94 protein-coding genes, 1 tRNA gene, 1 other RNA gene, 8 pseudogenes and 1 other annotated feature (1 of these 105 running past the window's edge) are annotated in these 106,756 nt (G+C 50.8%); of the genes and pseudogenes, 52 read left to right on the top strand and 52 right to left on the bottom strand.

What is annotated here, in order from left to right; translation table 11 throughout:
* Positions 1-43: 43 nt before the first annotated feature.
* The 4 genes and pseudogenes from tnpC to OGY08_RS08080 form a co-directional block, all read right to left on the bottom strand.
* A complete protein-coding gene (gene tnpC / locus OGY08_RS08090) occupies positions 44-1,579 on the bottom strand; it encodes an IS66 family transposase (protein WP_032430836.1) in 1,536 nt (511 codons plus the stop codon).
* 49 nt (positions 1,580-1,628) lie between these two features.
* Complete coding sequence (gene tnpB / locus OGY08_RS08085; protein WP_000609174.1) at positions 1,629-1,976, bottom strand: IS66 family insertion sequence element accessory protein TnpB; 348 nt, start codon at positions 1,974-1,976, stop codon at positions 1,629-1,631.
* On the bottom strand, positions 1,973-2,305 hold the full coding sequence (locus tag OGY08_RS25195) for a transposase (protein ID WP_050586387.1): 333 nt from the start codon (positions 2,303-2,305) through the stop codon (positions 1,973-1,975). Before OGY08_RS25195 ends, tnpB begins: the two co-directional genes overlap by 4 nt.
* A gap of 81 nt (positions 2,306-2,386) precedes the next feature.
* Positions 2,387-3,040 (bottom strand): annotated as a pseudogene (locus OGY08_RS08080) (transposase family protein); the annotation flags it as partial.
* A 58-nt stretch (positions 3,041-3,098) separates the two neighbouring features.
* Here OGY08_RS08080 and OGY08_RS08075 point away from each other — a divergent pair.
* The 3 genes and pseudogenes from OGY08_RS08075 (at position 3,099) to OGY08_RS08065 (ending at position 5,076) form a co-directional block, all read left to right on the top strand.
* Positions 3,099-4,249, top strand: a protein-coding gene (locus OGY08_RS08075) for an IS3 family transposase (RefSeq protein WP_085954962.1) whose coding sequence is annotated in 2 segments (ribosomal slippage) — positions 3,099-3,360 and positions 3,360-4,249 — 1,152 coding nt in all. Because the reading frame shifts where the segments join, the coding sequence is not laid out codon by codon here.
* 30 nt (positions 4,250-4,279) lie between these two features.
* A pseudogene (locus tag OGY08_RS08070) lies at positions 4,280-4,429 on the top strand (integrase core domain-containing protein); the annotation flags it as partial.
* Between the two features lie 437 nt (positions 4,430-4,866).
* Positions 4,867-5,076, top strand: coding sequence for a YdgH/BhsA/McbA-like domain containing protein (locus OGY08_RS08065; RefSeq protein WP_032443218.1), 210 nt, complete (start codon positions 4,867-4,869; stop codon positions 5,074-5,076).
* Between the two features lie 240 nt (positions 5,077-5,316).
* On the opposite strand, the pseudogene OGY08_RS08060 reads toward OGY08_RS08065, so the two are convergent.
* Positions 5,317-6,513, bottom strand: a pseudogene (locus tag OGY08_RS08060) (IS3 family transposase).
* A 489-nt stretch (positions 6,514-7,002) separates the two neighbouring features.
* Here OGY08_RS08060 and OGY08_RS08055 point away from each other — a divergent pair.
* Positions 7,003-7,332, top strand: coding sequence for an NIPSNAP family protein (locus tag OGY08_RS08055; protein ID WP_016154439.1), 330 nt, complete (start codon positions 7,003-7,005; stop codon positions 7,330-7,332).
* A 439-nt stretch (positions 7,333-7,771) separates the two neighbouring features.
* Here the strand turns inward: OGY08_RS08055 and OGY08_RS08050 are convergent, their stop codons facing one another.
* Positions 7,772-8,908, bottom strand: a complete 1,137-nt coding sequence (locus OGY08_RS08050; protein ID WP_009654824.1) for a nucleotidyltransferase-like protein — start codon at positions 8,906-8,908, stop codon at positions 7,772-7,774.
* Positions 8,901-9,527, bottom strand: a complete 627-nt coding sequence (locus OGY08_RS08045; protein ID WP_016154438.1) for a Cap15 family cyclic dinucleotide receptor domain-containing protein — start codon at positions 9,525-9,527, stop codon at positions 8,901-8,903. The genes OGY08_RS08050 and OGY08_RS08045 overlap by 8 nt, the downstream gene beginning before the upstream one ends.
* A 408-nt stretch (positions 9,528-9,935) precedes the next feature.
* Here OGY08_RS08045 and OGY08_RS08040 point away from each other — a divergent pair, with 408 nt between their 5' ends.
* From OGY08_RS08040 to OGY08_RS08025, 4 genes are all read left to right on the top strand, one after another.
* The gene (locus tag OGY08_RS08040; RefSeq protein WP_009654820.1) at positions 9,936-10,520 is read left to right on the top strand and encodes an MFS transporter; all 585 of its coding nucleotides are present in this window, start codon (positions 9,936-9,938) and stop codon (positions 10,518-10,520) included.
* A gap of 283 nt (positions 10,521-10,803) precedes the next feature.
* Positions 10,804-12,942, top strand: a complete 2,139-nt coding sequence (locus OGY08_RS08035) for an AAA family ATPase (RefSeq protein ID WP_009654821.1) — start codon at positions 10,804-10,806, stop codon at positions 12,940-12,942.
* 280 nt (positions 12,943-13,222) lie between these two features.
* Entirely contained in the window at positions 13,223-13,471 is a 249-nt protein-coding gene (locus tag OGY08_RS08030; RefSeq protein ID WP_016154436.1) for a hypothetical protein, read from the top strand.
* Between the two features lie 168 nt (positions 13,472-13,639).
* Positions 13,640-14,800, top strand: a complete 1,161-nt coding sequence (locus OGY08_RS08025; RefSeq protein WP_023063357.1) for an IS30-like element ISCfr4 family transposase — start codon at positions 13,640-13,642, stop codon at positions 14,798-14,800.
* Between the two features lie 278 nt (positions 14,801-15,078).
* On the opposite strand, the gene OGY08_RS08020 is transcribed toward OGY08_RS08025, so the two are convergent.
* Together OGY08_RS08020 and OGY08_RS08015 are read right to left on the bottom strand one after the other, a co-directional pair.
* Entirely contained in the window at positions 15,079-15,366 is a 288-nt protein-coding gene (locus OGY08_RS08020; RefSeq protein ID WP_051541465.1) for an ArsR/SmtB family transcription factor, read from the bottom strand.
* A 120-nt stretch (positions 15,367-15,486) separates the two neighbouring features.
* Complete coding sequence (locus OGY08_RS08015; RefSeq protein WP_009654826.1) at positions 15,487-16,491, bottom strand: cation diffusion facilitator family transporter; 1,005 nt, start codon at positions 16,489-16,491, stop codon at positions 15,487-15,489.
* Between the two features lie 185 nt (positions 16,492-16,676).
* Between OGY08_RS08015 and OGY08_RS08010 the strand changes: the two genes are divergently transcribed.
* Positions 16,677-19,172 (top strand): heavy metal translocating P-type ATPase, encoded by a 2,496-nt coding sequence (locus OGY08_RS08010; protein ID WP_009654818.1) that lies wholly within the window; start codon positions 16,677-16,679, stop codon positions 19,170-19,172.
* Positions 19,173-19,185: 13 nt separating this feature from the next.
* Positions 19,186-19,650 carry a Cu(I)-responsive transcriptional regulator gene (cueR, locus tag OGY08_RS08005; protein ID WP_016154433.1) on the top strand — a complete coding sequence of 155 codons (465 nt, stop codon included), beginning with the start codon at positions 19,186-19,188 and terminating at the stop codon, positions 19,648-19,650.
* Between the two features lie 89 nt (positions 19,651-19,739).
* Here the strand turns inward: cueR (OGY08_RS08005) and OGY08_RS08000 are convergent, their stop codons facing one another.
* On the bottom strand, positions 19,740-20,192 hold the full coding sequence (locus OGY08_RS08000) for a Cd(II)/Pb(II)-responsive transcriptional regulator (protein WP_009654812.1): 453 nt from the start codon (positions 20,190-20,192) through the stop codon (positions 19,740-19,742).
* Positions 20,193-20,273: 81 nt separating this feature from the next.
* Between OGY08_RS08000 and OGY08_RS07995 the strand changes: the two genes are divergently transcribed.
* The 8 genes and pseudogenes from OGY08_RS07995 to OGY08_RS07960 all read left to right on the top strand — a co-directional run bounded on the left by OGY08_RS07995 (position 20,274) and on the right by OGY08_RS07960 (position 30,079).
* The gene (locus OGY08_RS07995; RefSeq protein WP_016154432.1) at positions 20,274-22,769 is read left to right on the top strand and encodes a heavy metal translocating P-type ATPase; all 2,496 of its coding nucleotides are present in this window, start codon (positions 20,274-20,276) and stop codon (positions 22,767-22,769) included.
* Between the two features lie 92 nt (positions 22,770-22,861).
* Entirely contained in the window at positions 22,862-23,266 is a 405-nt protein-coding gene (locus OGY08_RS07990) for a helix-turn-helix domain-containing protein (RefSeq protein ID WP_071532327.1), read from the top strand.
* Positions 23,250-23,519 (top strand): hypothetical protein, encoded by a 270-nt coding sequence (locus OGY08_RS07985; protein WP_223175622.1) that lies wholly within the window; start codon positions 23,250-23,252, stop codon positions 23,517-23,519. Before OGY08_RS07990 ends, OGY08_RS07985 begins: the two co-directional genes overlap by 17 nt.
* Positions 23,520-23,831: 312 nt before the next feature.
* Positions 23,832-24,779: a UDP-3-O-acyl-N-acetylglucosamine deacetylase gene (gene lpxC / locus OGY08_RS07980; protein ID WP_023302364.1), complete on the top strand. Its 948-nt coding sequence runs from the start codon at positions 23,832-23,834 to the stop codon at positions 24,777-24,779.
* Between the two features lie 219 nt (positions 24,780-24,998).
* Positions 24,999-25,433: a Cu(I)-responsive transcriptional regulator gene (gene cueR / locus OGY08_RS07975; protein WP_023336667.1), complete on the top strand. Its 435-nt coding sequence runs from the start codon at positions 24,999-25,001 to the stop codon at positions 25,431-25,433.
* A gap of 149 nt (positions 25,434-25,582) precedes the next feature.
* On the top strand, positions 25,583-27,649 hold the full coding sequence (locus OGY08_RS07970) for a molybdopterin-dependent oxidoreductase (RefSeq protein WP_286565854.1): 2,067 nt from the start codon (positions 25,583-25,585) through the stop codon (positions 27,647-27,649).
* A 2-nt stretch (positions 27,650-27,651) separates the two neighbouring features.
* Complete coding sequence (locus OGY08_RS07965) at positions 27,652-29,022, top strand: molybdopterin dinucleotide binding domain-containing protein (protein WP_353622338.1); 1,371 nt, start codon at positions 27,652-27,654, stop codon at positions 29,020-29,022.
* A gap of 322 nt (positions 29,023-29,344) precedes the next feature.
* Positions 29,345-30,079, top strand: a pseudogene (locus OGY08_RS07960) (IS5 family transposase).
* Here the strand turns inward: OGY08_RS07960 and def are convergent.
* Entirely contained in the window at positions 30,068-30,520 is a 453-nt protein-coding gene (def, locus tag OGY08_RS07955; protein ID WP_016154430.1) for a peptide deformylase, read from the bottom strand. The pseudogene OGY08_RS07960 and the gene def overlap by 12 nt on opposite strands.
* A gap of 176 nt (positions 30,521-30,696) precedes the next feature.
* Positions 30,697-32,064 (bottom strand): OprD family outer membrane porin, encoded by a 1,368-nt coding sequence (locus OGY08_RS07950; protein WP_016154429.1) that lies wholly within the window; start codon positions 32,062-32,064, stop codon positions 30,697-30,699.
* Between the two features lie 381 nt (positions 32,065-32,445).
* Between OGY08_RS07950 and OGY08_RS07945 the strand changes: the two genes are divergently transcribed.
* Positions 32,446-32,802 carry an IS4/Tn5 family transposase DNA-binding protein gene (locus tag OGY08_RS07945; RefSeq protein WP_016154428.1) on the top strand — a complete coding sequence of 119 codons (357 nt, stop codon included), beginning with the start codon at positions 32,446-32,448 and terminating at the stop codon, positions 32,800-32,802.
* Between the two features lie 172 nt (positions 32,803-32,974).
* Here the strand turns inward: OGY08_RS07945 and OGY08_RS07940 are convergent, their stop codons facing one another.
* From OGY08_RS07940 to OGY08_RS07920, 5 genes and pseudogenes are all read right to left on the bottom strand, one after another.
* Positions 32,975-33,166, bottom strand: a complete 192-nt coding sequence (locus OGY08_RS07940; protein WP_045890344.1) for a hypothetical protein — start codon at positions 33,164-33,166, stop codon at positions 32,975-32,977.
* 307 nt (positions 33,167-33,473) lie between these two features.
* Positions 33,474-33,686: a YdgH/BhsA/McbA family protein gene (locus tag OGY08_RS07935; protein WP_016154425.1), complete on the bottom strand. Its 213-nt coding sequence runs from the start codon at positions 33,684-33,686 to the stop codon at positions 33,474-33,476.
* Positions 33,687-34,112: 426 nt separating this feature from the next.
* A complete protein-coding gene (istB, locus tag OGY08_RS07930) occupies positions 34,113-34,853 on the bottom strand; it encodes an IS21-like element helper ATPase IstB (protein ID WP_269150626.1) in 741 nt (246 codons plus the stop codon).
* Positions 34,854-34,866: 13 nt separating this feature from the next.
* Positions 34,867-36,410, bottom strand: a pseudogene (gene istA, locus OGY08_RS07925) (IS21 family transposase).
* A gap of 267 nt (positions 36,411-36,677) precedes the next feature.
* Positions 36,678-37,133, bottom strand: a pseudogene (locus OGY08_RS07920) (IS66 family transposase); the annotation flags it as partial.
* Positions 37,134-37,183: 50 nt separating this feature from the next.
* Here OGY08_RS07920 and OGY08_RS07915 point away from each other — a divergent pair.
* Positions 37,184-38,424, top strand: a protein-coding gene (locus OGY08_RS07915; RefSeq protein ID WP_162838707.1) for an IS3 family transposase whose coding sequence is annotated in 2 segments (ribosomal slippage) — positions 37,184-37,499 and positions 37,499-38,424 — 1,242 coding nt in all. Because the reading frame shifts where the segments join, the coding sequence is not laid out codon by codon here.
* Positions 37,492-37,608 (top strand) — a sequence feature (AL1L pseudoknot). Its footprint overlaps the gene before it by 117 nt.
* A gap of 46 nt (positions 38,425-38,470) precedes the next feature.
* Positions 38,471-38,698, top strand: a pseudogene (locus OGY08_RS07910) (transposase domain-containing protein); the annotation flags it as partial.
* 177 nt (positions 38,699-38,875) lie between these two features.
* Here the strand turns inward: OGY08_RS07910 and OGY08_RS07905 are convergent.
* The 4 genes from OGY08_RS07905 to OGY08_RS07890 all read right to left on the bottom strand — a co-directional run bounded on the left by OGY08_RS07905 (position 38,876) and on the right by OGY08_RS07890 (position 44,132).
* A complete protein-coding gene (locus OGY08_RS07905; RefSeq protein ID WP_016154418.1) occupies positions 38,876-40,837 on the bottom strand; it encodes a DUF3732 domain-containing protein in 1,962 nt (653 codons plus the stop codon).
* On the bottom strand, positions 40,834-41,322 hold the full coding sequence (locus OGY08_RS07900; protein WP_016154417.1) for a three component ABC system middle component: 489 nt from the start codon (positions 41,320-41,322) through the stop codon (positions 40,834-40,836). The genes OGY08_RS07905 and OGY08_RS07900 overlap by 4 nt, the downstream gene beginning before the upstream one ends.
* Positions 41,319-42,542 (bottom strand): ABC-three component system protein, encoded by a 1,224-nt coding sequence (locus OGY08_RS07895; RefSeq protein ID WP_016154416.1) that lies wholly within the window; start codon positions 42,540-42,542, stop codon positions 41,319-41,321. Before OGY08_RS07895 ends, OGY08_RS07900 begins: the two co-directional genes overlap by 4 nt.
* A 567-nt stretch (positions 42,543-43,109) precedes the next feature.
* Positions 43,110-44,132 (bottom strand): IS110 family RNA-guided transposase, encoded by a 1,023-nt coding sequence (locus OGY08_RS07890; RefSeq protein ID WP_016154415.1) that lies wholly within the window; start codon positions 44,130-44,132, stop codon positions 43,110-43,112.
* 142 nt (positions 44,133-44,274) lie between these two features.
* Between OGY08_RS07890 and OGY08_RS07885 the strand changes: the two genes are divergently transcribed.
* Positions 44,275-44,490 carry a DeoR family transcriptional regulator gene (locus tag OGY08_RS07885; protein ID WP_223822565.1) on the top strand — a complete coding sequence of 72 codons (216 nt, stop codon included), beginning with the start codon at positions 44,275-44,277 and terminating at the stop codon, positions 44,488-44,490.
* A gap of 43 nt (positions 44,491-44,533) precedes the next feature.
* Here OGY08_RS07885 and OGY08_RS07880 read toward each other — a convergent pair whose 3' ends face one another.
* The 3 genes from OGY08_RS07880 to OGY08_RS07870 form a co-directional block, all read right to left on the bottom strand.
* Positions 44,534-45,724, bottom strand: a complete 1,191-nt coding sequence (locus tag OGY08_RS07880; RefSeq protein ID WP_016154414.1) for a tyrosine-type recombinase/integrase — start codon at positions 45,722-45,724, stop codon at positions 44,534-44,536.
* A gap of 175 nt (positions 45,725-45,899) precedes the next feature.
* Positions 45,900-45,975, bottom strand: a tRNA-Phe gene (locus tag OGY08_RS07875).
* A 105-nt stretch (positions 45,976-46,080) separates the two neighbouring features.
* Positions 46,081-46,788 carry a DUF554 domain-containing protein gene (locus OGY08_RS07870; protein WP_125363305.1) on the bottom strand — a complete coding sequence of 236 codons (708 nt, stop codon included), beginning with the start codon at positions 46,786-46,788 and terminating at the stop codon, positions 46,081-46,083.
* Between the two features lie 468 nt (positions 46,789-47,256).
* Between OGY08_RS07870 and OGY08_RS07865 the strand changes: the two genes are divergently transcribed.
* Complete coding sequence (locus OGY08_RS07865) at positions 47,257-49,392, top strand: ornithine decarboxylase (protein WP_125363304.1); 2,136 nt, start codon at positions 47,257-47,259, stop codon at positions 49,390-49,392.
* Positions 49,393-49,444: 52 nt separating this feature from the next.
* Here the strand turns inward: OGY08_RS07865 and OGY08_RS07860 are convergent, their stop codons facing one another.
* The 4 genes from OGY08_RS07860 to mutY form a co-directional block, all read right to left on the bottom strand.
* Positions 49,445-50,701 (bottom strand): nucleoside permease, encoded by a 1,257-nt coding sequence (locus OGY08_RS07860; protein WP_008785778.1) that lies wholly within the window; start codon positions 50,699-50,701, stop codon positions 49,445-49,447.
* Between the two features lie 210 nt (positions 50,702-50,911).
* Positions 50,912-51,997 carry a membrane-bound lytic murein transglycosylase MltC gene (gene mltC, locus OGY08_RS07855; protein WP_008785777.1) on the bottom strand — a complete coding sequence of 362 codons (1,086 nt, stop codon included), beginning with the start codon at positions 51,995-51,997 and terminating at the stop codon, positions 50,912-50,914.
* Between the two features lie 86 nt (positions 51,998-52,083).
* Positions 52,084-52,353, bottom strand: a complete 270-nt coding sequence (locus tag OGY08_RS07850; RefSeq protein WP_003027126.1) for an oxidative damage protection protein — start codon at positions 52,351-52,353, stop codon at positions 52,084-52,086.
* Between the two features lie 27 nt (positions 52,354-52,380).
* Positions 52,381-53,433, bottom strand: coding sequence for an A/G-specific adenine glycosylase (gene mutY / locus OGY08_RS07845; protein ID WP_125363302.1), 1,053 nt, complete (start codon positions 53,431-53,433; stop codon positions 52,381-52,383).
* Between the two features lie 160 nt (positions 53,434-53,593).
* Here mutY and trmB point away from each other — a divergent pair, with 160 nt between their 5' ends.
* From trmB to ansB, 4 genes are all read left to right on the top strand, one after another.
* Complete coding sequence (gene trmB / locus OGY08_RS07840; RefSeq protein ID WP_003825406.1) at positions 53,594-54,313, top strand: tRNA (guanosine(46)-N7)-methyltransferase TrmB; 720 nt, start codon at positions 53,594-53,596, stop codon at positions 54,311-54,313.
* Positions 54,313-54,639, top strand: a complete 327-nt coding sequence (locus OGY08_RS07835; RefSeq protein WP_003027115.1) for a YggL family protein — start codon at positions 54,313-54,315, stop codon at positions 54,637-54,639. Before trmB ends, OGY08_RS07835 begins: the two co-directional genes overlap by 1 nt.
* A gap of 49 nt (positions 54,640-54,688) precedes the next feature.
* Complete coding sequence (locus OGY08_RS07830) at positions 54,689-55,408, top strand: YggN family protein (RefSeq protein WP_003825409.1); 720 nt, start codon at positions 54,689-54,691, stop codon at positions 55,406-55,408.
* A 188-nt stretch (positions 55,409-55,596) separates the two neighbouring features.
* Positions 55,597-56,643: an L-asparaginase 2 gene (ansB, locus tag OGY08_RS07825; RefSeq protein ID WP_003027108.1), complete on the top strand. Its 1,047-nt coding sequence runs from the start codon at positions 55,597-55,599 to the stop codon at positions 56,641-56,643.
* 114 nt (positions 56,644-56,757) lie between these two features.
* On the opposite strand, the gene hemW is transcribed toward ansB, so the two are convergent.
* From hemW to OGY08_RS07800, 5 genes are read right to left on the bottom strand one after another with little or no spacing between them, the layout of a single operon-like run.
* On the bottom strand, positions 56,758-57,894 hold the full coding sequence (gene hemW / locus OGY08_RS07820) for a radical SAM family heme chaperone HemW (protein WP_125363301.1): 1,137 nt from the start codon (positions 57,892-57,894) through the stop codon (positions 56,758-56,760).
* Entirely contained in the window at positions 57,887-58,480 is a 594-nt protein-coding gene (locus OGY08_RS07815; RefSeq protein ID WP_003825414.1) for an XTP/dITP diphosphatase, read from the bottom strand. Before OGY08_RS07815 ends, hemW begins: the two co-directional genes overlap by 8 nt.
* 7 nt (positions 58,481-58,487) lie before the next feature.
* Positions 58,488-58,778, bottom strand: coding sequence for a DUF167 family protein YggU (gene yggU / locus OGY08_RS07810; RefSeq protein WP_003027101.1), 291 nt, complete (start codon positions 58,776-58,778; stop codon positions 58,488-58,490).
* Positions 58,775-59,341, bottom strand: a complete 567-nt coding sequence (locus tag OGY08_RS07805; protein ID WP_003825417.1) for a YggT family protein — start codon at positions 59,339-59,341, stop codon at positions 58,775-58,777. The genes yggU and OGY08_RS07805 overlap by 4 nt, the downstream gene beginning before the upstream one ends.
* Positions 59,342-59,359: 18 nt before the next feature.
* Positions 59,360-60,064 carry a YggS family pyridoxal phosphate-dependent enzyme gene (locus tag OGY08_RS07800; protein ID WP_057067562.1) on the bottom strand — a complete coding sequence of 235 codons (705 nt, stop codon included), beginning with the start codon at positions 60,062-60,064 and terminating at the stop codon, positions 59,360-59,362.
* Between the two features lie 17 nt (positions 60,065-60,081).
* On the opposite strand from OGY08_RS07800, the gene OGY08_RS07795 reads away from it, so the two are divergent.
* Complete coding sequence (locus OGY08_RS07795) at positions 60,082-61,062, top strand: type IV pilus twitching motility protein PilT (RefSeq protein ID WP_125363300.1); 981 nt, start codon at positions 60,082-60,084, stop codon at positions 61,060-61,062.
* On the opposite strand, the gene ruvX is transcribed toward OGY08_RS07795, so the two are convergent.
* From ruvX to metK, 8 genes are all read right to left on the bottom strand, one after another.
* Complete coding sequence (ruvX, locus tag OGY08_RS07790; RefSeq protein ID WP_125363299.1) at positions 61,059-61,475, bottom strand: Holliday junction resolvase RuvX; 417 nt, start codon at positions 61,473-61,475, stop codon at positions 61,059-61,061. The two genes, OGY08_RS07795 and ruvX, sit on opposite strands and share 4 nt — an antisense overlap.
* On the bottom strand, positions 61,475-62,038 hold the full coding sequence (locus tag OGY08_RS07785) for a YqgE/AlgH family protein (RefSeq protein WP_003027086.1): 564 nt from the start codon (positions 62,036-62,038) through the stop codon (positions 61,475-61,477). Before OGY08_RS07785 ends, ruvX begins: the two co-directional genes overlap by 1 nt.
* 176 nt (positions 62,039-62,214) lie before the next feature.
* Positions 62,215-63,162 (bottom strand): glutathione synthase, encoded by a 948-nt coding sequence (gene gshB / locus OGY08_RS07780; protein ID WP_003027083.1) that lies wholly within the window; start codon positions 63,160-63,162, stop codon positions 62,215-62,217.
* Between the two features lie 19 nt (positions 63,163-63,181).
* Positions 63,182-63,913 carry a 16S rRNA (uracil(1498)-N(3))-methyltransferase gene (rsmE, locus tag OGY08_RS07775; RefSeq protein ID WP_008785768.1) on the bottom strand — a complete coding sequence of 244 codons (732 nt, stop codon included), beginning with the start codon at positions 63,911-63,913 and terminating at the stop codon, positions 63,182-63,184.
* Positions 63,914-63,987: 74 nt separating this feature from the next.
* Positions 63,988-64,695, bottom strand: a complete 708-nt coding sequence (endA, locus tag OGY08_RS07770; RefSeq protein WP_125363298.1) for a deoxyribonuclease I — start codon at positions 64,693-64,695, stop codon at positions 63,988-63,990.
* A 94-nt stretch (positions 64,696-64,789) separates the two neighbouring features.
* The gene (locus tag OGY08_RS07765; protein WP_003825440.1) at positions 64,790-65,287 is read right to left on the bottom strand and encodes a SprT family zinc-dependent metalloprotease; all 498 of its coding nucleotides are present in this window, start codon (positions 65,285-65,287) and stop codon (positions 64,790-64,792) included.
* Between the two features lie 76 nt (positions 65,288-65,363).
* Complete coding sequence (gene galP, locus OGY08_RS07760; RefSeq protein ID WP_008785766.1) at positions 65,364-66,758, bottom strand: galactose/proton symporter; 1,395 nt, start codon at positions 66,756-66,758, stop codon at positions 65,364-65,366.
* A 398-nt stretch (positions 66,759-67,156) separates the two neighbouring features.
* Positions 67,157-68,311 carry a methionine adenosyltransferase gene (gene metK, locus OGY08_RS07755; protein ID WP_020996311.1) on the bottom strand — a complete coding sequence of 385 codons (1,155 nt, stop codon included), beginning with the start codon at positions 68,309-68,311 and terminating at the stop codon, positions 67,157-67,159.
* Positions 68,312-68,851: 540 nt separating this feature from the next.
* Between metK and yqgG the strand changes: the two are divergent.
* The 4 genes and pseudogenes from yqgG to speB form a co-directional block, all read left to right on the top strand.
* Positions 68,852-68,953 (top strand): annotated as a pseudogene (yqgG, locus tag OGY08_RS07750) (small protein YqgG); the annotation flags it as partial.
* Between the two features lie 258 nt (positions 68,954-69,211).
* Positions 69,212-69,358 (top strand): acid stress response protein YqgB, encoded by a 147-nt coding sequence (yqgB, locus tag OGY08_RS07745; protein WP_071692618.1) that lies wholly within the window; start codon positions 69,212-69,214, stop codon positions 69,356-69,358.
* Positions 69,351-71,327 (top strand): biosynthetic arginine decarboxylase, encoded by a 1,977-nt coding sequence (gene speA, locus OGY08_RS07740; protein WP_071692619.1) that lies wholly within the window; start codon positions 69,351-69,353, stop codon positions 71,325-71,327. The genes yqgB and speA overlap by 8 nt, the downstream gene beginning before the upstream one ends.
* Before the next feature lie 207 nt (positions 71,328-71,534).
* Positions 71,535-72,455, top strand: a complete 921-nt coding sequence (gene speB / locus OGY08_RS07735; protein WP_003027056.1) for an agmatinase — start codon at positions 71,535-71,537, stop codon at positions 72,453-72,455.
* 99 nt (positions 72,456-72,554) lie between these two features.
* Here the strand turns inward: speB and loiP are convergent, their stop codons facing one another.
* On the bottom strand, positions 72,555-73,313 hold the full coding sequence (loiP, locus tag OGY08_RS07730) for a metalloprotease LoiP (RefSeq protein WP_032944921.1): 759 nt from the start codon (positions 73,311-73,313) through the stop codon (positions 72,555-72,557).
* 279 nt (positions 73,314-73,592) lie between these two features.
* Here loiP and tkt point away from each other — a divergent pair, with 279 nt between their 5' ends.
* The 8 genes from tkt to srsR all read left to right on the top strand — a co-directional run bounded on the left by tkt (position 73,593) and on the right by srsR (position 83,215).
* Positions 73,593-75,584 carry a transketolase gene (gene tkt, locus OGY08_RS07725; RefSeq protein WP_003825453.1) on the top strand — a complete coding sequence of 664 codons (1,992 nt, stop codon included), beginning with the start codon at positions 73,593-73,595 and terminating at the stop codon, positions 75,582-75,584.
* 491 nt (positions 75,585-76,075) lie between these two features.
* Positions 76,076-77,104 (top strand): erythrose-4-phosphate dehydrogenase, encoded by a 1,029-nt coding sequence (gene epd / locus OGY08_RS07720; protein ID WP_008785759.1) that lies wholly within the window; start codon positions 76,076-76,078, stop codon positions 77,102-77,104.
* 39 nt (positions 77,105-77,143) lie between these two features.
* Positions 77,144-78,307 carry a phosphoglycerate kinase gene (gene pgk, locus OGY08_RS07715; RefSeq protein WP_003027032.1) on the top strand — a complete coding sequence of 388 codons (1,164 nt, stop codon included), beginning with the start codon at positions 77,144-77,146 and terminating at the stop codon, positions 78,305-78,307.
* 88 nt (positions 78,308-78,395) lie between these two features.
* A complete protein-coding gene (fbaA, locus tag OGY08_RS07710; RefSeq protein WP_003027029.1) occupies positions 78,396-79,475 on the top strand; it encodes a class II fructose-bisphosphate aldolase in 1,080 nt (359 codons plus the stop codon).
* Between the two features lie 191 nt (positions 79,476-79,666).
* Complete coding sequence (locus OGY08_RS07705) at positions 79,667-80,527, top strand: small-conductance mechanosensitive channel MscS (RefSeq protein ID WP_125363297.1); 861 nt, start codon at positions 79,667-79,669, stop codon at positions 80,525-80,527.
* Between the two features lie 192 nt (positions 80,528-80,719).
* Positions 80,720-81,355: an arginine exporter ArgO gene (argO, locus tag OGY08_RS07700; protein ID WP_003027005.1), complete on the top strand. Its 636-nt coding sequence runs from the start codon at positions 80,720-80,722 to the stop codon at positions 81,353-81,355.
* A 93-nt stretch (positions 81,356-81,448) separates the two neighbouring features.
* Complete coding sequence (locus OGY08_RS07695; protein ID WP_003825465.1) at positions 81,449-82,195, top strand: oxidative stress defense protein; 747 nt, start codon at positions 81,449-81,451, stop codon at positions 82,193-82,195.
* Between the two features lie 123 nt (positions 82,196-82,318).
* A complete protein-coding gene (srsR, locus tag OGY08_RS07690; RefSeq protein ID WP_125363296.1) occupies positions 82,319-83,215 on the top strand; it encodes a LysR family transcriptional regulator SrsR in 897 nt (298 codons plus the stop codon).
* Here the strand turns inward: srsR and scpC are convergent.
* From scpC to argP, 5 genes are all read right to left on the bottom strand, one after another.
* Positions 83,212-84,678 carry a succinyl-CoA:acetate CoA-transferase ScpC gene (gene scpC / locus OGY08_RS07685; RefSeq protein WP_125363295.1) on the bottom strand — a complete coding sequence of 489 codons (1,467 nt, stop codon included), beginning with the start codon at positions 84,676-84,678 and terminating at the stop codon, positions 83,212-83,214. The genes srsR and scpC overlap by 4 nt on opposite strands.
* Positions 84,679-84,702: 24 nt before the next feature.
* Positions 84,703-85,488, bottom strand: coding sequence for a methylmalonyl-CoA decarboxylase (gene scpB, locus OGY08_RS07680; protein ID WP_008785757.1), 786 nt, complete (start codon positions 85,486-85,488; stop codon positions 84,703-84,705).
* A gap of 10 nt (positions 85,489-85,498) precedes the next feature.
* Positions 85,499-86,494, bottom strand: coding sequence for a methylmalonyl Co-A mutase-associated GTPase MeaB (meaB, locus tag OGY08_RS07675; protein WP_125363294.1), 996 nt, complete (start codon positions 86,492-86,494; stop codon positions 85,499-85,501).
* Positions 86,487-88,631, bottom strand: a complete 2,145-nt coding sequence (gene scpA, locus OGY08_RS07670) for a methylmalonyl-CoA mutase (protein WP_125363293.1) — start codon at positions 88,629-88,631, stop codon at positions 86,487-86,489. Before scpA ends, meaB begins: the two co-directional genes overlap by 8 nt.
* 232 nt (positions 88,632-88,863) lie before the next feature.
* Positions 88,864-89,757: a DNA-binding transcriptional regulator ArgP gene (gene argP / locus OGY08_RS07665; protein ID WP_003825477.1), complete on the bottom strand. Its 894-nt coding sequence runs from the start codon at positions 89,755-89,757 to the stop codon at positions 88,864-88,866.
* Between the two features lie 170 nt (positions 89,758-89,927).
* On the opposite strand from argP, the gene rpiA reads away from it, so the two are divergent.
* Positions 89,928-90,587: a ribose-5-phosphate isomerase RpiA gene (gene rpiA, locus OGY08_RS07660; protein ID WP_003825479.1), complete on the top strand. Its 660-nt coding sequence runs from the start codon at positions 89,928-89,930 to the stop codon at positions 90,585-90,587.
* Positions 90,588-90,858: 271 nt separating this feature from the next.
* Positions 90,859-92,091 (top strand): phosphoglycerate dehydrogenase, encoded by a 1,233-nt coding sequence (serA, locus tag OGY08_RS07655; protein ID WP_003825480.1) that lies wholly within the window; start codon positions 90,859-90,861, stop codon positions 92,089-92,091.
* Positions 92,092-92,209: 118 nt separating this feature from the next.
* Here serA and OGY08_RS07650 read toward each other — a convergent pair whose 3' ends face one another.
* From OGY08_RS07650 to zapA, 3 genes are all read right to left on the bottom strand, one after another.
* Positions 92,210-92,806, bottom strand: a complete 597-nt coding sequence (locus tag OGY08_RS07650; RefSeq protein WP_048236724.1) for a 5-formyltetrahydrofolate cyclo-ligase — start codon at positions 92,804-92,806, stop codon at positions 92,210-92,212.
* A 19-nt stretch (positions 92,807-92,825) separates the two neighbouring features.
* A non-coding RNA gene (gene ssrS / locus OGY08_RS07645) (6S RNA) lies at positions 92,826-93,009 on the bottom strand.
* 41 nt (positions 93,010-93,050) lie between these two features.
* The gene (zapA, locus tag OGY08_RS07640; RefSeq protein WP_003026980.1) at positions 93,051-93,380 is read right to left on the bottom strand and encodes a cell division protein ZapA; all 330 of its coding nucleotides are present in this window, start codon (positions 93,378-93,380) and stop codon (positions 93,051-93,053) included.
* 167 nt (positions 93,381-93,547) lie between these two features.
* On the opposite strand from zapA, the gene OGY08_RS07635 reads away from it, so the two are divergent.
* The 8 genes from OGY08_RS07635 (at position 93,548) to OGY08_RS07600 (ending at position 103,753) form a co-directional block, all read left to right on the top strand.
* Positions 93,548-94,126: a YecA/YgfB family protein gene (locus OGY08_RS07635; protein WP_003026978.1), complete on the top strand. Its 579-nt coding sequence runs from the start codon at positions 93,548-93,550 to the stop codon at positions 94,124-94,126.
* 24 nt (positions 94,127-94,150) lie between these two features.
* On the top strand, positions 94,151-95,476 hold the full coding sequence (pepP, locus tag OGY08_RS07630; protein WP_048215582.1) for a Xaa-Pro aminopeptidase: 1,326 nt from the start codon (positions 94,151-94,153) through the stop codon (positions 95,474-95,476).
* Positions 95,473-96,651 carry a 2-octaprenyl-6-methoxyphenyl hydroxylase gene (gene ubiH, locus OGY08_RS07625; protein WP_032944902.1) on the top strand — a complete coding sequence of 393 codons (1,179 nt, stop codon included), beginning with the start codon at positions 95,473-95,475 and terminating at the stop codon, positions 96,649-96,651. The genes pepP and ubiH overlap by 4 nt, the downstream gene beginning before the upstream one ends.
* A 115-nt stretch (positions 96,652-96,766) precedes the next feature.
* Entirely contained in the window at positions 96,767-97,969 is a 1,203-nt protein-coding gene (ubiI, locus tag OGY08_RS07620; protein WP_125363292.1) for an FAD-dependent 2-octaprenylphenol hydroxylase, read from the top strand.
* Positions 97,970-98,421: 452 nt separating this feature from the next.
* Positions 98,422-99,516 (top strand): glycine cleavage system aminomethyltransferase GcvT, encoded by a 1,095-nt coding sequence (gene gcvT / locus OGY08_RS07615; RefSeq protein WP_125363291.1) that lies wholly within the window; start codon positions 98,422-98,424, stop codon positions 99,514-99,516.
* 25 nt (positions 99,517-99,541) lie between these two features.
* On the top strand, positions 99,542-99,931 hold the full coding sequence (gcvH, locus tag OGY08_RS07610) for a glycine cleavage system protein GcvH (RefSeq protein ID WP_003026965.1): 390 nt from the start codon (positions 99,542-99,544) through the stop codon (positions 99,929-99,931).
* Between the two features lie 127 nt (positions 99,932-100,058).
* Entirely contained in the window at positions 100,059-102,932 is a 2,874-nt protein-coding gene (gcvP, locus tag OGY08_RS07605; RefSeq protein WP_241176420.1) for an aminomethyl-transferring glycine dehydrogenase, read from the top strand.
* Between the two features lie 77 nt (positions 102,933-103,009).
* Complete coding sequence (locus tag OGY08_RS07600) at positions 103,010-103,753, top strand: SDR family oxidoreductase (RefSeq protein ID WP_286565853.1); 744 nt, start codon at positions 103,010-103,012, stop codon at positions 103,751-103,753.
* Positions 103,754-103,846: 93 nt separating this feature from the next.
* Here the strand turns inward: OGY08_RS07600 and bglA are convergent, their stop codons facing one another.
* Both bglA and OGY08_RS07590 read right to left on the bottom strand, forming a co-directional pair.
* Entirely contained in the window at positions 103,847-105,280 is a 1,434-nt protein-coding gene (gene bglA, locus OGY08_RS07595; protein WP_032944895.1) for a 6-phospho-beta-glucosidase BglA, read from the bottom strand.
* Between the two features lie 120 nt (positions 105,281-105,400).
* The gene (locus OGY08_RS07590; RefSeq protein ID WP_125363309.1) at positions 105,401-106,129 is read right to left on the bottom strand and encodes a MurR/RpiR family transcriptional regulator; all 729 of its coding nucleotides are present in this window, start codon (positions 106,127-106,129) and stop codon (positions 105,401-105,403) included.
* A gap of 52 nt (positions 106,130-106,181) precedes the next feature.
* Here OGY08_RS07590 and yqfB point away from each other — a divergent pair, with 52 nt between their 5' ends.
* Complete coding sequence (gene yqfB / locus OGY08_RS07585; RefSeq protein ID WP_008785743.1) at positions 106,182-106,493, top strand: N(4)-acetylcytidine aminohydrolase; 312 nt, start codon at positions 106,182-106,184, stop codon at positions 106,491-106,493.
* A gap of 163 nt (positions 106,494-106,656) precedes the next feature.
* Positions 106,657-106,756, top strand: the beginning of a protein-coding gene (gene trhA / locus OGY08_RS07580; protein WP_006686898.1) for a PAQR family membrane homeostasis protein TrhA. It continues 563 nt past the right edge of the window; only the first 100 of its 663 coding nucleotides appear in the window; it begins with the start codon at positions 106,657-106,659; its stop codon lies beyond the right edge, outside the window.

Here is a 106,756-nt window from a genome sequence, read left to right as displayed (position 1 = left end):
CCGTAAGCGTGCAGTGAGAACCGTATTGACGAAGTGAAGCTGGTCAGGCAGGCAGAGTAACCCGCCACGGGAGCAGAGCACCCACCCGGTTCACAGGCCAGTCGGCGATGACATCAAGTACATAATGCAGATAGCGTTCCGGATCCACGCCGTTTAATTTGCACGTCCCGATAAGACTGTACAGTGACGCACCGCGCTCACCACCATGATCCGAGCCGAAGAACAGCCAGTTTTTTCTCCCCAGACTGACCCGTCGTAGGGCGTTTTCGGCAATGTTATTATCCACCTCCACCCAGCCATCTTCTGCATAGCGGATCAGCGCCGGCCACTGGTTCAGCGCATACCCGAACGCCTTCGCCAGTTCTGAGTGCCTTGAGAGGGTTTTCTGTTTCTCCCGCAGCCACCCCTCCAGTGACGCCAGCAGCGGCAGCACTTTTTGGTGCCGGACTGCCTGCCGTTCCTCTGCTCTTTTACCTCTGATCTCCGACTCGATGGCATACAGCTCGCCGATCCGTTTCAGCGCCTCCTCCGTCAGGACTGACGGGGTACGGACGTGAACATCGTGGATTTTTCGGCGGGCATGGGCCCAGCACGCGGCTTCCTTTATATGGCCGTCGCGGTAGAGCTCGTTGAACCCGGCGTAGGCATCAGCCTGCAGTACGCCACTGAAGCCTGCAAGATGGGTCTGAGGGTGGATACCTTTTCTGTCCGGGCTGTAAGCGAACCACACTGCGGGGGCCAGCGCTGATCCGGCGTTGCGGTCGTCTCGAACGTACGTCCATAAGCGCCCGGTCTTCGTCTTCTTATTGCCCGGCAACAGCACCGGGACAGGCGTATCGTCAGCATGGAGTTTGCCGTCGGTCAGGACATAGTGCTGAAGGGCTTCATCCAGCGGTGCCAGCAGACGACAACACGCATCCACCCAGCCCGACAGTACAGAACGACTCAACACTACACCCTGGCGGGCATAGATCTCCGACTGGCGATACAGCGGTGTGTGCTCTGCATACTTTGAGGTCAGCACTCGGGCCAGCAGCCCCGGTCCGGCGATCCCCCGTTCGATGGGGCGCGAAGGAGCCGGGGCCTGAACGATGCGATCGCACCGACGGCAGGCATGCTTTTCACGGACTGTCCGGATAACCCGGAAGGCGCTGCGCATCAGCTCCAGCTGTTCGGCGGCATCCTCACCCAGGTAACTCAGCGAACCACCGCACTCCGGGCAACGCGGCTCAGTCGGCAGCAGCCGCTTCTCATCCCGTGGGAGTGACTCAGGGAACGGTTTGCGGGTGCGGGTCTGACGCAGCGGGCGCTGCACTGCCGGGTCATCCACCCGGCCGGTCAGCGTATCGCTTTCCTGCTGCAGCAGGTTCAGGTCAGCTTCCATTTGCGCGATACGGCGGGATACCTTTTCGGAACGACTGCCGAAGTTCATCCGGCGCAGCTTATCCAGTTGCGCCTGCAGATGGTCTATTTCGCGTTCCCGGTTGCTCAGCTTTTCCTGCAGGGCGTGGATCAACGCTTCCTGTTCGGCCAGGCGCTGTTTCAGCAGAAGGATGTCGTCAGAAGAGGTATCGTTCATAAGCCTGTATTTTACCAGGCTTATTCTGCGACAACCAGGATAAAGAGCGCTACAACATGGTCAGGGATGTCAGTAACCGCTTTGGCTGTCGCCAGTCGATACCTTCCATCAGCATCGCCAGTTGCGCCGGCGTCAGGAACACTTTGCCATCGCGGGCTGAGGGCCAGGCGAAGCGACCACGTTCCAGTCGCTTTGTCAGCAGGCACAGACCATCGCCGGTGGACCAGAGCAGTTTTACCTGACTGCCGCTGCGTCCCCGGAAGATGAAGACGTGGCCGGACATCGGGTCATCTTTCAGCGCGGTCTGCACCTTTGCGGCGAGGCCATTGAAGCCGTTGCGCATATCGGTGATACCGGCAACCAGCCAGATTTTTGTGCCTGCGGGAAGATTTATCATACCGGCCCCCGCATCAGTTCGCGCAGGACAGTGCTCATGAGTTCAGCAGAGGGATGAGTCAGTGTTATTTCTCCTCCCCGACATTTTATGTGGCAGGTAGCGGGAGGAGAGCAGGATGGTAGTTCGAAGGTTGGGAGAGAAGAGCCCGCCTGAAGCTGCACGGGTATCAGGGCAGGAAGCGACGATGAGTTTTTTCGGGGCCGACAGACCCGCCCTTCACGCTGCCAGAGCCTTATCCATTTAAAGAGCAGGTTATCATTGACGTCATGTTTCCGGGCCAGTGCGGCAATACTGCCTTCTTCTTCAAGAGCCAGCCTGACCAGTTCCATTTTGAATTCAGGGGAATAGTGTTTCCGGGGAAGTCTTTCTTTAGCGCGCATGAGGTGTCCACCTGCAAAATAAGTGGGTGCTTAAGTTACAGGATCCTGGATTCGGGACCAGACGGTACTCAGACGACGCTTACCCAGAACCGGATTGATGGCTCTGAGCTGAGCCTGAATCTGTGCCCGCCTTTTAGGCATACTCTGGCTGCGCCTTTCTTTTTCCTGCGGCTTCAAGCTCATCCTGTTTTTCCTTCGCCAGCTTCAGCACCGCGTCAAGCCTTTTGTTATCAACGATGCGCCCCTGACTGATGCAGTCCAGCTTATCGAACATCTGATATTTCAGTGTTCTGTTTCCATGGCGGAATTTGAGCGTACCGTCCGTATAATCAAAAGCGAGGATTTCTTCTCCGACTATGCGTGAGTTTTCGTCAGTGGGATCAACCAGATAAAGGATTTTTTCATACTGAAAAGTCAGTGCTTTTGAGAGCGTCCGAAGCGTCTGCCAGGCGAAAATGTCGTCCAGTTCCAGGTGGCTCTCTAGACCGTGCGGTGAAGGTTTTTCGGGTATTTTGCCAGTCTGGCAAAGCGGTGGTTGAAGTCGCTGATGAACGTTTCGATCCAGGCGTTGGCGGCATCAATGCAGGTGATATTCTCCAGGCACATCTCCTTAACCAGCCGCTCCTGCAGCGTCAGGTTGGCGCGCTTAACGCGGCCCTTGGCCTGAGAGCTGTTGGCACAGATACCCGCCAATAGTGGACACGCGACTAAGTGAGTAAACTCTCAACCAGAGGTAGCTCACATGACTAAATCAGTAACCGTCAGTAAAAAGCCGCGTAAACAGCACACTCCCGAATTCCGCCAGGAAGCTCTGAAGCTTGCTGAACGCATTGGCGTCGCTGCCGCTGCCCGCGAACTCAGTTTGTATGAATCGCAACTCTATGGCTGGCGAAAAAAACAACAGCAACAACTGACATCATCTGCACGCGAAAGCGAACTGGATGCTGAAAATGCCCGGCTTAAACGCCAGCTTGCGGAGCAGGCAGAGGAGCTGGCTATTCTCCAAAAGGCCGCGACATACTTCGCGAAGCTCCTGAAATGAAGTATGTTTTTATCGAAAAATATCAGGCTGAGTTCACCATCAAAGCCATGTGCCGGGTGCTGCGCGTGGCCCGTAGCGGCTGGTATGCCTGGTGCTCCCGGCGTCATCAGATAAACACGCGACAGCAGTTCCGTCTGGCCTGTGATGCCGCGGTTCTCAGAGCATTCACTGATGCAAAACAACGGTATGGTGCGCCACGGCTTGCGGATGAGCTCCCGGCCTACAACATCAAAACGATAGCTGGCAGCCTGCGTCGCCAGGGGCTTCGGGCAAAGGCAGCCCGCAAGTTCAGCCCGGTCAGTTATCGTGAGCATGGCTTGCCTGTGTCTGAGAACCTGCTGAAGCAGGACTTTTACGCCAGCGGCCCGAATCAGAAGTGGTCGGGAGACATCACCTACTTACGCACCGATGAAGGCTGGCTGTATCTGGCAGTGGTGATTGACCTGTGGTCGCGAGCTGTCATCGGCTGGTCAATGGCACCGCGAATGACGGCACAACTGACCTGCGATGCGTTGCAGATGGCGCTGTGGCGGCGTAAACGCCCGAAAAATGTCATTGTTCATACTGACCGTGGCAGCCAGTACTGTTCAGCGGACTATCAGGCGTTGCTGAAGCGGCATAATCTGCGCGGGAGCATGAGCGCGAAAGGCTGCTGTTACGACAATGCGTGTGTGGAAAGCTTCTTCCACTCGCTGAAAGTGGAATGCATCCACGGTGAACGCTTTATCAGCCGGGAAATGATGAGAACAACTGTATTTAATTATATTGAGTGCGATTACAATCGCTGGCGTCGCCACAGTGCCTGTGGTGGGCTCAGTCCTGAACAATTTGAAAACCAGAACCTTGCTTAGGGCCGTGTCCACATTACGTGGGTAGGATCAGTTCACACCAGGAAAACGATTAATGACTGGCGGCAGGATTATAACGAGTGCCGTCCACATTCATCGCTGGATTACCAGACTCCAGCTGAATTTCCAGCAGGCTGGCGAAACGGGAAATATGAAGAAAAACCAACCGACATTACTAATTGAAGGTTATATCTAATCCTGGGGTCAGTCCAGTTTATTTAGACAGTTTTGGCATTTCATGTCACGTGATTTAATGTCTGGGTATTTATTCTTTTGATCAGAGTAAAGCTAGAGTTGTTTGAAGGGAAGGGGATAGGAATGCGTGAGTTCCAGCCTCCAATTACCTGCAAAGACATATTTTGAAACCTATATAAATGGGGTAAGAAAAAATATCTTCAGTGTAAAACGATATAAAAATTGCCATATCTTATTGATTATGAGTGAATTTTATTGTTTAAGAAAAATTTCTCGATAAGTGGATGTTCAAGACAGTCAGCGCTATATAAAAAATACAATAAAAAGTATTGACCCTATAGTAGTTGCAGGGTTTTTAATGCTCATCAACAGGAAACGAGCAGTATGCTCTTATGATGAACATTAACTTTACTAGGGTTATCACTATGAAAAATATCAAACTTCTCGCAGCAGCTGGTTTTCTCTCTGTTGTCTCATTCTCTGGTATGGCGCAGACGGTCAGCGTAACTGCTTCCACTCTTGACAGTGCAGAAGCAAAAATTGCTGCTAAAGCAAAAGAAGCACAAACGTCATACAAAATTCTCTCTGCGTATACTGGTAATCGAGTGCATATGACCGCTAAATTAGGGGATTAATAGATAATCATTTTAGGGTATCTATAGGAATATATACCTTGATAAAATCTGCCACTATATACTAATTTTTAATGCTTGATATGCCACATGTTTTTTCCTTGAATAGACTTTAGCGGACTGCTGATAAAGAGTCCGTATTTTTTTAATGTAATACTAATAGTTAAGTATGGTTTTTTATCCGTGCAAATATTTTAGCTCCACGTCCTCTTTGTGGAGTTGCCCCCGCTAAAACGGACACGGTTAATTTATAGCTAGCAGCGAACTTCTGTATTCCCTTGGTGACTGCATTTTCAGCCCTTTATGGGGATGCCAGTTATTATAGTCTTCCATCCATTCCGTCAGTTTTCACATCACTGTCATGGCATCCGGCAGGTCATTAACATACACGTAGTCACGCTTGAACGTTTTAACGAACGATTCAGCCATCCCATTGCTCTCCGGACTGCGCACTGGCGTCGTACACACGATGAACCTGAGTGAGGTGGCGAACGTTCTTATTGAGTCCGCTATGTAGCAACAGCCATTATCGGTCAGCCACTCAACGGCATGTGGCAGGTAAAGCGTATTGCCAAAGCGCTTTTCCACACTCTCTGTCAGCAGATCCTGCACCATAACGCTGTTTATTCCACCTGTTGTCGCCGACCAGCAGATGGCTTCGCGATCACAGCAGTCAAGGCTGAACACTACCCGCACGACTTCCCGATTCAAGCAGCGGATTTCAACACCAGTGCGTATCCGGCTTGAGTGTCACGACGTTGCCGGTATGACTGTGCTCTGGCTTTCTATGGCCAGATTTTGCCAGCAACAGGTTATTCGCCTGCATGATCCGGTAAATGCGTTTGTGGTTAACCCGCCAGTTTTGTTCCTTCAGCGCACGATTGAGGTGTGCCGTCACGCGACGGTAGCCGTTTGTCGCCCGCTCGCTGCATATCTGGCGGATAAGCGGTAACAGTCGGGCGTCATCATCTTTGCTATAGCGGGCTGGCCGCTGCTGGCGCTTCTTTAGCAGCCGTTCATAAAGATTCGAACGCGATACGCAGAGCACTTCTGCTATTCGGATGAGGAGGTATCGTCCGGTGGCAGCAATGGCATGCGCGATATCAACTTTTTTGCCTAGGCTATCTCAAGCGCGTTCCTATGGATTTCGGCTTCCATCGTCTTGCGGCCCAGCATTTGTTCAAGCTGTTTGACTTTTTTCTCCAGCGCTTGGACCTCGGAGACACTGACGACCTCGTCGCCAGCGACGATCGCAGACTTTCCACCCTCGTTCATGAGCCGTTTCCACTTAAAAAGAAGACTGGGTGTGATGTCATATTGCCGGGCAACGAGTGAGACGGTGTAGCCGGGCTGCATGGCGAGCGCAACAAAACGGGCTTTCTCTTCAGGAGTATAACGACGGCGTTTTTGCTCGCCAGTGATCACTTCGATTCTTTGCACAGGACACTCCTTAAACATAGCTCTATGACTATGTCTTACTGGTGAGGTGTCCGGTTCAAACGGAGGCTATTACCCTTTGATATTTTCACTTTTTTGATTCATTCTCAATGCCGATGCTTGGTTAAATCAGAGAAGCGTTCATCATCAGCTATCAACCGGTGCTTTTACGATTTAAGGGGTTAAGACACCGCTCACTATTCTATTCCGTTAGCCTGACTCTGTGATTTCCCGAACATAGTTCAGTGTTCTGAACAGATAAAACCAGCATATTTCTGTCCGGAGCGTCAGACAAGATTGTCTGATAAAGGGGGAGCTGCTCCTTGCAGATTAGAGCATCTCTATGTTAGCAACGTCCGCTCCTGGCACGCATGAGACATTCAGAGCCATAACTGCTGGGGACAGCCTGGCAGTCCAGTTCTTCTGTTCGGTTTCACGACTACACGTCGCCATAATTCGCTATGATGAGAAAAACAGAATAGGATATCGAAGATGAAAACTGTCGAATTTTTGCTGTACACCCTCAAACCCGGTACTGGAAAAGACTTTCATAGAATAATGAAAGAAGTGAGTGTTCCACTTCACCGTTCAGTGGGAATGGATGTTATTTCTTATGGTATATCAGCACATGACGACGATGCTTACTATCTGATCAGGGCTTATAACAGCCTCTCTCACCTGAAAACTGCCCAGGACACCTTTTATGATAGCGAAGCATGGCGTCATGGTCCCCGGCAGGCCATTATCGATAGAATAAGCATCAGCGTTAAATCGGTACTGACTCTCACTGAGAGTGCCGTTGAGCATTTACGAACCCACTGACCCTATCGCTATACGTCATGGTAAAGCCGGGATAGACACACCAGCAAGACGTTACTGTTATTCAGTACATCAGAGATGAGGCTACCGCCTCACATGCTGAATGCGGGATGTTTGACCGGCATCTATGAGCGAAGAGCGGAAGTTCGCTTTCGGAAAACCTAATCCATGTGCCAGAGGGTCTCTGAAAGAGAATGGGGCGTTTAAGTGGGGTACTTACAAAAAATCAGCCTTAACGTACAATAATTTTCGATATCCAAACTGACCCCATTAAGAGTTATCCAGCATGTATGTCTCTTCAATCAACGATTAGTACGGAGACTCATACTAAACTGGAAATAAATCTCATAATAGCGCTTAAGCCGGAATGACTAGCGCTGTCCGGCAAATAGTCGCGGATGATTCAAGATCCACTTATTAAGTGGATCTTGATAGCATCCTGTTAGTAAACCGCTTGTTTTATAAGTAAAATTCCTTTGGCGGGTGTGTAATATTCAGTAGGCTGGCCGGTTATTTCACGCAGCACCTCAGTGACAATACTATTGACCATTCCCGTCAGTTTAAGCAATTCGGCAAAAGTTTCATTCTTGTCAATTATCTTTCTGGTGCCATTTGGAACGTAGAGCAGCATTGCAGCATTAGGGTTCTGTGCAAGATAATTTAGCCATCTGTGAGTCTCTACAAGGACAGCCAGCTCGTAGTATTGGCTATGTCGGAGATTGTTACCATCTGCGTGGTACATCAGCGAGGCAATATCATAACTACTGAGTTCAATTTTAGTACCCTCAGCTTCACTATCCGCTTTTAGTGTCTTAAGAAAACGAATAGACTTACGCAATCCTCCATTACATTGATCGCATTTGTCTTTAATTCGTTTGATGTGGAGGAAAGGTAGGTTGTAGATACGTTGACGTGTGTTTTTATCTATAATAGTGACCCCACGTTGATCTACATCTTTAGTATGTTGGTACTCTTTGGTATCCCACCAGATGCTTGGCACCACATCCACTTCTCTCTGCAAAGACCCTCCCGTTATTCTCAAAGATTTGGCGTTGTTGTCATCAACATCTGCCGCAGGGAAAGTTGCTTTCAGGGCATCCCTAGCGGCATCCCTGAGTTCAAGGATGACATCCCCATCATTTTTGTTCGTAGGGGTGTAGCGGCCAATACCGTCGCTATCATAAATAAGCATCTGAGTGTCTATAATCAGCAGATCCACATCACTGAAACTTTTAATATGAATATCCAGTGGTACAGAGCCTTGGACACGAAACTCCAGATTAAGATCTAATTTCTTTACCAGTTGGTTCTCAATACGCTTGGCAGTTTCAAAAGAAATTTCGGTATAGCGGTTATCAACCGGTTGCATGGCACCTATAACATAGCGGGTTGCAGAATCTTGTTTTCCCCTGGTTTCCCAACTTTCATTTAAATCCAGGAAACCTTCTAGCAAAGCATAGTTTTCCAGTCCATCAATCCTCTGGTTACTGATTGACTCTCTGGCTACGTTTAATTGATCGAATGTCCCTTTACGACGAGACTTCATGCGTTCAATTCGCGCACTAAATGAATTAGACATTGTCGATCCTAGTGATTGTCATTGTTCCGTAAGTAGCCCGGCCTTGACCGTTAAAATAATGGCCTTCAGCAGATTTGAGTCCGTCGTCGAACCTGAACTCTGCGAATCCAACATGTGAAGTCAGGTGTTCTTCACCTGTCTTGGGTTGGTTGCGGTAGTTATAAAGCAGCTGGTAACCAATTCCCTCGTCATGAATGATGGAGGCTGTCACACTATCCGAATGCGATGATTGAGTTTTCAGATGAATTCTGACTTTGTCCCATGACTGGACAATTCTCAGCTCACCTTCCCAGGGTTTACCACCTTCAGATCGGGTATGGCCTTCAACATTCCAGCGGCCTGCAAGATTTGGCACACATAAAAATTTCCCGAGGTAGGTGTTATGCCAGAGATTTTTATCAAACCATGTATACAACCCCATGTAGATCCCACCGGCGCTAATAAGTGAAAAAACTGAGGCAGGTATGTGGCTGTTAATGTGAAAGTTTTTCAGCCATTCGATTAGTGTGAGTGCTAGTAAAATCAGAACGAACGATATAACTGAGGCAACAATGGCAATATATCGGCCGACTTTACTGCGGTTAAAACCGCAAATCACAATGTACTCGTGACTTTTCATGAAATGGCGTCCAAGTGAGATGAAAACTAAAAAAACTATATATAGGTAATTTTACTATATCAAACCCTAGATATGGATGGATTGACAGTTATTTCTCGGTATGGTTATCAGAACGAGTTTTAAGTAGATCTGGAAGAAGATACATCCAGATTTCAGTCAGATACCGCCATCGTCATGTCAGCAGGAACCGGATTGATTTCCTCGTTTCATAGCGGTCAGGCTTGCCTGAAAATGATACCTTCGCAGGGAATGTTGATTGAGCTGGGCGGTGTCATTTTTCTGTTTATAGGCGGATTACTTGCAACCCTTGGCTGGCAGTGGCCGTTTTTGCTTCATCTTTTTGCCTAGGTTCTTCTGGTTATGCAGCTGGCGTTTGTGCCGTAACAATTGTCCTCTGGGACAGAAAACATGAATGAAAACGCCGGAGAAAGCGAATCGGTGAGTGCGACTCGATTAGCGCCTGTGCTTTTTGCAGCCCTGCTGTCCATGATTTGCTTCTTCACCAGCATTATCATCATTCCGCAGGTGTTTAGCTGCATGGCTATTGGGGCAGCAGAAACCGGATACTTTCTGTCGTTTATCTCACTGGTCGCCGTCGGGGCTGCTGCGATGATGCCGCGCCTCATAGCGCGTTTACGTGAGTACGGAAATCTGTACACGGCGTTTAGCTGCTACGCTGCCGGACATTTCATATTTTCATTCGCTGATAATGTAGTGTTCTACATCGCTGGCGGGGTTTTAATGAGTTGTGGGTTTGGTCTGTCGGTGCCGCTTGTGAATCATATGACAGTCGAGCAGAGTCACGCTCGCGTCCGGGGACGTAACCTTGCCTGGCTTTCTATGGCTATATTCTCCGGCCAGTTTTTATCATCATTCATGGAAATCATCCTAGGAGATTCATCAGTCGTCTTCCGGGGGACCGCGACAATTGCGGTGGCGGTAATTGTCGCTCTCATGGTGATACACCGGAAACGTCGCTTTAAAACGGCATAACGTCTGTCAGTATCAGCAACGCCGACATTGCTGAGCCGGCTTAGTCTGGTGCGGGTACTGAGGGTGCAAATGTCCGCTCTTGGCACGAAGCGGACATACATCACAAGCGCCGTACATACGCTCTATAAAACAACTGCTCCGGCGCTGCGGTACCAAGGGCGAATCCCGGAGTGCTTTACTCAAAAATGAAACGGTGCTTATATGTTCTGGCTTCAGCTTAAATAATTAATCGGGCCTGCAATATACGGGGCCTGCTCAGTGTCTTTGCCGTAAAGGATTAGGTATGGAAATTGAAATTAATTGCTGTAATAACATCGATAAAGCAAATATAACTCTGGCAGAAAAAAAACTAAATATTAAATTTGCGCCTAACGGCACCGGAAAAAGCACCATTTCCCGCGCGATTCAGTGTACGGTAAACGGGGATGAACAGGGTCTCAGCGACCTGCTTCCGTTTAGATACCGTGGTTCTAATCCCGATGCAGTACAGCCTAGGGTAACTGGTGTCGATGGCCTGCAAAACGTCATGTGCTTTAATGAAAAATATGTCGATCAATTCACTTTTCAACCAGACGAGTTAGTAAGTAATAGTTTTGACATCTTCATCAAAAGTGAAGCGTATCACGAGACAGAACGCGAAATCGAAGCCATGGTCGTGGCCATACGGCAGCAGTTTGCTGATAACGTCGGGCTTGAAGAATTCATCACGCACCTGGGGGAACTCAGCGCCGCATTTAAGCTGAGTAGTACCGGGATTGCAAAAACGTCTACCGGTATGAAAGGCTTATCCGCTGGCAACAAGCTTCAGCACATTCCCGACGGTTTGGAATCTTATAAGCCGTACATCCAAAGTAAAAGCAGCGTAGAGTGGATCGAGTGGCAGACCCGGGGGTATGAGAAATTCTCCGCGCTATCCGACGGCTGCTGTCCGTTCTGTACTGGCGACTCCCGTGAAAAGGCCGAGCAGATTAGCCGCGTCAGCGCGGAGTATGATAAGGCTGTCATTAAAAACCTGATCGGCCTGATCGGCGTGCTAGATAAACTCGGCGAATATTTTTCAGAGCCTGCCCGTGCCCGCCTCGCTGATATTACAACCCTAAAAAGTGGGCTGGAAAAACAGCACGAAGAATATCTCGTGACAGTGAAGAAGCAGACAGACAGCCTGATAAATATGCTGAATACCCTTAAGACTCTTAACGGCTTTACGTTCAGCGCTTCAACCAACGTCAAGGCTGCACTGGAAGCCTGTCGCCTAGACGTGAAGTTTTTCCCGGAGCTGCAGTCGGATAAAACGGCCCGCACCGTAGCCAGTCTCAATACCTCTTTAGACGACCTGACGACGCAGGCCGGACGCCTGCAGGGTCAAATAAATAAGCAGCGTCAGGGCATGCAGAAGCTGATCCTCAAGCATAAAACCGATATCAATACCTTTCTGGCTTACGCAGGCTATCGTTATCAGGTGGATATCACTGGGGAAGGCGATAAATGTCGGCTGAAACTGCGCCACGAAGACTTTGAAGGCTACGTCAGCGGCGGCAGCCAGCATCTCAGCTACGGTGAACGCAACGCCTTTGCCATTGTTCTGTTTATGTATGAATGCTTAGCCAAGAAGCCAGGCCTGATCATTCTTGACGACCCGATTTCATCGTTTGATAAGAACAAGAAATTTGCCATCCTGGAGATGCTGTTTCGCCGCAATACCGGTGAGTGCCTGAAAAATGAAACGGTACTGATGCTGACTCACGATGTTGAGCCTATTATTGATACACTGAAGTCCGTCAGGAAGCTGTTCAGTAATCTGGTTACGGCCTCACACTTGCACTACAGCGCAGGCTGCATCACCGAGCAGCTCATCGGTGAAAGTGATATCCGCACTTTTGCTCAGATCTGCCAGTCTGTCACTGACTCTGATAGTGAAGACATCATCAAGTTGATCTATCTTCGCCGACATTATGAAATTATGGACGACCTCGGTGATGCCTATCAGGTGCTGTCAAACCTTTTTCATCACCGTGAAACGCCCATCGACACCCGTGAACCCGTTGTGCAGGGAGTGGGACATCCTGAAATGTCCGCAGAAAAAGTTGCCTTCGGCTGCCAGGCAATCGCCGATCGCATTCCCGGCTTTGACTACCAGGCCACTTTCGTTCAGCTCACCGACCCGGATCGTATACGTGCGCTTTATCTGCTCTGCCGTAATGGCTACGAGAAACTGCAGGTGTTCAGGTTGCTTCAGACCGGACTCGAGAACGCAGTAATACGTAAATTCATGAATGAGACCTACCACATTGAAAATGAATTTATCTGTCAGCTGGATCCTGCCCGGTTTGATCTCATTCCTGAATATGTCATCAGGGAGTGCGACGCGCTTATACTTCCTCCTCCACCGGCAAATGACGATGCGCTGGAAGAAATTGCCTGACCTGTCGGAGGCGCGAGTATATTAATGCGCTTCAGTTTTCAGTGCGGCTCCAGTCAGGGCCAATAACCACCAGCAGGCGATTACGGTCTGTTACCCGGACCGTTTTCCCCTACCGCAGCGACCTGATGAGCTTCCGGCCTCGCGGCTGGGCCTGACATTCAGAGTGCTGACTGTACCAAGGCAGCGCCACCTCAAGGGAGCAGGAAGGCGACAGGATACATGATCTTGCACGGTAATCGGATGCATTACGGTAAGCAATTCCATCACATGAAGATAAACAATGAACCATCCTGAAATTCACGTCAAAGACTGGATTGATGTGGGCAATCGTGAGTGTGTGGTGCAACGACTTCTTCCTCCAGTGTCTCCCGTCGGCGTCTGTATTGTTGTTCTGAATAAAACCAAACCGACCACCCGGATCGCTGGTTGGAAAGGTGAAAAGTGGTACTTCATGCCCAGCCATGACTTTGGTGGCTATGCAGATGAGTATGATCCCTGTGTACGTGAACTGAAACGGGGCCGTCGCTGACCCCACGAGGTAATGTAGTGCAACTGCGTTTAGGCCAGACTACACGTCACAACACAAGGGCTGCATTCTGATGTTGACCATAACGCATTGTGATGTAGCAATGTCCGCTTTTGGCTGTGAGTTCAACGGGTCGCTGCAACGCTATCCTTAATCAAGGGGGACGTTGCCATGAAACGAAGAACGCGCATTTACTACACGCCAGAACAGAAAGCGATTATCTGGGACAGGTATAAGCAAGGTGATTCCCTGCATGATATCGCCAGAATGTTCGACAGATTTCATTCTTCCATTATGCCCACTATCCACCAGACAGGCGGCTACCGTCCTCCCGTGCGAAAACGGCACCGATTAGCGCTTTCGCTTGATGAAAGAGAGGAGATATCCAGAGGGCTGGTAGCAAAACTCAGTATCAGGGACATCGCCGCCAAATTATCAAGAGCGCCCTCAACGATTAGCCGTGAGGTCAGGAGGCACGGTGGTGCAAAACAATACCGTGCAGCAAAAGCCGATGCTACTGCGTGGGAAAATGCACTGAGACCAAAACCTTGCAAGCTAATTGAAAGCCCCGCATTGTGTAAAATCATTGCAGAGAAGATGCATCAGGACTGGTCGCCGGAACAGATCGCCGGTTGGCTGAAACGCTGTTATCCGGATAATCAGGAAATGCATGTGTCACACGAAACGATTTATAAAACGCTTTTTATACAAACCCGGGGAGCATTAAAAAAAGAGCTGCAGCAATGCCTCAGAAGCGGAAGAGCAGTGCGTAGATCCAGGACGTCATCGCTTAAAGGGAAAGGATTAGGATCAATCCCGAACACGATACCTATCAGCGAAAGGCCACCAGAGGCCGCTGACAGAGCCATTCCAGGTCACTGGGAAGGTGACTTGATTCAGGGCTCGAAAAACTCCTATATCATCACCCTCGTAGAACGTCATTCCCGTTTTGTTATGCTGGCGAAGATCAGAGACAACAAGACCATAACGGTTATATCTGCACTCATCAGACAAGCCCGGGAATTACCTGCTGAGCTTTATAAAACATTAACCTGGGATCGTGGCGCTGAAATGACCAGTCACACACGATTTACTGTAGCGACAGACATTCAGATTTATTTTTGTGATCCTCAATCTCCCTGGCAACGTGGCTCAAATGAAAATACGAACAGATTGCTCAGACAATATTTTCCAAAAGGAACTGACTTATCGGTTCACAGCCAGCAAAGACTTAACAGTGTTGCCAGACAGCTCAACGAAAGGCCGAGAAAAACGCTAGACTATGAATCACCCGCAGAACGGTTCAATAAGTGTGTTGCGTCCATCAGTTGAACTCACAGCACGAAGCAGACAAACTAGATTATCCGTGGCTATTCAATAAGCTTGCAAAGCAAGGTTTCTCCTTCATGAGGTGGCCTGCTCACTTCGCTTTATCTGGTGATAGTGAACCATCAGGTATTTATTACATACAAGGGAAGGGGGCAGGTTTCATTATTAAAAGGTTAATTATTAAGGTTTTAATAAATTAATGATGAAACAACTCACCAAAGTAATGAAAAACTAAGGTGAGTTGGAATTACACAAGCTCTACTTATCAAAATTCATTCGGGTTATTCTTCAGCTATGTGAAATACCATGTCCTGAAGAACATGACTTACATGGTGATCCATTATGCTATAAAATATGTACTTACCCTTTCTCTCTCCGCGAACAAGCCTTGCACTTCGTAACAACCTCAGATGATGACTGACCAGAGATTGTGATAACTGGAGCGACTCAGCAATGTCGCCTACAGAGACCGAACCACGCATACAGTAAAGCAGGATTCGTAGTCTTGACTGGTCCCCCAGTAGATGGAAAATCTCGGAAAGTTGCCCAATGTCGTTTTGCGAGAGCATTGATAGATCTGGCTCCGCGACATGATCTGTCGCGGAACAGTCTTGTATGTTGCCGCAATCTGATGTGCTGGACATTATGATTCTCCCTCCTAAATTGATAGTGCATCACCAGAGGCCTGATTAATGTTTGTGGCCTGGACTAGAATGGTTATGCTTTTTTCCGTGTTCGTGTTCGTGTTCGTGTTCGTGTTCGTTACGCAGTTTTGTCGGTGAAAGGCTGCATGTATTATCGTTTTGATCGTAATTCCAGTCGATTCCCACAGTTGCATGTTCTATTTTGAACTGCTCATAAAGTTCTTGTTTTACAAGCTTCACAACGTCTTTTACGTCCACATCTTCCTTGGCTCTTACTTCCAGTGTTGCCATCGTCCGACCTGAGGTTATTTGCCAGACATGAATATGACTTACGGCTGCTAAGCCCTTAACAGAACTGATTAGTCTCTGTTCCACCTTGTCTGGGGAGGCATCTTCAGGCGCTCCTTCTAACAGGATGTGCAGCGATTTTGCTAATAATTTCCAGGCACTACGTAAAACCAGTGCTGCGACAAGAACGGAAAGTATTGGGTCAATCGGTGTCCAGCCCGTGTAGTAAATGACAATAGCGGCGACAATAGCGCCAACAGAACCCAATAGATCACCCATCACATGTAAAATAGCACCTTTGACATTAACATGATCGGTCTCACCACGGGTCATGATCCATAATACCAATATGTTGACCAACAATCCTGCAATGGCAACGATCAGCATTGGGCCTGCCAGTATAATTGGTGGAGCTTGTAACCTTTCCCATGCCTCATATGCAATCCACGCCACAATAGCGAAGAGTGTCAGGGCATTAAAGAATCCCGCGATGACTTCAAATCGCAAATATCCAAAGGTTCGTTTGCTATCAGCAGCTCGACGGCCAAAACGGAATGCCGCATAAGCCAGCGCCAAAGCTACTGCATCTGTAAGCATGTGGCCTGCATCTGCCAGCAATGCTAATGAGCCAGAAAGTATCCCTCCAACAGCTTCGACCACCATAAATGTGAATATCATGAGGAAGGAGATAAGGACTTTACGCTCGTTTGCACTGGTTACTGCTGGAGTATGGTCATGCTCGTGATCATGTGATTGTGACATAGGGCCTCAAGCGGTTGGTTATACATGATGCCTTCAATATAACATATGAATATGTGTTCATGTAAAGGGTTTTTATATCCATTCCTTCCACGGCATCGGCATGTTCAAAATAATGCGCTTGACCTTCCCACGATGGTAAGCCTTAAGGTTGTTCTTTATCTGACCATAACGATGAGAAATACATCATGAGCATTCAAAAAAAACAGCATTCTAATGATGGTGAAACTCAAGTCAGCTTGCCCATTGAGGGAATGACTTGTGCAAGCTGCGTTGGACGAGTTGAAGCCGCTCTGGCTAAGGTTGAAGGCGTACAAAACGTAAGCGTTAACCTTGCAACAGAGCGTGCAGATATCCGCCTAAATGCATTCGTTAATCGTATGGCGTTGGTTGAAGCAGTTGAAAAGGTTGGTTATGAGGTTCCTCAAGCTTCTGTAGAGTTATCAGTTCAGGGCATGACATGTGCATCATGCGTAGGGCGTGTCGAAAAATCGCTCCGAGCGGTTAAAGGTGTAAAAGAAGCCACTGTTAATTTAGCGACTGAAAGAGCTACTGTACGTGGAACCGCAGGAGTTGATGACCTCATAACTGCTATCGAAAAAATCGGTTATGAAGCCAGCCTGGTTGATAACCAAAGCCAGAATAATGATAGTGCCGCAGAAAAAAAAGATGCTGAAAAGGTTGCGTTGAAGAAAGATTTAGTTCTGGCGACCGTACTTGCGTTACCAGTATTTATTCTGGAAATGGGGTCGCATGTGATACCGGGAATGCATCAATGGATAATGGATACCATTGGGCTCCAGGAAAGCTGGTATCTCCAGTTTGTATTAACATTGCTGGTGTTGGCTATTCCGGGGCGGCGCTTTTACCTGAAAGGTATTCCCGCGTTATTAAGACTTGGCCCAGACATGAACTCTCTCGTCTCCGTCGGGACTCTCGCTGCATTCGGTTATTCAATGATTGCGACCTTTGCTCCAGGTCTTTTGCCTCAAGGTACCGTCAATGTGTATTACGAAGCTGCTGCGGTAATCGTCGCTCTTATTCTTTTAGGACGATTTATGGAGGCGCGAGCTAAAGGTCGAACGTCTGAGGCTATCAAGCGTTTGGTTGGATTGCAGGCCAAAGAGGCGCATGTGCTGCGTAACGGCATTGTCATCGATATTCCCATTAGTGATGTAGCCCTTGATGACATTATCGAAGTTCGACCAGGTGAGCGGATACCTGTTGATGGTGAGGTGAGTGAAGGAACAAGTTTTGTCGATGAATCGATGATAACGGGGGAGCCTATCCCCGTCGAGAAAGTTCCCGGAAGCTTAATGGTTGGCGGGACTGTTAACCAGAAAGGAGCATTGAGGTTGCGTGCAACAGCCGTTGGTGGCCAGACGATGTTGTCACAAATAATCAGAATGGTAGAGCAAGCCCAGGGCTCTAAACTACCTATACAAGCCGTGGTCGATAAGGTGACATTATGGTTTGTTCCTGTGGTGATGCTGGCAGCGTTGTTAACTTTCCTTGCCTGGTTAACATTTGGGCCATCACCGGCCCTGTCTTTCGCACTGGTTAATGCCGTGGCTGTATTGATCATTGCCTGCCCATGTGCAATGGGATTGGCTACCCCAACCTCTATCATGGTAGGTACTGGGCGTGGTGCAGAAATGGGGATCTTGTTCCGTAAGGGAGAAGCTCTGCAGTTGCTTAAAGATGCCAGGGTTGTCGCTGTAGACAAAACAGGTACTTTGACTGAAGGGCGCCCAGTAATGACAGACCTGGAGTTGGCCGAAGGGTTTGAGCTTGACTTAGTATTAGCAAAAGTTGCCGCTGTTGAATCACGTTCGGAACATCCTATTGCCCGCGCTATCGTTGAAGCTGCTCTAGGAAAAGAGATATCGCTGCCAGCGTTGACTGAGTTTGATTCAATTACTGGGATGGGCGTCAGGGCTACCGTAGACGGAGAGCGCGTAGAGGTCGGGGCCGATCGATTTATGCGTGAGTTAGGCTTGGATATCGAGTATTTTTCAAAGACTGCGATACGCCTTGGAAACGAAGGAAAATCGCCACTCTATGTTGCTATTGATGGACGTCTGGCTGCCATTATCGCAGTCGCTGACCCTATTAAATCAAGTACGCCGATTGCCATAAATGCATTGCACCAACTGGGGCTCAAAGTCGCAATGATTACCGGTGACAATGCCAATACAGCAAATGCGATTGCGAGACAGCTTGGTATTGATGAAGTGGTTGCCGAAGTGTTGCCAGAAGGGAAAGTTGAAGCAGTTCGTCGGTTGAAGGAGTCTTACGGTAAGGTCGCTTATGTTGGTGATGGCATTAATGATGCCCCAGCTTTAGCCGTGGCAGATATTGGGCTTGCAATTGGTACAGGTACCGATATAGCGGTGGAATCTGCTGATGTTGTCTTAATGTCCGGCAACCTACAGGGTGTGCCTAATGCTATTGGATTGTCTAAGGCAACCATAGGTAACATCAGGCAAAATCTTTTTTGGGCGTTTGGTTATAATGCCGCATTGATCCCTGTAGCAGCAGGCCTGCTGTACCCTGCCTATGGATTGCTGCTTTCACCAATCTTTGCTGCAGGCGCGATGGCGCTATCCAGTGTATTTGTCCTGGGCAACGCACTTCGTTTGCGTCGGTTCCAGCCTCCGCTGGCAGAAGACTCTGAGCACTAAGAAAAGGGGAGCTATGAACATTGGTAAAGCATCGAACGAATCAGGAATCTCCGCAAAGATGATTCGCTATTACGAGCAAATTGGTCTGATTCCTGCTACTGGCCGTACCGAAGCGGGCTACCGTGATTATGCACCCAATGATGTCCATCGTCTGATTTTTATCCGCAGTGCGCGCGATCTTGGTTTTTCTCTTGAAGAGATAGCCGATTTGCTCAAGTTATGGAATGACAAATCTCGCCAGAGCGCCGATGTTAAACGTCTGGCACAAGAGCATATGGATGATTTAGAGCGACGTATGGAAAATATGCGACGAATGGCAGATACACTCAGAGCTCTGATCAAAAGCTGTGCTGGGGATGAGCGAGTTGAATGCCCAATACTCCAGACATTAATGACCGCTGATGCTAAAAGCCATCCCGGTAAGAGAGAAGGGGCAGTGCAACGTCGTTCTCGTGGTAACGAAATGGAAAAAGCCTGACCCCTTATTTTAAGGGCATGATGGCGTAGCACAAAGCTGTATGGGCTTGTGTTACGCCATCAGTCTAATCAACTTATAAGCGCACACCACTAATGCACACCCCCCAAGTGGTCAGTTGGTACGGTTAAAGGAAGATCACCATTCTCTTCATCAGCAGTCAATTTCTGTACTATCCCGCATTCGTCCACGCTCCGGTCTGAGCTGCAATAGTTATTAAGTTCTTTGAGTTGTATTTCCAGGGCTATTAATTCTTTAATACGATGCTGAACATGAGTGAGATGGGCACTGATTATTGCATCAATGGGGCCACAGTCTTTACCGTGATTATTCATTGCCAGTAGCAATGCACGTATTTCCTCATGGGTCATATCAAGAGAGCGGCAGCGTCGGATAAATAATAACTTTTCCAGATGAGTATTGTTGTAACGGCGATAGTTATTTTCAATATCTCTTAATGGAGCCTGAAGTAATCCTTCTTTCTCATAGTACCGAATAGTTTCCACCGGACAATCCGCCTTACGGGCCAATTCACCAATTTTCATGCCTCCCCCCTTATGCGCTTGACCCTCTAGTTAGATTAGGGTCTTTAATCGTCAGTATAGTTAACAGATGAGGCAATGAAAATGAGTGGTGGTGTAAAAAATAGCAAAAACCCTGCAGGAGACGAAGCGGCTAGTTGCTGTGAAACGTTCAATTTAGGGACAGGACTCCGGGTTAAGAATACTGGTGAATCACATAAAGCAAATGATCATGCACATGATCAGCAGGCTCATAATCACAAGAAATGCAGTGATGATCATTCCCATGAAGGTCATAACCATGAAGGCCATAACCATGAAGGCCATAATCATGATGCCCATAGCCATGGCGGCGAAGGGCATTCGCATGATGAGCATAATCATAAGGGATGTAACCATGCTCATGCCGCGCAAGAGCATTCTCATGAAGGCCACGATCACGGCCATGAGGGGGATTGTTGCTCCGCTGCTCCAGAACAATTGAGTAGCCTAGGGGGCTCGCAGGTTGTGGCTGGTGGATTACGGACAGAAATTCGCATTATGCAGATGGATTGTCCTGTTGAAGAAAATCTTATCAAAAAGAAACTGGGTGGAATGAGCGCTGTTAAAGAGCTTGATTTCAACCTGATGCAGCGTGTTTTGACTGTAACCCATACACCGGATTCGCTTGAAGCTATCATGGCTGCAATTCGCTCGTTGGGATTCGCGCCAGAAGTCTCTGATAATACTAGCGGCAAGAAAAATACCCAGGAGAAAAAAAAGCCCTGGTGGCCATTAGCTCTTGCTGGCGTAGCTGCTCTTGCAGCCGAAGTGATGCACTGGGCTGATATGCCTGACTGGCTAGAAGCTGGGTTGGCTTTGATAGCAGTGCTTTCTTGTGGTCTGACAACCTACAAAAAAGGTTGGATTTCGATTCGCAATGGCAACTTGAATATCAATGCACTAATGAGTATTGCCGTTACTGGGGCTTTGGTCCTTGGGCAGTGGCCAGAAGCGGCGATGGTTATGGTGTTATTCACCATTGCCGAGCTGATAGAAGCCAAATCACTTGATAGAGCCAGAAATGCAATAGGTTCCCTGATGAACCTGACTCCTGAAACTGCAATGGTCCAACAAGCTGATGGAACATGGCAGGAAGTTGACGCCAGTAGCGTACAACCGGGCAGTATTGTCAGGGTAAAACCAGGTGAACGAATTGGTCTCGACGGAGAAATCGTCAAAGGCCAAACCACCATTAACCAAGCTCCAATTACAGGTGAAAGTATGCCTGTCGATAAAATTGCGGGCGATGCTGTATTTGCTGGAACAATAAATCAGTCAGGCTCTTTTGAATATAAAGTCACTGCAGCTGCAAATAATACAACCCTTGCTCGCATCATTCATGCCGTTGAGCAGGCGCAAGGCGCCAAAGCAGCTACACAACGTTTTGTTGACCGCTTTTCCCAGATTTATACCCCCGTCGTTATGGGTATTGCTGTTGCGGTTGCTGTATTGCCACCATTGTTTGGGGCAGGAACATGGCAGGAGTGGATCTATAAAGCTTTAGTTATGCTTGTCATTGCGTGTCCATGTGCCCTGGTTATTTCTACGCCAGTAACGATTGTTAGTGGACTTACTGCAGCTGCTCGCAAAGGGATTCTCATTAAAGGCGGTGTTTATCTTGAGCAGGGACGTAAGCTAAAAGCCCTTGCGCTGGATAAAACAGGAACTATTACCTATGGGAAACCAGTACAAACCGACGTAATGGTATTCAATGGGTGGAGCGAGCGTGAAGTTCGTACTACTGCAGCTAGTCTCGCTAGTTACTCTGATCACCCTGTTTCACTGGCAATTGTGAATGCTTCTGCTGATTTGAAAAAGCAGGATGTTGACAGCTTTGAAGCGATTGTTGGGCGAGGTGTGCATGGCGCGATTACAGGTAAGGATTTTTACCTTGGTAACCTGCGTTTGACTGAAGAACACTTTAATTGTCCATCAGAGATTAAAGCAACAGTACAAAGGCTGGAAAGCCAGGGTAAAACAGTTATTTTACTCAATGATGGTAAGCAAGTGCTTGGGTTGTTCGCTGTTGCTGATACTGTTAAAAACAGCAGCCGTGAAGCGATTGAACAACTTCATGAACTTGGCGTTAAAACTATTATGCTGACTGGTGATAACCCACATACAGCTAAAGCAATCGCATCTCAGGTTGGAATCGATGAGGCTCGAGGGAATCAATTGCCAGAAGATAAACATCGTGCAGTTGAAGAGCATTCACGGATTGGAATCACTGGGATGGTTGGTGATGGTATCAATGATGCACCGGCTCTGGCTGCAGCTGATATCGGTTTTGCTATGGGCGCAATGGGTACTGATACGGCGATTGAAACTGCAGATGTAGCCTTAATGGATGATGACCTGCGTAAAATCCCAGCCTTTGTAAAATTATCCCGACAAACGTACAGCTTACTCGTGCAAAATATCAGCCTCGCTCTAGGTATTAAAGCCGTATTCCTTGTACTCACGCTCATGGGAATGGGAACTATGTGGATGGCTGTATTTGCTGATGTTGGTGCCAGTCTTCTGGTTGTGGCAAATGGCCTGAGGTTATTACGAAAATAAAGAGTTGGGTCCCTGAGTTCTTCATGGATGACAGACTCAGAGACCGTATTCTGGTTTGAATATATTCATAGAATATGGTTTGGGGGGAGAGAATGGACACCAGGAAATATTCTGAAAGTGTTGTCAAAGATATTTTGCAGTGGGTTGAAAGTTCATTGAATACAACCTTGCCAGTAGAATTTATTGCTGAGAAGTCTGGGTATTCACGATGGCATTTTCAACGTTTGTTTAAACAGACGACCGGTGTTGCGCTGGGTGAATATGTTCGTGCTCGTCGATTATCATGTGCTGCGATTGATCTGAAATTGACTTCCAGAACAGTCCTAGACATTGCACTTCAGTATGGTTTTAATTCGCAACAAACTTTCACGAGAGCTTTTAAAAACAAGTTTCATCTTCCTCCCGGTCGGTACCGCAAGCAAGGGAATTGGAATTTATCAGCGCTGTGTCCATCTTTACTTTCAGATTATGAGGAGAGATATGCCAATGTTAGTTAATGACCCCGTATTAATTTCTATGATAGAAGATCTGACTGATAAGTATAATAAAATGCAGGATTTTTTAATCGATGATGAACCTTGTATTGATATCGTACGGTCGGTGTATGAGTTGGAGTGTACAGTTAGTGAATTCAAAAAAAGAATTATACTTCAACATATTTCCTATTGCCATTCAGATGAATGTGATGACCCTGACCTGCATGTCGCCTTAATTGACAATATAAAAAACATACTTGACTATCTTGAATAATTTTACAAGAAGGGCATTAGGCTTTCTTAAAACCATTTGTGTTTTGGATGAATAAATATTTTTAATTCACTGATTTCCGTATGGTCTCAACCATAAAGAATATGATGGTAACTAACCCGGGTCAGTCAGTGCGACTCATGCAAGATGCTTGATGTGTATATCGTATAAAATCTTGACCCTATATCAACTTCATGGTTTTTAATGGAACCAAGTCGAGAGTAGCGAGGACGATGAACAGAGCAATAGGGGGAATCATCAATGGAACCTTGTTGCGGACGTTCTGCCTAGTCGCTAGAGCAAACAGAGGTCTCCATGATCAAGCAAAAAACTATCAAGAATATTGTTGAATTAAACGGTATTGGCTTGCATAGCGGTAAAACCGTTAACATGAAAATCATGCCTGCTGGTGCCGATAGTGGCATACGGTTCCGTAGAACAGATGTAACTCCTGTTGTTGATATTCAGCTCCGTGCCGATCAGATTCATGACACTATGCTGGCAACAAGCATTATCAACCCTCAGGGAGTTCGAGTTTCAACAATCGAGCATTTCCTTTCTGCGGTGTCTAGCATGGGGCTTGATAACCTCTTGGTGGAGCTCGATGCTCCAGAACTTCCCATTCTCGATGGGAGTGCCAGAGGATTCATAGACTCAATAATGCACGCTGGTTTGATAGAGCAGTGTGCGCTAAAAAAATATCTTCTGATAAAAAAAACGGTTTCCGTAAAAGATGGCGACAAATGGGCTCTTTTGCATCCAGACTCAAAGTTCTCGATCGATTTTATGATTGATTTTAAGCATCCCTTGATTTCTGCTGAGACTAATAGATTAAATATTGAAGTGTCGAAAGAAAACTATATTAGCGAGATTGCTGATGCCAGAACTTTCGGATTTGTTCGTGATGTAGAACTTCTACAACAAAAAGGTCTTGGGTTAGGGGCAAGTTTGAACAATGCGATAGGGCTTGATGAATATAGCGTTCTGAATCCGGAAGGTCTGCGATTTAATAACGAACTTGTGCGACATAAAACACTGGATGCGATTGGAGACCTCTTTGTATCAGGCCATAATATTATTGGCGCCTACCATGCTTATAAGTCAGGGCATGCATTAAATAATAAGTTGATGCTTGCACTGTTGAATGATGTCGAATCATGGGAATTAGTGAGTGTTGGTGAATATAAAAATGATGCCACTAGAGAAACCATCCTTTCTAAACCCAAAGAAGAGTGTTTTGAGTCATTAAGTATGTGGTCATAAGGGATATGAGTATGTTCGTCACATCTGGTTTTTTACACAGCTTATCTTGATGATTTTTTTCTTGACCTTACCACCACGGGAAGGTCTAGGCTGGATATCGACTAAGTCTTGATGAGCCAAACGGTAACCGTATCACTACGTATGCAAGGTAAGAGTGTCAGAAACGACGTCATTTGAAACTGGATCTGATATTAACAGAATACATTTTGGGAGGTAAGGATGAACATTGGTGATGCTGCCCGGTTATCCGGAGTTTCCGCCAAAATGATCCGCTATTACGAAGAGGCGGGATTAATACCGGAAGTTGCAAGAACTGCAGCCGGGTATCGGATGTACAGCGATATTGATGTGTACAAATTGCATTTTATACGTCGATGTCGGGAGTTAGGTTTCTCTCTGGCGCAAACAGGAGAACTTCTCTGTCTTTGGGGTAACCATTCGCGCCAAAGCGCTGATGTGAAAAAATTAGTCGAGTCACACATCCGCGAGTTGACTGTAAAAATTCAAGAATTTCAGCGTATGGCATCAATACTTACAACGCTTTCTGATTGCTGTGCAGGGGATGATAAGCCTGAATGCCCTATTTTGCGTGCACTGTATCTTGCAGATGTTAACGGTTTGCAGGAATCAGATTCTGGCCCTGAAATTACTTAGCCGCTACCCATATATGACAGTAATTTCAACTGAAATTACGCCCACAAAACAAGATGATATTAACATTAATTGGGTTAGTAATTCTTGGGTGAAAAGAAAGCAATGTGGTTTTTAAAATATATTAACTGTTTTTAGTAGTGAGGTTTACAATGTCAGATATTATTCCCGGATATTGCACACTTTGCCGTTCGCGTTGCGGGACGTTGAATGAAGTAGCAAATGACCACCTGATCAAGGTACGGGCCAACCCTGAACATCCTAATGGTAAGGCCATGTGTATGAAGGGCAAAGCGGCACCTGAGCTGGTGGACAGCGCAAATAGAATTCTGTACCCGATGAAGAGAACCCATCCTAAAGGTGCCGAGAACCCGGGCTGGAAACGTATAAGTTGGGAAGAGGCTATGTCAACGATAGCCGGACAACTGGAAAAATTTAAACGAGAGAACGGAGCTGAATCTGTCGCTTTCGGTTTTACGAGCCCAAGCGGTACCCCCCTCAGCGATGCAATTGAATGGTTAGAGCGATTTGTTCGTATCTATGGCAGCCCAAACACCAGCTATGGAACTGAAATATGTAACTGGCATAAAGACGTTGCACATCGATGGACCTTTGGCTGCGGCATCCCTGTTGCTGACTATTCCCATGCCGATCTTATCCTTCTTTGGGGGCATAACCCCGCGAATACTTGGCTTGCCCAGGCTAGTGCGATTGGTACTGGTCGAAATAACGGTGCAAAACTGATCGTCGTGGATCCTCGCCCGACACCTTTAGCGAAAGAAGCAAATGCCTGGCTTGATGTCAATCCTGGAACTGACGGTGCATTAGCTTTGGGGTTAAGCCATCTCCTGGTAGAAAGAAACCTGTTTAATCATGAGTTTGTTCGAAACTGGACTAATGGTCCTTTGTTGGTTCGAAATGATAATGGTTATTTTCTTCGGGAAAAAGATATTAACCCACTTGCCATCAGTAATCGCTATACAGTTTGGGACGAACACAACCAGCAAGTCACATTTATCGATTCCGAGACTCGAACTGAAGAAACGCTGACGCCTACAGCTGCACTTGAGGGTAATGTTGAAGTTGCAATAGCTGATGGTGCAAAAATTTCCTGCCAAACGGCGTTTTCATCTTTTAAAGATATGTTGGCTAATTATGACCCAGAAAACGTAAGCCGTATCACCGGGGTATCTGTTGCATCAATTGAAGCCGCTGCGAGTTTGATTGCCGGGGCCAAGAAAATCGCCTACCACAGTTGGTCTGGAGTGGCACAACACACTAATGCCACCCAAACAGAACGTGCGATTGCGACACTGTATGCTTTAACCGGTTGTTTCGATCAGGAAGGATGTAATCGAATCTATGCCAGCCACCCGGTGAATGTGGTTAATTCACCGACACTGATGCCAAAATCACAATGGGATAAAGCATTAGGTCTTGAAGAAAGGCCTATCGGGCCGCCTTCACAAGGTTGGGTTCATTCTCAGGATATCTGGCATTCAGTATTAGAAGGTACACCCTATAAAATTCGCGGGTTAATTGGCTTTGGTGCCAACATATTACTTTCACAAAGTGATACTTCTCTCGGACAACAGGCGCTTGAGGCACTTGAGTTTTATGCCCATGTAGATTTGTTTGAAACGCCTACATCAAAGTATGCTGATATCCTTCTGCCAGTAAACACTGCCTGGGAGCGCGAAGGCCTAAGAACCGGGTTTGAAAGTAGTGCTGCTGCTCAGGACCACATTCAGTTGAGAAAAAAAATGGTCTCTCCGCGCGGTGAAAGCCGTTCCGACCTTGAGATTGTTTTCGATCTTGCATGCCGGTTAGGAATGAATGAAGCGTTCTTCGACGGCAATATTGAGGCAGCCTGGAATTATCAACTAGAACCATTAGGTTTGACTGTTGAGATGCTCAGAAATAAGCCAGAAGGTTACGATATCCCGCTTGAGCATAAAGTCAGAAAATATGCTTTCAGAGACCCAAATAGTGGATATCTGGCAGGTTTCAATACAGAAACAAAACGTGCAGAGTTTTACTCTGAGATCCTTCATCGCTATGGTTACAATCCTTTACCTGAGTATGTACAGCCGCAAGAATACCAGCGCAACGATCCTGATTATCCACTAATGCTTACATCCGTTAAAAGCGGATTCTTCTGTCATAGCCAACATCGAAGCCTGACTAGCCTACGAAAAAAGCACCTTATCCAACGGTAGACATTTCGGCAGCTCTGGCTGACGAAGAAGGTATCAAGACGGGGGATTGGGTAGAAATTGAAACGAGAGCAGGTCTTGCTCGATTTAGAGCAAAAGTGGAAGCCAAACTCTCTCATGAAACTGTAATTGCTGAGTTTGGGTGGTGGCAGGCTTGTCCTGATTTTGGCAAACCTTCATACCCGGTTAAAGGTGAGTACAGTAGCAATTACAATAGCTTAATCAGCGGTGATAGCTATGATCCAGTCAGCGGTGCTTTACCTTTGCGTTCATTCCGCTGCCGCATTCGCCGCTTGAATGATTTTGAGCTGATAAGACGCCCCTGGGAAGGTCGTAAAACATTCAAAGTCATTGAACTGAAAAAAGAAGCAGATAATGTTACGACAGTTACCTTCCAATCGAATAGTGAAGGCTACTTACCTGATTATGAACCGGGCCAGCATATCACTGTTAGCTGTTGTCCGATGAGCGATTCTGAAGAGATCGTTACCCGGGCGTATTCGCTGACAGGCCCTGCGTTTGTTCATGACCGTAAAACCTATTCCATTTCTGTCCGTCATCAGAAAGCGACTGATGAGAAAGGTGAATATGTAGAAGGAATAATGTCATCCTACATAAACACGCATTTGCAGATAGGCAAGGATGTTGAACTTACGCCTCCTGGGGGGAATTTCATTGTCCCGCTCAATGCCGTCCAGCCTGTCGTAATATTTGCTGGCGGTATTGGAATTACTCCATTCATTTCCTATCTGGAGTCTATTAACCCCCAAGCGGAAGGTCCGGAAATCTGGCTTTTCTATGCTAATCAAAATAGTAGGCTACATGCGTTTAAGAAAAGAATTGCGGAGCTAAATGCGTCTATTGACAGGCTTAAAGTAATTAATATCTACAACCAGCCCCTCGACTGTGATATTCCAGGATTGGATTATGATAGAGCTGGTTATGTTGGTGCGGGAGATGTCGAGGCATATCTTATTGAGAATAATGCTCGTTATTACATGTGTGGTCCGCAGCCTATGATGGATGCGATATCCCGAGGGCTTCAGGAGAGAGGTGTACCTGCATTTGCTATTTTCTACGAGATATTTCGTTCTCCGACAAAAATAAATAATGATCCCTCATTACGTCATAAAGTAATTTTTGCAAAATCAGGAAGAGAAGAGATCTGGACCACGGATAAAGGTACTCTGCTGAATTTTGGAGAAAAACTTGGGATTAAAATGCCTAGTGGTTGTCGTGTTGGACAATGTGAAAGCTGTTCAACTAAGGTGATTGCCGGGAACGTGCAGCATCTGAATGGTGTGGAACCCTCTGATGAGGGTGCATGTTTGACATGCCAGTGCATTCCTGCCGGTGATATCACTATTGATGCCTGAGATAGGTATTAGCATCCTTTACATCAGGCCATTTTAGTGGTCTGATGTTATTCAATGGATAACGCTATGTTTTAAAGACATTTTTAATTATTTTGCGCCAATCCAACTCAATAACCGATTTAATGAATTATTTCAGTGCGATCTTCATGAATTTTTATCATCCTCCCCCTTACCTTCAAGTTACTGCAAGTCTTAGCCTGTAAGAAATTACTACAGTCACCAGTTTCGGATTGGCCGAGGAGTTTTAGTGAATGAAAGGCTTGCAATGATAAAATTGAAACTTCATTGTTTTTCTGCATCGAGCCTAAAAAAATGACCGGGTATCCCTGAGCACAAAACCAGCCATCCACTCGATACATACAGGAAACGCGTTGATAACCGCGCTGCCATGGATGCCATATTCTTCTTCCTCAGGACTGGTTGTCTGAACGCCACCGGGATATGTTCATCGAGTTCTGCACACCGGCGCTTTAAGGAGTGGCACGATTCAGGCATTTTTGAGCGCTTCTGGCAGAACGGTTTGCTTGCCTGCGAGCATCTGGACAGCATTGACTGGTCCTGGTTGTCGATGGACGGTTGTATGACCAAATCGCCGCTGTCAGGAACAAAAAACAGGTCGCAATCCTAAGGACAAAGGGAAACAAGGTGTAAAGCGCAGCCTGCTGACGGACGCCAGGGGGCTTCCTCTGTCGCTGGTCGTCGCAGCAGCGAACACGCACGACATCAAATTGGTTGCGGATACGCTCGATGCCCTTCAGGCGGGGCATCCGGGGGGAAACTCAGGCTCTGTCTGGACAAAGGTTACGAAGCTGGATGGCTGAAAACGTATCTGCAGAGTCGCCGTTACGAGCCACATATTCAGTCCCGTAAAGAGGAGTCTGACGCCAGTAAAAACAGGGACTTCAAAGCCCCTCTCTGGGGCGTTGAGAGGACTCATAGCTGGATGAATCGCTTTCGCCGGGTTCTGACCCGATGGAAAAAGAAGGCCGAAAATTACGAGGCTATGTTGCATTTTGCCTGTGGTCTTATCGTCTGGAATAAAGTCCTATTGAGATAGGCTCTTAGTTAATAGAATCCCGTTCATATGGTCTATCATATGCTGTATACAGATCGAGAGAGTACCACTTGCACTAAAATTTATTGTATTCCCAAAAGCATCAAGAGCGGTGACATTTATTTTCTCTGCACGGTATACAAAACGACTGGTTCCTGGTATAGAAAGACATTTTTCCTCAGTGATATTTTTTTCTTCCTTACTCTCAGCAATTACCGGATTAATTAATACTATTGGTTGCACCAGCGATTCAGGGACATCAATTACAGCAATCCTTTGGTGAACACCAACCTGGGTTGCTGTTAAACCTACACTGGATGTACCGTACATAGTGGTAATCATATCCTTAATAAATTGCCGGGTTATCGGTGAAATATGTTCGACGGGCATTGCAATGATCTTCAATTTGGGATCCGGATACTTTAAAACTGATAATAATGACATGCAAGGCTACTCTTTATTTAAATGGCAGTAAAAACGATATGTTTTAAGTCGGACCTGAGTGGAGAACCGGGACAGAAATAACTACCGGACTGACAGCCAGATATAAATCTTCTGCTGCCTGCGAACGTCATTCCGGTCTGTCCTGCTCAACAGCACAACAGACCGGAAACACTATATCAGAGAAGAGGAAGGGTATAACTGACTGTAACCCGGGTTTCATCCTGGTCACGCTGTCCAGCAGAGCCTTTTCTACTTGTGTCAGGCAGAGCGCTGCGCATTGTGGCATTTTTTACGGAGATGCCAAGTCCGTTAAGTATTCCCTCGGGGATAGTATAACTCAGGGCAATATCCCGTTCCCATTCCCCCTTTCGCCCATTCCCGGTATCAATATTATCGGCGTTCAGATAGAGGATACTTAGATTCAGCCCTTTGAGCCCTGCATCAGCAAAATTATAGGCGTACCGTGCCAGCCAGGTTCGCTCCCCCGCCCTGCTGAATTTTAGCAATTGTGCATCAGTAATTAACCAGGTGCTTGTTCCTTCTCCATCACCACGATTCAGATATGGAAAGTCACTTTTCCCCGTCAGCCACTGATAACCACTGCTCACACTGTGACCTCCAGAAGACCATGTCAACTGACCGCTATAAACATTGTTGTCCACTTCTCCCTTTGTGCGATTATTTCCGTAATAACCAGTACTTACATATCCGGCACTCCGTCCTGCAGCACTTCCGTTCTTTCCGTCTGCATCGCTGATGAATATACGAATATCTGATTTCAGGTTCCCGGAAACGATTTTCAGGTTATGTGCCAGTCCGATATAGTTTTGTCTGTAAAAATTATCCAGCTCACCGTAATAGTATGAGAGAGTCATGTCTTTCATAAGAGTATAGTCACCACCGGCGAAATAAAAACGATTACTGCTCCGTGAAGTGGGACCACTTCCATTGGCTCCGGCAATGGACATTCCGCGCATATCTGTGGAGTTACGTCCTTTTGTATGTGTGAGAACGCCGCCGGTCAGACTCAGATCGTCGATATCTGTTGATGATATTTGTCCTCCCTGATATGTCATGGGCAAAAGGCGGGCATCGTTGTATATAACGACGGGATTTTTGGGCTGAAGCGTTCCATAACGGAGTTCCGTATCAGATATTTTTGCCCTGCCGGTAACCCCCAGGCTACCGAACTGATGAACCGCTCTGCCATCATTGTCTAGCGGAAATACTGTACCGGGTTGCCGACCTGACGCCGGTGAGCCTGCTTTACCTCCTCCGTCAAGTCTGATGCCCAGTAGCCCCAGAGTGCTCAGTCCGAATCCCACTGGCCCTTCAGTATAACCTGAATCGTAATTGAGGATGAACCCCTGTCCCCATTCTTCCTGTTTACTGAACCCGTCCCCACTGCGATTATCTGTATTAATATAGAAATTGCGGAGTGTGAGATTGGCCTTACTGTCTTCAATAAAACCGGCTATCGCATTAGGGACTGTAACTCCCGGCATCAAAGCTACAGCAGATATTACGAGTGTAACTATTCTCATTCAGGTAATTCCTTTAGCTTGCCTGATATCAATATACGCGGTAACACGAAGGGAAAATGGCAGAAAATAATGAGGTATTTGTTTACCGCTGCACTAAGTACGAATCCAGTTCATATCAAAAACCATGAAGTGGCTACAGGGTCAAGACTTTTTTTTCAGACTGACTGCTTATACCATGGATTGGCCCTATGCACCGTGTTTCTGCTGGTTGTAAGACAGGAGACTTCCGTTTAGACCGGCACTGTTTTCAGGGAGGGAATCAATCTGATGTATCAAGCGAATTGGGTTAATTGTAAGCGTCCAGCGAGACTTGCAACTACCCACAATTATATTAAGGTAATCATTATGATAATCAGCTAAATTACTTTCAGGGATGGTTGAATGATTAATCAGGAACAGACTTCGCTTTCATGGCTCGATGAGGAAATTAATTCTTCTGTCTTTAGCGATCGCCGCCGTGCCAGTCGTTTTAAAAGTCTCATGCAAAAACTCTGGCGGGGGATGGGCAACAGCCTCCCTTTTGCCTGCCAGGATAATGCAGCAACAAAAGCCGCTTACCGGTTCCTTTCCAGTGACAGGATTGATGAGCAGCACCTGCTGCAGGGACATTCCGAGGCTACCAGTCAAAGGATATATGCGCTGCAAGGTGAGAAGATTCTACTGCTTCAGGACACCACAACATTTGGCTACCACCGGGATAACCCTGATGCAGTAGGATTTGCAGGCAATCACACCTAATCAAGATGGGGAATGATGCAGGTGTCAATTGTGGGATCCTGATGCATTCGAGCCTGGCAGTGACGACATCAGGGCTCCCGCTGGGTCTGACCGCGGTGAAGTTCTGGACCCGAAAAAAATTCAAAGGCACTAACGCACTTAAAAGGAAAATTAATCCGACCGTTTTTTTACATCAGATCACTGGCTGACAGTCAAAGACGTGGCTCACGTCTTCATGGTTGACATAGTCTGTCCGGACAGAGATGTCCATATCCGAGCAAGTTTCCGGCAGGAACGAGGTTGCCATAGCTCCGGATGAGAGCATGCCAGTCAGAATCAGTACTGCAGTCACGCTAAATTTTTTCATCTGTATATTCCTCTTCATCAGATATCGCCGTTTCACCTGTTAATGTGTATTAAAAACCCTGTGGTTCATACAGGGTCAACACCCTTACGCTGTTTTTTCTGGTGGGATAAGGACAAAAAAAAAGGCTACCTGGGGGTAACCTGACTAAAACAGTCATCAAGGAAAACGGACAACAGGGATAGGGTTGTCCTGGAGGGTGTGTCCGCATGTGAGGTCGCCGGCGGAACCGGAGGTGACCCCCACTATAGTGGCAGTCAGTCCGGCAGTTCCCTCTGCGACCATCTCACGCGTTTACTGCTCAGGTTCAGGGTAATACCGTCCCGGATTACTTATCAAGTACTGCAGTCACGCGGGCAACGTTTTTCTGGTCTGCACTGGTGATGCGGTAGGACGAAGCACCGGATTCCTGGGCGATAGCGGCAATTTTCGCTTCCGCGTTGTTCAGGGTGTCAGCAGTAACGCTGACGGACTGGGCGAAGCCGGAGAAAGAAACTACGGAGAGCATACCGGCAGCAGCAAGCAGTTTGATGTTTTTCATGGTCATATTCCTTGGGTTATCTGGTCATCTGGTCATCTGGTGATACCGGCGTCATCGCCGTCTCACCTGTTGATGTGTATTAAAAACCCTGTAGTAAATACAGGGTCAACAAGTTATTTTGTAAATTATTGTCGGCTGTGTTTTTGTCGTTTTCATACAACCCAGCTCTTGAAAGAGCCTCACTGTGGCTGACGAGAAATGAGAAAATACGGCCGTAACAGACACCGCGAAACCGGGATTGCGCTGGGGAGATAGGTCGGTGCAGGGCAAGTTAACTTACAGGATTAGTGAGGGTTTATGATGTTACGGCTACTGATTAAGTACGCGTGCGTATTCTGGCGAAGTTGAACGGTTATTCCGGAGGAACGTGAACGCGTTATTCCCTAACGCGCCCTAACTTCTTTTTATTACACCGACCGTTCACTTTCAGTCAACCTGTGCCAGTCGTTTTCTCATCGACTCACCCTTCATTTCCAGCCGGTGGGAGTTATGCATCAGACGATCAAGGATCGCGTCTGCCAGCGTGTTATCGCCAACGCAGCCATACCACTCATCCGTTGGCAGCTGGCTTATCATCACCGTGGCGTTCTTTCCGTATCTGTCATCCATCAGTTCCAGCAGATCGTTACGCTGCGCTGGCAGCAACGGCTCAAGGCCCCAGTCATCCAGGATAAGCAGCTGCGTTTTTGACAGCTGAGCCAGCTGCTTTCGGTAACTACCGTCTGCGCGGCTGTGCGTCAGTTCAACCAGCAACCGGTTCAGTCTCCAGTACTGTACGCTGTAACCCTGCTGGCAGGCGTTGTTGCCAAGGGCGCAGCCCACATAGGTTTTGCCGCAACCGCAGGGGCCGGTTATCAGCAGGTTCTGCCCCCTGACCACCCATTCGTTCTGGCTTAGCTGAGCGATCCGAGAACGTTCCAGGTTTCTCGCTGGCTGGTAGTCGATGTCCTGGACCGAGGCTTCAAGCCTCAGGCGGGCTTTTTGTAGCAGACGTTTCTGTTTACGCTGATCCCTTTCGAGTGATTCGCGCGTGACCAGCAACGCCAGTCTTTCCCTGAAGGAGAGCTCTTCGTAAGTGCCGGGTTGCTCCATCTGTGAGGACAGCGCGGCCGCCATTCCCGTCAGTTTCATTTCTGTCAGCTGTTTCATCAGCGTATGTGGCATTATCGGATCCCTTGTTTCAGTGGAAGTGGCGTGGGCCACGGATGTTTTCATGTTCCTGAGGAAGCTCCCGGGACGGGTGCAGATCTTTGTCCGCCGGAACCAGGTCGCGGTTATTCTTCAGGATCGACTTTATCTGCTTCAGCCGGGTTAACCCCTCTGCATTGGCCAGCCGACAGCTGTTATTGACGCGCTCAGAAGGATATTCACGCGTCAGGCTCAGCAGCCCCAGACACAGGCGATAGGCCTGTTCCGGATGCGCTTTTTCAGCCAGACGCTCGCTGACCCACGTGAAGGTGTCGGAGCCCACACCGGCCGCCCAGCTTTTCAGCCGCTCTGGCGTCCACTGCTGATGATGACGATGGCGCTCCGGCATATGTTCTGCTGCCGTACTGTTGCCCGGATGAAGACGCCGCGGGTGACTGGCGATCATCTGCCCGTCAGACCAGACTTCAAGCAGGTTGTCGAAGGCATGAAGCTCCACCGTTTTACCGACGTGCTGATGGGGGACTGAGTAGTGATGCTGTTCATATTCCACGTGATAATCGATATTCACCTTCGCTTTTTTGATGTGCCGGTAGCGCCACTGCTGCACCGGTAATGGCCTGAGCACAGTTTTGTCCAGCCTTTCGAAGGCCTCACGGCGATTGCCCGGCAGTTTTTTGAAGGGACGTTCGTTGAGCCCGGTTACCAGCGTACGGATACAGTGGTTCAGCTCAGCAAGCGAGAAGAAGACCTGGTGACGGAGCCGGGCCAGGATCCAGCGTTCGACGATCTGAACGCCAACTTCCGCCTTCGGCTTGTCTCTGGGTTTTCTGGGGCGGGCAGGTATCACCGCAACCTGATAATGCTCAGCCAGCTGCTGATAGGAGGGATTCAGTTCGGGATCGTAACGACTGGCTTTGCTAACCCCGCTTTTCAGGTTATCCGGAACCAGGATTTCGGGGACTCCACCGAAGAACTCCAGCATCCTGACGTGGCTGAGAAGCCAGTCTGACAGCGACTGCGTATAGGTAGCCTCCGCGAAGGTGTAGTTTGATGCGCCCAGCACCGCCACGAAGATCTGGGCCTGCCGGCATTCACCCGTCTCAGGTGAGATAACCGACACTGTGGGTCCACAATAGTCGATAAAGCATTTTTCACCGGCAAGATGCTGCTGGCGCATGGAGCGTTTCTGTGACTGGCACCAGGTCTGGTAGCGGCAGCAGAACTGCGAGTAGCTGTACGCCCGAACCGGCATCCTCTGGCAGTATTCCTCCCACAGCAGGTGGCGGGTGACGCCTTTTTACGCAGCTCCATATGGATTTCAGCCCAGTCGGGATCCTCCAGCGCGCCAGGACGACTGTCAGACTCAGGATAAAGCAGACTGGCAAGTAGGGGCTCTGACATTCCTTCCGGAAGTGGCCAGGAGATCCCAGCGGCTTCAAGTCGTTTGAGCATTTTCTGGATGGCACCCGTGCTGACATCTGCGCACTGGCTTATCTGGCGGAAGGACAGGCCGACTTCAAAACGCAGCCTTAAAATTTCATGGATTTTATGCATTGCGATTCTCTTGTTTGGCATATATCACACCCTGGAATAAAAGGGATAGATATAGCATCAAAAATCAATGCGTTAAGAATGATTCTGGCAACGTGAACGGCAATTCCGGTCGGGTGAACACCGATTCTGGCAAAATGAACAGTGATTCTGGTCATGGTGCAAAATCGGGGTATTTTCCGCCGGAATACGCGTTCACGCAAAACCAGAAATAGCGTTCACGTTCCGCCAGAATACGCAACGCGATCACCGCCGGAATGTGTAAGCGTTAAACGAGCGCCGTATTGACGGTTATTTATCGGTAAGAACCACGTTCCATGGCAGCAGTTCCGCCACTTTGTTGCTGGGCCATTCCGGCAGTACGCTCAGGATATGGCGAAGGTAGGCCTCCGGATCGATACCATTGAGCCTGCATGTTCCGATAAGACCATACAGCAGGGCTCCGCGCTCACCGCCGTGGTCGCTGCCGAAGAAGATAAAATTCTTTTTCCCAAGACAGACGGCACGAAGGGCTCGTTCGGCTGTGTTGTTATCAGGCTCTGCCAGGCCATCATCACAGTAGTAGCACAGCGCATCCCACTGGTTCAGGGCATAAGCGAACGCTTCGCCCAGACGGGATTTTTTCGACAGAGTGGCGCTTTTCTCCACTAACCAGTCATGCAGGGATATCAGCAGCGGCTTACTTCGGGACTGCCTGGCTGCCAGCCGCTCAGTTGCAGGGAGGCCCCGTATTGCTTCTTCGATTGAACCGCCCCGGGAATCCTGGAGACTAAACTCTCAGTAAAAGGAGATCCCTGATGAAATCAAAATCAGCTAATCGTTACCCGCCGGAATTACGTGAGCGCGCTGTCAGAATGCTCATTGAGCATCTTGATGAATATGACTCTGAACCGGATGCTATCCGTGCCATATCGTCAAAAATTGGTTGTCATTACGATACCCTGAAAGGCTGGCTACGCCAGCACAGAAATGACTTACGCGGTGGTATCAGCCCCGTCAGGACTGGTGATGGCGAGCTGACCAGTAACGAACGTCAACGTTTAAAAGAGCTGGAGAGGGAAAACCGGGAGTTGCGTCGCAGCAATGATATTCTGCGTCAGGCATCAGCCTATTTTGCTCAGGCGGAGCTCGACCGCCACTGGAAAAAATAATGCCACTGCTCGAACGTCTGAGTGGTGCCCACGGGGTCGGGCCGGTATGCCGCGAGCTGGATATTGCCCCGTCGACATATTACTGGCATCAGCAACGTCAGCAATCGCCGGAAAAACACAGCCTGCGCTCGCAGCGTGATGCGCTTCTGAAGGTGCAGATACAGCGGGTGTACGACGATAACTATGGCGTCTATGGAGCCCGCAAGGTCTGGCGTCAGTTACAGCGGGAGGGCATCGGCGTGGCCAGATGTACAGTGGTACGGTTGATGAAACTGATGGGGCTCGCAGGCGTGCTCCAGGGCAAAAAAGTCCGCACCACAACCAGTCGCAGAGATACCGCAGCACAGGACAGGGTAAACCGCCAGTTCGTAGCGGAATGTCCCAACCAGCTTTGGTGTGCAGATTTTACCTACGTCATCACCTGGCAGGGCTTCGCCTATGTGGCGTTCATTATCGACGTGTTCGCTGGCGTCATCGTGGGCTGGCGGGTCTCATCATCGATGGAAACGTCGTTCGTCCTGGATGCGCTGGAACAGGCACTGTGGTCACGGCGACCTTCGGGCACCATCCATCACAGCGACAAAGGCTCTCAGTATGTCTCGCTGGCCTACACGCAGCGGTTGCAGGATGCAGAGCTGCTGGCTTCCACGGGGAGTACCGGTGACTCGTATGATAACGCGATGGCGGAGAGTATCAACGGTCTGTACAAAGCGGAGGTCATCCACCGTCAGGCCTGGAAGAAGCGCTCAGAAGTGGAACTGGCTACGCTGGCATGGGGGGACTGGTACAACAATCGTCGGTTGCTGGAACGACTTGGTCACATCCCTCCGATAGAGGCAGAAAAAGCGTATTACGCTTCCATCGGGAACAAGGTTCTGGCAGCCTGAACTTCCGAACTTAACTCTCTCCAGGAAAACCGGGGCGGTTCAGTATGAAAACGCCCTCCGGGTGGTTGCGCTGGGGCGCCGTAACTACATGTTCTTCGGCTCTGATGGTGGTGGTGACAGTGCGGCAGTGATGTACAGCCTGATCGGTAGCTGCAAACTTAACGGCATCGAGCCGGAAGCCTGGCTGCGCCATGTGATCAGCGTCATCAACACCTGGCCCGCCAACCGCGTGAAAGAACTGCTGCCCTGGAACGTCACCCTCTCTGTAAACTAATTTTTACCCCACGTCCTTCACGGTGCGCTTACGGTCAGGCGGAGTTAAGGTATTGTAGAAGTGTTGATTTCGGCGGGCTTAGAATGCAAAAACGGACCACCATGGAGGTCCGTTGATATGAATTTGGTGCAAGACTCGCAATCGAACCAAAGATGCGGGGATTTTCAAAACTCGTGCTTAATTTGGTAATTCTGACGGTAAAGGCCAGTCTTCTGGTACCAGGGCAGGGGGCTTGGTCCAGGGAAGCTCGGTTAAAGCATCCTGGAACCACTGGTCGCGAAGATTTGCGTGCTCTGTCACGATAAGCTGGAAGCCTGGGACTTCTTCTTGTGTAAACTTCAGCAGTAACGCAAACAGTCTACGTACTGCTGCTAAGTCAGCATCAGCTTCCGTTTTCTGAACAGTACCATCAGCTTCCTGGTAAATTTTTTCAGAAGGGAAATAAACTTGGGTAGGCTGATCAATTAAAAGAAACTGAGGAATGGGGCAATTGTTCTTTGAAGCAAAGAGATGAAGGGCTAACAAGGCAGACAGGTGATAAGCGAGATGATTTTCGCCACCGCCAGTTCGACTCATTGGTACCGGACGATCTGTACGATCAAAGATAATAGTCATTTGGCTTAGATCAAACCGTGCAGGGAGCCCCTGAAATTCTGCATCAAAAGCCTGGATGTAGCGTGTAATCTGTGACGAAATGTTATTCAGAATAGATATGAGTCTTTCATGGCTGCTATCAGCTCCAAATTTCCTTTGTAGGTCTTCGACTTTGAGCTTTAGACGACGATTTTCTGCTTCATATGTGGCCAGTTCTGAGTTAGGTACAAGGTCTTCAAGGAACAAACTTATACGACCAATTACTCTTGCCGCAGCATTATTGCGTGTGCCTAATTGCTCAATAACTTCGTTTGCCGCGATTGCCGCAGCAAGCTCCACTTCTTTGGCTCTTATCGAACTTACAATGGTCTGAACCTCATCTTCTAGTTCAGTAAGATAAACATCCATTTTAGGGCGTTGGCCAGCCACAATGCTCATTTCAGCGTCGAGAGTTGTTAGTTCGCTCAGGAGTGCTTTAGCAATTGGAGATTCCAGTGCTAAATTTGCTTCACAGAATGGCCATTGCCATTCACCAGTTTCCGGATTTTTCGGTAGAGCCTTGATAGAAGATAATCGGTCTTGCTGCTCTAAAACTTCGTTTTCAAAATTACCTGATTGCTTGGCATACATCCGAGCAGAATCAATTCGGGACTGGGTCTGACGTCTGTCTTGTCGTAAACCAGCAATTTCATTTTCAAGAATGGATATTCTATGTCCATCGTCTTCAGGTAGGGGGGACGGAATCCATTGCATTGCAGAACGCAAAACATCAATTACTTCGTCAGTTCCGATTCTCTCTTTGTCTTGTGTGATGATACCCACGGCTCTGGCTTCAGATAAAAGCCCAGAACCTTTTAGCAGTGATGTATCGATTGTATCGCGAGCTTGTTCAAGACGTTTGGCGTTGATTTTCAGATCTCGTTGTGCTGTTCGGAGTTTGGCCTCAAGTTCATAGCGATCATTTGATGAAATACCTAAAAGAATCGGTAATGTGTCGCGAATAGCTTGTGGCTGAAATGCCTCATTTTGTCGATAAAAAAGTTGATCTTTATTTGCTACAAGGCCCTGCTTTTGGAAAAGGTAATAAAAAGTATGCTTGATGTTTGCTTCAAAGCTTTCTCTGCTGTGCCCAATTGCCACGTCTGTACGGTTCTCGCGGATGCCAAGTAATCGTGACAACAGTGCGACTACAGAATCATCATCGGTGTTAACCGAGAGGTCTTTGAAATTTGGTGCGGTCAGTTCATTTCCTCGTCGCAGCATAACGGTGCCACAGCTTGTGGCTCCTGCATTTGGTGTTGGTTTCGCGATTAGTACTTGTTCCTGTGAAAATTGATAAATGACTGCGAACCATGACACTTTATCGCGAATAATACCTTCTGGTACGTTAAAAGTAGATCGACCCATACAGTATTCAATGATCTCAGAAAGAGCTGATTTACCGGTTGAGGAACGGCCAGTAATGACATTTAAACCATTAACCTTAAATTGCAGGTCCCGACGTTGGCCATCATGGCTGTAGACATGAATCGACTTAATTTTCATGGGCGTATTCCAAAGGTCGTGTACACCGTAACGCGATCTGCAATACGGGCAAATTCTTTTCCTATATAGCGCGCGACACGCTGGCATGAGATTGATTCTTCAGTCCCTATGACCGATTTGCGAACTTTATTAGGTATTGTTTTCAATCGGCCGTCTTGCGTTACGACAAAACATCCTCGTTCCATGAGCACTCCAAAAGCTTCAAGCGTAAATGGCAGCATATTATTGACGCGGTTAGCAAAATTAATGAGTAATTTGGGATTGTTTTCTATAGTTTTCAAAAGGTAGCGGCGAGGATTTTCAGCAAACACTTGGCGAGAATCTTTTTGCAGACATAATGGTAAAACTAAAAGAGCGAGAGAAAATGGCATGCCCTGTGAGTTTTCCTCTTCGTAGCTCTGCATTGCTCTGAATAGTACAACACCACAAAATGCAGGATTGAAAAGATTCCTTATCTCGAATGGACGCTGATCCCATTGCTTCATGCTTGGGCTCCCAACAATTGCCCAATTCTATTTAGGAAGTGGGGATGCCAGAAAATTTTGGGTAGTGGTCTACTGTTCGCAAGGATGTGAAATCCTCCTCGAACTACATAAGGCTCAGTCACTCGTTCTCGGATTCGCAATGAGTGAATATTACCACTTTCAAGATCGGCCCATTGATACAATGCTTTTCCCGCAGTAATAAGTACTTCGTCAGCTGAATTTTCATCTAATTCTTCAAAAACTACGTCTTTATAGCGACTCCATTCATCAACAAGGCGGTCTTCATAATCTTCCATCTCTCCTGTTACCAAAAGGTTTTCACGCGCCCATGAAGAACGCTGCTCAAATGCTCGGTAGTAGTCGAGAATAGCGTTTCGGATACGATTAGAGGAAACCCCTATTTCACGGAGTTGCACAACAAAGAGCCTGGGATCATTCATCGCATCGATTTCTCCAACGGGAATTTTTCCTCTGAACGTAATCGGCAGATTGTCCGATTTGTACTCTTCAGAAAATGCTGCAAGTTTGTCGGAAATCTCATAACCAAAAATCGCCTCTTTACGTTTCCCTGTTAGCAGATCGACTATCGTGTTATTCCACCACCCTTCAAGTCGTTCAAAAATAGCGTCTCGGTTATCGCGTCTAATGATACGCATGTGTTGATTTTTGATAATTGTTGGGAGGTCTTCAATGCGAGGCCCGCCATCAAATATGATTATCCGTGATAAGAAGTCATCTTTTTGCTCATCAGTCAGTTTATTGAACTCATCGGCTATTGCCGTGATCAGTTTTGACTTGCTTCTAGCCAGAGCTGTGTTGGTGAGTTGAGTTATTGATACTGAATTATCGTCTTTTGTTGGCGGTTCGACTAAGAAGTGTTGCAGGAACGAGGAGTTTGAGATAGATCCGGTCGTAAACAAAAAGAAACGAAGATTTGCTTCGGTTTTACCATCACGATTATAGCGGTCAAGCCAGATGCGGACTGACTTCCAAAAATCGGTAGACAGGTCGGTTAGAGTATCCCCATCCCCTTTGTGTTTGAGCGATGCCAGTGTTTTGACACCATCAAAACTAACGAAGTCTAGGTCATCATCTTTTTCGATCAAAACAGATGTATCTTCTGGCCACTGAAGAAGCTTAAGTAGCGCAAAACGAGGCTGATAGATATACCCTAAGCCCTGTTCACCAGCAGCGTATTGATCGCTAGATACTCCGGTCATTTTAAGTCCCTGCGTCGATTGCGCTTTCAGCTGTACGGAAAATGGCTCATGAAAGCAACAAGTTACCATCCAATGTTTGGTGGTACGTATCACATCATCGATATTAGCTTAAAACAATACCACTGTGTTTCCTGCGTGAATAGAAAAAGTAAGTACTTGAGAATGCTAAATGTGAAGTGAATAGCCTTCCGTGCCGAGGTTTATCGTGCTGATGAGGCACTTTGTAACCTGAATGGAAAACGGCGTTCGGTCATGTGAAGGTTTTTGTTGTAAAAACGCTTCTTAATAGGGGGACCTATATGGTCTTCCCCCGTATTGCAAGAACGCAGTGACAATGAAAGTAACAGGTTTGCTTTCGTATATTCGGCCTGTTGATGAAGCTACTGCTTCTGGCCTTGATGAAACATTCGCGCATATCGTCCTTAACGCTTACACGGCCTTGATTAATTCTGGCCAAGCCCCGATCCCAGGTTTTCGATATGCAGGTTTGACCTGTTTTTCATCGTTTCTGCTTTCTACGCAATGCTGGAGTTAACGGTATAAATTACCCTGTTTCAACTTCTTATTTCATGCTACCGAAACCCGGTAAACTTCATTACGAGTGATAATAACCCAGACAATACGAATTAACTTATTTGCCAGGGCGACGACTGCCCTGTTAAATCCTCGTTTCTCCCGGACCAGGTTAACCCATGAGCTAAGTTGATCCGTTTTGCCTGCGGATCTGAACAAAACAGCTCGGGCACCATGTATCAGCATTGATCTGACGTAGCTGTTTCCACATTTGGTGATCCCCAGAAGAACCTGTTGCCCCCCTGTGCTGAATTGTCGTGGAACCAACCCAAGAGCCGCTGAAGCATCCCGACCTCTTTTAAACTGTTTTCCATCACCCATCCAGCTTTTCACTGCCAGACTAACCAGTGGACCAAAACCCGGAATAGAAAGTAGGCGCTGGCATACTGAATCCCCGGCGGCATTTTTTCGCTGTCGGTTGTCATACCATATGAGTTCATCATCCAGAGCCGCCAGCCGCTGATATTGCCGTTGTAACAGTTCACGCATCTGGGGCGTAAATCCATTCTCTGCATCTTCAAGCAACTCGGGTAATTTACGTCGAAGCTCAGTTGCGCCTTTACGCAAAACAATACCATACTCTGCCATTAACCCTCTGATATGGTTGATTAACTGCGTTCTTTCTTCAGAAACAAGTCGTCGCATTTTTAAAAAGGTTTGTTCATCCTGCTGAGATAGCGTTTTTACCGGAACTGGGCGAATTGTTCCGTGCCAGCAGGCTTCGGCAATGGCCTGAGCATCGTTATAGTCGTTTTTCTGGCGACGCTGATAAGCCCTGACGTGCTGAGCGGGTAGCATCACAACATCATGCCCCGTCTTTTGAATTTCTCTGGCCCAGTGATGAGAAGCACCACATGCCTCCATGGCGACAATCATCCTGGACTGTGTCGTAAACCAGCCAATCAACTTTTCACGAGAGAGCTTAATCCTTCCACCAGGCTTCCCTTCCGGTGAAAGGCTGAAAAGATAAAAATTTGTTTTCGCAAGATCAATTCCAATAATGTTCAGCCTTGACATGGTTTCTCACCCTTTCAACGCTGATTGAATTACCACCATCATGACGGTATTGAGAGTCGCCGTGAAGGAGGGGGTAGACCATCTCATCGCTTACGTTGCTGATGAAGACATTACAAACATCGCGGTGTATTAATCAACGGGGATCAGGTCAACCCGCCTCAACAATGGCGAGTCACTGACCGTCAGGAGCCTTGCTGACGAATTTAGCATTTGCGAAAAAACAATACGGCGTGATCTGACCGAACGTCTTGCTTACCTGAACTTGCTCCGACAGGGAAAGCAGTACTGGATCGCTTCACGTTTAAGTCCATACAGCGCGGTAAATATGCCAGAAGGTTATAGAACAAACAAAAAATAAAAGAATTACGTTCCCCGCACCTTCAGGTGCGGGTGAACAACCACTAACTTTTTGTCGATGAACTGAGAAGATTGTCAATATAATCAGCGTACCACTGCATCATTTCTCGTCTTCCATCCAGATACTGTGCATGGTTATATGTGCCGCGAATGCTGTTTTTATCCACGTGAGCGAGCTGCATCTCGATCCAGACTGTATTAAACCCCTGCTCATGCAAAATGGTGCTCATAGTGTGGCGAAAGCCGTGTCCGGTAGCTTTACCATCGTAGCCGATACGTTTGATAACCATGTTGATACTGGCTTCACTCATCGGTTTGTTGATGTTGCAGCGCCCTGGAAACACGAGTTGATACTGACCGGTATAAGTGCGGAGTTCCAGCAGGATCGACAGAACCTGGTCTGACAAAGGCACCAGATGTTTGCGGCGCTTTTTCATCCGGCTTTCGGGGATTGTCCACAATGCATTCTCCAGATCAAACTCTTGCCATTCTGCAGCGCGAAGTTCAATCGTACGAACCCCCGTCAGTAGCAGCAGACTGGTTGCCATACGCGTAATGCAACTGCCATGGTAATTAGCCAGACTGGCAAGGAACGCGGGTAACTCGGATGCCTGTAGGTGAGGGAAGTGCTCGGTCTTTGGTGCGGTCAGAGTACCGGTCAGTTCCGCAGCTGGATTAATCGTCGCACGCCCTGTTGCTATGGCGTAACGGAAGATCTGATTGCAGTACTGCCGGACCTTACGTAATTTTTCCAGCGAACCGCGTTTTTCAATCAGCCGTAAAACTTCCAGCATCTCCAGAGGCAGGATCTCAGCGACAGGGCGTTTGCCCACATACGGGAAAATATCCTTCTCCAGCGCCTCCTGAACGCTTTCTGCGTAGCTTTCCGACCATGAGATACACTTATGCTTATGCCACTCCATGGCGAGTGCCCTGAAGGTATTTACGACGGATATTTTTTTGGCGAGTTTTTCGAGCTGCTTTTTCTCACTCGGATCGCCGCCATCAGCAATCACTTTTCTGGCTTCATCGCGTTTTACACGCGCGTCAGCCAGAGAGATTTCAGGATAAACACCGATAGATAACTTTTTCTCTTTACCGGCGATACGGTATTTCATACGCCAGTAGCGTTTTCCGGTGGTGGTTACCAGGAGAAAAAGGCCACGTTCGTCAGAGAGTTTATAGTCCTTCTCTTTAGGCTTGGCGGTCTCGACCTGCCGGGCTGTCAGTGCCATATGGGGGCCTCAATTTTCATTGAACACAAAGAGCCCCCTGAAAAGCCCCCGGATGCAACTTGATTTAGAGAGAATCGAGTTGAGGTCAGTGGAGTTCGTAATGTTGGAAAGTGGCGTATAGCAGTGATTATACTTGAGTTTTGTGATGTTTGGGAGACGTACATTGAAGTGAAAGTGGTGCCCGGACTCGGAATCGAACCAAGGACACGGGGATTTTCAATCCCCTGCTCTACCGACTGAGCTATCCGGGCAACGAGGCGCATTAAAACCGATTCGCTTCGTTTCGTCAACGAAATTTCTTCAAATCAACGCAGACTGCACAATCTATCACCACATTGTTGCTATTGCACGCATTCTCAGGCAAAAAATGCCGTCCACGCGGCAGAAAGCGGCATTGCCAGCAGAAGGGCAGGAAGCATATTCACAACCGCAAACATTTTGATTCCACAAATACGTAAACCGGTTGCCAACAACAGTAGCCCACCTACGGCGCTGAAATCGGCCATCATGGCTGGCGTCGTTAGGGGCAAAATCATTGCCGCGCAGGTGGCAAGCGTTAACTGGATTGCCAGCATTGGTACACAAATTGCCGATACCGCGATACCTAATGAACAGGCAAAAATGATGGCCGTGAAGAAATCAAGAAACGACTTGGCGATTAAAATATTCGGATCGCCGGTCATCCCTTCATGTATCGCCCCGAAGATCCCGGTACCACTGGCGCAAAATAGCACGATGATGGCCACATAGCTCTGGATGAAGGATTCGTGCGTGGTGTTGGCATCCGACCGGGTGAAAAGCTGCTGCGCTTTGGCAACCGCGGTATTGATCCCTTTTTCCAGATAACAGAACTCACCAATTAATGCACCGACCAACGTAGCCAGGACCATCACCGGTAGGTTAGCGCATTTAATAACCAGCAAAATACCAATTCCCAAAGAGCACAATCCGAATATGGAGATCATGGAGGCACGAATGCGTTCCGGTAAATGCTGGCTGAGTAGTGCGCCGAGAACACCACCAAATAAAATGGCGCCAGCATTAATAAAGGGTCCAATTACCACGTTTGCTCCTGCATACCCATTATCGTCTTGATGCTAAAGGCAATTCTCTGGGTAAAATATGTTTTCAGATTGCATTATTATGCCGCGATTGACAGGCGGATTGCTTGTTTATCTGTGAGGTTCAGGCTCCGGATTTTATCTTGCGCCTGAAAGTGAAAGGTGCCATGATTGCGCGAATTTTCTCCTGTCTGAATGGGGCTGCCTGGGATGATATTACTCCCCCTACATCGCCTTCAACATCGCCTTTTTGCGCGACGTTTGCCCCTTCCTGCGACTTATCTTTACGCTCCCACCATGCGGTGAGGGCAGCGCACGCTCACTGCAGGATAACAGTAAAATCAGAGGCTATCTGCTTTTACTGATGTCTGGCGGTCGGGGCTGGTAACCAGTTTGACCTGTCATTTCGTGGGCAAAGCAATGTGGCTTTGTCCGGGACTTTTGATTTTCCCGAAACGGGTTATTGCGCTTATGAAATCAATGAAAATTGCCGCCAGTGGAGAACTGGTTTCTCGTCTGTCCAGCCATCGTCAGGTGGTGTCGCTGGACAGTACTGATTTTACTGACGTTGCGGCAGTCGTCATTACCGTTGCGGATAGCCGCAGCGGGATCCTTGCTTTGCTGAAACGCACCGGTTTTCATATACCCGTGTTTCTGTTCGCAGAGTCGGATGTTGATCTGCCGATGGGTGTGAATGCGGTCATTTGCGGTCAGGCGCAGGACTGGCTGGAGCTGGAGTCTGCTGCCTGTCAGTATGAAGAAGATTTGCTGCCGCCGTTCTATGACACATTGACTCAGTATGTCGAGATGGGGAACAGCACATTTGCCTGCCCAGGACATCAACACGGTGAGTTCTTTAAAAAGCATCCCGCGGGGCGCCATTTCTACGAGTTCTTTGGCGAGAATCTGTTTCGCGCGGATATGTGCAACGCCGACGTTAAGCTTGGCGATCTGCTGATTCATGAAGGCTCGGCGAAACATGCGCAGAAATTTGCCGCGAAAGTTTTCCACGCGGATAAAACCTACTTTGTGCTGAACGGGACTTCTGCGGCCAATAAAGTAGTAACCAATGCGCTGCTGACGCGCGGCGATCTGGTGCTGTTTGATCGTAATAACCATAAGTCGAACCACCACGGTGCGCTGATCCAGGCGGGTGCGACGCCGGTGTATCTGGAAGCGGCGCGTAATCCGTTTGGCTTTATTGGCGGTATTGACGAGCACTGCTTTGATGAGGAGTATCTGCGCCAGCAACTTCGCGAGGTTGCGCCGCAAAAGGCCGATCAACCGCGCCCGTTCCGTCTGGCGATCATTCAGCTCGGCACCTATGACGGTACGATCTACAATGCCCGGCAGGTGATCGACAAGATCGGTCATCTGTGTGATTACATCCTGTTTGACTCTGCATGGGTCGGCTACGAACAATTTATTCCGATGATGGCCGATGGGTCACCGCTGCTGTTGGATCTCGATGCTAACGATCCGGGGATCTTTGTCACCCAGTCGGTACACAAACAGCAGGCCGGATTCTCGCAAACCTCGCAGATCCACAAAAAGGATAACCATATTCGCGGTCAGGCGCGGTTCTGCCCGCATAAGCGTCTGAATAATGCATTTATGCTGCATGCTTCTACCAGTCCGTTTTACCCGCTGTTTGCGGCGCTGGACATTAACGCCAAAATCCATGAAGGCGAGAGCGGTCGTCGGCTGTGGGCGGAGTGTGTGACGCTGGGCATTGAGGCCCGTAAAGCGATTCTTACCCGCTGTAAGATGATTCAGCCGTTTATTCCCCCGGTAGTTGATGGCAAACCGTGGGAAAGCTATCCGACACAGGTGATTGCCAGCGAGCGTCGCTTCTTTAGCTTCGAACCAGGTGCTAAATGGCATGGTTTTTCCGGTTACGCGCGCGACCAGTATTTTGTCGATCCTTGCAAACTGCTGTTAACCACTCCGGGAATTGACGCACAAACCGGGCAATATACCGAGTTTGGTATTCCGGCGACGATTCTGGCGCATTACCTGCGTGAAAACGGCATCGTGCCGGAGAAATGCGACCTTAACTCGATTCTGTTCCTGCTGACCCCGGCAGAAAGCGCAGAGAAACTGGCGCAACTTGTGGCGATGCTGGAGCAGTTTGAGCAGCATATTGAAGACGATACGCCGCTGGCAGATGTGCTGCCAACCATCTTCAATAAGTATCCGGTACGCTATCGGGATTACACCCTGCGTGAACTGTGCCAGGAGATGCACTCACTGTACGTCAGCTTTGATGTGAAAGATCTGCAAAAAGCGATGTTCCGTCAGGAAAGTTTACCTGCCGTGGCGATGAACCCACAGGATGCGAACAGCGCTTTTATCCGTGGTGATGTTGAACTGGTGCGGATTAGTGAAGCAGCTGGCCGCATTGCGGCGGAAGGTGCGCTGCCTTATCCTCCGGGCGTGCTGTGCGTGGTACCGGGCGAAGTATGGGGTGGGGCGGTACAGCAATATTTCCTGGCGCTGGAAGAGGGCGTAAACCTGCTGCCAGGCTTCTCGCCGGAGCTGCAAGGTGTTTACAGTGAAACGGATGCAGACGGTATTAAGCGTCTGTATGGATATGTGGTGAAGTAAGCGCAAAAAAAGCGGGTTACCTTTTGGTAACCCGCTTTTCTCTGCGTAAACGTTAGTGCGCGATAGTCTGTGTGCCTGCTGGAACGCGTACGTGTTTGTATTTAAACAGCGCAACGAAGGCAAAAGCCAGAACCAGCGAGTAACCTGCGAAGATCAACCACACGGTCTGCCAGTCGGTAATACCGTTCAGCGTATAGTGTTCAACGACTTTACCGCTCACCAGTCCGCCCAGAATACAACCGAAGCCGTTGGTCATCATCAGGAACATACCCTGTGCGCTGGCGCGGATTTCAGGGCGTACTTCTTTCTCCACGAACACAGAACCAGAGATGTTGAAGAAGTCGAAGGCGCAGCCGTAAACAATCATCGACAGAACCAGCAGCACGGTACCGAACGGCGTTGGATCGCCGTAGGCAAACAGGCCGAAGCGCAGCATCCACGCCACAATACTGATAAGCATCACGTTCTTAATACCGTAACGGCTTAAGAAGAACGGGATGGTCAGGATAAACAGCGTCTCGGAAATCTGTGAAATCGACATCATCACCGATGCGTGTTCCACGATAAAGCTACCGGAGAACAGCGGGTTGTTATCGAAGCTGTGCAGGAAGGTGTTACCAAACATATTGGTAATCTGCAGCTCTGCGCCCAGCATCATTGAGAAGATGAAGAAAATCGCCATACGCTTGTTTTTAAACAGCGCGAAAGCATCCAGACCGAGCATTGATGTCCAGCTCTGGTTTTTCTGCTGATTGGCAACCGGAATATGCGGCAGCGTCAGGGTGAACAGTACCAGTACCAGGGACAATGTCGCACCGATGTACAGCTGCATATGGCTCAGTTCAAAGCCGGAGAAGCTCACGGCCCACATCGCCAGAATAAAGCCGATGGTGCCCCAGATACGAATTGGCGGGAAGTCGGTAACGATATCCATCCCGGCAGATTGCAGGCGATAGTAGGAGATGGTGTTGATTAGCCCCAGTGTTGGCATATAGGCCAGGGAGTTAAGCAAGATCACAAAGAACATGGCCCCTGGCGTGGTGACTTCGGCTGCGGCAAACAGCGTTCCTGCGCCGACCAGGTGGCAAAGGGCGTAAACCCACTTCGCACTGATCCATTTATCGGCCACGATCCCTAACAGCGTTGGCATAAACACGGCGGCGATCCCCAGCGAGCTATACACCGCGCCAATGGATGCACCATCGAATTTAAGGGTGACAAACATATAGGAGCCGAGGGTAGTGAGCCAACTACCCCATAAGCAGAACTGCAGAAACGAGAGAACTTTCAGCTGCAGCTTAAGATTCATGTTAATTTCCTCACACCGTAATGCGGATGAATGTTTTAAAAGGCACATTTGCCGTGGCTATATGATGTGATTCTATCAATGAGATGCACTCTTTTTTTGTTACCTGTGACAAATATTTGCAAACAATTTCTGATTGCAAAGCAAAAGAGTGATGGAGTTAACATTTTTGGTGCTTCAGGCCCCCGTTTTAGGGGGCTGAAGAGGAATACATTAGCGGCGTCGATAGGATTTTTGTGCGGAATTGACCTTATAAAGGTATCGGCGTGATTCAGCAGATGGATGTCGGGTGGTCAGCGTTTGATAAACGTCACCTGGAGACATGCTGTTAATGATATTCGCGGCCTGAATTTTATCGTTCGAGAACACGCGCAGCACGCTGCCCGCACCGCCGTTATACGCGGTGATTACCGCATAGCGACGTGAGGTCGGATTATCGATACCGCCCAAATAGACATTGTTGAGCATTGCCAGATAGGCCGTACCGGTATCAATGTTGCTGGCCGGGTCAAACAAGAAGCTACGGCTTGGTGTGCCTGAGCGCCCTTGCGAGCGGAACACATCTTTCCCGGCGCTGTGCTGTACCACCTGCATCAGTCCCAGCGCATCGGCATGGCTCACCGCATACGGGTTAAACGAGGATTCGGTTTGCATGATAGCCAGAATCAGCGACTCGTCGACGCCATACTTACGTGAAGCCTGACGCACCATGCCAACGTATTTATGCGCGCGCTTATCAAGGTGGTTCGGCACCAGATTGATCGTCACGCTATAGATGATACGCAGGCCATTGCTGCGGCTTTTAAGTCGTGTTTGCAGCAGGTAGTTGGCAAAGTTGGTGGCACGCCCCTCCCAACGAATGGGCTGGCCGGTATTATCAACCACCTGTCCGTACAGGAATGGCTCTTTGGAAATCTTAATGTCGTCGACATCGGAATAGAGGTCGATAGATCCCGGATCATCGCCCATCAGCAATGTCTTAATAATCGCCCGACGCAGGTGTCCGGCGGGATCTGTCCCGGCAATGGTCTCGACGGTTATCGTACCGTCATCAAAGTTGATGTGGCTGCGGGTTTGATACTGATCGGTATACTTTACGTAGTCCTTCGGACCCGCAATCAGCACTTCCTTAAATCCCCACAAATTCTCAATATTATGGGCAAATTGCCCCATCAGAATATCAAAACCGTTGGTATCCTTGACCCAGGCTTCGTTATAGGAATCGCCTTTTTTGGTCGAACTGGAACAGGAGATGAGCAACGGCGCAATAACGGCAAGCGCGAGAAATTTTTTCATCATTCCGGGAGTGCGTGTTGTGTTTGTTGTTTGCAAGGACCAGATTAAAACGTAGGCCGGATAAGCGCAGCGCCATCCGGCAACGGTTCTTATGACTCTGGCGTATAGCCTTCAATATGCACATCCTTACCTTCAAACAGGAAGTTAATCATCTCCTGTTCCAGTAACTTACGGTGTTCGACGTTCATCATATTGAGTTTTTTCTCGTTAATCAGCATGGTCTGTTTATGCTGCCATTGCGCCCATGCTTCTTTAGAAATCTCGTTATAAATGCGTTTTCCCAGATCGCCCGGGTACAGCTGAAAATCCTGGCCTTCTGCTTCGCGTTGCAGGAAAGTGCAAAAAATCGTTCTGCTCATAAAAAGTCCTCTTTATCGTCCGGTACGTTAAACGTGTGTACCGGCACGTAATTGCTGTAACAAACGCTCCACGGGAGCCGCCAGTCCGACCGACGGCGGTTGCGCTAAGTTATACCAGAGCGCGTTGCCTTCATCCATGCATGAGGTGAATGAAGACACGGGAAGCCACATAGGCACAATATCTAAGTGGAAATGGCTAAAGGTATGGCGAAACGCATTAAGTTGGGTCAGATTATCTGCGTTAATTTGTCGTTGCGCCAGCCAGTTGCGCAGTCCATCTTCGTCGTCAAACTGCGGAAAACAGTATAAGCCACCCCATAAGCCGCTGGGCGGCCGCTGTGAGAGCAGCACTTCGTCATCATGCTGCATCAGTAAAAAATAGCCCGTTCGTTCCGGTAGCGTCTGTTTGGGCTTTTTACCGGGATACAGTGCCCAACTTGCATTGGCGCTCGCCACACAGCCATTTTCCAACGGACACAGGGAACATTTAGGTTTTGAGCGCGTACAGACCATTGCGCCTAAATCCATCATCGCCTGATTAAAACGCTCAACACCCTGGGCCGGCGTAACTTGCTCGCTCAGCTCCCACAGCTTATTTTCGACCTCTTTTTTACCCGGCCAGCCGCTTACAGCATAACAGCGAGCCAGCACGCGTTTGACGTTACCGTCGAGAATCGGAAAATGCTGACCCAGAGAGAGAGAAAGGATCGCGCCTGCGGTTGAACGTCCGACGCCAGGTAGGGCGGCTATTTCATCAAAGGTTTGCGGAAATATACCGCTATGCAGCGTCACAACCTGCTGCGCGGCTTTATGTAGATTACGCGCACGGGCGTAATAACCCAGCCCGGTCCACAAATGCAGAACTTCATCCAGCGGCGCATGGGCTAAATCCGTTACCGTTGGGAAGCGCGCCATAAAGCGCTCAAAATAGGGGATAACGGTCGCAACCTGAGTTTGTTGCAGCATTACCTCAGAGAGCCATACTTTGTAAGGCGTCTTGTCAATTTGCCAGGGCAGCGTTTTCCGCCCGTATTTGTCGTACCAGCTCAAAACCTGAGCCGAAAATTGAGACGCTTGCATGATTACCGTTTCATTATTGCCGGGGGCAAGATTGCAGCACAGCGGCAACGGGGTGTAAACCGGAACTTTCCGCTGCTCACTTTCTTCCTTTACTTGCATCCGGCAACTAACTTTGGATAATGCCCGTTTTCAGAACTCAAACACAGCAGACTAAACTTTTATGAAGAACGACGTCATTTCACCGGAATTTGATGAAAACGGCCGCCCTCTGCGCCGGATTCGTAGTTTTGTTCGTCGCCAGGGGCGACTGACGAAAGGGCAGGAACACGCGCTGGAAAACTACTGGCCGGTGATGGGCGTTGAGTTCAGCGAAGAGCCTGTAGATTTCGCAGAACTGTTTGGCCGTGACGCGCCAGTCACGCTGGAAATCGGTTTTGGTATGGGAGCGTCGCTGGTTGCAATGGCGAAAGCGCGTCCGGAACAGAATTTCCTCGGCATTGAGGTTCACTCACCGGGCGTTGGTGCGTGTCTGGCTTCAGCCCATGAAGAGGGTGTCGAGAACCTGCGCGTCATGTGCCATGATGCCGTTGAAGTCCTGCATAAAATGATTCCTGACAATTCTTTATCTATGGTTCAGCTGTTTTTCCCTGACCCGTGGCATAAAGCACGTCATAATAAACGCCGTATCGTTCAGGTACCGTTTGCTGAGCATATCTTAAGTAAGCTGAAGCTGGGCGGCGTGTTCCATATGGCGACCGACTGGGAAGCGTATGCGGAGCACATGCTTGAAGTGATGTCCTCGATTGACGGGTATAAAAACCAGTCAGAGAGTAACGATTATGTACCGCGCCCGGAATCGCGCCCGGTAACCAAATTTGAACAACGTGGTCATCGTCTTGGCCACGGCGTATGGGACTTAATGTTCGAGAGGGTGAAATAATGGCAAAGAACCGTAGCCGTCGTCTGCGTAAAAAGATGCACATCGAAGAATTCCAGGAAGTAGGATTTTCGGTTGCATGGCGTTTCCCGGAAGGTACATCTGGAGAGCAGGTCGATCAAATCGTTGATGACTTTATCAATGAAGTCATCGAACCGAACAAGCTGGCTTTTGACGGCAGCGGCTATCTGGCCTGGGAAGGTCTGATCTGTCTGCAGGAAATCGGCAAATGCACCGAAGAACACCAGGCAATCGTGCGTAAGTGGCTGGAAGAGCACAAACTCGAAGAAGTGCGTACCAGCGAACTTTTCGATATTTGGTGGGACTAAGTAGCACAGGGTCGGCAAATGCCGGCCCGATTTGTATTGAGGGAAAGATATGATGCGCAAAACGCTGCTGGCGGCAGTCCTAACGTTCACGGCGATGGCCGCACATGCAGATTACCAGTGCAGCGTCACCCCGCGTGACGATGTGATTTTGAGCCCACAAACGGTGCAGGTGAAGGGCGAGAATGGCGACCTGGTTATTACCCAGGCTGGCGATGTCACCTTCAACGGTAAACAGTACAACCTGAACGCCGCACAGCGTGAGCAGGCTAAAGATTATCAGGCGGCGTTGCGTAGCAGCCTGCCGTGGATCGACGAAGGTGCCAGAGCGCGCGTAGAGAAAGGTCGCGTGGCGCTGGACAAAATCATCGCCAAAGAGGTCGGTGAAAGCAGCAACATGCGTGGCCGCTTAACCAAGCTGGATGCGCAATTGAAAGAGCAGATGAACCGCATCATCGAGCATCGAACTGATGGCCTGACTTTCCATTATAAGGCGATTGATCAGGTCCGCGCAGACGGACAACAGCTGGTTAATCAGGCGATGGGCGGCATTTTGCAGGACAGCATCAACGAAATGGGGGCGAAAGCCGTGCTCAAAGGCGGTGGTAATCCACTGCAGGGCGTACTCGGAAGCCTCGGTGGTTTGCAGACCTCAATTCAGAACGAATGGAAGAATCAGGAACAAGACTTCCAGCAGTTTGGCAAAGATGTCTGTTCCCGCGTTGTGACGCTGGAAAACGATCGTAAAACGCTGGTTAGCACTCTGAAATAATCTTCACCTCTTATTAACGGCACAGAAACATTCTGTGCCGTTTTATTTTGTATATTTCTGTTTTTTTGATATCCATCTCTAAGAACGGCAATTTGGTGGAGATATAAATCTGGTTAATTGGAACTCGTCACATTATTCATCTGTAGGATAGACATAATGCTGCAAATTCAAGTAACTGGAGAAATAACATGGAGTTTTTCAAGAAAACGGCACTTGCCGCACTGGTTATGGGTTTCAGCGGCGCGGCGCTTGCACTGCCAAACATCACCATTTTAGCGACCGGTGGGACGATTGCCGGCGGCGGTGATTCCGCGACAAAATCTAACTACACGGCAGGCAAGGTTGGCGTAGAAAATCTGGTTGAGGCCGTACCTCAATTGAAAGATATCGCTGTCGTTAAAGGTGAGCAGGTGGTGAATATCGGCTCCCAGGATATGAATGACGAAGTCTGGTTAACGCTGGCGAAAAAGATTAATACCGAGTGTGATAAAACCGACGGCTTCGTGGTAACACATGGTACGGATACCATGGAAGAAACCGCCTATTTCCTCGACCTGACCGTCAAGTGTAACAAACCGGTGGTGCTGGTCGGCGCAATGCGTCCGTCTACGGGTATGAGCGCTGATGGCCCGTTTAACCTGTATAACGCAGTAGTAACTGCCGCAGACAAAGCCTCTGCCAACCGCGGAGTGCTGGTGGTGATGAACGACACCGTTATGGATGGTCGTGACGTGACTAAAACCAACACTACCGACGTCGCTACCTTCAAATCCGTTAACTACGGCCCGTTGGGTTACATCCATAACGGTAAAATCGACTACCAGCGTACGCCTGCGCGTAAGCACACCACGTCTACTCCGTTCGATGTGTCTAAGCTGACCGAGCTGCCGAAAGTTGGGATTGTTTATAACTACGCTAATGCCTCCGATCTGCCGGCAAAAGCGCTGGTGGATGCGGGTTACGCCGGGATCGTCAGTGCGGGTGTAGGTAACGGTAACCTGTATAAAACCATTTTCGATACGCTGGCAACCGCCGCGCATAAAGGTACCGTTGTAGTGCGTTCATCCCGTGTGCCAACGGGCGCCACTACACAGGATGCAGAAGTTGATGATGCAAAATACGGATTTGTGGCTTCAGGTTCCCTGAACCCGCAAAAAGCACGTGTTCTGCTGCAGCTTGCGCTGACCCAAACCAAGGATCCTAAGCAGATCCAGGAAATGTTTAATCAGTATTAATCGATGAAGGTGGCTGCGCTTACCGCCCTAACCCTGTAGGCCGGATAAGACGCAGCCGCCATCCGGCAATTTTCCTGATGGCGCTACGCTTATCAGGCCTACGTTCACCAGCCATCACTCCGCCAGAAACAGCTCCAGCAGCGAATTCAAGAACAGCTTACCGTGTTGGGTAATTTGCCAGTACTCATCGCATTCACTCAGGTAGCCCTGGGAAATAGCCTCATCGATCTGTCGACGAATAACGTCTTCGGTAAGACCGGTATATTGCGTGAATTCCGCGCGAGGCGCGGCTTCCAGCAGCCGGAAACGATTCATGAAGAACTCGAACGGCTTATCGGCTCCGGCGACATCGCGCTGGCTTTCGAGATAACGCCCTTGCATATACCCACGCGGATGCCGTGTTTTGGTGGTGCGCAGGATTCGTCCGTCAGGGAATGTGATCTTACCGTGTGCGCCGCAGCCAATGCCAAGATAGTCGCCAAAACGCCAGTAGTTAAGGTTGTGCTGACATTGATAACCCGGTCTGGCGTAGGCTGAGGTTTCGTACTGCTGATATCCCGCGGCGGTGAGTAGCTGGTGGCCTTGCTCAAAAATATCCCACAGCGCGTCATCGTCCGGTAAAACCGGCGGTCGGGAACCGAACAGCGTGTTGGGTTCGATGGTCAACTGATACCAGGAAAGATGCGGTGGGTTGAGCGCGATGGCCTGCTGTAAATCACCCAGCGCCTCTTCCAGCGTCTGATCCGGCAAACCATGCATCAGGTCGAGGTTAAAGCTGCGTAGCCCCAGACCGCTCGCCAGGTGTGCTGCTCGTTTGGCTTCTTCCGGCCCGTGAATACGTCCCAGACGTTCGAGTTTGGCGGAGCTAAAACTCTGTACGCCAATCGAGATACGGTTGACGCCAGCGCGTTGATAATCCACAAAGCGATCGGCTTCCACCGTCCCGGGATTCGCCTCCATCGTGATTTCTGCATCTTCGGCCAGATTCAGCCGTGCTCGCACGCCGTCGAGCAGCGTTTGCATCGCCGGGCCAGAAAGCAGGCTCGGCGTGCCACCACCGATAAAAATCGTCTTTACTTCACGGCCCTGGGCATGGGCCACCTCAGTATCCAGATCGCTCAGCAGATGCTGCACATAGTCGTCATGAGGGACTTCGCCCTTTAGCGCATGCGAGTTGAAGTCGCAGTACGGGCATTTCTGCACGCACCACGGGATGTGAATATAAAGACTTAGCGGCGGAAGCTTAACCATTACGCAGGGCATCCAGCAGCAGCTTTAGCGCCTGTCCGCGGTGAGAAATTGCACTCTTTTCTTCACGGGTCAGTTCGGCTGCGGTTTTCCCTTCAGACGGCACAAAGAAGATCGGGTCGTAGCCAAAACCACCGTTTCCGGCAGGTTCACGGGTAATCACGCCCGGCCAGCTTCCGTGGCAAACAACAGGCGTTGGATCGTCTGCATGGCGCATATACACCAGCACGCAGTGGAACTGCGCCTGGCGCTTGTCATCAGGAATATCCTGCAGGGTGTGAAGCAGTTTTTCCAGATTCTGCTGATCGGTCGCATCTTCGCCGGAATAGCGGGCTGAATAGATACCCGGCGCGCCGCCAAGGGCATTTACTGCCAGACCTGAGTCATCAGCAATGGCCGGTAAGCCGGTAATTTGCGCGGCATGACGCGCCTTCAGAATGGCGTTCTCAATAAACGTCAGCCCGGTCTCGTCTGCAGAATCAACACCCAGTTCCGTTTGGGCAACAACATCAAGACCGAAATCACTCAGAAGAGAGGCGAGTTCACGCACTTTACCGGCATTGCCGGTCGCGAGGACAACTTTTTGCATGGGATACCTAATCAGTTAACGCCGCAATTTCGGGCGGGATCTGTTGCGGATGAATGATTTTAACCTGTTTGTGACGTCCAAGCTCGCCCTTCTCAATGACGACCTGGCTTTTTGCCACACGGAACTGTTTGCCGAGAAACTTCACCAGATGGCTATTGGCCTGGCCATCAACCGGTGGGGCGGTAATGGCGACTTTAACTTCGTCGCCATGTAAACCCACAATACTGTCACGGCTGGCTTTAGGCTGAATGTAGAGCCGTAAAACCAGACCGTCGTCGCAGGGTGTAACGGCACTCATAGCGCCATCCACAGCCCCGGCAGCAGCATGTTGCCTGTCGCCTGCAACACTTCCGCGATGCCCATGTTAATAACGTAGAGCAGCAGAACCAGAATCATTGGGGAGAAATCGATCCCGCCCATGCCTGGAAGTATGCGACGGATAGGACGCAGCAGCGGATCTGCCAGTTGAATCAGCACGTACTCTACAGGACTGCGGCCCTGGCTGACCCAGCTCATAATTGCCATCACCAGCAGCACCCAGAAAATCAACAGCCCGATAGTCTTCAGGACAATCAGTACGGCGGCGATCCAGATGATCGGCTGGAACGTGACCACCTTAAACAGCACGATTGCTTTGATAAAGCTGAGAACGAGCGCAACTAATGCCGATGCGCTGTCGATCGGCCCCATCGGGGGAATAATGCGGCGTAACGGCCCAATGATGGGCTGAGTGATTTTCACTATAAACTGCGAGAACGGGTTGTAAAAATCGCAGCGAGACCATTGCATCCACACGCGCAGCAGCAGCGCCATGGTATACAGCTCAATTACCGTTGAGAGCAGGAAGGTCAACGTATTCATGGTGTTCCTTAGTTTTCCTTATTTTTTAGTGTAATCACGAGCACCAAAAATGGCAGTGCCAATGCGCACCATCGTGCTACCCGCCGCGATGGCGGCATCCATATCATCAGACATTCCCAGTGAGAGAGTGTCGATGCCTGGGTAGCGTGTTTTCAACCCGGCAAATGCTACCGCCATTTGCTGTGCAACTTCAAACTGCCTTACATAATCTGACTCTGGAGCCGGAATCGCCATCAGACCACGCAGGGTAATGCGCGGTAGTGCAGCGACTTCAGCGGCCAGTGCATCAAGCTCTGCCAGCGGAATTCCTGACTTACTGTTCTCATCGCTGATATTAATTTGGATCAGTACATTGAGCGGCGGCAGTTCCGCCGGGCGCTGTTCGCTCAGACGGGCAGCGATACGCAGACGGTCGATCGTATGGCACCAGTCAAAGTGCTCAGCGACCAGACGACTTTTGTTGGACTGCAGCGGGCCGATAAAGTGCCACTGCAGATCGTTGACGCCTTTTTCCTGGAAGTAGCGGATTTTATCCACCCCTTCCTGCACATAGTTTTCACCGAAGGCACGCTGCCCTGCGGTAATGGCTTCTTCGATGGCGCTCGCAGGTTTGGTTTTACTGACTGCAAGCAACGTAACTTCTTCTGAAGACCGCCCGCAACGCGTCGCGGCGGCTGAGATTTTGTCCCGGACATGTGCCAGGTTATGCGCGATATCGTTCATTTTCCGAGGATGTTCATATGAATATGGAAGAAATAGTGGCCCTTAGTGTAAAGCATAACGTGTCGGATCTACACCTGTGCAATGCATGGCCTGCGCGCTGGCGCATACGTGGAAAAGTCGAAATCGCACCCTTTACTACGCCTGACGTGGAGAATCTGCTGATGTGCTGGCTCAGTGAGCAACAACAGGTACAGTGGCGGGAACAGGGGCAGGTAGATTTTGCTATTGCGCTGGCAGGTTCCCGGCGGCTGCGCGCCAGTGCTTTTGTTCATCAACAGGGAACCTCACTGGCGCTAAGATTGCTCCCGCTTGATTGTCCATGTTTAGACGATCTCCAGACCCCTGACGTCATACCTGAACTGCTGCGCAGTGAAAATGGGTTAATTCTGGTGACAGGCGCTACCGGTAGCGGTAAATCAACGACCCTGGCGGCGATGGTAGAGTACCTTAATCAGCATGTTGCGGGGCATATTCTGACGCTGGAAGACCCGATTGAATATCGCTACACCAGCCAGCGTTGTCTTATTCAACAACGGGAGGTGGGCGTACACTGCGCTTCTTTTGCCGCCGGTTTACGCGGCGCGCTGCGTGAAGATCCCGACGTCATTTTGCTGGGCGAACTGCGCGACGCGGAAACCATTCGTCTGGCATTAACGGCAGCGGAAACCGGGCATCTGGTGCTGGCAACGTTACATACGCGAGGGGCGGCACAGGCTATCGCGCGGCTGGTGGACACCTTTTCGGCAACAGAGAAAGAGCCGGTGCGTAACCAGTTAGCAGACAGCCTGCGGGCGGTACTTTCGCAAAAGCTGGAGGAAGATAAGCTGGGAGGACGCGTGGCGCTATTTGAGCTGCTCGTCAACACGCCAGCCGTGGGCAATTTGATTCGTGAAGGGAAAACGCATCAGCTGCTCGGCGTAATTCAAACCGGGCAACAGACAGGTATGCAGACATTTGCACAAAGTCAGCAGCAGCGTCAGGCGCAGGGACGGATTTAGAAACCCTGCTCGAAATAGCTTTCGAGGATGACCACGGCAGAAGCGGAATCTACTTTGCCTTTATTCAACGCCCGGTATCCGCCTTGTTCGAACAGGCCGGAGCGGGCCTCGACGGTGCTCAAGCGTTCATCGTGCAGCGTTACGGTTACGCCAAAGCGACCGTGAATACGGTTAGCGAACTTACGCGCGCGCGCGGTAAGGGGCTGTTCTGTGCCATCCATGTTGAGTGGTAGGCCGACAATGATTTCATCCGGCTGCCATTCTTTCAGCAGGCGTTCAATCAAACTCCAGTCTGGCGTACCGTCCTGCGCCTTAATGGCGGGCAACGGTCTGGCCGTACCGGTAATGCGCTGACCAACAGCAACACCAATACTTTTCGTACCAAAATCAAAAGAGAGTAATGTTCCGCTCATCAGGCATGTCCCGCCACGCCAGGCATAGTCTGAATATCTATCCCGATAAGCTTCGCCGCATCGCGCCAGCGGTCGGCAATCGGCGTTTTGAATAAGATGTTGAGGTCTGCGGGCGCCGTGAGCCAGGCGTTATCCAGTAACTCTTGTTCCAGTTGACCTTTTTCCCATGATGAATAACCCAGCGCAACCAGCACTTCGGACGGTTGTTCTTGTGTGCCCAGGGTTTCTAGTACATCGCGGGAGGTTGTGATGATGGTGTTATCTGAGATGCGAATACTGGAGGCAAAGCGTGACGGTGGAGTGTGGAGAATAAATCCACGGTCTTCCGCCAGCGGGCCGCCGAGCATCACTGGTTTATCCAGACGAATGGCCGGATCGCGTTCTTCTGGGGTAATCTTCAGCTTTTCCAGAATCCCTTCAATTTGTAAGTTTTCCAGAGGCTTATTAACGATAATCCCCATTGCTCCGTTCTCATTATGTTCACAGATGTACACCACGGAACGGCGGAAAATCGGATCCTGGAGAGCAGGCATGGCAATCAGAAAGTGATGCTGTAAATTCATTGTCAGAGGTTCTGTTTCCTGGTTCAAAAAAGCAACAGAGCCCAGTATGTGGGCAAAGCTCGAAGATGTCACCCTCTGAAGATAGCATTGCCGGATGACGGCTTTGCCTAATCCGGTCTGCGGGGTGCAATTTCAGGCCGGATAAGACGCGATGGCGTCGCTATCCGGCAACGTATTTACTTCTGCAAACGCGCCTCAATGGCATCCATCAGCATACCGGTAATCGAAACCGGGAACTCCGCTTCGATTTCACGAATACAGGTTGGGCTGGTAACGTTAATTTCCGTCAGACGATCGCCAATGATATCCAGACCGACAAAAATCAAACCTTTCGCTTTCAGCGTTGGCCCAATGCGACGTGCAATTTCCCAGTCGCTGTCGGTCAATGGACGCGGCTCACCACGACCGCCAGCGGCCAGGTTACCACGGGTTTCGCCGCCCTGCGGAATACGCGCCAGGCAATAAGGAACGGGTTCGCCATCGACCACCAGGACGCGTTTATCGCCATCTTTAATTGCTGGCAGATAGTTCTGCGCCATGCAGTAGCGGGTACCGTGCTCGGTCAGCGTTTCAGCAATGACGCCAAGGTTCGGGTCGCCTTCCTTCACACGGAAAATAGATGCGCCGCCCATACCATCCAGCGGTTTGAGAATGATGTCGCTGTGTTTTTGCCAGAAGGCTTTCAGCTGCGCTTTGTTACGCGTGACCAGCGTTTCCGGCGTCAGGTCGGCAAACCATGCGGTGAACAGCTTTTCGTTGCAGTCGCGCAGGCTCTGCGGTTTGTTGACGATCAGCGTCCCTTTTTCTTCTGCACGTTCCAGAATATAGGTAGCGTAGATGAACTCGGTATCAAACGGCGGATCCTTACGCATCAGAATAACGTCCAGGTCTGCCAGCGGGAGATCCTGCTCGCTCTTGAACTCATACCATTTGTCGTAGTTCTGCTCTACGCTCAGGGTACGCGTATGGGCGCGGGCTTCACCGTTGATCAGATAAAGATCGGCCATCTCCATATAATGAATTTCGTAACCGCGACGTTGCGCTTCCAGCAGCATAGCGAAGCTGGAATCTTTCTTGATGTTGATGCTTGCGATGGGATCCATCACGATGCCGAGCTTGATCATTTTCTTCTCCGTTTATGCCTTAGCCCAGATCGCCAAAACGCACCTGTAGCGCAGTAATGGCGGTGAGCGCGGTTGTCTCAGTACGCAGAACGCGAGGTCCTAACAGAATATCAGTAAACTGATAACGTGCGGTCATGGCAATTTCATCTGCCGACAACCCGCCTTCCGGGCCAATCAGCAAGCGGATGCGCTCCACCGGCAGCGGCAGCGTATTGATGCTGGCGCTGGCGCGCGGATGCAGGTTCAGTTTCAGACCTTCGTCCTGTTCCGCGCACCATGCTTCCAAATCCATTGCCGGGCGAATTTCGGGAACCCGGTTTCGACCGCACTGTTCGCAGGCGGCAATGGCGATTTTCTGCCACTGCTGGAGCTTCTTGTTCAGGCGTTCACTGTCCAGTTTAACGCCGCAGCGCTCAGAAAAAAGTGGCGTAATGAGGCTTACACCCAGTTCGATCGATTTCTGGATAGTGAATTCCATTTTTTCACCGCGCGACATCACCTGACCCAGGTGGATGTGCAAGGGCGACTCACGATCGTCGAGTTCAGCGTTAAGTACCTTCACGTCCACGCTTTTTTTACTTGCGTGGGTGATTTCAGCGTCGAATACCTGATTGCTGCCATCAAACAGCTGTAGCGCCTGGCCCGGTCCCATACGCAGCACGCGGCCGATATGGTTGGCTGCATCTTCACACAGTGAAATTTGGCTGCCGGAAGTGATTGGCTCAGGGTGATAAATGCGAGGAATGCGCATAGTTAAACATCCGCGTCATGGCCCTGGGCTACGAAAGGCCAGGGCATGGTTAAAAATATTGACGCTAGTGTAGGTTAGCTCTTTTGCGCCTGGCAAGCGCGTTGCACATATGGGTTATGGTTCCCCTGTACCTTTGCAATGCGTTCGTCGCGCTCACACTCCCAGTCGGTGACCGGATATTGCTTATTCCAGGCGTTAAAAAGCTGAGTTTGCTGGCGGGAGAGCGTTAGAGAGTACTGGTCGCGCATGTAAAAATAGGTACGAGCAATGGCACCGCGGGCGCGGGCCGGCGGCTCGGCAACTTTCTCTTTGAAGTCGACCTTCATGGCGCATTGCCCATACTGACCCTCACCACCGTTCCACTGGCTGTACATGAAGTTAGCGCGATCGCCATTTACCTCACCCACCGCAGGTTGCAGGTTATGCATGTCGCTTTCCATTTTGCGATAGACCGGATCTTTGGCGCAGTTTTTACGCCCTCCGTCCTGCCAGCACTGACGCTGATGACCAAATTGCCAGGCGGGGACAACGTGCTCCCATTCAATTCGACTGGCGCGGTTTTCATTTTTTCGCACTTTATAGCCGCAGGATTCGAGGTCAACGACCCCTTTTTTGCCTTGCCAGTTAATTTTACAACCGCAGTAGAAATCGCCCGGTGCATCGGCGTTAACCTTGACGCCTGCTGCTTTTGCCTGAGAAAAACTGTTGATGCCTTCGGCTAAAACCGGGCCTGAAAACGCAGCGGCTAACATGGCCGCAGCAAAAGAAAAATGACGGTACATCACAAACTCCGTGTCAAAACGAGCCCGCAACGTAGCGAAAGTTATTCCAGTATGCAATCAGTTAGGTCAGAAAAGTTCCTGATAATTCTGAAGATTATTCTGCAACCAGCGGTTCGCCGCAGTGAACACAGCGGTAGGTGGCCTCACCGCGTACAACGCGGTTATGGCGGCGGACGGTCAGTTGGTGCTCCTGACACTTACAGCGGTAAGTAAAGGTCTTGCGCTGCACCGATTGCAGTTCAAACTGATGCGTGCGCCGGGCCGGTACGCCCAGAACGCTTTCCATCATCCATTTCCATTCTTTCCCGTGTGGCGGCACGCGCCCAAAGTGTTTCCACACCAGTAAATGCGCCAGTTCATGGGGCACAACTTCGTTAATGAATGCGTCGACGTTTTCCATCAGCAGGACGGGATTAAGGCGAATTTCATAGGTTTGTAGCCATGCGGTACCCGCGGCGGTGCCGCGCTGTTGGTAAACCAGCTTTGGCTCCGGATATTGGCGTTCGAGCTTGAGATTGGCCTGGGCGAGTTTTTCCCGCAGGCTACGCATAACGGCTTGTTGGATGGCGATAGGGAGACGGGAGGTTTTCATAACGCCAGAGGATAGTGCGACAGGGAAGGGACTGCAAGAGGAAGGCTTCCTCCGCTGGGGAGGAAGCCTTTGGTGATTAGTCGTGTGCGCCAATTTCGCGCAGTTTACGACCCTTCATCAGGTTACGCTCAATGTGTTCCAGAGAGACGTTTTTAGTTTCAGGGATCAGCCACAGAGTCAGGAAGATGAACAGTACGTTCAGGCCGCCGTAGACCCAGAAGGTGTTGGCGCTGCCTAGCGAGTTCAGCATCGTCAGGAAGGTTGCGCCGACGATCATGTTGGCAATCCAGTTGGTTGCAGTAGAGCAGGTGATGCCGAAATCGCGGCCTTTCAGCGGCTGGATTTCAGAGCACAGTACCCAAATCAGCGGACCGGCGCTCATGGCAAAGCCAACGATAAACATCAGCAGCATCAGTACTGCGAAGTATTGTGCGGATGCCGAGTGAATACCCACGTGCATCATTGTACCCAGCACGCCCATACCAACAGCCATCACGATAAAGCCAAGGATCAGCGTAGGCTTGCGGCCCCAACGGTCAACCAGGCCAATGGCGATAAAGGTTGCCAGCACGTTGGTCAGACCGACGATAACAGTCCCCCACATCTGCTCGGTGGTGTTGGTGTAGCCCGCCAGCTCAAAGATTTTCGGTGCGTAATACATGATGACGTTCATCCCGGTGAACTGCTGCATCACCTGTAACAGAACGCCAAGGAATACCGCGCGACGGAAGTTGCTGTTTTCTTTAAACAGCGCCCAGCCGCTCTGCTTCACCTGCAGACTTTCACGGATTTCATCCAGCTCGCGTTTGGCTTCTGCGCTGGTGTCACGCAGACGCAACAGGACGCGTTCAGCATCAACAAAACGACGTTTAGCTGCAAACCAACGTGGGCTGTCCGGCAGGAAGATAACGCCGACCAGAAGCAGCAGGGCAGGGATGATGATTACACCCAGCATCCAGCGCCATGCGCCGCTGTAGCTAAAGGCTGTATCGGAAAGATACGCGCCCAAAATACCGATGGTGATCATCAGCTGATACATGGAGATCATGCTGCCACGAATCTTTTCCGGGGCAATTTCAGACAGGTACAGCGGCGCGGTATAAGACGCAACGCCTACAGCCAGGCCGAGCAGCACGCGGGAAACCAGCAGGACTTCAACGTTTGGCGCAGCGGCGGAGAACAGTGAACCCGCAACAAACAAGATCGCACCGATCATCAGGCTTTTTTTGCGTCCCAGTTTGAAGGAGAGCCAACCGCTGCCGACAGCACCTACCGCCGCACCAAACATCATGGAGCTCACCACCCATTCCTGAGTGTGCGGGGTAATTTGAAACTCGTCGGTGATGAACGGTAAAGCACCGGCAATAACACCGATATCCAGGCCAAAAAGTAATCCAGCCAGGGCTGCCAGAAAGCAGACAAAAAATGTCATGGCTTTGTTGGAACGCCCCGTTTTTTTATTGTCAGGCATGATGCCCTCCGGTTGGGTAGCTAGTTTTGTTGATGTTAAGGGTAGGTGAGTACGGGGTAAAAAAATGCGAATCACATCACATTAGTGTAATCGCTTACACTGCCATTCATGCTGGTTATTGGTTAATTCATTGAAAGTTAACATTATTTATTGGGATTAAATAATGTTGGTCGTCTGAATTTAAGACAATGATGAAAGATAATGTAACAGTGATGCAAGTGTGCTGGCTAAGAGATGTTAATTCAAGGTAGAGGGAAATATGGTGTGATGTAATCGCTTTCATTTTCATTTAAAGCAATAGTAATCATCGCGGTTTGGTGATGGATGTGGGAGAGGAAATAGGTATAAAAAAAGACCAGCGCGAGGCTGGTCTTCATAAGCGTTAAGTCTGGTTTAAATTACTTCAGACCGGCAGCGTCGCGCAGCAACTGTGCTTTGTCGGTTTTTTCCCATGGGAAATGTTCGCGACCAAAGTGACCGTAAGCAGCGGTTTCTTTGTAAATCGGGTGCAGCAGATCCAGCATCTGAATCAGGCCATACGGGCGCAGGTCGAAGAACTCACGTACCAGCAGGGTCAACTGCTCTGAAGGCACTTTTTCAGTACCGAACGTTTCCACCATGATAGATGTCGGTTCTGCCACGCCGATTGCGTAGGAAACCTGAATCTCACAACGGTCAGCCAGGCCTGCGGCAACGATGTTTTTCGCTACGTAACGGGCTGCATAGGCTGCGGAACGGTCAACTTTAGACGGATCTTTACCAGAGAATGCACCGCCGCCGTGACGCGCCATGCCGCCGTAGGTATCAACGATGATTTTACGACCGGTCAGACCGCAGTCGCCCATCGGGCCGCCGATAACGAAACGACCAGTTGGGTTGATGAAGAATTTGGTCGAAGCGGTCAGCCATTCAGTCGGCAGTACCGGCTTGATGATCTCTTCCATAACGGCTTCTTGCAGCGATTTCTGGTCGATATCTTCAGAGTGCTGAGTAGACAGAACAACCGCATCAATACCGACGATTTTGCCGTCGTCATACTGGAAGGTTACCTGGCTTTTGGCATCCGGACGCAGCCAGGATAAGGTGCCGTTTTTACGCACTTCAGCCTGACGCTGCACCAGACGGTGAGCATAGGTAATAGGTGCTGGCATCAGCACGTCGGTTTCGTTGGTTGCATAACCAAACATCAGGCCCTGGTCGCCTGCGCCCTGTTCCAGCGGATCGGCACGGTCAACACCTTGGTTGATGTCCGGAGACTGTTTACCAATCGCGCTCAGTACCGCGCAAGAGTTGGCGTCAAAGCCCATGTCGGAATGCACATAGCCAATTTCGCGAACCGTGTTACGGGTGATCTCTTCGATATCAACCCATGCGCTGGTGGTGATCTCACCGCCAACTAAAACCATACCGGTTTTGACGTAGGTTTCGCAGGCAACGCGTGCTTTTGGATCCTGTTCCAGGATTGCATCCAGCACAGCATCAGAGATTTGGTCAGCGATTTTGTCAGGATGCCCTTCTGATACGGACTCGGACGTAAAAAGGTGTTTTGCCATATTTAATTTCACCTAAGGAGAATTTGGTTAGCTCAAACTGTCGAGTGGAATAGCCATGTGTAGAAGATTCTACCATGAGTCTGCAGATGACGGACACTGGCAGTCTGAGTGTTAATCGGTATAGATGGATTAACATCTGGACGGCTATTTTAGGACAGTTCTTCGCCTGATTTCCAGCTTTTTTTGATTGAGGTCGCATTGTACTGAAAATGTAACTGGAAATTTTTCCTGACGGTGCTGGCAATGTTCATATTTATCTTTTGCTTTTTGACTTTCTTATCGGTATAAAACGCGGCGCGCGGCTCATATCCGTCATACTTCAAGTTGCATGTGCGTTGGCTTCCTCGCTCGCCCCAGTCACTTACTCATGTAAGCTCCCGGGGACTCTCTGCGTTGCCGCCTTCCCGCAACTCGAATTATTTAGGATAGACAAAAGCACACGACGTTTTCATCGTGTTGCCACTTCCAGCCGGGTTAAAACTTTAGCTTTGGCTTGTGGGTTCGTTCCGTAAGGAGCAACCGTGGAGGTGATACGAGATAATGAACCGTTGTATTCTGCAGAATCTGTCGCACCGTTCTGGTGTACATATGTCCCCCGCAATCTGCATCTCTGCTTTGCATACCTGTCGATGTTATATACACAAAATCATTTATGCTGCGTCGAGGCGGCAAGTGAATGAGTCCCCTGAACGTACGAGTAGTACGTGACTGGGGCGAATGAGCGTAGCCAACAAAGAGGCTGCATGAAAGATGAAGTGTATACCCATCTCGGCGTATCTCAGGACTCAAGAGCCGGTAACGGTCACTAAGAACTGAACAAGGGCGCTCTTGGTAAACAAGAGTTTTCTCGTGGTTTCGCCGAACCGTCAGCATTAAGTTCGGTTACGTGTTTACATTGATATGAAAAAGAAACCGGTCGCACAGTCGGAGCGTCAGCACTATCTGCTGCAAATTCTGCCTGTATTTGGGTTGTTATCGCGTCTTCGGATTGCGATAGTAGTCAACTGTTTTACACTTGTTAATAAAATTGAGGTTCGCTATGTCTGACGACATTTCTTTGGGTTCGCCTTCGTCAGCAGGCGAACACGGTGTACTACGCTCCATGCAGGAGGTTGCAATGAGTTCCCAGGAAGCCAGCAAGATGCTGCGTACTTACAATATTGCCTGGTGGGGTAATAACTACTACGACGTCAATGAACTGGGTCACATCAGCGTGTGCCCGGATCCGGACGTACCCGAAGCGCGCGTTGACCTTGCTGAGTTGGTGAAAGCCCGTGAAGCGCAGGGCCAGCGTTTGCCTGCATTGTTCTGCTTCCCGCAGATCCTGCAACACCGTCTGCGTTCGATTAACGCCGCGTTTAAACGTGCCCGTGAATCTTACGGTTACAACGGTGACTATTTCCTCGTTTACCCGATCAAGGTCAACCAGCACCGCCGCGTGATTGAATCGCTGATCCACTCCGGCGAACCGCTGGGGCTGGAAGCGGGTTCCAAAGCTGAACTGATGGCCGTTCTGGCTCATGCCGGAATGACCCGTAGCGTGATCGTGTGTAACGGTTATAAAGACCGCGAATATATCCGTCTGGCGCTGATTGGCGAGAAGATGGGCCATAAGGTCTATCTGGTCATCGAGAAGATGTCTGAAATTGCAATCGTGCTGGATGAAGCTGAACGCCTGAATGTCGTTCCGCGTCTGGGTGTGCGTGCGCGTCTGGCGTCGCAGGGCTCTGGCAAGTGGCAGTCCTCCGGCGGGGAAAAATCAAAATTCGGCCTGGCGGCAAACCAGGTGCTGCAGCTGGTCGAAATTCTGCGCGAGCGCGGTCGTCTGGACAGCATTCAGTTGCTGCACTTCCACCTTGGCTCGCAGATGGCGAACATTCGTGATATTGCCACCGGCGTACGTGAATCGGCGCGTTTCTACGTTGAGCTGCACAAGCTTGGCGTCAATATCCAGTGCTTCGACGTGGGCGGTGGTCTGGGCGTGGATTACGAAGGTACCCGTTCGCAGTCTGACTGTTCCGTAAACTACGGCCTGAACGAATACGCCAACAACATCATCTGGGCAATTGGCGACGCCTGTGAAGAACACGGTCTGCCGCATCCGACGGTAATCACCGAGTCTGGCCGCGCGGTTACCGCGCACCATACCGTGCTGGTATCTAACATTATCGGCGTTGAGCGTAGTGAACACACAGAAGCAACGCCTCCGGCTGACGATGCGCCGCGTGCTCTGCAAAGCATGTGGGAAACCTGGCAAGAAATGCATGAACCGGGAACTCGCCGTTCGCTGCGTGAATGGCTGCACGACAGCCAGATGGATCTGCACGATATTCACGTTGGTTACTCTTCAGGTACTTTTAGCCTGCAAGAGCGCGCGTGGGCTGAGCAGCTTTATCTGAACATGTGCCATGAAGTGCAGAAACAACTCGACCCGAGCAACCGCGCGCATCGCCCGATTATCGACGAGCTGCAGGAGCGTATGGCGGATAAGATTTACGTCAACTTCTCGCTGTTCCAGTCGATGCCGGATGCGTGGGGGATCGATCAGCTGTTCCCGGTAATGCCGCTGGAAGGACTGAATCAGGTACCTGAGCGCCGCGCGGTGCTGTTGGATATCACCTGTGACTCTGATGGCGCTATCGACCACTACGTTGACGGTGATGGCATTGCGACCACCATGCCGATGCCGGAATATGACCCGGAGAACCCGCCGATGCTGGGCTTCTTTATGGTGGGGGCGTACCAGGAGATCCTCGGCAACATGCACAACCTGTTTGGTGATACCGAAGCGGTTGACGTGTTCGTCTTCCCTGACGGCAGCGTAGAAGTTGAGCTGTCCGACGAAGGGGATACCGTGGCGGATATGTTGCAGTACGTGCAGTTGGATCCGAACACCTTGCTGACGCAGTTCCGTGACCAGGTGAAAAACACCGATCTGGATACCGAGCTGCAGCAACAGTTCCTCGAAGAGTTTGAGGCCGGTCTGTACGGATACACCTATCTGGAAGATGAGTAACGATAAATGCCTGCTGGCGCTACGCTTACCGGGCCTACGAAAGTAGGCCGGATAAAGCGAAGCCGCATTTGTGGCACTTACTTGAATCCGTACAAAATAACGGCGATAATTTGCCGTAAATATGCAGTTACCAAATCAATCCCTTCCTCGTCGGGCTTAACGACGCGGAGGGGATTTTTTTTCATCGATTTTTAAAGAGGTCAGTACATGAGCACCTTAGGTCATCAATACGACAACTCCCTGGTTTCTAACGCCTTTGGTTTTTTACGTCTGCCGATGAACTTCATGCCATACGACAGCGACGCCGATTGGGTGATCACCGGCGTACCGTTTGATATGGCAACGTCTGGTCGTGCGGGCGGGCGTCATGGTCCGGCGGCGATCCGTCAGGTTTCCACTAACCTGGCGTGGGAGCATAACCGCTTCCCGTGGAACTTCGATATGCGCGAGCGCCTGAACGTGGTGGACTGCGGCGATCTGGTTTATGCCTTCGGTGATGCGCGTGAAATGAGTGAAAAACTGCAGGCTCATGCTGAGAAGCTGCTTTCTGCCGGTAAGCGCATGCTCTCTTTCGGCGGCGACCACTTCGTCACGCTGCCGCTGTTGCGCGCACACGCTAAGCATTTTGGTAAAATGGCGCTGGTGCATTTTGATGCCCACACCGATACCTACGCGAACGGCTGCGAATTCGACCACGGCACCATGTTCTACACTGCGCCGAACGAAGGTCTGATCGATCCGAATCACTCTGTGCAGATTGGTATTCGTACCGAATTCGACAAAGACAACGGCTTTACCGTGCTGGATGCCTGCCAGGTGAACGATCGCAGCGTGGATGACATCATCGCCCAGGTTAAGCAGATCGTCGGCGATATGCCGGTGTACCTGACCTTTGATATCGACTGCCTGGATCCAGCATTTGCGCCGGGTACCGGTACGCCAGTGATCGGCGGTCTGACGTCTGACCGCGCGATCAAGCTGGTACGTGGTCTGAAAGATCTGAACATCGTCGGGATGGACGTCGTTGAAGTGGCTCCGGCCTACGATCAGTCTGAGATCACCGCGCTGGCGGCGGCTACGCTGGCTCTGGAAATGCTGTATATTCAGGCGGCGAAGAAAGGCGAATAAGTTGTTTTGCCGGATGTCGCTAACGCTTATCCGGCCTACAGCTGGTTGATGTTTGTAGGCCGGATAAGGCGTTCACGCCGCATCCGGCACGATTAACGGTTATTTGATCCCGTCTGCGCTCATGCGATCGCGAATATGTTGCGCACGTTCTGCGGATGCCGGGTGATCGTCAAACATTGAGCTTTGACGTCCAGCTTCCAGTTTGGCCAGTTTCTCAAAGCTGGTGGCTAAACCTGCCGGATTGATCCCGCGTTTGCGCAACAAATCATACGAGTAATCATCCGCCTCGGATTCCTGACGCTGGGAGAACTGCGAGTTCACCAGTTTCTCGCCAAGATCGCCCAGTTGCGACTGCGACAGGCTGCCGACAATGCCGCCAGCGGATGCCGCCGCTGCACGTACGGCGTTGGTACCCAGCGCAACCTGCATACCTTTTTTCACGTGACCCAGCGCGACGTGGCCCATTTCATGGCCGATCACCGCTTCGACTTCGTTGTCGGTCATCATATCCATCAGGCCGCTGTACACGCGGATACAGCCGTTTGCCATGGCAAAGGCATTCACATCTTTCGCCATATAGACTTTGTAGTTCACCGGCTGGCCGTTAATGTTATCGCCAAGCGCGGCGGATATTTTGCCAAGACGCGTTGCGTACTCGCTGCTGGCCGGGGCGATAGTAGCCTTGCTGTCCATATCTTTACAGGCCTGATCGCTTAGCGCTTTTACCTGAGCATCGCTCAGACTGTAGGCCTGAAAAGCCTCCGCGCCAGAAGAAAGCAGTCCGTTGGAGTCCATGTTCTGGCAACCGGTCAATGCCGCAGCCATGCTCGTAGCAAGCAGTAAAGCGCGAATTTTCATTTTTTCTCTTCCGCACAAAGTCAGGATTATTCTAAAAATTACGTCGTTTGCAGGTGAACCGACGCTCGGCCTAAGTATAAAGAAAAGAACAATACGCGGGCGAGAAGATTGCGCAACTTGCGCGCATGATCCAGAGATTTCTGAAGCGGCAAAAGGATGCTCCATGTACATGACACGCGGCTTGGGTTACATTGTTGGCACTTTTTTCCGGCGTAGCCCAAAACGCGCTGTCGTCAAGTCGTTAAGGGCTCAGCCTTCATTATCCGATCTGGAGTCAAAATGTCCTCACGTAAAGAGCTTGCCAATGCTATTCGTGCGCTGAGCATGGACGCAGTACAGAAAGCCAAATCCGGTCACCCGGGTGCCCCGATGGGTATGGCTGACATTGCCGAAGTCCTGTGGCGTGATTTCCTGAACCACAACCCGACTAACCCGTCCTGGGCTGACCGTGACCGCTTCGTGCTGTCCAACGGCCACGGCTCCATGCTGATTTATAGCCTGCTGCACCTCACCGGCTACGATCTGCCGATGTCCGAGCTGCAGAACTTCCGTCAGCTGCACTCCAAAACTCCGGGTCACCCGGAAGTGGGTTACACCGCGGGTGTTGAAACCACTACAGGTCCTCTGGGTCAGGGCATTGCGAATGCAGTGGGTATGGCTATCGCTGAAAAAACGCTGGCGGCGCAGTTTAACCGTCCAGGTCACGACATCGTTGACCACTTCACCTATGCTTTCATGGGCGACGGCTGCATGATGGAAGGTATCTCTCACGAGGTATGTTCCCTGGCTGGTACGCTGAAGCTGGGTAAACTGGTTGCGTTCTACGATGACAACGGCATCTCTATCGATGGTCATGTTGAAGGCTGGTTCACCGATGACACCGCGAAGCGTTTTGAAGCTTACGGCTGGCATGTGGTTCGTGGTGTTGATGGCCACGATGCTGACGCGATTAAGCGCGCAGTAGAAGAAGCACGCGCAGTGACCGACAAACCGTCCCTGCTGATGTGCAAAACCATCATCGGTTTCGGTTCTCCGAACAAAGCGGGTACTCACGACTCTCACGGTGCACCGCTGGGCGATGCAGAAATCGCACTGACCCGTGAACAGCTGGGCTGGAAATACGCGCCGTTCGAAATCCCGTCTGAAATCTACGCGCAGTGGGATGCGAAAGAAGCCGGTCAGGCAAAAGAAGCTGCATGGAACGAGAAGTTCGCTGCTTATGCGAAAGCCTACCCGCAGGAAGCGGCTGAATTCACCCGTCGTATGAAAGGTGAAATGCCGTCTGACTTCGACGCCAAAGCGAACGAGTTCATTGCTAAGCTGCAGGCTAATCCGGCGAAAATCGCCAGCCGTAAAGCTTCTCAGAACGCGATTGAAGCCTTCGGTCCTCTGCTGCCTGAATTCCTCGGCGGCTCCGCTGACCTGGCACCGTCTAACCTGACGCTGTGGTCTGGTTCGAAAGCGATTAACGAAGATACTGCCGGTAACTACATCCATTACGGTGTGCGTGAATTCGGTATGACCGCTATCGCGAACGGTATCTCCCTGCACGGTGGTTTCCTGCCGTACACCTCCACCTTCCTGATGTTTGTGGAATATGCCCGTAACGCGGTGCGTATGGCTGCGCTGATGAAACAGCGTCAGGTCATGGTCTACACCCACGACTCCATCGGTCTGGGCGAAGACGGCCCGACTCACCAGCCGGTAGAGCAGGTTGCTTCTCTGCGTGTGACCCCGAACATGAGCACATGGCGTCCGTGTGACCAGGTTGAATCCGCCGTTGCGTGGAAATACGGTGTTGAGCGTCAGGACGGCCCGACCGCGCTGATCCTCTCCCGCCAGAACCTGGCACAGCAGGAGCGTACCGAAGAGCAACTGGCAAACATCGCTCGCGGTGGTTATGTGCTGAAAGACTGCGACGGTCAGCCGGAACTGATCTTCATCGCAACTGGTTCTGAAGTTGAGCTGGCTGTGGCTGCGTGGGACAAACTGACTGCCGAAGGCGTGAAGGCTCGCGTGGTTTCCATGCCGTCTACCGACGCGTTCGACAAGCAGGATGCCGCTTACCGTGAGTCTGTGCTGCCGAAAGCGGTTTCCGCTCGCGTTGCAGTGGAAGCAGGTATCGCGGACTACTGGTTCAAATACGTGGGTCTGAACGGCGCAATCGTCGGTATGACCACCTTTGGTGAGTCTGCTCCGGCAGAGCTGCTGTTTGAAGAGTTCGGCTTCACCGTAGACAACGTTGTCGCGAAAGCAAAAGAACTGCTGTAATTTCGATTACAGGTGAAAACGGGTCGCTCAGGCGGCCCGTTTTTTTTTGCTTTTCCGGAACGCGCCGCGCGTTGCGCAATCGCACGGCTCAGTCTGCTATCCAGACCGTCTGCGGCATCATTGAAGGGCTCCGGGACTCGGACCTCGCGCTGGTGATTAGATGCAGGTTAGGGGGCTTTCTGATTTAAATCAGGGTGTGTAACACGACAATGAAATAATTTTGCTACGGTTATTCGTCATTCTGGAATATGGAATAAATTTAGCGTTGAAGGGCGTTAAAATGTGACGCAAGTCAGATAACTGTGTTCTGTTGCTGGACAATCATTCCTTTTATTCCGCGTTTCGCTTATTCTAGCTGAAGCGTTTCAGTCGATTAAATGTTCGACAATTAACCAATTAGTCGCAGTTTGCGACAGGTAAGGTTTCCCTGAGCGATTTGCTGCATTACTCTGTCTGCCACATCGTTTCTGAGAAATCCTTGCAGGAGACCTATGACCGTACGCGTAGCGATTAATGGTTTCGGTCGCATCGGACGCAACGTGGTTCGTGCTTTGTATGAATCCGGGCGTCGGGCGGAAATCACCGTGGTGGCAATCAACGAACTTGCGGATGCTGCAGGCATGGCGCATTTGTTGAAATATGACACCAGCCATGGACGTTTTGCCTGGGATGTTCGTCAGGAACGTGACCAGCTCATCGTTGGCGATGACGCTATCCGCATTCTGCATGAGCGAACACTTGATGCACTTCCATGGCGCGAACTGGGTGTCGACATCGTGCTGGATTGTACGGGGGTCTTCGGCAATCGCGAACACGGCGAGGCGCATATTGCCGCTGGTGCAAAAAAAGTGCTCTTTTCACATCCTGGTAGTCACGACATCGACGCAACCGTTGTGTATGGCGTTAATCAGGATCAGCTGCGCGCTGAGCACCGGATCGTTTCCAACGCTTCCTGCACCACGAATTGCATAATACCCGTCATTAAATTGCTGGATGATGCTTACGGCATTGAGTCTGGTACCGTCACCACGATCCACTCCGCGATGCACGATCAGCAGGTTATTGATGCTTATCATCCTGACCTGCGTCGCACGCGAGCGGCCAGCCAGTCGATTATTCCGGTTGATACCAAACTGGCGGCGGGCATCACGCGAATTTTTCCGCAGTTTAACGATCGTTTTGAAGCGATAGCGGTGCGTGTACCAACCATAAATGTGACGGCGATCGACTTAAGCGTGACGGTGAAAAAACCAGTAAAAGCCAGTGAAGTCAACCAGTTGCTGCAAAAAGCAGCACAAGGTGCATTTCATGGTATAGTTGACTATACGGAATTACCGTTGGTCTCTGTAGATTTTAACCACGACCCGCACAGTGCCATCGTTGATGGTACGCAAACGCGTGTGAGTGGCGCTCACCTGATCAAAACGCTGGTCTGGTGTGATAATGAATGGGGCTTTGCTAACCGTATGCTCGACACTACGTTAGCGATGGCTGCTATTGGTTTCAGGCTCGACGCTTGAGCGTCGACAAAACTTTATGAATCAACGAGAGGATTCACCATGTCTGTAATTAAGATGACCGATCTGGATCTGGCTGGTAAACGCGTTTTTATCCGTGCGGACCTGAACGTACCAGTTAAAGAAGGGAAAGTAACCAGCGATGCGCGTATCCGTGCTTCTCTGCCGACCATCGAACTGGCCCTGAAACAGGGTGCGAAAGTGATGGTAACTTCCCACCTGGGTCGTCCTACCGAAGGCGAGTACAACGAAGAATTCTCTCTGCTGCCGGTTGTTAACTACCTGAAAGACAAACTGTCTGCTCCGGTTCGCCTGGTAAAAGATTACCTGGACGGCGTTGAAGTCGCTGCCGGTGAACTGGTGGTTCTGGAAAACGTTCGCTTCAACAAAGGCGAGAAGAAAGACGACGAAGCACTGTCCAAAAAATATGCTGCGCTGTGCGACGTATTCGTAATGGATGCTTTCGGTACAGCTCACCGTGCACAGGCTTCTACTCACGGTATCGGTAAATTCGCTGATGTAGCTTGCGCAGGCCCGCTGCTGGCTGCTGAGCTGGATGCGCTGGGTAAAGCACTGAAAGAACCTGCTCGTCCGATGGTTGCTATCGTTGGCGGTTCTAAAGTTTCCACCAAACTGACCGTTCTGGATTCTCTGTCAAAAATCGCTGACCAACTGATCGTTGGCGGTGGTATCGCGAACACCTTCGTTGCCGCTCAAGGCCACAACGTGGGTAAATCCCTGTACGAAGCTGACCTGGTTGACGAAGCTAAGCGTCTGCTGACCACTTGCGACATCCCGGTCCCGACTGACGTTCGCGTAGCGACTGAATTCTCTGAAACTGCACCGGCTACTCTGAAGTCCGTAAGCGATGTGAAAGAAGACGAGCAGATCCTGGACATCGGCGACGCTTCTGCACAGCAGCTGGCTGACATCCTGAAAAATGCGAAAACCATTCTGTGGAACGGCCCGGTTGGCGTGTTCGAATTCCCGAACTTCCGCAAAGGTACTGAAATCGTTGCTAACGCTATCGCAGACAGCGAAGCGTTCTCTATCGCAGGCGGCGGTGACACCCTGGCAGCAATCGACCTGTTCGGCATTGCTGACAAAATCTCCTACATCTCCACTGGCGGCGGCGCTTTCCTCGAATTCGTGGAAGGTAAAGTATTGCCAGCAGTAGCGATGCTCGAAGAGCGCGCTAAAAAGTAAGCATTTAATGGGCAGGGAAACCTGCCCAATTATTAGCGCGCTTTAGAGCGCGCGCCCTTTCCAAGGCCGAAGATACAGGATTCGTAATATGTCTAAAATTTTTGATTTCGTAAAACCAGGCGTAATCACTGGTGATGACGTACAGAAAGTTTTCCAGGTAGCAAAAGAAAACAACTTTGCTCTGCCAGCTGTTAACTGCGTGGGTACCGACTCCATCAACGCCGTTCTGGAAACCGCTGCAAAAGTTAAAGCGCCGGTAATCGTACAGTTCTCCAACGGTGGTGCTTCTTTCATCGCGGGTAAAGGCGTGAAGTCTGACGTTCCTCAGGGCGCTGCAATCCTGGGTGCTATCTCTGGCGCGCATCACGTTCACCAGATGGCTGAACACTACGGTGTTCCGGTTATCCTGCACACTGACCACTGCGCGAAGAAACTGCTGCCGTGGATCGACGGTCTGCTGGACGCGGGTGAAAAACACTTCGCAGCAACCGGCAAACCGCTGTTCTCTTCTCACATGATCGACCTGTCTGAAGAGTCTCTGGAAGAGAACATCGAAATCTGCTCCAAATACCTGGCGCGCATGTCCAAAATGGGCATGACCCTGGAAATCGAACTGGGTTGCACCGGTGGCGAAGAAGACGGCGTGGACAACAGCCACATGGACGCTTCTGCACTGTACACCCAGCCGGAAGACGTTGATTACGCATACACCGAGCTGAGCAAAATCAGCCCGCGTTTCACCATCGCAGCTTCCTTCGGTAACGTTCACGGCGTTTACAAGCCGGGTAACGTTGTTCTGACCCCGACCATCCTGCGCGACTCTCAGGACTATGTTTCTAAGAAACATAACCTGCCGCACAACAGCCTGAACTTCGTCTTCCACGGCGGTTCCGGTTCTACTGCTCAGGAAATCAAAGACTCCGTAAGCTACGGCGTAGTGAAAATGAACATCGACACCGATACCCAATGGGCTACCTGGGAAGGCGTTCTGAACTACTACAAAGCGAACGAAGCTTACCTGCAGGGCCAGCTGGGCAACCCGAAAGGCGAAGATCAGCCGAACAAGAAATACTACGATCCGCGCGTATGGCTGCGTGCTGGTCAGGCAACCATGATCACCCGTCTGGAACAGGCTTTCAAAGAACTGAACGCGGTTGACGTTCTGTAATTTACGCCGTTCTACGTGACATGAGGCCCGCAAATGCGGGCCTTTTTTATTGCCATTTCAATATGCTGCTGGCAGAGAATTCTGTGATCTGTTTGGCAAAATCCAGGTTTATTGTTTACCCTTGTCAGATTGCCAGTCCCGTTGGGACGGCTTTATTTTTCCCATTTGGGTAAGCAAAAAAGGAATATTGAATGGAAGATTTGAATGTTGTCGACAGCATAAATGGTGCGGGCACCTGGCTGGTCCGCAATCAGGAGCTGCTGTTAAGCTATGCCGTCAACATCGTTGCGGCCATCGCCATTGTCATTATCGGTATGATTGTGGCGCGCATCGTATCAAACACCGTTAACCGCCTGATGGTGGCACGTAAAATTGATGCAACCGTTGCTGACTTCCTCTCCGCACTGGTGCGCTACGGGATTATCGCGTTCACGCTGATTGCCGCTCTGGGTCGCGTTGGGGTACAAACCGCTTCTGTGATTGCCGTTCTCGGTGCCGCAGGTTTAGCCGTTGGTCTGGCGCTGCAAGGTTCGCTGTCTAACCTCGCCGCTGGCGTGCTGCTGGTGATGTTCCGTCCGTTCCGCGCAGGTGAGTATGTAGACCTCGGCGGCGTAGCGGGAACCGTACTCAACGTGCAGATTTTCTCCACGACTATGCGTACCGTAGACGGTAAGATTGTTGTGATCCCAAACGGTAAAATCATTGCCGGGAACATCATTAACTTCTCTCGTGAGCCGGTTCGTCGTAACGAATTTATCATCGGCGTGGCTTACGACTCCGATATCGATCAGGTGAAAAAAATCCTCACCGATATCATTCTGTCTGACGAGCGTATCCTTAAAGATCGTGAAATGACGGTGCGCCTGAATGAGCTGGGCGCTTCCTCGATCAATTTTGTGGTACGCGTCTGGAGCAACAGTAGCGATCTGCAAAGCGTCTACTGGGACGTACTGGAGCGTATTAAACGCGAGTTTGACGCCAACGGTATCAGCTTCCCGTACCCGCAGATGGATGTGAACTTCAAGCGTGTGAAAGAGAGCGCGGCAGAGTAATCGCGTGCCCGGTGGCGCTATCGCTTACCGGGCCCGCAGGTTTTGTAGGCCGGATAAGGCGTCAGCCGTCATCCGGCATTTCCCCCCCCTTGGTATTAATTCTTCTTATCCCTGATTAAAATTATCCATTTCCGCTAATGTTTTCCCCGCGCTATAGTCTGCTCCTAAGAGAAACAGTTCGGGATGATTAACGTGTTATCGTATTATTTTCAAGGGCTTGCACTTGGTGCGGCTATGATACTTCCGCTCGGTCCGCAAAACGCCTTCGTGATGAATCAGGGGATCCGTCGCCAGTATCACATCATGATTGCTTTACTCTGCGCTATCAGCGACTTAGTGCTGATTTGCGCGGGGATCTTTGGCGGTAGCGCCTTGCTGATGCAGTCACCATGGCTGATGGCGCTTGTCACCTGGGGTGGGGTGGCATTTTTACTCTGGTACGGTTTCGGGGCGTTAAAAACGGCGATGAGCAGTAACCTGGAACTGGCCAGCGCCGAGGTGATGAAGCAGGGCCGCTGGAAAATTATCGCTACTATGCTGGCGGTGACATGGCTCAACCCCCATGTTTACCTGGATACCTTTGTGGTGCTGGGGAGTCTGGGAGGCCAACTGGACGTTGAGCCTAAGCGCTGGTTTGCGCTGGGTACCGTCAGCGCTTCGTTCCTGTGGTTCTTCGGCCTGGCATTGCTGGCGGCCTGGCTCGCTCCGCGTTTGCGCACTGCTAAAGCACAGCGGATCATCAATACCCTGGTAGGATTGGTGATGTGGTTTATCGCTTTTCAGTTGGCAAAAGAAGGTGTTGCGCACGTTCATGCGTTGTTCAACTAAGTGTTGTCTGATGGACAACGCAGCGAGATCGGCTAAGCTTGCCTGCATGTGCCCTGAGTTTCGGGGTAATTAATGAAACATGGAGGAACGACCGTGAAGTTCAAAATAATGGCCCTGGCGGCATTAGTCGGATTCAGCGCACTATCGGTACAGGCAAATGAGTTGCCAAATGGACCGCACATCGTGACTTCCGGAACGGCAAGCGTGGATGCGACACCAGACATCGCTACTCTGGCGATTGAAGTGAACGTTGCTGCAAAGGATGCGGCTTCAGCGAAGAAGCAGGCAGATGAGCGCGTGGCGCAATATCTGTCCTTCCTTGAACAGAACCAGATAGCGAAGAAAGATATTAGCGCGGCAAACCTGCGCACCCAGCCGGACTACGACTACCAGAATGGTAAAAGCGTCCTTAAAGGCTATCGTGCGGTACGTACCGTTGAGGTCACGCTGCGTCAGTTGGACAAACTCAACGCGCTGCTTGATGGTGCGCTGAAGGCCGGTCTGAATGAGATCCGTTCGGTATCGCTTGGCGTTGCCCAGCCGGATACTTACAAAGATAAAGCGCGTAAAGCAGCAATTGATGATGCTATTCATCAGGCTGAGCAGTTAGCTGCGGGCTTTAACAGCAAATTGGGGCCCGTTTACAGCGTGCGTTACCACGTTTCCAATTATCAACCGAGCCCGATGGTACGGATGATGAAAGCAGATGCAGCGCCTGCGACATCCGCTCAGGAAACCTACGAACAGCCGGTTATTCAGTTTGACGATCAGGTTGATGTGGTCTTCCAGATTGAGCCGACGGCGGGGCAGCCAGCAGCAACGCCAGCCAAAACCCAGTAATCATTGCAGACCCGGCTTTCCAGCCGGGTTTTTTCTGTGAGCAACTGTAAAAATGAGACCCCGCATCCAGTCTTTTTTTTCGCCGTAATGAGGATAGGCCATAGCGATTTTTAAGGGGACGCTATGGATATTTTTATCTCGAAAAAGATGCGTAATTTCATTCTGCTGGCGCAAACCAATAACATTGCCAGAGCGGCAGAAAAAATACATATGACCGCATCGCCTTTCGGTAAAAGCATTGCCGCACTGGAGGATCAAATCGGCTATACGCTGTTTACCCGCAAAGATAACAACATCAGTCTGAATAAAGCCGGACAGGAACTGTATCAGAAGCTGTTTCCCGTTTATCAGCGCCTTTCTGCCATTGATAACGAAATCCATAACGCCTCTCGCCGCTCGCGGGAAATCGTCATCGGGATCGACAATACCTACCCAACGATTATTTTTGACCAGTTGATTAGCCTTGGTGACAAGTATGACGGCGTGACGGCTCAGGCCGTTGAATTCAGCGAGAATGGGGTGATTGATAACCTGTTCGATCGCAAACTGGATTTTATTATCTCGCCGCAGCACGTTTCCCCCCGCGTCCAGGAACTGGAGAATCTGGCGATTAGCGAGCTGCCTCCGCTGCGTCTGGGGTTTCTCGTTTCCCGGCGCTACGAAGAAAAACAGCCGCAGGATCTGCTGCGTGAGCTGCCCTGGCTGCAAATGCGCTTCCAGAATCGCGCTAACTTTGAGGCGATGCTGGATGCCTACATGCGACCCTGTGGGATTAACCCGACGATTATTTACCGTCCATACAGCTTTATGGCCAAGATTAGCGCGGTGGAGCGCGGGCAGTTTTTGACGGTGATCCCTCATTTCGCCTGGCGGCTGGTGAATCCGTCGACGCTAAAGTATTTCGACGCGCCCGGCAGCCCCATGTATATGCAAGAATTTCTCTATTCACTGAAAAATCATCGCTATACCGCCACCATGCTCGAGCATATTGCTGAGGATCGTGACGGTACGGCAAGTTAACCAAGCATTGAACCTGTTTCGAGCAGGTTGCGATGCAGATCGAAAGCATGGCTGAGATCGTGATGGATATGCCCGCCGGGTGCTTTCTCCAGATAGCGGTGCAGATAATCCCGGTAAAGAGGGTGCGCACAGTTATCGATAATCGTGTGCGCCCGCTGCATCGGAGATAGCCCACGCAGATCGGCAATCCCTTGTTCGGTCACGATCACTTTAACGCTATGTTCGCTGTGGTCGACATGGCTGCACATCGGTACGATGGTGGAGATTTTCCCGCCTTTGGCAATCGACGGCGCCATAAAGATAGACAGGTAGGCATTGCGCTCGAAATCCCCGCTGCCGCCGATGCCATTCATCAGGTTCACCCCCGCAACGTGCGTGGAATTGGCATGGCCGTAGATATCAAACTCCAGACCGACGTTGAGCGCAATAACCCCCAGCCGACGGATGATCTCCGGGTTATTGGAGATCTCCTGCGGGCGCAGCACAATCCGGCTGGCGAAGAAGTCCATGTTGTCGTAAATCTTCTGTAGCGACGGGGCTGAAATGGTCAGGCTGGAGGCGCTGGCACCTGTTATCTTGCCCGTTTCCAGCAGATGCACCACCGACTCCTGCAACACCTCCGAATACATCATAAAGGGCGGGATATCTGGGTTCTCGCCCAGTCGCGCCATTACCGCGTTGTTGATATTGCCCACGCCGCTTTGTAAGGGTAGAAACTCAGCTGGAATACGTTTGTGAGCCATTTCTGCCAGCAGGAAAGTGACGACGTTATCGGCAATTTGCTGGCTGACCGGATTGGTTTTTTCCGCCGCATTTCCGGCATCGGGCAGCTCAGTATCCACCACCGCAACCACCTTTTTGGGATCTATCTGCACGCACTGGCTGCCTACGCGATCCATGGTATGAAAAATGGGTACGCTGTTACGCCGCGGCGGCGCACCGGGTATCACGATGTCGGCAAACTCCGCCACGCGCGGATTATGGTAATGATTCAATTCAATGATCACTTTTTTCGCCCGCAGCAGCCAGGTCGGCGCATTACCAATACCGCTGGAAAGCCAAATCCGGCCATCTGGCGCAATGGCGGAGGCTTCAATGACGGCAACATCGATCTCGCCAAAAAAGCCGTAATTAACCATTTGCGCCACTTCACTCAAATGGAGATCGACAAACCTCACCTGGCCCTGATTAATTTTCTCGCGCAGGCCCGATGACGTTTGATAAGGCGCACGCCAGGAAACGGCATCCGCCGCGGATAGAACATCATCAGCGGCGGCGCCAATTGATGCTCCGGTCAGCAGGCGGATCTGAAAAGGCTGCCCGTTCTGATGCCGTTCGCAGGCGCGTTGGGCAATTGCGCTGGGTAACGCTTTGGGTGAACCCGCAGGGGTAAAGCCGCTAAACGCCACCATATCATCGTGCTGGATAATTTCTGCCGCCTGTTCGGCGCTCATCCGTTTCATGGCCGTCTCCTTCCTCGGACGTGATTAATGGCCAACAAAATTTGGTTTACGTTTTTCCATAAACGCGTTCATCCCTTCCTGATAATCCTCGCTGTCGTACACCGCGCGGCGCATGCCCTGAATACGCTCGAACTCATCAGAATTCATGGTGTGCGCTTCACCCAGCACGCGCAGTTCTTCTTTGATGACGGCGATGGCCAGCGGCGCTTTTTCCGAGATGTGGTGCGCCATTTGCAGAGTGAAATCTTCCAGTTCCTCGACGGGCACGACATGGTTAAGGATCCCGACCGCCATGGCGCGTTGAGCGGTGATGGGCGAAGCGGTAAAAATCAGCTCTTTCACGATGTGAAAACCAGCGTCGCGGGTCAGGTTGTGGATGCCCACCAGGTTATACGGCACACCGAGGTTGACCGGGGTCATCGAGAAAGTGGAGGTACTGGCTGCAATGATCAGATCGGAACTCATGATCATCTCAAACGCGCCGCCCCAGACGCTGCCTTCGACCATGGAGATCACCGGCTTCGGGTATTTTTGGATCATACGGGTTATCTGACGCAGCGGATCGTCATAAGAGAGCGGATCGCGACGTCCGGTCGGGAGTTCATGAATATCATGCCCGGCAGAAAACACTTTGGCCCCGCTTGGAGCGCGCAGAATGATGCAGCGAATGTCTGCACGATTGAGATCGCTCAGCGCCTGCATCAGATCGTCAATAAACACTTTACTCAGGGCATTGAGCTTGCGGGCGTAATTGAACTCAATAACCGCGACTTTCTGGATGATGACCACGTTGACGTATTGATAAGACATAATGTTCTCTTTATTGAAAGTAATGATGCTGAATAAATTCGCTGATGTGCCGCAGACCGGTGCGCGGCGAAAGATCATTGTTTTTGACGGCCTGAAGCGTCTGCTGGAAATAGCGGTCGAAATCAGTCCGCGCAAACAGCAGATGCAGGGCTTCTTCTTCAGCCTGCTGGTGTAACCAGTCCACCGCCTGCTGCTGGCGAACTTTTTCCAGTCGACCGCTGGCGGTCAGGCACGTTTTAAAGTCGGTTATCGCCTGCCAAACCTCCTCGATACCGCGTTTTTCCAGGGCGCTACAGGTCAGAACCCGCGGCTGCCACTCGTCATATTTGCGGCGCAGAATATGCAGGGCGGACTCGTACATATGGCGGGCAATGGCAACGCTGGTATGGTTATCACCGTCGTCCTTATTGATGACGACCAGATCCGCCATTTCCATCAGGCCTTTTTTGATGCCCTGTAAATCGTCGCCACCGCCAGCGATTTGCAGTGAGATAAAGCAATCCACCATGCCTGCGACTTCGGTTTCTGACTGCCCAACGCCGACGGTTTCTACAATCACCACGTCAAAGCCAGCCGCTTCGCACAGCAGCATTAATTCGCGGGCACGCTGGCTGGCACCGCCTAAATGACCGCAGGAAGGGACCGGGCGAATAAACGCAGATTCGGCGCGGGCCAGCTCCGTCATGCGGGTTTTATCGCCAAGAATGCTGCCGCCGCTGACCGGGCTGCTGGGATCGACGGCGATCACCGCCACCCGTAATCCGTGGTGGATGAGCAACATGCCGAATGCTTCCAGGAAAGTGCTTTTGCCCGCGCCCGGCGTACCGGTGATCCCCAAACGCAGGGCGTTACCGGTGAACGGCATTATCGCGTCCAGCAATTGCGTACTCAGTGGCTGGTGGCGCGGGTGGTTGCTTTCGACCAGCGTCATCGCCTGGGCGAGCGTAGCCCGTTCGCCGAGTCGCAAACGGCGGACGGTATCTTCAAGCGTGGCGGCGTTAATCATGATGCTGACTGATACGGGTTAACACATCGCGGACGCTGTCGAGCATTGGCGTGCCGGGACCATAAATGGCAGCCACGCCATGTTCGTGCAGGAAGGCGTAATCCTGTGGCGGAATAACGCCTCCTGCTACCACGCAGATATCTTCACGCCCCCATTTTTTGAGTGCGGTAACCAACTCAGGAATCAGCGTTTTATGGCCCGCCGCAAGTGACGATGCGCCTATTACATGCACATCGTTTTCTACCGCCAGACGGGCGATCTCTTCCGGAGTGGAGAACATCGGGCTGAGATCGACATCGAAACCGAGATCGGAATAGGCGCTGGCGATCACCTTCGCGCCGCGATCGTGGCCGTCCTGACCCATCTTGGCGATCAGAATGCGCGGGCGGCGTCCATTTTCCGCGAGGAACTGTTCGGTTTGCGCAACAATGGCATCGAACTCGTCGGCGGATTTGTCTGACTGGTGATAGCTTTGCGCAATCACCCCGGTGACGCACTGGCTGGGAACCAGATACCGGTCAAAGGCGACCTCCAGCGCGTCGGAGATTTCACCGAGCGTGGCGCGAACGCGAGCGGCGCTGACGGCGGCGGCCAGCAGGTTTTCATTATGCTGCGCGGCGTGGGTCAGCGCGGATAGCGCGGTCTTGACGGCATCGTTGTCGCGGGTGGTGCGGATATGCTGCAGCGAGGCAATCTGCTCGTTGCGCACCTTCACGTTGTCGATCTCCAGTACCGACGTCTCGTCTTCTTTATCCAGTTTGTACTTATTGACGCCGACGATAACGCGCTTACCCTGGTCGATCAGCGATTGTTCACGCGCGGAAGCTTCTTCGATCATCCGTTTAGGGAGTCCGGCTTCGATTGCTTTCGCCATGCCGCCTGCCTCATCAATCTGTTTGATGATCGTGCGTGCCTGCTTCACAATTTGATCGGTGAGTGACTCGACGTAATACGATCCGGCCAGCGGATCAACGGTGCGGCAGATCTCTGATTCTTCCTGAATGATGATCTGCGTATTACGCGCAATACGGGCGGAGAAATCGGTGGGCAGACCGAGCGCTTCATCAAAAGCATTGGTATGCAGCGACTGGGTGCCGCCAAGCGTAGCGCCGAGTGCTTCAATAGTGGTTCGTACCACGTTGTTGTACGGGTCCTGCTCGGTTAGGCTCCAGCCGGACGTCTGGCAGTGGGTACGCAGAGCGAGAGATTTCGGGTTGGTCGCGCCAAAGCTGCTGACCGCTTCACTCCACAAATAGCGCGCCGCGCGCAGCATGGCGACGTTCATAAACAGATCCATGCCGATACCGAAGAAGAACGACAGGCGCGGGGCGAAGTCATCAATTTTCAGTCCGGCGGAGAGTGCAGCTTTGATGTATTCAATACCGTCTGCCAGCGTAAACGCTACCTGCTGCACGCAGTTCGCTCCGGCTTCACCCATGTGATAGCCGCTGATGCTGATGGTGTTAAAGCGCGGCATGTTGCCAGAGCACCAGGCGATGATGTCGGCGATAATGCGCATGGACGGTTTTGGGGGATAAATGTAGGTGTTGCGGCACAGGTACTCTTTCAGAATATCGTTCTGAATGGTCCCGGTGAGTTGTTCCGGCGCTACGCCTTGTTCTTCTGCAGCGACGATATAAAACGCCAGCACAGGTAGAACCGCGCCGTTCATGGTCATCGATACTGACATCTTATCCAGCGGGATATGGTCGAACAGTATCTTCATATCTTCGACGGTATCGATCGCCACGCCTGCTTTACCGACGTCACCCGCCACGCGTGGGTTGTCAGAGTCATAGCCACGATGGGTGGCAAGGTCAAAGGCGACGGAAAGTCCTTTTTGCCCGGCGGCGAGGTTGCGGCGGTAAAAGGCGTTGGACTCTTTGGCGGTAGAGAAACCAGCGTATTGACGAATGGTCCACGGCTGCGCGGTATACATGGTGGCGCGCGGGCCACGCACGTAAGGCGGCAGGCCGGGAAGGGTGCCCGTGACTTCCAGATTATCGAGGTCTTCTTCGGTGTACAGCGGCTTGATGGCAATCCCTTCCGCCGTCTGTCTTTCCAGCGACTCGACGGTTTTTTCCCGGCGACTGAGTTCTTTATTGGCGAGTGTTTGCCACTCCTGCACGTTTGCCATTTTTTGCTCCGTATTACGCAATAAGTTGAATCTTTGCGAATACGGTGAGCTTTTTCATTTGGCTTGTCGCCAGCAAAAAATAGCCAACAGGGCGTCGTTTTTTGCCGCGTGGCGTGTTTGATTTTGTGATTTATTTCAAAGACGTGGCGGGAATAGCATGAAAAGAGGGTAAAAGGCTTGTCGGCCGGATAGGGCGTTACGCCACCATCCGGACTCAGAGGTTATGAGCGGTTTAATCCTGACGCAGTACGTTGTGACCATAGGCCAGCAGCGCATCGGTGACGTTGCGCATCATGCGGCTTTCCGGTGCAAAACGGTGCCAGTACAGCATCCGGCGCTGGAACAGGCCCGGTGTTAAGTCGATAAGCTCGCCGCTTTCCAGTTCTTTCTCAATCTGCAAGTGGGGGATCATGCAGCAAGTGGTTCCCTGACGCGCCAATTGAACAAAGGCTTCAGACGAGTTAACGATATGGCACGGCACGCTGCCCGGCGGCAGGTCGAAGTTTTGTTGCAGGAACGCCTGGTGCATATCATCAAGATGGTCAAACGCTACCGCTGGGGCTTTCAGCAGGGCAGAGCGGGTGACACCGTTAGGGAAATAGCGCTCGGCGAAAGGTTTGGATCCAACAAACAGGTAGTCCAGCGCGCCGAGTTTATCCACCAGACAGCTTGGCAGCGCCTGATGCTGAATACTCACCGCACCGACCACCTCACCACGACGCAGACGCTCCTGAGTGCGCGTTTCATCCTCAACCTGCAGGTTCAGCCGAATCGGCGAATTTGCCAGTACCGGAGCCAGCGCAGGAAGTAACCAGGTCGCCAGACTGTCGGCGTTCACCGCCAGTGAGAGCAGCAGTGGCGTCGAGCCGGTTTGTTCATCACCCAGCCACTCGTCTTCCAGCAGTTCAACCTGACGCAAAAGCGCCAGTAGTTTCTGCCCCTGTTCGGTTGGGCGTGGTGGTACGGTACGCACCAGCAGCGGTTGTCCGAACATATTCTCAAGCTGTTTTATGCGCTGTGAAACCGCGGATTGCGTGATGCACAGCTTCTGCGCCGCGCGCTCAAATCCTCGTTCACGAATAACCGCATCCAGTGCTTGTAGTGTTCTGTAGTCCGGACGTTTCATTGCTTTGACGCACTCCTGAAAATTTTGCTTGTTCTGCACTATGACACAAATTTAGGTTGGGTAAAGACGAAATCCGCCGCTTGCGAGCGGGTGTGGGGACATTTTTCTGCACAATGTTCTATAATGCGCGTGAATTTTCCCACCATATTCACACCACAGGCGAAACGATCATGACGCAGGATGAACTGAAAAAAGCAGTAGGATGGGCGGCACTTCAGTATGTACAGCCCGGTACCATTGTGGGCGTAGGTACAGGTTCAACAGCCGCACACTTTATTGATGCGCTGGGCACAATGAAAGGTCAGATTGAAGGTGCGGTATCCAGTTCGGACGCTTCAACCGAAAAACTCAAAAGCCTCGGTATCCACGTGTTCGATCTTAACGAAGTGGACAGCCTCGGCGTATACGTTGACGGCGCGGATGAAATCAACGGCCACATGCAGATGATCAAGGGCGGCGGCGCAGCGTTGACCCGTGAAAAAATTATTGCTTCCGTGGCGAAGAAATTTATCTGCATTGCCGACGCGTCCAAAGAAGTCGATATTCTCGGTAACTTCCCGCTGCCGGTTGAAGTGATCCCAATGGCGCGCAGCGCTGTGGCTCGCCAGTTGGTGAAGCTGGGCGGTCGTCCTGAATACCGTCAGGGCGTAGTGACGGACAATGGTAACGTGATCCTTGATGTACACGGTCTGGAGATCCTCGATGCCATTGCGATGGAAAACGCCATCAATGCGATTCCGGGCGTGGTAACCGTCGGTCTGTTTGCCAACCGTGGTGCGGATGTTGCGCTGATCGGTACGCCAGACGGCGTGAAAACTATCGTAAAATGATCTGACGGGAGTGTCTTCTCCCGTTAAAAAAATTTTGGCAGGGCAAATTTGGTGACTTGTGTCACGTTTATAATATTGTCCTGCCGATCTCTCCAAAGAAAAAGTTATCGCCAGTATTTTCCTCTGACATTTCTCTCTGAATGACATTTCTTCAGCACGGCGACGCAAACGTTCATATTGCCGCAATATTATTTTTTGATATGTTGAAGAGACGGATGAAAATCCCACACACAACACATCAGTTTGAACAAAAAAAGACAGGGTCGGGGAAATGGCAAAGGTATCACTGGAGAAAGATAAGATTAAATTTCTGCTGGTTGAAGGCGTGCATCAAAAAGCGCTCGAAAGCCTTCGTGCAGCAGGTTATACCAACATCGAGTTTCATAAAGGCGCTCTGGACACTGAACAACTGAAAGAGTCCATCCGTGATGCCCACTTCATTGGCCTGCGATCCCGTACCCATCTGACTGAAGATGTGATTGACGCCGCAGAGAAACTGGTCGCGATTGGCTGCTTCTGTATCGGCACCAACCAGGTTGATCTCAGCGCTGCGGCAAAGCGCGGTATCCCCGTGTTTAACGCACCATTCTCTAACACACGTTCCGTTGCGGAACTGGTGATTGGCGAACTGCTGCTGCTGCTACGCGGCGTACCCGAAGCGAACGCCAAAGCACACCGCGGCGTGTGGAATAAACTGGCTACCGGCTCGTTTGAAGCGCGTGGCAAAAAACTGGGGATCATCGGTTATGGTCACATTGGTACTCAGCTAGGCATTCTGGCGGAATCGCTGGGGATGCACGTCTATTTCTATGATATTGAAAATAAACTCCCGCTCGGCAACGCCACGCAGGTGCAGCATCTTTCCGACCTGCTCAATATGAGCGACGTGGTCAGTTTGCACGTACCGGAAAATGCCTCCACCAAAAATCTGATGGGCGCGCGTGAGATTGCGTTGATGAAACCAGGCGCGCTGCTGATTAACGCCGCACGCGGCACAGTTGTTGATATTCCTGCGCTGTGCGACGCGTTAGCGACCAAGCACCTGGCAGGGGCAGCAATCGACGTATTCCCAACCGAGCCGGCAACCAACAGCGATCCTTTCACTTCGCCGCTGTGTGATTTCGACAACGTGATCCTGACGCCGCACATTGGTGGTTCAACGCTGGAAGCACAGGAAAACATTGGTCTGGAAGTGGCTGGGAAACTGACCAAGTATTCCGACAACGGCTCTACGCTGTCTGCAGTTAACTTCCCGGAAGTTTCGCTGCCGCTGCACGGCGGTCGTCGTCTGATGCACATTCACGAAAACCGTCCGGGCGTACTGACTGCGCTGAACCAGATTTTTGCCGAGCAGGGCGTCAACATTGCCGCGCAGTATCTGCAGACTTCCGCACAGGTAGGTTACGTGGTTATTGATATTGAAGCGGATGAAGATGTGGCAGAGAAAGCGCTGCTGGCGATGAAAGCCCTTCCGGGAACCATTCGCGCTCGTCTGCTGTACTGATTTCCTCTACATGGGCAGGCGATGACCTGCCCATCTTTCCTCTGATTTCCCGGCCTCAAAATCTCTTCCTGTCACGCATACATTCTGTTTTCGAGCCTTGCCGCAATTGGCAAAAAAGCTACCACTCCCAGATTTTGGACGGCGTCACCACCGCAGGCAGCGGGATATCCCATTCTTCGACAGGTAGCTTTTCCACTCGCTGACAATCGTGCGCGTAGCCTACGGGCTGGATCTTATGCTGCTGCCAGTTTTGAAGCGTTCGATCGTAAAATCCACCGCCCATACCCAGGCGTTGCCCGACCTCATCAAATGCCACTAACGGCGTAATCAGTACATCCAGCTGTGAGAGCGGCAATACGTCACGTACATCAAGCCGTGGTTCCTGGATCTTTAAGCGATTGGTTACCAGGTCGCTGTGCGGATGATAGTGCAGGAACAGCAGGTTGCCAGGGCTGAAGGGATGAAGAACCGGAAGATAGACGCGCTTGCCCGCTCGCCACAGCTGATCTATTAGCGGCTGGGTATCGAGTTCGCCATCGAACGAGAGGAATACCGCCACGGTATGAGCGAGTACAACAGGGGGATAACTGAGCATTCGGGTCGCGGCTTGCTGACCGTATTGTCGTTGCTGTTCGGAAGTAAGCGCGCGACGACGCTGCCGAATTAGTTGACGGATTTCTTGCCGGGATAAAGGGAGTTCAGAATGTAATGTCATGGCTGTTGCCAGGTAGAAGGGAATCTCCGAGATGCCGCCGCAGGCTGTAACCCTTGAACCCTTGGTTCAAGGTGAATGCGTCGTCACAGTTTTAAGGCTTCTCGGACGGGCCGAGCATGCTCACCAACCGTGGAGCGCCACATTCTTGTGGTATGAAATATCGGCTCAGGGGACTGGCCCGCTTGCAAACATCTCAGAGAAATTTTGTCTTCACGGTCACTCTACCACAGTAAACCGAAAAGTGTTATTCAAAGTTTTGGCCCGTTTTTTCGGTTATGCGACCCTGATCAAGCAACGCCTGTTCGATGGTCTGTTGTAGCATCCGAATACGTTGTTCCATGCTCGCCGCGTACTCACGCGTCTTCGCTTTTTCCTGAGTTAATTCATAGCTGATGTTCAACGCGGCGATGAAAACCAACTGCTCAGTATTTGTGACTCTAGTGCGAACTTTCAGATCTTGCAATCGCTGATTGAGATCGTCCGCAGCCTGATTCAACGCATCCCTTTGTTCAGGCGGGCAATTCACTCGCAGTGAACGGCCAAATATTTGGATATCGACGGGTTGTGCAGACATGCCACCTTCCTGCTGATTGACTGCGCTGCCTTCGTCTCCAGACCGTGGGTCCGCGAAGGGGCGACACTATAGCTACCCTGGTATCAAGATACAAGCCCTTTTCTGGTCCACCAGGGTCCAAAGTGGTAGCATACCATGAATATTCCTCCCTTTGATGACGAATGCTTATGTCTATACAGAACGAAATGCCTGGTTACAACGAAGTTAGCCAGTTTTTGAACCAACAAGGGGCTGGATTAACCCCGGCCGAAATGCACGGCTTGATAAGCGGAATGATTTGCGGCGGAAACAACGACAGCTCATGGCAGCCGCTGCTGCACGACCTAACGAACGAAGGTCTGGCCTTTGGTCACGAGCTGGCTCAGGCGCTGCTGAAAATGCACTCTGCCACCAGTGATGCCCTCGAAGACGACGGCTTCCTTTTTCAGCTTTATCTGCCTGAAGGGGATGACGTCAGCGTGTTCGATCGCGCCGATGCGCTGGCGGGATGGGTAAACCACTTTTTACTGGGCCTTGGCGTCACGCAGCCGAAGCTCGACAAAGTGACCGGCGAAACCGGGGAAGCGATTGACGACCTGCGCAATATCGCTCAGTTGGGATATGACGAAGACGAAGATCAGGAAGAGCTGGAAATGTCGCTCGAAGAGATCATCGAATACGTGCGCGTAGCCGCCTTGCTGTGCCATGACACGTTTACGCGTCAGCAGCCGACCGCGCCGGAAGTCCGTAAACCGACTCTGCACTAAGAACGAAACGCAAAGGAGAGTGTGATGAGCGAGATATCTCAGCAAGAATTCCAGCGTCGTCGCCAGGCTTTACTGGCACAAATGCAGCCCGGCAGCGCCGCGCTGATTTTTGCCGCACCGGAAGCGACGCGTAGTGCGGACAGTGAATACCCTTACCGCCAAAGCAGTGATTTCTGGTACTTCACCGGTTTTAACGAACCTGAAGCCGTGCTGGTGCTGATTAAAAGTGATGACACTCATAACCACAGCGTTTTGTTCAATCGGGTTCGCGATCTGACGGCGGAGATCTGGTTTGGCCGCCGTCTGGGCCAGGATGCTGCCCCGGCAAAACTTGGCGTTGACCGGGCGCTGGCCTTCAGTGAAATCAATCAACAGCTGTATTTGCTGCTCAATGGTCTGGACGCGGTATACCACGCTCAGGGCGAGTATGCCTGGGCCGACGAGATTGTGTGCACGGCGCTGGATAAACTGCGCAAAGGCTCCAGACAAAATCTGCACGCGCCTGCCGCGATTATCGACTGGCGTCCGATGGTGCATGAAATGCGCCTGTTCAAATCACCGGAAGAAATTGCGGTCATGCGTCGTGCCGGAGAAATCACCGCACTGGCGCATACCCGCGCGATGGAAAAATGCCGTCCAGGAATGTTTGAATACCAGTTAGAAGGGGAGATTCACCATGAATTTACCCGTCATGGCGCGCGTTATCCGTCCTATAACACGATTGTCGGCAGCGGTGAAAACGGCTGTATTCTGCATTACACCGAAAATGAAAGTGAAATGCGCGATGGCGATCTGGTGCTAATCGACGCTGGCTGTGAATACAAAGGCTATGCGGGTGACATTACGCGAACCTTCCCGGTAAACGGTAAATTTACCCCAGCACAGCGTGAAATCTACGATATCGTACTGGAATCCTTAGAGACCAGCCTGCGTCTGTATCGTCCCGGAACGTCCATTCAGGAAGTCACTGGCGAAGTGGTGCGCATCATGATTACGGGCCTGGTGAAGCTTGGCATTCTGCACGGTGATGTCGATCAGTTGATTACCGAAAATGCGCACCGCCCATTCTTTATGCATGGTCTAAGTCACTGGCTTGGGCTGGATGTGCACGACGTCGGCGTTTATGGTCAGGACCGCTCACGTATTCTTGAGCCGGGAATGGTACTCACCGTCGAACCGGGACTGTATATCGCGCCGGATGCCGATGTACCGCCGGCCTATCGTGGTATCGGCATTCGTATTGAGGATGACATCCTCATCACCGAGGACGGCAATGAAAACCTGACCGCCAGCGTAGTGAAGAAAGCCGATGATATTGAAGCCTTAATGGCTGCGGCGCGACTGCAATGAGCGTGATTATCGTTGGTGGTGGTATGGTCGGTGCGACGCTGGCGCTGGCCATTTCCCAGCTCAGTCATGGGACGCTGCCAGTTCATCTGATAGAAGCGAGCGAACCTGAAACTGACCGTCATCCTGGGTTTGACGCCCGGGCGATCGCGCTGGCGGCAGGTACCTGCCAACAGCTGGCGCGAATTGGTGTATGGCAGGCGATTGCCGATTGCGCAACGGCCATTAAAACGGTTCACGTCAGCGATCGCGGCCATGCTGGATTTGTGACGCTGGATGCGCAGGAATACCGTATTCCGGCTCTGGGTCAGGTGGTAGAACTGCACGACGTCGGGCTGCGTCTGTTTGCGCTGCTGCGCAAAGCACCTGGCGTCACATTGCACTGCCCCGACCGCGTAGCCAGCGTGTCGCGCACGCAGGAGCGCGTTGAAGTGACGCTGGAGAATGGCGAGATGATTACCGGTCGCCTGCTGGTGGCTGCTGACGGCACGCGTTCCGCACTGGCGACTGCCTGCGGTGTTGACTGGCTGCAACAGCCTTATGAGCAACTGGCGGTGATTGCCAACGTCACGACCTCTGTACCGCACGACGGGCGAGCGTTTGAACGCTTCACGCAATATGGTCCGCTGGCAATGCTGCCAATGTCTGACGGTCGCTGCTCGCTGGTGTGGTGCCATCCGCTGGAGCAGCGTGATGAGATCATGGCCTGGTCCGACGAACAGTTTTGCCGTGAACTGCAAACCGCTTTTGGCTGGCGACTGGGACGTATTACCCAGGCTGGTAAACGCAGCGCTTATCCGCTTTCGTTAACTACGGCGCTGAAAGCGATTACCCATCGTACCGTGCTGGTAGGGAACGCCGCCCAGACGCTGCATCCCATTGCCGGGCAAGGTTTCAACCTTGGCCTGCGCGATGTAATGAGCCTTGCTGAGACGTTGACGCAGGCGCAGAACGGCGCGGAAGATGTGGGTGATTATGCGGTGCTGGCACGCTATCAGCAGCGCCGCGAGCGCGATCGCGAGACGACGATTGGTGTGACCAACAATTTAGTGTATTTGTTTGCCAATCACTGGGCCCCGCTGGTTGTTGGGCGCAATGTCGGGTTGATGGCGATGGAATTATTCACACCTGCGCGCGATGCGCTGGCGGAGCGGACCCTGGGTTGGGTTGCACGATAAATATGACCTGTAGGCCGGATAAGGCAACGCCGACATCCGGCAAGGGTCCCCGCAAAAATGCCTGATGGCGCTGCGCTTATCAGGCCTACGGATTACAGGTTTCGAGGTATAAACAGTGCAAAGTGTTGATGTAGCAATTGTTGGTGGCGGCATGGTGGGACTGGCGGTTGCCTGCGGCCTGCAGGGCAGTGGGTTGCGCGTTGCTGTATTAGAACAACATGTTCCGCCGCCGTTGGCGGCGGATGCACCTCCTCAGCTTCGCGTTTCGGCCATTAATGCAGCCAGCGAAAAACTGCTTACCCGTCTTGGCGTCTGGTCCGACATTGTTGCTCGTCGCGCTTGCTGCTACCACGGCATGGAAGTCTGGGACAAAGACAGCTTTGGACGTATTGAATTTGATGACCAGAGCATGGGCTACAGCCATTTGGGTCACATCGTTGAAAACTCAGAAATCCATTATGCGCTGTGGCAAAAGGCGCAGCGTTCAGCGGATATTACGCTGATGGCGCCAGCTGAAATACAGCAGGTGGCCTGGGGCGAGAACGAGGCATTTCTGAGCCTCAAAGATGGCGCAATGCTGACGGCGCGTCTGGTCGTCGGTGCCGATGGTGCTAATTCCTGGCTGCGCAATAAAGCGGACATTCCGCTCACCTTCTGGGACTACCGTCATCATGCGCTGGTGGCGACTATCCGCACGCAGGAAGCTCACGGTGCGGTTGCGCGTCAGGCGTTTCATGGTGAGGGGATCCTGGCATTCCTGCCACTCAGCGATCCACACCTGTGTTCTATTGTCTGGTCGCTCTCGCCGCAGGAAGCAGAACGTATGCAGCAGGCAAGCGTTGACGAGTTTAATCAGGCGCTGAATATCGCCTTTGATAATCGTCTGGGGCTGTGCAGCCTTGAAAGCGAACGTCAGGCGTTTCCGCTGACGGGACGTTATGCTCGCCAGTTCGCGGCCCATCGTCTGGCGCTGGTGGGGGATGCGGCGCATACTATCCACCCGCTGGCGGGTCAGGGGGTTAACCTGGGCTTTATGGATGCGGCAGAGCTGATCGATGAACTTAAGCGGCTACAGCGTCAGGGCAAAGATATTGGGCAGTATCTCTATTTACGCCGCTACGAGCGCAGCCGTAAGCACAGCGCAGCGCTGATGCTGGCGGGGATGCAGGGTTTCCGTGAACTGTTTGCAGGCGAGAATCCGGCGAAAAAACTGCTACGCGATATTGGGCTGAAACTGGCCGATACCCTCCCGGGCGTAAAACCACAACTCATCCGTCAGGCGATGGGACTGAACGATCTTCCCGAGTGGTTACGTTAGTGTCCATAAGGACAATCTTAAGAGTTTGAGACCCGTCACACTTTTCTCTCCCGGCCTTCGCGCCGGGGTGCTTCTCTCATTTGAAATAATCTAATTCCACGCCTTTTTTCGCATTAGTTTTTCTAATATTACGTTTTTTTCATAACGCCATTTTTGACATTTTTTCCACATTTAATGTGGATTGGTGCTGTAATTTTGCGCTTATCTTTGTTTGTTGTTCTGATTTATTGCTATATGTATGGAGTTTTATTCTGTTGTCGATCTGGCTGTTTTTCGCCATAAGCTAATGTGATGGTTAATTTTGACTTATGGTTTAGCGTCTGTTTCGGTGGTAAGTTCAGGACAAAGAGAACGTTTGCGTCGTAGCCCCTGGAGCGGCTGCGGTGCTGGGTTTCGTGGCGAAAATTTCACCGCGAAAGAGTTGGTAGCCCCGCTTATTCAACGAGGAAAAGATGGCTCAACAGACTCCTTTGTACGAACAACACACGCTATGTGGCGCGCGCATGGTCGATTTCCATGGCTGGATGATGCCACTGCATTACGGTTCTCAGCTCGATGAACACCATGCTGTTCGCACCGACGCCGGAATGTTTGATGTGTCGCATATGACCATCGTCGACCTGCGCGGTAGCCGCACCCGGGAGTTCTTGCGTTATCTGCTGGCAAACGACGTCGCGAAGCTAACGAAGACGGGTAAAGCCCTCTACTCCGGGATGCTCAACGCTTCGGGCGGCGTGATAGATGACCTGATTGTCTACTACTTCACTGAAGATTTCTTCCGCCTCGTTGTAAACTCCGCCACCCGCGAAAAAGACCTATCCTGGATTACCCAACACGCTGAACCTTACGCCATCGACATCACCGTTCGTGACGACCTGTCGCTGATTGCGGTGCAGGGGCCAAACGCGCAGGAAAAAGTAGCCACGTTGTTTACTGACGAACAGCGCCATGCGGTAGAAGGTATGAAGCCGTTCTTTGGCGTTCAGGCGGGTGATTTGTTTATCGCAACCACCGGTTATACCGGCGAAGCAGGCTATGAAATCGCCATGCCGAATGAAAAAGCGGCTGATTTCTGGCGTGCGCTGGTACAAGCAGGCGTCAAACCTTGTGGTCTCGGCGCGCGCGACACCCTGCGTCTGGAAGCGGGTATGAACCTGTATGGTCAGGAGATGGACGAAGGGATTTCTCCGCTGGAAGCCAATATGGGTTGGACCATTGCGTGGGAACCTGCCGACCGCGACTTTATTGGTCGTGAAGCACTGGAAATGCAGCGCGAAAAAGGCCACGAACAGCTGGTCGGGCTGGTGATGACTGAGAAGGGCGTGCTGCGTAATGAACTGCCGGTGCGTTTCACCGATGCTTCTGGCAACCAGCATGAAGGCATTATCACCAGTGGCACATTCTCCCCAACCCTGGGTTACAGCATCGCGTTGGCGCGCGTGCCTGCGGGTATCGGTGAGACTGCGATCGTACAGATCCGTAACCGTGAAATGCCGGTAAAAGTGACTAAACCTGTTTTTGTGCGTAACGGCAAAGCCGTCGCGTAATTCATCCTTTTTTGGAGATTGATTGATGAGCAACGTACCTGCAGAACTGAAATACAGCAAAGAACACGAATGGCTGCGCAAAGAAGCTGACGGCTCTTACACCGTTGGTATCACCGAACACGCTCAGGAGCTGTTAGGTGACATGGTTTTCGTTGACCTGCCAGAAGTTGGCGCCACCGTCAGCGCGGGCGATGATTGCGCCGTTGCGGAGTCCGTAAAAGCGGCATCCGATATCTATGCGCCAGTAGGCGGTGAGATTGTTGCGGTTAACGATGCGCTCAGCGACTCCCCGGAACTGGTCAACAGCGAACCGTATGCGGGCGGCTGGATTTTCAAAATCAAAGCCAGCGATGAAAGCGAAATTGAATCGCTGTTGGATGCCACTGCGTACGAGGCATTACTGGAAGACGAATAAGATTGTGCCGGATGGCACTGCGTTTATCCGGCCTACGGTTTTATGTAGGCCCGGTAAGCGTCAGCGCCACCGGGCAATTGAGTTAGAGACAATCACGATTCACTGCACGTTTCAGGAACCATCGCCCATGACACAGACGTTAAGCCAGCTTGAAAACAGCGGCGCTTTCATTGAACGCCACATCGGACCGGACGCCGCGCAGCAGCAAGAGATGCTGAATGCGGTTGGCGCCGAGTCGTTAAACGCGCTGATCGGCCAGATTGTGCCGAAAGACATTCAGCTCGCAACCCCGCCACAGGTGGGCGAGGCGGCGACCGAATACGCTGCGCTGGCTGAATTAAAAGCCATCGCCGGGCGTAACAAGCGCTTCACGTCCTACATTGGCATGGGCTACACCGCCGTGCAGTTGCCACCGGTTATTCTGCGTAACATGCTGGAAAACCCAGGTTGGTACACCGCATATACGCCGTATCAGCCGGAAGTATCCCAGGGACGACTGGAAGCTCTGCTGAACTTCCAACAGGTCACGCTGGACCTGACGGGCCTGGATATGGCTTCTGCTTCTCTGCTGGATGAAGCCACTGCGGCTGCTGAAGCCATGGCGATGGCCAAACGTGTCAGCAAACTGAAAAATGCTAACCGTTTCTTTGTGGCGGCTGATGTTCACCCGCAAACGCTGGACGTGGTTCGCACCCGTGCAGAAACCTTTGGCTTTGACGTCATTGTTGATGACGCGGCGAAAGCACTGGATCACCAGGATGTGTTTGGCGTGCTGTTGCAGCAGGTTGGCACCACCGGTGAAGTGCATGACTACAGCAAACTGATTGCCGAGCTGAAATCCCGTAAAGTTGTGGTCAGTGTCGCTGCCGACTTTATGGCGCTGGTACTGCTGACTGCGCCGGGCAAACAGGGCGCGGATATTGTTTTCGGCTCTGCGCAACGCTTCGGCGTACCGATGGGTTACGGCGGCCCACACGCGGCATTCTTCGCCGCTAAAGACGAATTCAAACGCTCCATGCCAGGCCGTATTATCGGCGTATCGAAAGATGCGGCGGGCAATACCGCACTGCGCATGGCGATGCAGACTCGCGAGCAGCATATCCGCCGTGAGAAAGCGAACTCCAACATTTGTACCTCGCAGGTTCTGCTGGCCAACATCGCCAGCCTGTATGCCGTTTATCATGGTCCGGTTGGCCTGAAACGTATCGCTAATCGCATCCACCGCCTGACTGATATTCTGGCGGCCGGTTTGCAACAGAAAGGGCTGAAGCTGCGCCATGCGCACTACTTCGACACTCTGTGTGTTGAAGTGGCTGACAAAGCGGCTGTTCTGGCGCGTGCCGAAGCGGCAGAAATCAACCTGCGTAGCGATATCCATAACGCGGTAGGTATTACGCTCGATGAAACCACCACCCGTGAAAACGTGGTGCAGTTGTTCAATGTTCTGCTGGGCGACAGCCACGGTTTGAATATCGATACGCTGGATAAAGATGTGGCGCTCGACAGCCGTTCCATTCAGGACAGCATGCTGCGTGACGATGCGATCCTCAGCCATCCGGTGTTTAATCGCTATCACAGCGAAACCGAAATGATGCGCTACATGCACTCGCTGGAGCGCAAAGATCTGGCGCTGAACCAGGCAATGATCCCGCTGGGTTCTTGCACCATGAAGCTGAACGCTGCCGCCGAGATGATCCCTATCACCTGGCCGGAATTCGCTGAACTTCACCCGTTCTGCCCGCCAGAGCAGGCAGAAGGTTATCACCAGATGATCGGCCAGCTTTCCGAGTGGCTGGTAAAACTGACCGGTTATGACGCCGTCTGCATGCAGCCGAACTCCGGCGCGCAGGGCGAGTATGCGGGTCTGCTGGCGATTCGTCACTATCACGAAAGCCGTAACGAAGGCCATCGCGATATCTGTCTGATCCCGGCTTCTGCCCACGGCACCAATCCGGCATCTGCACAGATGGCGGGGATGCAGGTTGTGGTTGTCGCGTGTGATAAGAACGGCAACATCGACCTGGACGATCTGCGAGCAAAAGCAGAACAACATGCTGCGAATCTCTCCTGCATCATGGTGACCTATCCGTCTACTCACGGCGTGTATGAAGAAACGATCCGTGAAGTGTGCGACGTTGTGCACCAGTTTGGCGGCCAGGTTTACCTTGATGGCGCGAACATGAACGCTCAGGTTGGGATCACCACGCCGGGCTTTATCGGCGCAGATGTCTCGCACCTCAACCTGCATAAAACATTCTGCATTCCGCACGGCGGCGGCGGCCCAGGTATGGGACCGATTGGCGTCAAATCACATCTGGCACCGTTTGTACCGGGTCACAGCGTAGTGCAGATTGAAGGAATGCTCACCCGTCAGGGCGCAGTTTCAGCGGCGCCGTTCGGTAGCGCATCCATTCTGCCAATCAGCTGGATGTACATCCGTATGATGGGTGCAGAAGGTCTGAAGCAGGCAAGCCAGGTAGCTATCCTTAACGCTAACTACATTGCCAGCCGTCTGAAAGATGCTTATCCGGTACTGTATACTGGTCGCGACGGTTGCGTGGCGCATGAATGTATTCTCGACATTCGCCCACTGAAAGAAGAGACCGGCATCAGCGAACTGGATATTGCCAAGCGTCTGATCGATTACGGTTTCCATGCGCCGACCATGTCATTCCCGGTCGCGGGTACCCTGATGGTTGAACCGACTGAATCTGAAAGCAAAGTGGAACTTGATCGCTTTATCAATGCGATGCTGGCAATCCGCGCTGAAATCGATCGCGTGAAAGCCGGTGAATGGTCACTGGAAGATAACCCGCTGGTTAACTCACCGCACACGCAAAACGAGCTGGTCGCGGAGTGGAATCACGGTTATAGCCGAGAAATCGCCGTCTTCCCGGCTGGTGTGGCGAACAAATACTGGCCGACCGTGAAACGCCTTGATGATGTTTACGGTGACCGTAACCTGTTCTGCTCCTGCGTGCCGATGAGCGAATATCAGTAACTTTTCCGCGCAGTAAAGCTTTTGTAGGCCGGGTAAGGCGAAGACGCCTCCCGGCTTTTTCATATCTGGAGGTATCCATGGGAATCGCATTGGTTACTGGCGGCAGTCGCGGCATCGGGCGGGCAACCGCGCTGCAGTTAGCGCAAGAGGGTTACACGGTTGCGGTTAACTTTCATCACAATATCCGTGCGGCAACGGAGGTGGTGAATACCATTGCCGCTGCCGGGGGAAAGGCGTTTGCTCTACGGGCTGATATCAGCGATGAAAGCCAGGTTGTGGCAATGTTTGAATGCATTGACCGCGAAGGTGAACCACTGTCTGCGTTAGTTAATAATGCCGGGATTTTGTTTGAACAGAGCACGGTGGAAAGCCTAACCGCCGAAAGAATTAACCGCGTGCTGGCGACCGATGTTACCGGCTATTTTTTGTGTTGTCGGGAAGCGGTAAAGCGCATGTCTTTCAAACACGGAGGGCAAGGCGGGGCGATTGTGAATGTGTCTTCGGCGGCATCGCGGCTTGGTGCGCCATTCGAATATGTTGATTACGCGGCCTCAAAAGGCGCTGTGGACACGCTCACCACCGGCCTTGCGCTGGAGGTTGCGGCGCAAGGGATCCGCGTAAACTGCGTGCGACCTGGTCTTATCTACACTGAAATGCACGCTTCAGGCGGCGAGCCGGGAAGGGTCGATCGCGTGAAATCGATGTTGCCTATGCAGCGCGGCGGACAACCGGAGGAGGTCGCGCAGGCGATTACCTGGCTGCTGAGCGAGAAGGCGTCGTACGTAACGGGCAGTTTTCTGGAACTGGCTGGCGGGAAGTAGGGTTTAATCGCCGGTTGGCGCTACGCTTATCCGGCCTACGGGAATTTAATCTGTAGGCTGGATAAGGCGTTTACGCCGCCATCCGGCAAAAAATCAAAGTTTCTCGCCGTTGCTGGCAATCACCGCTTTGTACCAGTTAAAACTTTTCTTGCGTGAACGCGACATATCGCCGGTGCCGTCGTCGTGTTTGTTCACGTAGATAAAGCCGTAGCGCTTGCTGTACTGACCGGTGGTGAACGAGACACAGTCGATGCAGCCCCACGGCGTGTAGCCCATCAGGTCTACGCCATCATACGTTACCGCTTTCATCATCTCTTCAACGTGGGCGCGCAAATAGTCGATGCGATAGTCGTCGTTGATGCTGCCGTCTTCTTCCACTTTGTCGTAGGCACCAAATCCGTTTTCTACGATAAATAGCGGTTTCTGATAGCGCTCATACAGTTCGCATAAGGCGTAACGCAGACCGACCGGATCAATCTGCCAGCCCCAGTCGGACGCTTTTACGTGCGGGTTCGGTACGCTGCCCTCAAAACCAGAAATGGCATCGCCGCTGCCGCCTTCCGCTTTTACCGCGTTGGTCATGTAGTAACTGAATCCGAGATAGTCACAGGTGCCTTCACGCAGGATTTGCTCATCTCCGGCTTCCATTCGGATGTTGAATTCGCGGCGTTCCCACTCGTTCAGTACATATGATGGATAGTAGCCGCGCAGTTGAACGTCGGTGAAAACGTAGCGCTCACGCATCGATTCCTGCGCGAACATCACATCTTCAGGCTTACAGGAGAACGGGTAAAGTGGCACCATCGCCAGCATGCAGCCGACTTTCATTTCCGGGTTGATGCGGCGTGCGGCTTTCACTGCCAGAGCGCTGGCCACGAACTGGTGATGCAGCACCTGGTACATGGTTTCTTCCGGGTTTTCATGCTCGGTATACACCACGCCGGAGCAGCAATAACCAAACAGCGGTGCGCGCCAGTTGCGCTGGTTGTTGATCTCGTTAAAGGTCATCCAGTATTTGACCTTGTGCTTGTAGCGCTCAAAAACGACTTCAGCAAATCGGACAAAGAAATCGACGACTTTACGATTGGTCCAGCTACCGTATTGTTGAACCAGGTGCAGCGGCATTTCAAAGTGGGAAAGGGTGATGACCGGTTCGATGTTGTACTTCAGCATTTCATCGAACATGTCGTCGTAGAACTTTAGCCCTTCTTCATTCGGCTGGCTTTCGTCCCCTTTGGGGAAGATACGGGTCCAGGCGATTGAGGTACGGAAGCATTTGAAGCCCATCTCGGCAAACAGCTTGATGTCTTCTTTGTAATGACCGTAAAAATCGACGGCTTCGTGGTTGGGGTAGTACTTACCGGGCTCAACTTCCTGAGTGATTTCTCGCGGAACGCCGTGTGCCCCTCCGGTCAGTACATCGCAAATGCTGGGGCCTTTGCCACCTTTGTTCCAGCCGCCTTCAACCTGGTGCGCCGCAACCGCGCCACCCCATAAAAAATCTTTTGGTAAGGTAAGTTTTTTCATCTGCGCTCAGTCTCAAATTAATACAATCTGATTTTGAGTCTAACAAAGGAAAGATAAATGTCACGATATAACAAAATAGCGCTAATGTGATTTGTTACATCCAAAAAACAGATTGTTTTTTTACGCTATTCTTTTCGCCAACTTGCGGCCGAGTGATTCCAGAATATAAATAACAGGGATCTGCGTGGTTATATCGTATACCCCGGCAATGCGCGTCTGTGGAACGTGCCAGGAGAGATTAAAGTCAGCCAATTTGGCCAGCCGCGAATGTTCATGACTGGTGACAGACAGAACCTTACAGTTATGCAGGCTGAACTGGCTGGCAAAGCGCAGGATCTCTTCTGTTTCACCGGAAACAGAAAGCACGATCGCCAGCGCGTTTCTGGTCATGTCATTCGTTACCGGGAAATAAGGGTCATCAATGTGATTACTGAATTTTCCAACGTTTGAGAAAAAACGTGCGCCATATTTGGCTAAGGCTCCGGATGTTCCCGCCCCAACGAATATAATACGCTCGGAAGATAATATAATATCAACAGCCTGATCGAGCAGATTATCGAACTCATCGTTATTAACGCCTTTAAAGAAGCTGATAATTTCGCTAGCACCGAAATTAGCCTGTTGCGGTTCATTCTGCTCTAAATATAATTTGAAGCGCACGCGAAATTCTGAGTAACCTTCACACTTAAGCTTGCGGCAAAAGCGCAGTACGGTGGTAGTGGAAACCCCCACGGCATCGGCCAGTTCGCGAATGGTCATGTACATGACTTTGTCACGGTTTTTGATGACATAGTTGTAGACCAGCATCTCAAGATTGTTGAGACTGGCGATGGCAGCGTGGGAGAACATACTCACAATGGCAAAACTCACTCATCAGACTTCATCTACAGGGAATAATAACATGCAGCCAAATGACATCACTTTTTTTCAGCGTTTCCAGGATGACATTCTGGCCGGACGCAAGACCATCACTATTCGTGACGAGTCTGAATCACACTTCAAAGCCGGGGACATTTTACGGGTTGGGCGCTTCGAAGATGACGGTTACTTCTGCACGATTGAGGTTGTTGGCACCTCAACCGTCACGCTGGATACGCTGACGGATAAACATGCCCAGCAGGAAAACATGACGCTTGAAGAACTTAAACGTGTCATTGCCGAGATTTACCCGGATCAGACGCAATTTTATGTGATTGATTTTAAATGCCTTTGATTTTAATAGTACGCATGTTAGCTGAAATTTAAAAACTAATACTATGATTTTTAATGGTAAATATTTATCTGATAATTATTTTAGCTAACAGGTGTTCACTGGAACCATTCTCAGTTACGCTAGAGGAGCAATCACGATAGGGTTCGTTTCTCGGGAGTAAGTTATGGTTCAGAAGCCATTAATCGCGCAGGGATATTCGCTGGCAGAGGAAATAGCCAACAGCATCAGTCACGGTATCGGGCTGGTGTTTGGGATTGTCGGAC

Origin of the sequence: Citrobacter sp. Cpo069 (assembly GCF_030332785.1) — a bacterium.
GTDB classification, from domain to species: Bacteria; Pseudomonadota; Gammaproteobacteria; order Enterobacterales; family Enterobacteriaceae; genus Citrobacter; species Citrobacter portucalensis.
Note: the sequence above shows the minus strand (reverse complement) of the source record. Positions and strands in the feature narration are given on the sequence as shown.

Coding starts and splice junctions, on each gene's coding strand:
- OGY08_RS08030 (WP_016154436.1), top strand. CDS start 13,223: ATGAACCATCCTGAAATTCACGTCAAAGACTGGATTGATGTGGGCAAT.
- OGY08_RS07830 (WP_003825409.1), top strand. CDS start 54,689: ATGATGCGCAAAACGCTGCTGGCGGCAGTCCTAACGTTCACGGCGATG.
- OGY08_RS08055 (WP_016154439.1), top strand. CDS start 7,003: ATGAAAACTGTCGAATTTTTGCTGTACACCCTCAAACCCGGTACTGGA.
- OGY08_RS07950 (WP_016154429.1), bottom strand. CDS start 32,064: ATGAGAATAGTTACACTCGTAATATCTGCTGTAGCTTTGATGCCGGGA.
- OGY08_RS08065 (WP_032443218.1), top strand. CDS start 4,867: ATGAAAAATATCAAACTTCTCGCAGCAGCTGGTTTTCTCTCTGTTGTC.
- OGY08_RS07905 (WP_016154418.1), bottom strand. CDS start 40,837: ATGAAAATTAAGTCGATTCATGTCTACAGCCATGATGGCCAACGTCGG.
- galP (WP_008785766.1), bottom strand. CDS start 66,758: ATGCCTGACAATAAAAAAACGGGGCGTTCCAACAAAGCCATGACATTT.
- OGY08_RS07785 (WP_003027086.1), bottom strand. CDS start 62,038: ATGAATTTACAGCATCACTTTCTGATTGCCATGCCTGCTCTCCAGGAT.
- srsR (WP_125363296.1), top strand. CDS start 82,319: ATGGATATTTTTATCTCGAAAAAGATGCGTAATTTCATTCTGCTGGCG.
- scpA (WP_125363293.1), bottom strand. CDS start 88,631: ATGGCAAACGTGCAGGAGTGGCAAACACTCGCCAATAAAGAACTCAGT.
- OGY08_RS07635 (WP_003026978.1), top strand. CDS start 93,548: ATGTCTATACAGAACGAAATGCCTGGTTACAACGAAGTTAGCCAGTTT.
- OGY08_RS07985 (WP_223175622.1), top strand. CDS start 23,250: ATGCCAATGTTAGTTAATGACCCCGTATTAATTTCTATGATAGAAGAT.
- mutY (WP_125363302.1), bottom strand. CDS start 53,433: ATGCAAGCGTCTCAATTTTCGGCTCAGGTTTTGAGCTGGTACGACAAA.
- OGY08_RS07800 (WP_057067562.1), bottom strand. CDS start 60,064: ATGAACGATATCGCGCATAACCTGGCACATGTCCGGGACAAAATCTCA.
- gcvT (WP_125363291.1), top strand. CDS start 98,422: ATGGCTCAACAGACTCCTTTGTACGAACAACACACGCTATGTGGCGCG.
- endA (WP_125363298.1), bottom strand. CDS start 64,695: ATGTACCGTCATTTTTCTTTTGCTGCGGCCATGTTAGCCGCTGCGTTT.
- rsmE (WP_008785768.1), bottom strand. CDS start 63,913: ATGCGCATTCCTCGCATTTATCACCCTGAGCCAATCACTTCCGGCAGC.
- OGY08_RS07850 (WP_003027126.1), bottom strand. CDS start 52,353: ATGAGCAGAACGATTTTTTGCACTTTCCTGCAACGCGAAGCAGAAGGC.
- OGY08_RS07590 (WP_125363309.1), bottom strand. CDS start 106,129: ATGTTCTCCCACGCTGCCATCGCCAGTCTCAACAATCTTGAGATGCTG.
- yqfB (WP_008785743.1), top strand. CDS start 106,182: ATGCAGCCAAATGACATCACTTTTTTTCAGCGTTTCCAGGATGACATT.
- OGY08_RS07650 (WP_048236724.1), bottom strand. CDS start 92,806: ATGACATTACATTCTGAACTCCCTTTATCCCGGCAAGAAATCCGTCAA.
- argP (WP_003825477.1), bottom strand. CDS start 89,757: ATGAAACGTCCGGACTACAGAACACTACAAGCACTGGATGCGGTTATT.
- OGY08_RS07765 (WP_003825440.1), bottom strand. CDS start 65,287: ATGAAAACCTCCCGTCTCCCTATCGCCATCCAACAAGCCGTTATGCGT.
- OGY08_RS08025 (WP_023063357.1), top strand. CDS start 13,640: ATGAAACGAAGAACGCGCATTTACTACACGCCAGAACAGAAAGCGATT.
- pgk (WP_003027032.1), top strand. CDS start 77,144: ATGTCTGTAATTAAGATGACCGATCTGGATCTGGCTGGTAAACGCGTT.
- OGY08_RS07890 (WP_016154415.1), bottom strand. CDS start 44,132: ATGTCAAGGCTGAACATTATTGGAATTGATCTTGCGAAAACAAATTTT.
- OGY08_RS07970 (WP_286565854.1), top strand. CDS start 25,583: ATGTCAGATATTATTCCCGGATATTGCACACTTTGCCGTTCGCGTTGC.
- OGY08_RS25195 (WP_050586387.1), bottom strand. CDS start 2,305: ATGGAACTGGTCAGGCTGGCTCTTGAAGAAGAAGGCAGTATTGCCGCA.
- OGY08_RS08040 (WP_009654820.1), top strand. CDS start 9,936: ATGAATGAAAACGCCGGAGAAAGCGAATCGGTGAGTGCGACTCGATTA.
- OGY08_RS08010 (WP_009654818.1), top strand. CDS start 16,677: ATGAGCATTCAAAAAAAACAGCATTCTAATGATGGTGAAACTCAAGTC.
- OGY08_RS08035 (WP_009654821.1), top strand. CDS start 10,804: ATGGAAATTGAAATTAATTGCTGTAATAACATCGATAAAGCAAATATA.
- OGY08_RS07880 (WP_016154414.1), bottom strand. CDS start 45,724: ATGGCACTGACAGCCCGGCAGGTCGAGACCGCCAAGCCTAAAGAGAAG.
- gshB (WP_003027083.1), bottom strand. CDS start 63,162: ATGATCAAGCTCGGCATCGTGATGGATCCCATCGCAAGCATCAACATC.
- cueR (WP_016154433.1), top strand. CDS start 19,186: ATGAACATTGGTAAAGCATCGAACGAATCAGGAATCTCCGCAAAGATG.
- OGY08_RS08015 (WP_009654826.1), bottom strand. CDS start 16,491: ATGTCACAATCACATGATCACGAGCATGACCATACTCCAGCAGTAACC.
- OGY08_RS08020 (WP_051541465.1), bottom strand. CDS start 15,366: ATGCTCTCGCAAAACGACATTGGGCAACTTTCCGAGATTTTCCATCTA.
- tnpB (WP_000609174.1), bottom strand. CDS start 1,976: ATGATAAATCTTCCCGCAGGCACAAAAATCTGGCTGGTTGCCGGTATC.
- ruvX (WP_125363299.1), bottom strand. CDS start 61,475: ATGAGCGGAACATTACTCTCTTTTGATTTTGGTACGAAAAGTATTGGT.
- lpxC (WP_023302364.1), top strand. CDS start 23,832: ATGATCAAGCAAAAAACTATCAAGAATATTGTTGAATTAAACGGTATT.
- hemW (WP_125363301.1), bottom strand. CDS start 57,894: ATGGTTAAGCTTCCGCCGCTAAGTCTTTATATTCACATCCCGTGGTGC.
- speB (WP_003027056.1), top strand. CDS start 71,535: ATGAGCACCTTAGGTCATCAATACGACAACTCCCTGGTTTCTAACGCC.
- epd (WP_008785759.1), top strand. CDS start 76,076: ATGACCGTACGCGTAGCGATTAATGGTTTCGGTCGCATCGGACGCAAC.
- loiP (WP_032944921.1), bottom strand. CDS start 73,313: ATGAAAATTCGCGCTTTACTGCTTGCTACGAGCATGGCTGCGGCATTG.
- bglA (WP_032944895.1), bottom strand. CDS start 105,280: ATGAAAAAACTTACCTTACCAAAAGATTTTTTATGGGGTGGCGCGGTT.
- OGY08_RS07815 (WP_003825414.1), bottom strand. CDS start 58,480: ATGCAAAAAGTTGTCCTCGCGACCGGCAATGCCGGTAAAGTGCGTGAA.
- OGY08_RS07935 (WP_016154425.1), bottom strand. CDS start 33,686: ATGAAAAACATCAAACTGCTTGCTGCTGCCGGTATGCTCTCCGTAGTT.
- fbaA (WP_003027029.1), top strand. CDS start 78,396: ATGTCTAAAATTTTTGATTTCGTAAAACCAGGCGTAATCACTGGTGAT.
- OGY08_RS07995 (WP_016154432.1), top strand. CDS start 20,274: ATGAGTGGTGGTGTAAAAAATAGCAAAAACCCTGCAGGAGACGAAGCG.
- OGY08_RS07945 (WP_016154428.1), top strand. CDS start 32,446: ATGATTAATCAGGAACAGACTTCGCTTTCATGGCTCGATGAGGAAATT.
- gcvH (WP_003026965.1), top strand. CDS start 99,542: ATGAGCAACGTACCTGCAGAACTGAAATACAGCAAAGAACACGAATGG.
- ubiH (WP_032944902.1), top strand. CDS start 95,473: ATGAGCGTGATTATCGTTGGTGGTGGTATGGTCGGTGCGACGCTGGCG.
- OGY08_RS08045 (WP_016154438.1), bottom strand. CDS start 9,527: ATGAAAAGTCACGAGTACATTGTGATTTGCGGTTTTAACCGCAGTAAA.
- OGY08_RS07600 (WP_286565853.1), top strand. CDS start 103,010: ATGGGAATCGCATTGGTTACTGGCGGCAGTCGCGGCATCGGGCGGGCA.
- OGY08_RS07705 (WP_125363297.1), top strand. CDS start 79,667: ATGGAAGATTTGAATGTTGTCGACAGCATAAATGGTGCGGGCACCTGG.
- serA (WP_003825480.1), top strand. CDS start 90,859: ATGGCAAAGGTATCACTGGAGAAAGATAAGATTAAATTTCTGCTGGTT.
- scpB (WP_008785757.1), bottom strand. CDS start 85,488: ATGTCTTATCAATACGTCAACGTGGTCATCATCCAGAAAGTCGCGGTT.
- tkt (WP_003825453.1), top strand. CDS start 73,593: ATGTCCTCACGTAAAGAGCTTGCCAATGCTATTCGTGCGCTGAGCATG.
- metK (WP_020996311.1), bottom strand. CDS start 68,311: ATGGCAAAACACCTTTTTACGTCCGAGTCCGTATCAGAAGGGCATCCT.
- ansB (WP_003027108.1), top strand. CDS start 55,597: ATGGAGTTTTTCAAGAAAACGGCACTTGCCGCACTGGTTATGGGTTTC.
- OGY08_RS07865 (WP_125363304.1), top strand. CDS start 47,257: ATGAAATCAATGAAAATTGCCGCCAGTGGAGAACTGGTTTCTCGTCTG.
- trmB (WP_003825406.1), top strand. CDS start 53,594: ATGAAGAACGACGTCATTTCACCGGAATTTGATGAAAACGGCCGCCCT.
- tnpC (WP_032430836.1), bottom strand. CDS start 1,579: ATGAACGATACCTCTTCTGACGACATCCTTCTGCTGAAACAGCGCCTG.
- pepP (WP_048215582.1), top strand. CDS start 94,151: ATGAGCGAGATATCTCAGCAAGAATTCCAGCGTCGTCGCCAGGCTTTA.
- OGY08_RS07860 (WP_008785778.1), bottom strand. CDS start 50,701: ATGAATCTTAAGCTGCAGCTGAAAGTTCTCTCGTTTCTGCAGTTCTGC.
- gcvP (WP_241176420.1), top strand. CDS start 100,059: ATGACACAGACGTTAAGCCAGCTTGAAAACAGCGGCGCTTTCATTGAA.
- OGY08_RS07895 (WP_016154416.1), bottom strand. CDS start 42,542: ATGACCGGAGTATCTAGCGATCAATACGCTGCTGGTGAACAGGGCTTA.
- OGY08_RS07940 (WP_045890344.1), bottom strand. CDS start 33,166: ATGAAGAGGAATATACAGATGAAAAAATTTAGCGTGACTGCAGTACTG.
- cueR (WP_023336667.1), top strand. CDS start 24,999: ATGAACATTGGTGATGCTGCCCGGTTATCCGGAGTTTCCGCCAAAATG.
- rpiA (WP_003825479.1), top strand. CDS start 89,928: ATGACGCAGGATGAACTGAAAAAAGCAGTAGGATGGGCGGCACTTCAG.
- OGY08_RS08000 (WP_009654812.1), bottom strand. CDS start 20,192: ATGAAAATTGGTGAATTGGCCCGTAAGGCGGATTGTCCGGTGGAAACT.
- OGY08_RS08050 (WP_009654824.1), bottom strand. CDS start 8,908: ATGTCTAATTCATTTAGTGCGCGAATTGAACGCATGAAGTCTCGTCGT.
- zapA (WP_003026980.1), bottom strand. CDS start 93,380: ATGTCTGCACAACCCGTCGATATCCAAATATTTGGCCGTTCACTGCGA.
- OGY08_RS07835 (WP_003027115.1), top strand. CDS start 54,313: ATGGCAAAGAACCGTAGCCGTCGTCTGCGTAAAAAGATGCACATCGAA.
- OGY08_RS07795 (WP_125363300.1), top strand. CDS start 60,082: ATGAATATGGAAGAAATAGTGGCCCTTAGTGTAAAGCATAACGTGTCG.
- OGY08_RS07900 (WP_016154417.1), bottom strand. CDS start 41,322: ATGAAGCAATGGGATCAGCGTCCATTCGAGATAAGGAATCTTTTCAAT.
- meaB (WP_125363294.1), bottom strand. CDS start 86,494: ATGATTAACGCCGCCACGCTTGAAGATACCGTCCGCCGTTTGCGACTC.
- yggU (WP_003027101.1), bottom strand. CDS start 58,778: ATGAGTGCCGTTACACCCTGCGACGACGGTCTGGTTTTACGGCTCTAC.
- yqgB (WP_071692618.1), top strand. CDS start 69,212: ATGAAAAAGAAACCGGTCGCACAGTCGGAGCGTCAGCACTATCTGCTG.
- def (WP_016154430.1), bottom strand. CDS start 30,520: ATGTCATTATTATCAGTTTTAAAGTATCCGGATCCCAAATTGAAGATC.
- mltC (WP_008785777.1), bottom strand. CDS start 51,997: ATGATGAAAAAATTTCTCGCGCTTGCCGTTATTGCGCCGTTGCTCATC.
- OGY08_RS07805 (WP_003825417.1), bottom strand. CDS start 59,341: ATGAATACGTTGACCTTCCTGCTCTCAACGGTAATTGAGCTGTATACC.
- speA (WP_071692619.1), top strand. CDS start 69,351: ATGTCTGACGACATTTCTTTGGGTTCGCCTTCGTCAGCAGGCGAACAC.
- scpC (WP_125363295.1), bottom strand. CDS start 84,678: ATGAAACGGATGAGCGCCGAACAGGCGGCAGAAATTATCCAGCACGAT.
- OGY08_RS07990 (WP_071532327.1), top strand. CDS start 22,862: ATGGACACCAGGAAATATTCTGAAAGTGTTGTCAAAGATATTTTGCAG.